Source organism: Aeromicrobium sp. 10G20-16 (assembly GCF_055809665.1).
The window spans coordinates 2,305,251-2,418,533 of record NZ_CM147919.1; the positions used below are offsets into that span (position 1 = coordinate 2,305,251).

At 70.5% G+C, this 113,283-nt stretch carries 110 protein-coding genes, 1 tRNA gene, 1 pseudogene and 1 riboswitch (2 of these 113 running past the window's edge); of the genes and pseudogenes, 73 read left to right on the plus strand and 39 right to left on the minus strand.

Annotation, left to right across the window (positions count from 1 at the left end; translation table 11 throughout):
• Window positions 1-264: the start of an ATPase BagA gene (gene bagA / locus AC0L5F_RS11620; RefSeq protein ID WP_473313526.1), read on the minus strand. 711 nt of this gene lie to the left of the window's left edge; the window shows 264 of its 975 coding nt (coding positions 1-264); its start codon is at window positions 262-264; its stop codon lies beyond the left edge, outside the window.
• Between the two features lie 74 nt (window positions 265-338).
• Here bagA and AC0L5F_RS11625 point away from each other — a divergent pair, with 74 nt between their 5' ends.
• From AC0L5F_RS11625 to AC0L5F_RS11640, 4 genes are read left to right on the plus strand one after another with little or no spacing between them, the layout of a single operon-like run.
• Entirely contained in the window at window positions 339-500 is a 162-nt protein-coding gene (locus AC0L5F_RS11625; protein WP_473313527.1) for a DUF4177 domain-containing protein, read from the plus strand.
• Window positions 497-952: a RidA family protein gene (locus tag AC0L5F_RS11630; RefSeq protein WP_473313529.1), complete on the plus strand. Its 456-nt coding sequence runs from the start codon at window positions 497-499 to the stop codon at window positions 950-952. Before AC0L5F_RS11625 ends, AC0L5F_RS11630 begins: the two co-directional genes overlap by 4 nt.
• Window positions 949-1,773, plus strand: coding sequence for an NUDIX hydrolase (locus AC0L5F_RS11635; protein ID WP_473313530.1), 825 nt, complete (start codon window positions 949-951; stop codon window positions 1,771-1,773). Before AC0L5F_RS11630 ends, AC0L5F_RS11635 begins: the two co-directional genes overlap by 4 nt.
• Window positions 1,773-2,540 (plus strand): MBL fold metallo-hydrolase, encoded by a 768-nt coding sequence (locus AC0L5F_RS11640; RefSeq protein WP_473313532.1) that lies wholly within the window; start codon window positions 1,773-1,775, stop codon window positions 2,538-2,540. Before AC0L5F_RS11635 ends, AC0L5F_RS11640 begins: the two co-directional genes overlap by 1 nt.
• 126 nt (window positions 2,541-2,666) lie before the next feature.
• On the opposite strand, the gene AC0L5F_RS11645 is transcribed toward AC0L5F_RS11640, so the two are convergent.
• Window positions 2,667-3,344: a Crp/Fnr family transcriptional regulator gene (locus tag AC0L5F_RS11645; protein WP_473313533.1), complete on the minus strand. Its 678-nt coding sequence runs from the start codon at window positions 3,342-3,344 to the stop codon at window positions 2,667-2,669.
• A gap of 118 nt (window positions 3,345-3,462) precedes the next feature.
• Here AC0L5F_RS11645 and nth point away from each other — a divergent pair, with 118 nt between their 5' ends.
• From nth to AC0L5F_RS11665, 4 genes are all read left to right on the plus strand, one after another.
• Complete coding sequence (gene nth / locus AC0L5F_RS11650) at window positions 3,463-4,185, plus strand: endonuclease III (protein ID WP_473313534.1); 723 nt, start codon at window positions 3,463-3,465, stop codon at window positions 4,183-4,185.
• A gap of 94 nt (window positions 4,186-4,279) precedes the next feature.
• Window positions 4,280-4,951 carry an NUDIX hydrolase gene (locus AC0L5F_RS11655; RefSeq protein ID WP_473313535.1) on the plus strand — a complete coding sequence of 224 codons (672 nt, stop codon included), beginning with the start codon at window positions 4,280-4,282 and terminating at the stop codon, window positions 4,949-4,951.
• On the plus strand, window positions 4,948-6,120 hold the full coding sequence (locus AC0L5F_RS11660) for a MarP family serine protease (RefSeq protein WP_473313536.1): 1,173 nt from the start codon (window positions 4,948-4,950) through the stop codon (window positions 6,118-6,120). Before AC0L5F_RS11655 ends, AC0L5F_RS11660 begins: the two co-directional genes overlap by 4 nt.
• Entirely contained in the window at window positions 6,120-6,962 is an 843-nt protein-coding gene (locus AC0L5F_RS11665; protein WP_473313537.1) for a hypothetical protein, read from the plus strand. Before AC0L5F_RS11660 ends, AC0L5F_RS11665 begins: the two co-directional genes overlap by 1 nt.
• Before the next feature lies 1 nt (window position 6,963).
• On the opposite strand, the gene AC0L5F_RS11670 is transcribed toward AC0L5F_RS11665, so the two are convergent.
• From AC0L5F_RS11670 to AC0L5F_RS11705, 8 genes are all read right to left on the minus strand, one after another.
• Window positions 6,964-7,404 (minus strand): phage holin family protein, encoded by a 441-nt coding sequence (locus tag AC0L5F_RS11670; protein WP_473313538.1) that lies wholly within the window; start codon window positions 7,402-7,404, stop codon window positions 6,964-6,966.
• A 70-nt stretch (window positions 7,405-7,474) separates the two neighbouring features.
• Window positions 7,475-9,481, minus strand: coding sequence for an acetate--CoA ligase (acs, locus tag AC0L5F_RS11675; RefSeq protein ID WP_473313539.1), 2,007 nt, complete (start codon window positions 9,479-9,481; stop codon window positions 7,475-7,477).
• A 239-nt stretch (window positions 9,482-9,720) separates the two neighbouring features.
• Window positions 9,721-11,352 (minus strand): solute symporter family protein, encoded by a 1,632-nt coding sequence (locus AC0L5F_RS11680; protein ID WP_473313540.1) that lies wholly within the window; start codon window positions 11,350-11,352, stop codon window positions 9,721-9,723.
• Window positions 11,349-11,687: a DUF485 domain-containing protein gene (locus tag AC0L5F_RS11685; RefSeq protein WP_473313543.1), complete on the minus strand. Its 339-nt coding sequence runs from the start codon at window positions 11,685-11,687 to the stop codon at window positions 11,349-11,351. The genes AC0L5F_RS11680 and AC0L5F_RS11685 overlap by 4 nt, the downstream gene beginning before the upstream one ends.
• Window positions 11,688-11,950: 263 nt before the next feature.
• Window positions 11,951-13,546 (minus strand): M4 family metallopeptidase, encoded by a 1,596-nt coding sequence (locus AC0L5F_RS11690; protein WP_473313544.1) that lies wholly within the window; start codon window positions 13,544-13,546, stop codon window positions 11,951-11,953.
• 145 nt (window positions 13,547-13,691) lie between these two features.
• On the minus strand, window positions 13,692-15,182 hold the full coding sequence (locus AC0L5F_RS11695; RefSeq protein ID WP_473313545.1) for a sodium/solute symporter: 1,491 nt from the start codon (window positions 15,180-15,182) through the stop codon (window positions 13,692-13,694).
• Window positions 15,183-15,192: 10 nt separating this feature from the next.
• Window positions 15,193-15,600: a DUF485 domain-containing protein gene (locus AC0L5F_RS11700; protein ID WP_473313546.1), complete on the minus strand. Its 408-nt coding sequence runs from the start codon at window positions 15,598-15,600 to the stop codon at window positions 15,193-15,195.
• On the minus strand, window positions 15,597-16,349 hold the full coding sequence (locus tag AC0L5F_RS11705) for a LytR/AlgR family response regulator transcription factor (RefSeq protein WP_473313547.1): 753 nt from the start codon (window positions 16,347-16,349) through the stop codon (window positions 15,597-15,599). The genes AC0L5F_RS11700 and AC0L5F_RS11705 overlap by 4 nt, the downstream gene beginning before the upstream one ends.
• A gap of 134 nt (window positions 16,350-16,483) precedes the next feature.
• Here AC0L5F_RS11705 and AC0L5F_RS11710 point away from each other — a divergent pair, with 134 nt between their 5' ends.
• Both AC0L5F_RS11710 and AC0L5F_RS11715 read left to right on the plus strand, forming a co-directional pair.
• Window positions 16,484-16,816, plus strand: a complete 333-nt coding sequence (locus AC0L5F_RS11710; protein ID WP_473313548.1) for a hypothetical protein — start codon at window positions 16,484-16,486, stop codon at window positions 16,814-16,816.
• 142 nt (window positions 16,817-16,958) lie between these two features.
• Complete coding sequence (locus AC0L5F_RS11715) at window positions 16,959-19,178, plus strand: NADP-dependent isocitrate dehydrogenase (protein ID WP_473313549.1); 2,220 nt, start codon at window positions 16,959-16,961, stop codon at window positions 19,176-19,178.
• 100 nt (window positions 19,179-19,278) lie between these two features.
• Here the strand turns inward: AC0L5F_RS11715 and AC0L5F_RS11720 are convergent, their stop codons facing one another.
• From AC0L5F_RS11720 to AC0L5F_RS11735, 4 genes are read right to left on the minus strand one after another with little or no spacing between them, the layout of a single operon-like run.
• Window positions 19,279-20,211 carry a class I SAM-dependent methyltransferase gene (locus AC0L5F_RS11720; protein WP_473313550.1) on the minus strand — a complete coding sequence of 311 codons (933 nt, stop codon included), beginning with the start codon at window positions 20,209-20,211 and terminating at the stop codon, window positions 19,279-19,281.
• A 41-nt stretch (window positions 20,212-20,252) separates the two neighbouring features.
• Window positions 20,253-20,864 carry an energy-coupling factor transporter transmembrane component T family protein gene (locus AC0L5F_RS11725; RefSeq protein WP_473313551.1) on the minus strand — a complete coding sequence of 204 codons (612 nt, stop codon included), beginning with the start codon at window positions 20,862-20,864 and terminating at the stop codon, window positions 20,253-20,255.
• Window positions 20,861-21,574, minus strand: coding sequence for an energy-coupling factor ABC transporter ATP-binding protein (locus tag AC0L5F_RS11730; protein ID WP_473313552.1), 714 nt, complete (start codon window positions 21,572-21,574; stop codon window positions 20,861-20,863). Before AC0L5F_RS11730 ends, AC0L5F_RS11725 begins: the two co-directional genes overlap by 4 nt.
• Window positions 21,575-21,583: 9 nt before the next feature.
• Complete coding sequence (locus AC0L5F_RS11735) at window positions 21,584-22,171, minus strand: biotin transporter BioY (protein ID WP_473313553.1); 588 nt, start codon at window positions 22,169-22,171, stop codon at window positions 21,584-21,586.
• A 71-nt stretch (window positions 22,172-22,242) separates the two neighbouring features.
• Here AC0L5F_RS11735 and AC0L5F_RS11740 point away from each other — a divergent pair, with 71 nt between their 5' ends.
• The 3 genes from AC0L5F_RS11740 to AC0L5F_RS11750 all read left to right on the plus strand — a co-directional run bounded on the left by AC0L5F_RS11740 (window position 22,243) and on the right by AC0L5F_RS11750 (window position 24,801).
• Complete coding sequence (locus AC0L5F_RS11740) at window positions 22,243-22,755, plus strand: TetR/AcrR family transcriptional regulator (RefSeq protein ID WP_473313555.1); 513 nt, start codon at window positions 22,243-22,245, stop codon at window positions 22,753-22,755.
• 67 nt (window positions 22,756-22,822) lie between these two features.
• Entirely contained in the window at window positions 22,823-23,806 is a 984-nt protein-coding gene (gene gmd / locus AC0L5F_RS11745; RefSeq protein ID WP_473313557.1) for a GDP-mannose 4,6-dehydratase, read from the plus strand.
• Window positions 23,803-24,801, plus strand: coding sequence for a GDP-mannose 4,6-dehydratase (locus AC0L5F_RS11750; protein ID WP_473313558.1), 999 nt, complete (start codon window positions 23,803-23,805; stop codon window positions 24,799-24,801). The genes gmd and AC0L5F_RS11750 overlap by 4 nt, the downstream gene beginning before the upstream one ends.
• On the opposite strand, the gene AC0L5F_RS11755 is transcribed toward AC0L5F_RS11750, so the two are convergent.
• The 3 genes and pseudogenes from AC0L5F_RS11755 to AC0L5F_RS11765 all read right to left on the minus strand — a co-directional run bounded on the left by AC0L5F_RS11755 (window position 24,784) and on the right by AC0L5F_RS11765 (window position 26,973).
• The gene (locus AC0L5F_RS11755) at window positions 24,784-25,053 is read right to left on the minus strand and encodes a hypothetical protein (RefSeq protein ID WP_473313559.1); all 270 of its coding nucleotides are present in this window, start codon (window positions 25,051-25,053) and stop codon (window positions 24,784-24,786) included. The two genes, AC0L5F_RS11750 and AC0L5F_RS11755, sit on opposite strands and share 18 nt — an antisense overlap.
• Window positions 25,023-25,892: pseudogene (locus tag AC0L5F_RS11760) on the minus strand (glycosyltransferase); the annotation flags it as partial. The pseudogene AC0L5F_RS11760 and the gene AC0L5F_RS11755, both read right to left, overlap by 31 nt.
• 115 nt (window positions 25,893-26,007) lie before the next feature.
• The gene (locus AC0L5F_RS11765) at window positions 26,008-26,973 is read right to left on the minus strand and encodes an NAD-dependent epimerase/dehydratase family protein (RefSeq protein ID WP_473313560.1); all 966 of its coding nucleotides are present in this window, start codon (window positions 26,971-26,973) and stop codon (window positions 26,008-26,010) included.
• A 169-nt stretch (window positions 26,974-27,142) separates the two neighbouring features.
• Here AC0L5F_RS11765 and AC0L5F_RS11770 point away from each other — a divergent pair, with 169 nt between their 5' ends.
• The gene (locus AC0L5F_RS11770) at window positions 27,143-27,904 is read left to right on the plus strand and encodes a class I SAM-dependent methyltransferase (protein ID WP_473313561.1); all 762 of its coding nucleotides are present in this window, start codon (window positions 27,143-27,145) and stop codon (window positions 27,902-27,904) included.
• A gap of 3 nt (window positions 27,905-27,907) precedes the next feature.
• Complete coding sequence (locus AC0L5F_RS11775) at window positions 27,908-28,978, plus strand: glycosyltransferase (RefSeq protein WP_473313562.1); 1,071 nt, start codon at window positions 27,908-27,910, stop codon at window positions 28,976-28,978.
• Window positions 28,979-28,990: 12 nt separating this feature from the next.
• Here the strand turns inward: AC0L5F_RS11775 and AC0L5F_RS11780 are convergent, their stop codons facing one another.
• Window positions 28,991-29,644: a class I SAM-dependent methyltransferase gene (locus AC0L5F_RS11780; RefSeq protein ID WP_473313564.1), complete on the minus strand. Its 654-nt coding sequence runs from the start codon at window positions 29,642-29,644 to the stop codon at window positions 28,991-28,993.
• A gap of 98 nt (window positions 29,645-29,742) precedes the next feature.
• Between AC0L5F_RS11780 and AC0L5F_RS11785 the strand changes: the two genes are divergently transcribed.
• From AC0L5F_RS11785 to AC0L5F_RS11795, 3 genes are read left to right on the plus strand one after another with little or no spacing between them, the layout of a single operon-like run.
• Window positions 29,743-31,293, plus strand: a complete 1,551-nt coding sequence (locus tag AC0L5F_RS11785) for a tyrosine-protein kinase domain-containing protein (protein ID WP_473313566.1) — start codon at window positions 29,743-29,745, stop codon at window positions 31,291-31,293.
• Window positions 31,294-31,313: 20 nt separating this feature from the next.
• The gene (locus AC0L5F_RS11790; RefSeq protein WP_473313567.1) at window positions 31,314-32,651 is read left to right on the plus strand and encodes an O-antigen ligase family protein; all 1,338 of its coding nucleotides are present in this window, start codon (window positions 31,314-31,316) and stop codon (window positions 32,649-32,651) included.
• Window positions 32,648-33,529 carry an FkbM family methyltransferase gene (locus AC0L5F_RS11795; protein WP_473313569.1) on the plus strand — a complete coding sequence of 294 codons (882 nt, stop codon included), beginning with the start codon at window positions 32,648-32,650 and terminating at the stop codon, window positions 33,527-33,529. Before AC0L5F_RS11790 ends, AC0L5F_RS11795 begins: the two co-directional genes overlap by 4 nt.
• 4 nt (window positions 33,530-33,533) lie before the next feature.
• On the opposite strand, the gene AC0L5F_RS11800 is transcribed toward AC0L5F_RS11795, so the two are convergent.
• From AC0L5F_RS11800 to AC0L5F_RS11810, 3 genes are read right to left on the minus strand one after another with little or no spacing between them, the layout of a single operon-like run.
• A complete protein-coding gene (locus AC0L5F_RS11800; RefSeq protein ID WP_473313570.1) occupies window positions 33,534-34,991 on the minus strand; it encodes a GuaB1 family IMP dehydrogenase-related protein in 1,458 nt (485 codons plus the stop codon).
• Between the two features lie 23 nt (window positions 34,992-35,014).
• The gene (locus tag AC0L5F_RS11805) at window positions 35,015-36,157 is read right to left on the minus strand and encodes a sensor histidine kinase (RefSeq protein WP_473313571.1); all 1,143 of its coding nucleotides are present in this window, start codon (window positions 36,155-36,157) and stop codon (window positions 35,015-35,017) included.
• 3 nt (window positions 36,158-36,160) lie between these two features.
• Window positions 36,161-36,841 carry a class I SAM-dependent methyltransferase gene (locus AC0L5F_RS11810; RefSeq protein ID WP_473313572.1) on the minus strand — a complete coding sequence of 227 codons (681 nt, stop codon included), beginning with the start codon at window positions 36,839-36,841 and terminating at the stop codon, window positions 36,161-36,163.
• 48 nt (window positions 36,842-36,889) lie between these two features.
• Here AC0L5F_RS11810 and AC0L5F_RS11815 point away from each other — a divergent pair, with 48 nt between their 5' ends.
• Complete coding sequence (locus tag AC0L5F_RS11815; RefSeq protein ID WP_473313573.1) at window positions 36,890-37,612, plus strand: Fic family protein; 723 nt, start codon at window positions 36,890-36,892, stop codon at window positions 37,610-37,612.
• 4 nt (window positions 37,613-37,616) lie between these two features.
• Here the strand turns inward: AC0L5F_RS11815 and AC0L5F_RS11820 are convergent, their stop codons facing one another.
• Window positions 37,617-38,600: a hypothetical protein gene (locus AC0L5F_RS11820; protein WP_473313574.1), complete on the minus strand. Its 984-nt coding sequence runs from the start codon at window positions 38,598-38,600 to the stop codon at window positions 37,617-37,619.
• A gap of 116 nt (window positions 38,601-38,716) precedes the next feature.
• Between AC0L5F_RS11820 and AC0L5F_RS11825 the strand changes: the two genes are divergently transcribed.
• The 3 genes from AC0L5F_RS11825 to AC0L5F_RS11835 are packed head-to-tail and all read left to right on the plus strand — an operon-like array spanning window position 38,717 to window position 41,839.
• Window positions 38,717-39,895 (plus strand): hypothetical protein, encoded by a 1,179-nt coding sequence (locus AC0L5F_RS11825; RefSeq protein ID WP_473313575.1) that lies wholly within the window; start codon window positions 38,717-38,719, stop codon window positions 39,893-39,895.
• Between the two features lies 1 nt (window position 39,896).
• Window positions 39,897-41,192 (plus strand): MATE family efflux transporter, encoded by a 1,296-nt coding sequence (locus AC0L5F_RS11830; RefSeq protein ID WP_473313576.1) that lies wholly within the window; start codon window positions 39,897-39,899, stop codon window positions 41,190-41,192.
• Window positions 41,189-41,839: a CatB-related O-acetyltransferase gene (locus AC0L5F_RS11835; protein WP_473313577.1), complete on the plus strand. Its 651-nt coding sequence runs from the start codon at window positions 41,189-41,191 to the stop codon at window positions 41,837-41,839. Before AC0L5F_RS11830 ends, AC0L5F_RS11835 begins: the two co-directional genes overlap by 4 nt.
• Here AC0L5F_RS11835 and AC0L5F_RS11840 read toward each other — a convergent pair.
• Window positions 41,818-42,678 carry a TylF/MycF/NovP-related O-methyltransferase gene (locus tag AC0L5F_RS11840; RefSeq protein ID WP_473313578.1) on the minus strand — a complete coding sequence of 287 codons (861 nt, stop codon included), beginning with the start codon at window positions 42,676-42,678 and terminating at the stop codon, window positions 41,818-41,820. The two genes, AC0L5F_RS11835 and AC0L5F_RS11840, sit on opposite strands and share 22 nt — an antisense overlap.
• Window positions 42,679-42,764: 86 nt before the next feature.
• Between AC0L5F_RS11840 and AC0L5F_RS11845 the strand changes: the two genes are divergently transcribed.
• A complete protein-coding gene (locus tag AC0L5F_RS11845) occupies window positions 42,765-43,655 on the plus strand; it encodes a hypothetical protein (protein ID WP_473313579.1) in 891 nt (296 codons plus the stop codon).
• Window positions 43,656-43,907: 252 nt separating this feature from the next.
• On the opposite strand, the gene AC0L5F_RS11850 is transcribed toward AC0L5F_RS11845, so the two are convergent.
• Complete coding sequence (locus AC0L5F_RS11850) at window positions 43,908-44,750, minus strand: HAD family hydrolase (RefSeq protein WP_473313581.1); 843 nt, start codon at window positions 44,748-44,750, stop codon at window positions 43,908-43,910.
• Window positions 44,751-44,859: 109 nt separating this feature from the next.
• Here AC0L5F_RS11850 and ssd point away from each other — a divergent pair, with 109 nt between their 5' ends.
• From ssd to AC0L5F_RS11890, 8 genes are all read left to right on the plus strand, one after another.
• A complete protein-coding gene (gene ssd / locus AC0L5F_RS11855) occupies window positions 44,860-45,912 on the plus strand; it encodes a septum site-determining protein Ssd (protein WP_473313582.1) in 1,053 nt (350 codons plus the stop codon).
• The gene (locus tag AC0L5F_RS11860) at window positions 45,909-47,045 is read left to right on the plus strand and encodes a TadA family conjugal transfer-associated ATPase (RefSeq protein WP_473313583.1); all 1,137 of its coding nucleotides are present in this window, start codon (window positions 45,909-45,911) and stop codon (window positions 47,043-47,045) included. Before ssd ends, AC0L5F_RS11860 begins: the two co-directional genes overlap by 4 nt.
• Complete coding sequence (locus tag AC0L5F_RS11865) at window positions 47,042-47,830, plus strand: type II secretion system F family protein (RefSeq protein ID WP_473313584.1); 789 nt, start codon at window positions 47,042-47,044, stop codon at window positions 47,828-47,830. The genes AC0L5F_RS11860 and AC0L5F_RS11865 overlap by 4 nt, the downstream gene beginning before the upstream one ends.
• A gap of 129 nt (window positions 47,831-47,959) precedes the next feature.
• Window positions 47,960-48,523, plus strand: coding sequence for a type II secretion system F family protein (locus AC0L5F_RS11870; RefSeq protein ID WP_473313585.1), 564 nt, complete (start codon window positions 47,960-47,962; stop codon window positions 48,521-48,523).
• 116 nt (window positions 48,524-48,639) lie between these two features.
• Window positions 48,640-48,813 (plus strand): DUF4244 domain-containing protein, encoded by a 174-nt coding sequence (locus AC0L5F_RS11875; protein WP_473313586.1) that lies wholly within the window; start codon window positions 48,640-48,642, stop codon window positions 48,811-48,813.
• A gap of 74 nt (window positions 48,814-48,887) precedes the next feature.
• Window positions 48,888-49,082, plus strand: a complete 195-nt coding sequence (locus AC0L5F_RS11880) for a DUF4244 domain-containing protein (protein ID WP_473313587.1) — start codon at window positions 48,888-48,890, stop codon at window positions 49,080-49,082.
• Window positions 49,079-49,438 carry a TadE family type IV pilus minor pilin gene (locus tag AC0L5F_RS11885; RefSeq protein ID WP_473313589.1) on the plus strand — a complete coding sequence of 120 codons (360 nt, stop codon included), beginning with the start codon at window positions 49,079-49,081 and terminating at the stop codon, window positions 49,436-49,438. Before AC0L5F_RS11880 ends, AC0L5F_RS11885 begins: the two co-directional genes overlap by 4 nt.
• Complete coding sequence (locus AC0L5F_RS11890) at window positions 49,435-49,800, plus strand: Rv3654c family TadE-like protein (protein ID WP_473313591.1); 366 nt, start codon at window positions 49,435-49,437, stop codon at window positions 49,798-49,800. Before AC0L5F_RS11885 ends, AC0L5F_RS11890 begins: the two co-directional genes overlap by 4 nt.
• On the opposite strand, the gene AC0L5F_RS11895 is transcribed toward AC0L5F_RS11890, so the two are convergent.
• On the minus strand, window positions 49,785-52,106 hold the full coding sequence (locus AC0L5F_RS11895; protein ID WP_473313592.1) for a DEAD/DEAH box helicase: 2,322 nt from the start codon (window positions 52,104-52,106) through the stop codon (window positions 49,785-49,787). The genes AC0L5F_RS11890 and AC0L5F_RS11895 overlap by 16 nt on opposite strands.
• 89 nt (window positions 52,107-52,195) lie before the next feature.
• On the opposite strand from AC0L5F_RS11895, the gene AC0L5F_RS11900 reads away from it, so the two are divergent.
• From AC0L5F_RS11900 to AC0L5F_RS11915, 4 genes are all read left to right on the plus strand, one after another.
• Complete coding sequence (locus AC0L5F_RS11900; protein ID WP_473313593.1) at window positions 52,196-52,537, plus strand: STAS domain-containing protein; 342 nt, start codon at window positions 52,196-52,198, stop codon at window positions 52,535-52,537.
• A 96-nt stretch (window positions 52,538-52,633) separates the two neighbouring features.
• Window positions 52,634-55,057 (plus strand): sodium-translocating pyrophosphatase, encoded by a 2,424-nt coding sequence (locus AC0L5F_RS11905; RefSeq protein WP_473313594.1) that lies wholly within the window; start codon window positions 52,634-52,636, stop codon window positions 55,055-55,057.
• A 67-nt stretch (window positions 55,058-55,124) separates the two neighbouring features.
• Entirely contained in the window at window positions 55,125-56,615 is a 1,491-nt protein-coding gene (locus AC0L5F_RS11910) for a DUF7059 domain-containing protein (RefSeq protein WP_473313596.1), read from the plus strand.
• Between the two features lie 57 nt (window positions 56,616-56,672).
• Window positions 56,673-57,056 (plus strand): limonene-1,2-epoxide hydrolase family protein, encoded by a 384-nt coding sequence (locus tag AC0L5F_RS11915; RefSeq protein ID WP_473313597.1) that lies wholly within the window; start codon window positions 56,673-56,675, stop codon window positions 57,054-57,056.
• A gap of 14 nt (window positions 57,057-57,070) precedes the next feature.
• Here the strand turns inward: AC0L5F_RS11915 and AC0L5F_RS11920 are convergent, their stop codons facing one another.
• The 4 genes from AC0L5F_RS11920 to AC0L5F_RS11935 are packed head-to-tail and all read right to left on the minus strand — an operon-like array spanning window position 57,071 to window position 60,790.
• Window positions 57,071-57,577, minus strand: coding sequence for a 2'-5' RNA ligase family protein (locus AC0L5F_RS11920; RefSeq protein WP_473313598.1), 507 nt, complete (start codon window positions 57,575-57,577; stop codon window positions 57,071-57,073).
• A 2-nt stretch (window positions 57,578-57,579) separates the two neighbouring features.
• Window positions 57,580-59,070: a cryptochrome/photolyase family protein gene (locus tag AC0L5F_RS11925; RefSeq protein ID WP_473313599.1), complete on the minus strand. Its 1,491-nt coding sequence runs from the start codon at window positions 59,068-59,070 to the stop codon at window positions 57,580-57,582.
• Window positions 59,067-59,576 carry a GNAT family N-acetyltransferase gene (locus tag AC0L5F_RS11930; RefSeq protein ID WP_473313600.1) on the minus strand — a complete coding sequence of 170 codons (510 nt, stop codon included), beginning with the start codon at window positions 59,574-59,576 and terminating at the stop codon, window positions 59,067-59,069. The genes AC0L5F_RS11925 and AC0L5F_RS11930 overlap by 4 nt, the downstream gene beginning before the upstream one ends.
• Window positions 59,573-60,790, minus strand: coding sequence for an MFS transporter (locus AC0L5F_RS11935; RefSeq protein WP_473313601.1), 1,218 nt, complete (start codon window positions 60,788-60,790; stop codon window positions 59,573-59,575). The genes AC0L5F_RS11930 and AC0L5F_RS11935 overlap by 4 nt, the downstream gene beginning before the upstream one ends.
• Before the next feature lie 138 nt (window positions 60,791-60,928).
• Between AC0L5F_RS11935 and topA the strand changes: the two genes are divergently transcribed.
• The 5 genes from topA to AC0L5F_RS11960 all read left to right on the plus strand — a co-directional run bounded on the left by topA (window position 60,929) and on the right by AC0L5F_RS11960 (window position 68,248).
• Entirely contained in the window at window positions 60,929-63,643 is a 2,715-nt protein-coding gene (gene topA / locus AC0L5F_RS11940; RefSeq protein WP_473313602.1) for a type I DNA topoisomerase, read from the plus strand.
• A 116-nt stretch (window positions 63,644-63,759) separates the two neighbouring features.
• Window positions 63,760-64,929 carry a low temperature requirement protein A gene (locus AC0L5F_RS11945; protein ID WP_473313603.1) on the plus strand — a complete coding sequence of 390 codons (1,170 nt, stop codon included), beginning with the start codon at window positions 63,760-63,762 and terminating at the stop codon, window positions 64,927-64,929.
• Between the two features lie 10 nt (window positions 64,930-64,939).
• Window positions 64,940-65,578, plus strand: coding sequence for a dTMP kinase (gene tmk / locus AC0L5F_RS11950; RefSeq protein ID WP_473313604.1), 639 nt, complete (start codon window positions 64,940-64,942; stop codon window positions 65,576-65,578).
• A complete protein-coding gene (locus AC0L5F_RS11955; protein WP_473313605.1) occupies window positions 65,575-66,717 on the plus strand; it encodes a DNA polymerase III subunit delta' in 1,143 nt (380 codons plus the stop codon). The genes tmk and AC0L5F_RS11955 overlap by 4 nt, the downstream gene beginning before the upstream one ends.
• A 94-nt stretch (window positions 66,718-66,811) precedes the next feature.
• Window positions 66,812-68,248: an alpha/beta hydrolase gene (locus AC0L5F_RS11960; RefSeq protein ID WP_473313607.1), complete on the plus strand. Its 1,437-nt coding sequence runs from the start codon at window positions 66,812-66,814 to the stop codon at window positions 68,246-68,248.
• A gap of 20 nt (window positions 68,249-68,268) precedes the next feature.
• Here the strand turns inward: AC0L5F_RS11960 and AC0L5F_RS11965 are convergent, their stop codons facing one another.
• A complete protein-coding gene (locus AC0L5F_RS11965; protein WP_473313608.1) occupies window positions 68,269-68,556 on the minus strand; it encodes a chorismate mutase in 288 nt (95 codons plus the stop codon).
• A 16-nt stretch (window positions 68,557-68,572) separates the two neighbouring features.
• Window positions 68,573-70,147, minus strand: coding sequence for a hypothetical protein (locus AC0L5F_RS11970; RefSeq protein ID WP_473313609.1), 1,575 nt, complete (start codon window positions 70,145-70,147; stop codon window positions 68,573-68,575).
• Between the two features lie 308 nt (window positions 70,148-70,455).
• Here AC0L5F_RS11970 and AC0L5F_RS11975 point away from each other — a divergent pair, with 308 nt between their 5' ends.
• From AC0L5F_RS11975 to AC0L5F_RS11990, 4 genes are all read left to right on the plus strand, one after another.
• Window positions 70,456-71,211 (plus strand): class I SAM-dependent methyltransferase, encoded by a 756-nt coding sequence (locus AC0L5F_RS11975; RefSeq protein ID WP_473313610.1) that lies wholly within the window; start codon window positions 70,456-70,458, stop codon window positions 71,209-71,211.
• Window positions 71,208-72,203 carry a glycosyltransferase gene (locus tag AC0L5F_RS11980; RefSeq protein WP_473313611.1) on the plus strand — a complete coding sequence of 332 codons (996 nt, stop codon included), beginning with the start codon at window positions 71,208-71,210 and terminating at the stop codon, window positions 72,201-72,203. Before AC0L5F_RS11975 ends, AC0L5F_RS11980 begins: the two co-directional genes overlap by 4 nt.
• Complete coding sequence (locus AC0L5F_RS11985) at window positions 72,200-73,129, plus strand: NAD-dependent epimerase/dehydratase family protein (RefSeq protein WP_473313612.1); 930 nt, start codon at window positions 72,200-72,202, stop codon at window positions 73,127-73,129. Before AC0L5F_RS11980 ends, AC0L5F_RS11985 begins: the two co-directional genes overlap by 4 nt.
• Before the next feature lie 92 nt (window positions 73,130-73,221).
• A tRNA-Thr gene (locus AC0L5F_RS11990) sits at window positions 73,222-73,297 on the plus strand.
• Window position 73,298: 1 nt separating this feature from the next.
• On the opposite strand, the gene AC0L5F_RS11995 is transcribed toward AC0L5F_RS11990, so the two are convergent.
• Window positions 73,299-74,453, minus strand: a complete 1,155-nt coding sequence (locus AC0L5F_RS11995; protein ID WP_473313614.1) for a pyridoxal phosphate-dependent aminotransferase — start codon at window positions 74,451-74,453, stop codon at window positions 73,299-73,301.
• 55 nt (window positions 74,454-74,508) lie between these two features.
• On the opposite strand from AC0L5F_RS11995, the gene AC0L5F_RS12000 reads away from it, so the two are divergent.
• The 9 genes from AC0L5F_RS12000 (at window position 74,509) to AC0L5F_RS12040 (ending at window position 83,187) form a co-directional block, all read left to right on the plus strand.
• Window positions 74,509-75,606 (plus strand): NADH:flavin oxidoreductase/NADH oxidase, encoded by a 1,098-nt coding sequence (locus AC0L5F_RS12000; protein ID WP_473313615.1) that lies wholly within the window; start codon window positions 74,509-74,511, stop codon window positions 75,604-75,606.
• 24 nt (window positions 75,607-75,630) lie between these two features.
• On the plus strand, window positions 75,631-76,806 hold the full coding sequence (locus AC0L5F_RS12005) for an MFS transporter (protein ID WP_473313616.1): 1,176 nt from the start codon (window positions 75,631-75,633) through the stop codon (window positions 76,804-76,806).
• Window positions 76,807-77,059: 253 nt separating this feature from the next.
• Entirely contained in the window at window positions 77,060-77,791 is a 732-nt protein-coding gene (locus AC0L5F_RS12010; protein WP_473313617.1) for a sortase domain-containing protein, read from the plus strand.
• 1 nt (window position 77,792) lies between these two features.
• On the plus strand, window positions 77,793-78,443 hold the full coding sequence (gene pyrE, locus AC0L5F_RS12015) for an orotate phosphoribosyltransferase (RefSeq protein WP_473313618.1): 651 nt from the start codon (window positions 77,793-77,795) through the stop codon (window positions 78,441-78,443).
• A complete protein-coding gene (locus tag AC0L5F_RS12020) occupies window positions 78,440-79,051 on the plus strand; it encodes a TrmH family RNA methyltransferase (protein WP_473313619.1) in 612 nt (203 codons plus the stop codon). The genes pyrE and AC0L5F_RS12020 overlap by 4 nt, the downstream gene beginning before the upstream one ends.
• Window positions 79,052-79,060: 9 nt before the next feature.
• The gene (locus AC0L5F_RS12025) at window positions 79,061-80,419 is read left to right on the plus strand and encodes an FAD-dependent oxidoreductase (RefSeq protein ID WP_473313620.1); all 1,359 of its coding nucleotides are present in this window, start codon (window positions 79,061-79,063) and stop codon (window positions 80,417-80,419) included.
• An 83-nt stretch (window positions 80,420-80,502) separates the two neighbouring features.
• Window positions 80,503-81,522 carry a class II fructose-bisphosphate aldolase gene (gene fbaA, locus AC0L5F_RS12030; RefSeq protein ID WP_473313622.1) on the plus strand — a complete coding sequence of 340 codons (1,020 nt, stop codon included), beginning with the start codon at window positions 80,503-80,505 and terminating at the stop codon, window positions 81,520-81,522.
• 169 nt (window positions 81,523-81,691) lie between these two features.
• Window positions 81,692-82,660 (plus strand): type IV toxin-antitoxin system AbiEi family antitoxin domain-containing protein, encoded by a 969-nt coding sequence (locus AC0L5F_RS12035; protein WP_473313623.1) that lies wholly within the window; start codon window positions 81,692-81,694, stop codon window positions 82,658-82,660.
• 122 nt (window positions 82,661-82,782) lie between these two features.
• Window positions 82,783-83,187 (plus strand): DUF3151 domain-containing protein, encoded by a 405-nt coding sequence (locus AC0L5F_RS12040; protein WP_473313624.1) that lies wholly within the window; start codon window positions 82,783-82,785, stop codon window positions 83,185-83,187.
• 97 nt (window positions 83,188-83,284) lie between these two features.
• On the opposite strand, the gene AC0L5F_RS12045 is transcribed toward AC0L5F_RS12040, so the two are convergent.
• Window positions 83,285-84,175, minus strand: coding sequence for a diacylglycerol/lipid kinase family protein (locus AC0L5F_RS12045; protein WP_473313625.1), 891 nt, complete (start codon window positions 84,173-84,175; stop codon window positions 83,285-83,287).
• Between the two features lie 201 nt (window positions 84,176-84,376).
• On the opposite strand from AC0L5F_RS12045, the gene AC0L5F_RS12050 reads away from it, so the two are divergent.
• From AC0L5F_RS12050 to AC0L5F_RS12070, 5 genes are all read left to right on the plus strand, one after another.
• Window positions 84,377-85,666 (plus strand): adenylosuccinate synthase, encoded by a 1,290-nt coding sequence (locus tag AC0L5F_RS12050; RefSeq protein ID WP_473313626.1) that lies wholly within the window; start codon window positions 84,377-84,379, stop codon window positions 85,664-85,666.
• Window positions 85,667-85,748: 82 nt separating this feature from the next.
• Window positions 85,749-87,011, plus strand: coding sequence for a phosphoribosylamine--glycine ligase (gene purD, locus AC0L5F_RS12055; protein ID WP_473313627.1), 1,263 nt, complete (start codon window positions 85,749-85,751; stop codon window positions 87,009-87,011).
• A gap of 25 nt (window positions 87,012-87,036) precedes the next feature.
• Window positions 87,037-88,467: an adenylosuccinate lyase gene (gene purB / locus AC0L5F_RS12060; protein ID WP_473313628.1), complete on the plus strand. Its 1,431-nt coding sequence runs from the start codon at window positions 87,037-87,039 to the stop codon at window positions 88,465-88,467.
• Between the two features lie 9 nt (window positions 88,468-88,476).
• Complete coding sequence (locus AC0L5F_RS12065; RefSeq protein WP_473313629.1) at window positions 88,477-88,851, plus strand: DUF3592 domain-containing protein; 375 nt, start codon at window positions 88,477-88,479, stop codon at window positions 88,849-88,851.
• A 17-nt stretch (window positions 88,852-88,868) separates the two neighbouring features.
• On the plus strand, window positions 88,869-89,735 hold the full coding sequence (locus tag AC0L5F_RS12070; protein ID WP_473313630.1) for a phosphoribosylaminoimidazolesuccinocarboxamide synthase: 867 nt from the start codon (window positions 88,869-88,871) through the stop codon (window positions 89,733-89,735).
• A 6-nt stretch (window positions 89,736-89,741) separates the two neighbouring features.
• Here the strand turns inward: AC0L5F_RS12070 and AC0L5F_RS12075 are convergent, their stop codons facing one another.
• Complete coding sequence (locus tag AC0L5F_RS12075) at window positions 89,742-90,653, minus strand: serine/threonine-protein kinase (protein ID WP_473313631.1); 912 nt, start codon at window positions 90,651-90,653, stop codon at window positions 89,742-89,744.
• A 44-nt stretch (window positions 90,654-90,697) separates the two neighbouring features.
• On the opposite strand from AC0L5F_RS12075, the gene AC0L5F_RS12080 reads away from it, so the two are divergent.
• The 3 genes from AC0L5F_RS12080 (at window position 90,698) to AC0L5F_RS12090 (ending at window position 94,625) form a co-directional block, all read left to right on the plus strand.
• Window positions 90,698-91,252 carry an RNA polymerase sigma factor gene (locus AC0L5F_RS12080; RefSeq protein WP_473313633.1) on the plus strand — a complete coding sequence of 185 codons (555 nt, stop codon included), beginning with the start codon at window positions 90,698-90,700 and terminating at the stop codon, window positions 91,250-91,252.
• 66 nt (window positions 91,253-91,318) lie between these two features.
• Window positions 91,319-92,017: a hypothetical protein gene (locus AC0L5F_RS12085; protein ID WP_473313634.1), complete on the plus strand. Its 699-nt coding sequence runs from the start codon at window positions 91,319-91,321 to the stop codon at window positions 92,015-92,017.
• A gap of 193 nt (window positions 92,018-92,210) precedes the next feature.
• Window positions 92,211-94,625, plus strand: coding sequence for an AMP-binding protein (locus AC0L5F_RS12090; RefSeq protein WP_473313635.1), 2,415 nt, complete (start codon window positions 92,211-92,213; stop codon window positions 94,623-94,625).
• Here AC0L5F_RS12090 and AC0L5F_RS12095 read toward each other — a convergent pair.
• Window positions 94,599-95,315: a lysostaphin resistance A-like protein gene (locus AC0L5F_RS12095; RefSeq protein WP_473313636.1), complete on the minus strand. Its 717-nt coding sequence runs from the start codon at window positions 95,313-95,315 to the stop codon at window positions 94,599-94,601. The genes AC0L5F_RS12090 and AC0L5F_RS12095 overlap by 27 nt on opposite strands.
• Window positions 95,316-95,450: 135 nt before the next feature.
• Between AC0L5F_RS12095 and purS the strand changes: the two genes are divergently transcribed.
• From purS to AC0L5F_RS12125, 6 genes are all read left to right on the plus strand, one after another.
• A complete protein-coding gene (gene purS, locus AC0L5F_RS12100) occupies window positions 95,451-95,696 on the plus strand; it encodes a phosphoribosylformylglycinamidine synthase subunit PurS (RefSeq protein WP_473313637.1) in 246 nt (81 codons plus the stop codon).
• A complete protein-coding gene (purQ, locus tag AC0L5F_RS12105) occupies window positions 95,693-96,382 on the plus strand; it encodes a phosphoribosylformylglycinamidine synthase subunit PurQ (protein WP_473313638.1) in 690 nt (229 codons plus the stop codon). The genes purS and purQ overlap by 4 nt, the downstream gene beginning before the upstream one ends.
• Window positions 96,383-96,560: 178 nt before the next feature.
• The gene (locus AC0L5F_RS12110; protein ID WP_473313639.1) at window positions 96,561-97,949 is read left to right on the plus strand and encodes a DEAD/DEAH box helicase; all 1,389 of its coding nucleotides are present in this window, start codon (window positions 96,561-96,563) and stop codon (window positions 97,947-97,949) included.
• Window positions 97,950-98,021: 72 nt separating this feature from the next.
• Window positions 98,022-98,189, plus strand: a complete 168-nt coding sequence (locus AC0L5F_RS12115) for an antitoxin (RefSeq protein WP_473313640.1) — start codon at window positions 98,022-98,024, stop codon at window positions 98,187-98,189.
• 110 nt (window positions 98,190-98,299) lie between these two features.
• Window positions 98,300-98,502: riboswitch (cobalamin riboswitch) on the plus strand.
• Window positions 98,503-98,611: 109 nt separating this feature from the next.
• Window positions 98,612-101,149: a ribonucleoside-diphosphate reductase subunit alpha gene (locus AC0L5F_RS12120; RefSeq protein WP_473313641.1), complete on the plus strand. Its 2,538-nt coding sequence runs from the start codon at window positions 98,612-98,614 to the stop codon at window positions 101,147-101,149.
• Between the two features lie 97 nt (window positions 101,150-101,246).
• The gene (locus AC0L5F_RS12125) at window positions 101,247-102,248 is read left to right on the plus strand and encodes a ribonucleotide-diphosphate reductase subunit beta (RefSeq protein ID WP_473313642.1); all 1,002 of its coding nucleotides are present in this window, start codon (window positions 101,247-101,249) and stop codon (window positions 102,246-102,248) included.
• 2 nt (window positions 102,249-102,250) lie between these two features.
• Here AC0L5F_RS12125 and AC0L5F_RS12130 read toward each other — a convergent pair whose 3' ends face one another.
• Window positions 102,251-102,673 (minus strand): GNAT family N-acetyltransferase, encoded by a 423-nt coding sequence (locus AC0L5F_RS12130; RefSeq protein WP_473313643.1) that lies wholly within the window; start codon window positions 102,671-102,673, stop codon window positions 102,251-102,253.
• A gap of 41 nt (window positions 102,674-102,714) precedes the next feature.
• Between AC0L5F_RS12130 and AC0L5F_RS12135 the strand changes: the two genes are divergently transcribed.
• From AC0L5F_RS12135 to AC0L5F_RS12145, 3 genes are all read left to right on the plus strand, one after another.
• Window positions 102,715-103,932, plus strand: coding sequence for an Nramp family divalent metal transporter (locus AC0L5F_RS12135; RefSeq protein WP_473313644.1), 1,218 nt, complete (start codon window positions 102,715-102,717; stop codon window positions 103,930-103,932).
• 23 nt (window positions 103,933-103,955) lie between these two features.
• A complete protein-coding gene (locus tag AC0L5F_RS12140) occupies window positions 103,956-105,023 on the plus strand; it encodes an alpha/beta hydrolase (protein WP_473313645.1) in 1,068 nt (355 codons plus the stop codon).
• A 136-nt stretch (window positions 105,024-105,159) separates the two neighbouring features.
• On the plus strand, window positions 105,160-106,020 hold the full coding sequence (locus AC0L5F_RS12145) for an Fpg/Nei family DNA glycosylase (RefSeq protein WP_473313647.1): 861 nt from the start codon (window positions 105,160-105,162) through the stop codon (window positions 106,018-106,020).
• 9 nt (window positions 106,021-106,029) lie between these two features.
• On the opposite strand, the gene AC0L5F_RS12150 is transcribed toward AC0L5F_RS12145, so the two are convergent.
• Window positions 106,030-106,866 (minus strand): EamA family transporter, encoded by an 837-nt coding sequence (locus AC0L5F_RS12150; protein WP_473313648.1) that lies wholly within the window; start codon window positions 106,864-106,866, stop codon window positions 106,030-106,032.
• Window positions 106,867-106,933: 67 nt separating this feature from the next.
• Between AC0L5F_RS12150 and AC0L5F_RS12155 the strand changes: the two genes are divergently transcribed.
• Window positions 106,934-107,572: a hypothetical protein gene (locus AC0L5F_RS12155; RefSeq protein WP_473313649.1), complete on the plus strand. Its 639-nt coding sequence runs from the start codon at window positions 106,934-106,936 to the stop codon at window positions 107,570-107,572.
• Between the two features lie 3 nt (window positions 107,573-107,575).
• Here the strand turns inward: AC0L5F_RS12155 and AC0L5F_RS12160 are convergent, their stop codons facing one another.
• Window positions 107,576-107,737, minus strand: coding sequence for a hypothetical protein (locus tag AC0L5F_RS12160; protein WP_473313650.1), 162 nt, complete (start codon window positions 107,735-107,737; stop codon window positions 107,576-107,578).
• Between the two features lie 46 nt (window positions 107,738-107,783).
• Complete coding sequence (locus AC0L5F_RS12165) at window positions 107,784-110,183, minus strand: hypothetical protein (protein ID WP_473313651.1); 2,400 nt, start codon at window positions 110,181-110,183, stop codon at window positions 107,784-107,786.
• A 140-nt stretch (window positions 110,184-110,323) separates the two neighbouring features.
• Here AC0L5F_RS12165 and AC0L5F_RS12170 point away from each other — a divergent pair, with 140 nt between their 5' ends.
• Both AC0L5F_RS12170 and purL read left to right on the plus strand, forming a co-directional pair.
• A complete protein-coding gene (locus AC0L5F_RS12170; RefSeq protein WP_473313652.1) occupies window positions 110,324-111,079 on the plus strand; it encodes a hypothetical protein in 756 nt (251 codons plus the stop codon).
• 16 nt (window positions 111,080-111,095) lie between these two features.
• A protein-coding gene (purL, locus tag AC0L5F_RS12175; RefSeq protein WP_473313653.1) for a phosphoribosylformylglycinamidine synthase subunit PurL crosses the window boundary here: on the plus strand, window positions 111,096-113,283 show its 5' portion. 71 nt of this gene lie beyond the right edge of the window; only the first 2,188 of its 2,259 coding nucleotides appear in the window; the start codon lies at window positions 111,096-111,098; the stop codon falls past the right edge of the window.

The window sequence follows — 113,283 nt, forward strand, 5'->3', positions numbered from 1 at the left end:
CTGCAGGTACTCCAGGAGCGCCGACTCCGGATCGATCGCCAGCGCGTGGACCTCGCCGCCGTGCGGGCCGACGGCGATCTTGCGCTCCTCGTACGGCAGCGGGGCGACGTCGAACAGCTGAGCGATGCCCTGGCGACCCTCGACCTCGCACAGCAGCACGCGGCGGCCGCCGTCCGACAGCGCCATCGCCAGTGCTGCCGCCACGGTGGTCTTGCCGGTTCCGCCCTTGCCGGTGACGACGTGCAGATCGGTTGCGATGGCCACGTGCCGAGCCTACCGACGACGGCGCCGTGCGGCAGGCCTACGCACGACCGGCCTCCCCGGATACAGTCGAGCCCATGACCAAGTGGGAGTACCTGACCGCGCCCGTGCTGGTGCACAACACCAAGCAGATCCTCGACAACTTCGGGGCCGACGGGTGGGAGCTCGTGCAGATCGTTCCCAACCCGCTGAACCAGGAGAACCTGGTCGCCTACTTCAAGCGACCGGTCGGCGCATGAGCGTCGCCGATCGCCTCGCGGCCGAGGGACTCCGGGTGCCGGATGCCCCGAAGCCGGTGGCGGTGTACGTGCCGGCCGTCCGTTCGGGCCAGCACGTGTTCACGTCGGGTCAGCTGCCTCTGGTCGACGGTCAGCTGATCGCCACCGGCAAGGTGGGCGGCGACGTCTCTGCCGAGACGGCCTACGACTGCGCGCGGCAGTGCGCCCTCAACGCCATCGCGGCCGTCGCGTCGCAGGTGGACCTCGACCAGGTCGTGCGGGTCGTCAAGGCCACGGTGTTCGTGGCCAGCACGGCCGACTTCACCGGTCAGCCGGGGGTGGCCAACGGTGCCAGCGAGCTGCTGGGACTGGCCTTCGGCGACGCCGGTCAGCACGCCCGCAGCGCCGTCGGCGTGCCGGTGCTGCCCCTCGACGCGCCGGTCGAGGTCGAGCTGGTCGTCGAGGTCGCATGAGCCTGACCCGCATCCCGATGCCGGAGCGGCTGCGCGCCGCGGCACAAGGGCACGCGGGTCCGCCCGCTCCGACCAAGGACGCGGCCACGATCGTCGTGGTGCGCGACGGCCCGCAGGGCATCGAGGCCTACCTGATGCGCCGTCAGACCAGCATGCAGTTCGCCGGAGGCTTCTACGTCTTCCCCGGCGGCGGTGTGCAGGACGACGACCACGACCCGGGCATCGCGTGGGTCGGTCCGGATGCCGAGGAGTGGGCGCGACGGTGGCGCTGCGACGTCGATCTCGCCCGTGCGCTGGTGGTCGCCGCGGTGCGTGAGACGTTCGAGGAGACCGGCGTCCTGCTGGCCGGCCCGGACGCCGACACCGTCCTGTCGGACACCAGCACCCCAGAGCTGCGGCAGGCACGCGAGGACCTCGAGGAGCGCCGCATCGGCTTCGCCGACTTCCTGCGCCAGCACGGCCTGGTGCTGCGGGCGGACCTGGTGGGCGCGTGGGCGCACTGGATCACCCCCGACTTCGAGCCGCGACGCTACGACACCCGGTTCTTCGTCGCCGCGCTTCCCGACGGCCAGCAGGTCGGCACGATCAGCCGCGAGGCCGACCGTGCGTCGTGGGTGCCGCTGGCCCAGGTGCTGGCGGCCATCGACGCGGGCGAGGCCACGATGATGCCGCCCACGATCGCCACCTGCCGATCGGTGGCCAGGCACTCGGCTGCCACCGTGGTCGCAGCGTCCGTCGACCACGAGTTCGAGACCATCGAGCCACGACTGATCGAGGCCGACGGTGCCCTGTTCCTCGAGACCGACCTGGGAGAGCCCTGATGACCACCGCCGCCCGCGTGTCCGAGCGCGCGTCGTTCGTGCTGGCCGAGAACCCGGGCATCATGACGCTCGACGGCACCAACACCTGGATCCTGCGGGAGCCGGGCGCGGCCCGCTCCGTCGTGGTGGACCCCGGCCCCGCCGACGAGGCGCACCTGCAGGCGGTGCTGGCCGCAGCCGGTGAGGTCGCGCTGGTCCTGTTCACCCACCGTCACTTCGACCACACCGAGGCCCTGGGGCGGTTCTGCGAGCTGACCGGGGCCCCGGCCCGCGCCATCGATCCGGAGTTCTGCCGAGACGCCGAGGTGCTGACCGACGGCGAGCAGATCGACGTCGACGGACTGCTCGTCGAGGTCCTGGCCACGCCGGGCCACACCACCGACTCGGCGTGCCTGCTGCTTCCGGGCGAGGGGAGCCTGCTCAGTGGCGACACGATTCTCGGACGCGGCACCACGATCATCGCCCATCCGGACGGTGTCCTCGGTTCGTACCTCGACTCGCTGGCGCACCTGCGTGAGCTGATCGAGGAGGGGCTGGTCCAGCGGATCCTGCCCGGCCACGGGCCCGTGATCGACGATCCGGCCGGCGTCGTCGACTTCTACCTGGATCACCGGGCCGACCGGCTCGAGCAGGTCCGTCGGGCCGTCGAGGACGGGGCCGTGACCGCCAAGGACGTCGTGCGCACCGTCTACGCCGACGTCGACGAGGCCCTCTGGCCGGCCGCCGAGCTCAGCGTCGCCGCCCAGCTCGACTACCTGCGGACGTAGTCGTCGGGCCGGGGCGAGGTGAGGTTTACCAGCAGGCCCCGGCAAACCTCACGTTCATGGGTAAATTCACCCGGAGGAGTGACAAGAGTCCGTGACCTGCTGGTAAACCGCGAGCCACGCGAGGCGCTAGCGGGAGCGGCGCTGGAGGCGTTCGAGGTCGAGGATCACGACGGAGCGGGGCTCCAGACGCAGCCAGCCACGCGAGGCGAAGTCGGCGAGCGCCTTGTTGACCGTCTCGCGGGACGCGCCGACCAGTTGGGCGAGCTCCTCCTGCGTGAGGTCGTGGTTGACGTGGATGCCGTCGTCGGCGCGGCGGCCGAAGCGCGACGCGAGGTCGAGCAGGGCCTTGGCGACGCGACCGGGGACGTCGGAGAACACCAGGTCACCGACGACCTCGTTGGTGCGGCGCAGGCGTCCGGCCAGCTGGTTCAGCAGCGCCTGCGCGACGTCGGGGTGCGCCACGAGCACCGGGTTGAGCGCCTCGTGGCCGAGGCTCTTGAGCGTCACGTCCGTGACCGCTGTGGCCGTGGCGGAGCGAGGGCCGGGATCGAAGAACGACAGCTCGCCGAACATCTGCCCGGGACCGAGGATCGCGAGCAGGTTCTCGCGCCCGTCCGGGGACGTTCGACCGAGCTTGATCTTGCCGTCGGTGACGATGTACAGCTGGTCGCCTTCGTCGCCCTCGTTGAACAGGACCTCGCCGCGTCGCAGGGATCCGTCGGCCATCGTGCCGGCGAGCGTGGTGGCCGCGTCGTCGTCGAGCCCGGCAAACAGGGGAGCCTGCCTGAGAATTTCGTCGCTCACAGCCATTCCTTCACGTCGATGTCGCCAATGTCACACAGCTCGACGCAGTTTCCCACACGATCGCCACCGCGCGCGAGCGGGCACGCCCACAGAACGACACGGACCGTAGTCTGGGTCGATGGCCGATCCCTCCTCGCCGCGGCCCGAGACCGCCGTGGTGCGTCGCGCCCGGCGCATTGACCGGGCCCTCGCGCAGGCCTACCCCGACGCGCGGTGCGAGCTCGACTTCGGCGATCCGTTCCAGCTGCTCGTCGCCACCGTGCTGTCGGCGCAGACCACCGACCGCCGGGTCAACGGCGTCACGCCGGCACTGTTCGCGGCCTATCCGACGGCTCGTGAGCTCGCCGCGGCCGACCGAGCCGCCGTCGAGCAGATCATCCGGCCCACCGGATTCTTCCGGGCCAAGACCGACAGCCTGCTGGGCTTGTCGGCCGCCCTGGTCGAGCGCTTCGACGGCGTGGTGCCTGGCCGGCTCGAGCAGCTGGTGACCCTTCCCGGCGTGGGCCGCAAGACGGCCAACGTGGTGCTCGGCAACGCCTTCGACGTCCCGGGCATCACGGTCGACACCCACGTGGCTCGCATGATCCGCCGGTTCGGCTGGGTCGACGAGGCCACGTCGCGCGACGCGGTCAAGGCCGAGCACGCCCTCGGCGCGCTGTTCCCGCGCCGCGACTGGACGATGGTCAGTCACCGGCTCATCTGGCACGGCCGACGCTGCTGCCACGCCAAGAAGCCGGCCTGCGGCGCCTGTCCGGTGGCTCGCTGGTGCCCGTCGTTCGGCGACGGCCCCACAGATCCGGTTGAGGCAGCAGCCCTGGTGACCACGCAGGGTCCGGCGTGAGATGCGAGGCGTCACCCGTCACAATGGATCCTGACGTGGCGCCACGGTCTCGTCCGCGCGCGTGCGTGCGCGTCTCACGAGCGGGGGTCCGGCCATGAGCGCAGCGGACCGGCCCGCCGTGCACCCCGCCGACCTGCCCGACTGGCTGCGTCCCGTGGCCGACGCGATCGGTCAGGTGACCGCCAAGCGCTTGGCGCCCCACTCGCCAGAACCTCCCGCCGACGCACGCCCCGCCGCGGTGCTCGTGCTGTTCGCCGACGGCGACGACGGGCCGGAGATCCTGCTCACGCGCCGCGGCACCACCATGCGCAACCACGCCGGACAGATCTCCTTCCCGGGCGGAGGCGCCGACCCCGGCGACACGGACGCCGCCATGACCGCGCTGCGCGAGGCGAACGAGGAGGTGGGCCTCGACCCCGCCAGCGTCGACGTCGTCGGCACGCTTCCCACGTTGTGGCTCCCGCCGAGCAACTTCGCGGTCACCCCGGTCGTCGGCTACTGGCGCGACCCGCAGCCGCTGGCATCGACCAGCGAGCACGAGGTGGTCGAGGTGCTGCACCAGTCGGTCCGCGAGCTGGTCGATCCGGCCAATCGCTTCAGCGTGACCCACCCGTCGGGCTGGGTCGGTCCGGCGTTCGAGGTCGGCGCGCGGGTGCCGCTGTGGGGGTTCACGGCCGGCATCGTGGCGCGACTGTTCGAGGTCGTCGGGTGGGACGAGCCGTGGGACGTCGCGGACCGCCGCCCGCTGCCGGAGGGCGCCTGGTGAACTCCCTCGACATCATCGTGGTCGTCGTGCTCCTGGCCTACGCCGTCAGCGGCTACGTCCAGGGCTTCGTGGTCAACCTGATCGCGACCACCGGGCTGCTGGTCGGCGGGCTGATCGCGATCGCCATCGTGCCGCGGTTCATGAGTGACGCCACGCAGGACCTCGGCTCCTCGCTGCTGGCGCTCGGGCTCGTGATCGCCGCGGCAGCCATCGGACAGGCCATCGGCACCGTCGTCGGGTCAGAGCTGCGTCGGGGGCTGAAGTGGCGTCCGCTGCGCTGGCTCGACGCCGTGGGCGGCAGCGTCCTGAGCATCGTCGCCGTGCTGGTCGCCGGCTGGGCACTGGGCTACTCGGTCAGCGGCACGAGCATCCCCTACCTGGCATCGGCGTCGCGCTCGTCGGTGATCCTGCAGGAGGTCGACCGCTTCATGCCGTCGCAGGCCACGTCGGTCCTGCGCTCGTTCAACGACGTCCTCGACACCAACCTGTTCCCGCGCTACATCGACCCGTTCGAGACCGAGCAGATCACCCAGGTCGGCCCGCCGGACGAGGCCACGTTGCAGCAGCCCGGGGTCGAGGCCGCCCGCGGCAGCGTCGTCAAGATCCTCGGCGAGGCCCGCTGCGACCGGGGCATCGAGGGCAGCGGCTTCTCCTACGCGCCCGGCCGCATCATGACCAACGCCCACGTCGTCGCCGGCGTCACCACCCCGATGCTCATCATCAACGACCGCCGGGTGCCCACACGGGTGGTGCTGTTCGACAAGAATCTCGACGTGGCCGTGCTGGCGGTCAACGGCGTTCAGCTGCCCACGCTGTCGTTCGACACCACGGCGACCAAGGGTGACTCCGCGGCCATCCTGGGCTATCCGCAGAACGGGCCGTTCGACGCTCGTGCCGCGCGCATCCGCGATCGCATCGACCTGCGCAGCCCTGACATCTACGACAAGGGGCAGGTCGTGCGAGACACGTTCTCGGTGCGCGGACTGGTGCGATCGGGCAACTCCGGAGGTCCGCTGGTGTCGCCGTCCGGCGACGTGATCGGCGTGATCTTCGCGGCGTCGGTGGCCGACAAGTCCACCGGGTACGCGCTGACCGCCGAGCAGGTCGCCGCGTCGGCTCGCAAGGGCGCCACCGCCACCAGCGCCGTGTCCACGGGCGGGTGTGCGTGATGCGGTCGGTCCTGGCCGGTCTGGCAGCGCTGGTCGCCGTCGTCGCCGTCGCCGTCGCGCTGCCGGTCGGCTGGGTCGCCCACAACGTCGCGGACGAGGACGGCTACGTCCGGTTCACCACAGGTCTCGTCGACGATCCCGACTTCCGCGCCGGCGTCGTGCAGGCGGTCACCGACGACGTCGTCCAGCGCACCGGCGTCACCGACGAGTTCGCGCCGCCGGTCCGCAAGGCCCTCACCCAGGCGGCGTCCGGCATCGTCGACACACCGCAGTTCCGCTCGGCGTTCGCCGAGGCGCAGCGTGAGTCGCACCGTGCCTTCCTGGGCGATCCGCGCGATCTCCCGCCCGAGCTCGATGCGTCCAACCGCGTCGTCATCGATCTGGGTCCGGTCGCGAAGACCATCGTCGACGCGGTGACCGCCGATCTGCCCGTCACGCTAGAGACTCCCGATCAGCTGCTGGTCACGATCGGTGGAGCCGACGAGCGTCGCGTGCTGGAGGCCGTCGACAGCACGCCCGAGCAGTCGACGCTGCTGGCAGCGATCGCGTTGATCGCCGCGGGCGTGGCGATGCTGGCGGCCCGCCGGGCGTCGACGATGCTGGTCTGGCTCGGCCTCGGCACGGCCGCGGCCGCTGGTGTGGTCCACGTGGTCGCCGCCGAGGCGGCTCCCCGACTGCTCGGCGCCAGCACCGCCCCGAGCACGCTGGCCGGTCGGGCCCAGACGCTGTTGGTCGACGCGGCCCTGTCCTCGCTCGACCACTGGTTGATCGTGGCCGCAGCCGTCGGCGGCGCGACGGCCGTGGTCGGACTGCTGCTGCGTGCCGCGCCCGGCGAGCGCTGAATCAGTCGTGCGTCGGCAGTGACACCGACGGCGTCGCCGAAGCGCCGCCACGGCCCTTGAACGCGCTCGGGATCGACTTGGCGGTGCTGATCGTCTGCTCAGGTGCGCCGACCTTCTTGATCAGGCGGATGCCGACGAGGGTCAGCACCACCATGAGCAGCAGGTAGAAGCCGCTGACGATCAGGAACGCCCACGCGGGGTGCAGGCCGGTCATGGTCAGGAAGTACGCCGCCGTGATGGACAGCAGGATGATCAGCAGCAGCGCGAAGAACCCCACGACCGCGAACAGGGCCGCGCCGATGCCGCCGGCCTTGACGCTGACCTTCAGCTCGGTCTTGGCCAACGCGATCTCGGACTGCACCAGCGCGGAGATGTCACGGCTGGCGTCAGCGACCAGTCGGCCGATGGTGGGCTCCTCGACGGGCTTGTGCGGCGTGCTCATGCCTGCGACCTTACAAGCCCCGGAACGCCGCCGCCGAGACGACGGTCGGACCGAGGCGTTGCGTCGAAGGTCAGTCCTCGTCCTTCGAGGTCTGCATGCCCGCGGTGATCTTGTCCATGATGCCGGTGTCGGCCAGCGTCGTGGCGTCACCCACCTCGCGGTTCTCGGCGACGTCGCGCAGCAGGCGGCGCATGATCTTTCCGGACCGGGTCTTGGGCAGCTCGGGCACGACCATGATCTTCTTCGGCTTGGCGATCGGGCCGATCTCCTTGCCGACGTGGGTGCGCAGCTCGTTGACCACGTCTTCTCCACCGTCGCCGGCAGACTCGCGCAGGATGACGAAGGCCACGACGGCCTGGCCGGTCATGTCGTCGTTGGCGCCCACGACGGCCGCCTCGGCGACCTTGGGGTGCGACACCAGGGCCGACTCGATCTCGGTGGTCGAGAGTCGGTGGCCCGACACGTTCATGACGTCGTCGACACGACCGAGCAACCAGATGTCGCCGTCGTCGTCCTTCTTGGCGCCGTCGCCGGCGAAGTACATCCCCTCCCAGCGCGACCAGTACGTCTCCTTGTACCGGTCGTCGTCGCCCCAGATCGTGCGGAGCATGGCGGGCCAGGGCTCGGTGACCACGAGGTAACCGCCCTCGCCGTTGCCGACCGGGTTGCCGGCGTCGTCGACGACCTCGGCGCTGATCCCGGGGACGGCGCGCATCGCGGAGCCGGGCTTGGCGGCCGTGACGCCGGGCAGCGGGCTCATCATGTGACCGCCGGTCTCGGTCTGCCACCAGGTGTCAACGATCGGCGTGGTGCCGCCGCCGATGTTGTCGCGGTACCAGACGTAGGCCTCGGGGTTGATCGACTCCCCGACCGAGCCGAGGATGCGCAGGCTCGACAGGTCGTGCTCGGCCGGGATCTGCTCGCCCCACTTCATGCAGGCGCGGATGGCGGTGGGTGCGGTGTAGAACAGCGAGACCTTGTACTGCTCGATGATCTCCCACCAGCGGCCCTTGTGCGGGGTGTCGGGAGTTCCCTCGTACATCACCTGGGTGGCGCCGTTGGCGAGCGGTCCGTAGACCATGTAGGAGTGGCCGGTGACCCAGCCGATGTCGGCGGTGCACCAGAACACGTCGTCGGGCTTGTGGTCGAAGACGCCCCAGAACGTGTACGCCGTCTGCACGAGGTAGCCGCCGGTGGTGTGCAGGATGCCCTTGGGCTTGCCGGTGGTGCCGGACGTGTACATGACGTACAACGGGTGCTCGGCGTCGAAGGCCTCGGGCGTGTGGTCGGTCGACGCCTCGCCGACGACCTCGTGCCACCAGACGTCGATGTCGGTGTTGAAGGCGACGTCCTGGTCGGTGCGCTTGACCACCAGGACGTTCTCGACGATGGAGGTGGTGTCGTTGTCGATCTTGACCAGGGCCTCGTCGACGGCGGGCTTGAGCGCGGAGGCGGCGCCACGGCGGTAGCCGCCGTCGGCGGTGATGACCAGCTTGGCCTGGCAGTCCTCGATGCGGCTGGCGAGCGCGTCGGAGCTGAAGCCACCGAACACGACCGTGTGCGGAGCGCCGAGCCGGGCGCACGCCAGCATCGCGATGACGGCCTCGGGGATCATCGGCATGTAGATGGCGACGCGATCACCGGTCTCGATGCCCAGCTCGGTCAGGGCGTTGGCGGCCTGGCTCACCTCGTCCTTGAGCTGGGCGTAGGTGATGTCGCGGGTGTCGTCGGCGGGCTCGCCGACGAAGTGCAGGGCGACGCGGTCGCCGTTGCCGGCCTCGACGTGGCGGTCGACGCAGTTGTAGGAGGCGTTGAGCCTGCCGCCGACGAACCACTTCGCGAAGGGGGCGTTCGACCAGTCGAGCACGTCGGTGAACGGGGTGTCCCACGAGATGCGCTCGGCCTGCGCGGCCCAGAAGCCGAGCCGGTCCTCGGCGGCGCGGTCGTACGCGTCGGCCTTCAGGTTGGCGTCGGCGGCCAGATCGGCGGGGGGCTCGAAGCGGCGCTGCTCGTTCGACAGGTTGCTGATGCCTTGCTCGGACACGGTGATGCTCCTTGATCGACGACTCTCTTGCATTGTTGCTCAGGACACATGGTGGTCCGACGGCGGTTGCCAGATGGTTGGCGCCGGCTGTGCGGCGACGCCGGCCCCGCTCCAGCTCGACCATGGGCCGAGCGGAGCGAGGCAGGCGGCGGGGGAAGCCTCGCCCCACCCCGACCATGGGGCCGAGCGGAGCGAGGCCAGGCGCCCGGGCGAAGCCCGGCAGCGACGAGGCACGAGTCGCTGGAGCGGGGAGCGCCAGCGACCCGCGCGCCCTACTTCTCCGAACCCGCCCCGGTCATCGACCGGACGTCCAGCTCGACGTACCGGGCCTCGGCATCGGCGTCGCGGGCTGTGACGGTGCCCAGCCAGCCGAAGAAGAAGCCCAGCGGGATCGAGATGATGCCCGGATTGGCCAGCGGGAACCAGCTGAAGTCGGCACCGGTGATCATGGCGGTCTCCGAGCCGGAGACGACCGGCGAGAAGATCACCAGGGTGACGCACGAGATCAGTCCGCCGTAGATGCTCCAGGTGGCGCCCCGGGTGTTGAAGCGCCGCCAGAACAGGTTGAACAGCAGAGCCGGCAGGTTCGCCGAGGCCGCCACCGCGAAGGCCAACGCCACCAGGAACGCGATGTTGAGCTTCTGCGCCGGGATCGACAGGGCGATCGCGATGCCGCCGATGACGAAGGCCGACAGCCTGGCGACCTTGACCTCCTGCTTCTCGGTGACGTCGCCGTTCTTCCACACGTTCGCGTACAGGTCGTGCGCCACGGACGATGCGGAGGTGAGGGTCAGTCCGGCCACCACCGCGAGGATCGTGGCGAACGCGACGGCCGAGATGAACGCCAGCAGCACGGCGCCACCGGTCGATCCGGCGCCACCTCCCACGGCCTCGGCCAGCAGGGGCGAGGCGAGGTTGCCTCCGGAGTCGACGATGTCCTGCTTCTTGTCGCCGGTGACCAGGGCGGCTGCGCCGAAGCCCAGCACGAGGGTCATCAGGTAGAAGGAGCCGATCAGACCGATCGCCCACAGCACCGACTTGCGCGCCTGGCGCGCGGTCGGGACGGTGTAGAAGCGGATCAGGATGTGCGGCAGGCCTGCGGTGCCGAGCACCAGGGCGAGACCCAGCGAGATGAAGTCGATGCGGCTCGTGGTCGAGACGCCGTACTTCAGGCCCGGCTCGAGGAACGCTTTGCCGGCGCCGCTCTCCTCCGCGGCCGAGCCCAGCATGTCGCTGATGTTGAAGTTGAACTTCGCGAGCACCAGCACCGTGATGAGCACCGTGCCGGTCATCAGCAGGACCGCCTTGACGATCTGCACCCACGTGGTGCCCTTCATGCCGCCGACGGTCACGTAGAAGATCATCAGCACGCCGACGCCGGCGATCGTGAGGTTCTTGGCCGTCTGGCTGTCGACACCCAGCAGGAGGGCCACGAGAGCGCCCGCGCCGACCATCTGGGCCAGCAGGTAGAAGATCGACACGACGACGGTCGAGGTCGCGGCGGCGGTGCGGACGGGACGCTGGCGCATCCGGAACGCCAGCTGGTCGGCCATCGTGAAGCGGCCGGAGTTGCGCAGCAGCTCGGCGACCAGCAGCAGCGCCACCAGCCATGCCACCAGGAAGCCGATCGAGTACAGGAATCCGTCGTAGCCCGACAGCGCGATGGCTCCCGAGATGCCGAGGAACGACGCGGCGGACATGTAGTCGCCCGCGACGGCGAAGCCGTTCTGCGCGCCGGAGAAGCTGCGGCCACCGGCGTAGTAGTCGGCCGCGGTCTTGTTGTTGCGGCTGGCCCAGAAGGTGATGCCCACGGTGATCAGGACGATCACGATGAACAGGGACCCGGTCAGGCCCTGGTTGCTGTCGTCGGAGGCCGCGACAAAGGTGAGGTTCAGGGGGCTCATCGCTCGATCTCCGCTTCGTACTCGTCGCGCAGCCGGTCAGCGGTCGGATCCATGTTGGCGGCGGCGAACTTCGCGTACCAGTAGGCGATGCCGAACGTGGTCACGAACTGCAGCAGGCCGAACACCAGTGCCACGTTGATGTTGCCGAACAGCACGTGGCCCATGAAGCCGCCGGCATAGATCGACATCAGCACGTACAGCAGGTACCAGACCATGAACGCGACCGTGACGGGCGCGACGAAGCCGAGGAAGGTCTTCTTCAGGTGCGCGAAGTCCTCGGACGCGTGGATGCGCTCGTAGGCCGCCTCGGCCTCGGCGCTGATTCTCTCCACCACGAGATTCACCTCTTTCGGATCGGCCGGCACGCGGTGTGCAGCCGATTCGACGCTAGGGCGACGGTGCGGGTGTGAGCCAGATCACCGCACCCACCCTGCGACGAGGCACCGACGACCGTGCGCCCTGCGGAGACCGCCGTGCGACGAACGGTCCTCCAGCAGCGACCAGTGGCGTCCCGAACGCGCTGAGCCTGACGTTTCGACGTGACACGCCAGGGTGTCGTGGTCGAAACGTCAGGCTCAGCGGGAACCTTCGGCGGGTGTCAGCCGACGTCGACTGCGCTCCAGGCATTGGCCACGCCGTCGTACTGGGCGCTGCCGGTGCCGTAGAGGTCCTTGGCGGCGTTCAACGTCGCCGAGCGGGCGCCGGCGTAGTTGGTGCCCGACGTCATGTAGACCGTCAGCGCCCGGTACCAGATCTTCTGGGCAGCGTCACGGCCGATGCCGCTCATGCTGGATCCGTCGCAGGTCGTGGAGCCGTGCGCGATGCCGTTGATGGTCTTCGCGCCGGACCCCTCGGCCAGCAGGTAGAAGAAGTGGTTGCCGATGCCCGACGAGTAGTGGACGTCGACGTTGCCGGCGTTGCTGGTGTAGCAGTTCAGCGAGACACCGTCCGAGGCCGGGTTGTCCATGCGACGCAGCCCCTGGCCGGTCGTGTCGAACTCCTCGCCGATCAGGTAGTCGCCCGGGTCGTTCGGGTTGTTCGCGTAGAACTCGACCATCGTGCCGAAGATGTCGCTGGTCGCCTCGTTGAGGCCGCCGGACTCGCCGGAGTAGGTGAGGCCCGCGGAGTTCTCGGTGACGCCGTGCGACATCTCGTGCCCGGCGACGTCGAGCGACGTGAGCGGTCCGTACTGCGTGCCGTTGCCGTCGCCGTACGTCATCTTCTCGCCGTCCCAGAACGCGTTGACGTAGTTCTTGCCGTAGTGCACCCGGTTGAAGGAGCCCTTCCCGGTGCCGAAGATGCCGTTGCGGCCGTGGACGCTCTGGTAGTAGTCCCAGGTCTCGTCGGTGCCGTACTGGGCGTCGACGGCCGCCGACTCGCGGCTGCTGGTCGAGCCGTTGCCGAAGCTGGTGTCCGGTCCGCTGACGACCGAGCCGGTGGCGCAACCCACGCCGAGCAGGTTGCACAGCACCGAGTCGGTCTTGTTGCCCACGTCGATCGTGTAGGTGTTGCCGCGCGACGCGTCCTTCATCTGGAACGAGCTGCCCGACTGGGTGAGGTTCAACGGCACGGTGCCGCCGTACAGGGACTGGCCCTCGCCCTCGACGGTCTGGATGCGCTGCACCTGGTGCAGGGTCTTGCCCGTGGCGGCATCGACGTAGGTGTCGATCCGGCTGGGTGTGCCGTCGGCCTGCGTGCCGGTGGTGGTGGTCAGCCAGGCGAGACGCGGGGTGGGGTCGGCGCCGATCGCGTCGACGACCAGCTCGGGCGCGCCGGCCTTGGCCACGGTCGTGCCCACCGTGCCCAGCGCCTTGGCCGGCGAGAGCTTCGGCGTGGTCGACAGCGACAGCACGTCGTCGAGCGTCTGCGAGACGCTGGTGACCGTGCCGGCCTTGGTGCGGTGCACGACGAAGTCGCCTCCGACGACGCGCAGACCCTTGTAGGTGCGACTCATGCGCACGTGGGTGGCTCCGTTGGAGTCACGCAGCGCATGGGTGGCCGCGAGCGCCTGGCCGGTGCCGACCAACGTCTTCGACGCTGCGTCCTTGGCGGCGGTGATCGCCTGGGAGGCGACCGATCCGTCGACCGGCAGCGGACGTGAGGATGCCACGTCACCACCGGACGGTGCTGCGGTGGCGGCCGGGATCCCGGTCGCGGCGAAGGCCAGGGCTGCGATGGCAGCGGTCGTGGCCATGGTTCTGGTCGTTCTCATACATCCCCCGATGTGTGTCGCGTCGGCCCAAGGAGGCCCCCCGGCCATCCGCGTGCGGATGACTGTATGACGAAACCGGCGTGGCTGTAAACGGGAGTTGCGCGATGCGGCCGGTCGCGGTGTCGCGTCACGCGCGGCGGTCGACGTCGATCCGCTCGGGGGTGTGCAGCCGGACCATGGTGCGCGCCACGTTCGTGGGCGCCCGATGGCGCGTGCCCCACGAGACCGCCACCATCAGGGCGAAGCCCACGGGCACCGACCACAGCGCGGGCTGGCTCATCGCCGTGCCGAGCCACCCGTCCAGGTCGGCCCCGATCGTGAGGATCGGGGCGACCCCGGCGCACAGGCCACCGCCGACCAGTCCGGCGATCGCTCCGACGTCCGTGAGGCCGCGCCACCACACGCCGAGCACCAGGAGCGGACAGAACGTCGAGGCCGCGAGAGCGAAGGCGAAGGTGACCGAGCTGGCCACGGGGATGCGCTCGGCGGACAGGGCGAGTGCCACCGGCACGACGATGCAGGCGATCGCGGCGATGCGGAACGCCGCCACGCCGCCGAGGCGTCCCCGGGCGATGCCCTGGCCGATCACGCCGGCCACCGACATGGTGAGTCCGGACGACGTCGACAAGAAGGCCGCGAAGGCCCCGGCCGTCAGCATGGCGGCGAGCACCTCGCCCGTCGATCCGCCGAGCATGCGCGAAGGCAGCTCGAGCACGACTGCGTCCGTGCGACCCTCCGCGATCAGGTCACCGGCGTAGATGCGGCCGAGCACGCCGTAGATGGTCGGCAGCAGGTAGAACGCCCCGAGCAGCCCGAGCACGATCAGGGTGGTGCGCCGGGCGGCATGGCCGTCGGGGTTGGTGTAGAACCGCACCACCACGTGGGGCAGCCCCATGGTGCCGAGGAACGTCGCGACGAGGACCGAGTAGGTCAGGTACAGGCTCGTCGGGTCGCTGGACCCGAACGGGCTGAACCAGTCCGAGGCGGCCACCGGTGACGGGCGCCCGTCGTCGGTCCAGGCGTGCAGCAGGAAGAACACCGGCACGAGCAGGGCACTGAGCTTCAGCCAGTACTGGAAGGCCTGGACGAAGGTGATGCTGCGCATGCCACCGGAGACGACGTTGACCACCACGATGGTCGCGACCAGCACGGTGCCGACCCAGCCGGGCGCGCCGGTGACGGTGCGCATCGTCAGTCCGGCGCCCTGGAACTGCGGCATCAGGTACAGCCAGCCGATGGCGACGACCAGGATGCTCGCGACGCGCCGCACCGCAGGCGACCCGAGTCGCAGCTGGGCGAAGTCGGGGATCGTGTAGGCGCCGGACCGGCGCAACGGGGCGGCCACGAACACCAGCAGCAGCAGGTACCCCGCGGTCCAGCCGATCGGGTACCAGAGCATGTCGGCGCCGTTGGCGAGGACGAGACCGGCGACGCCCAGGAACGACGCCGCCGACAGGTACTCGCCGCCGATCGCCGAGCTGTTCCACACCGGGCTGACCGATCGTGAGGCGACGTAGAAGTCGCTGGTGGTGCGGCTGACCCGGAGCCCGAAGGCGCCGATGCCCAGCGTGGCCAGCGCCACGAGGGTGATCGCCACGATCCCGTAGGTGGTGTTCACCGCAGCCCGCTCACGGGTGGCTCGCGTCGGGTGTCTCGGCGGCGTCGACCAGGTCGCCGAAGTCGGCCTCGGCTCGTTGCGCCTGGCGCACGTACAGCCACCCGATCAGCACCAGGAAGGGATACACCACGACGCCGAGAAGGATCCACGGCAGCGGAACCCCGAAGAGCCGGGTCGAGGTGGAGGCGTCGACAGCGAGGAACACCACCGGCAGCATGCCGATCGACAGCACCAGGGTGGTGACGACCGTCAGGGCCGCGCGGAGCTGCGAGCGGATGAGCGATCGCATGTAGACCTCGCCGACGCCGGTCGACTCGTCGATCTCCTGCCGCACCGTGCGCGGCACGTGTCGCGGCGCCGAGGCGAGCGGGCTCGTCACGCGGACGCGGCCGGTGTACTGCCGCGGCTCGTCGCTCACCGGACCGGGCCCGACCCGGGAACGCGCTCGTGGATCAGCTCGCGCAGGGTGCGGGTGTGGCGACGCGCGACCTGGACCTCGAGGGTCCGTTGGCCGAGGTCGACCAGCACGGTGCAGCGGCCGGGTTCCATGCGGACCTCGCGCACGTGCGCCAGGTTCACCACGTGGCTGCGGTGCACGCGGACGAAGCCGGCGTCCGCCCAGGTCTCGGCGAGGGTGGACAGGGGCGTGCGGACGAGATGGTCGGTTCCCTCGACGGTGTGGAGGCGCACGTAGTCGCCCTGCGCCTCGACCAGGGCGACGGACGACCGCTGCACGAAGCGCGTGACACCGCCGAGCTCGACCGCGATCGTCGCCTCCGCGTCCGGTGGCGTGGCCTCGGTGTCGCACACGCGTCGGACGCTCTCGCGGAGCCGCTCCTCGCGGATCGGCTTGAGCAGGTAGTCGACGGCGTTCAGCTCGAACGCCTCGACGGCGTGGGCGTCGTGCGCCGTGACGAACACGATGGCCGGGGGCTGCTTGAAACGACTCAGCAGCCCGGCGATCTCCAGTCCGTTCAGGCCGGGCATCGCGATGTCCAGGAAGACCAGGTCCACCTCGCCCGCCTCCAGCACGCGCAGCGCCTCGGTGCCCGAACCCGCCGACTCCACCGCGCCGATCCTCTCGTCGCGCTCGAGCATCCAGACCAGCTCCTCGAGCAGAGGGCGCTCGTCGTCGACGACGAGCGCGTGGAGGCCCGGGACGGTCATGAAGTGATGGTAGGGCGCCGCGTGGTGCAGGTCACATCGCCGGTCGTGGCGAAGGCCCGACCGTGCTCGACGTGATCCCCGGCGAGCGCTACTGTCTGTCTGCGATCTTGGCAGCTGACGAAACGGGGACCACGATGATGACGAAGAAGCGGCTCGCGACGTTCATGACGGCGGTTGCCGTCGCCGCGCCCCTGCTGATGGCGACGCCGGCACAGGCCGCGACGCGGCCGTCGGACTGCCACGTCACCACCACCTGGGTCAACGCCGACTACAAGAGCCGCAACTACACGGTCACCGCGTGGTGCAACAAGATCCCCGCGGGATCGCGAGTCCGCGCGAAGATCGAGTGGTACGGCATCGACTGGACCAGCGCCTGGACGTCGGTGCCGGGTCGCAAGCGGTCCATCAGCAAGAACATGTACTCGTGGGAGTTCGGTCGGGGCACCTACCAGGTCGGCTACTACTGATCCGAACGATGCGGCCCGACGGGTCGACAGGGTGCGTTGCAGGTGCCACGGTTGAACGGCCCTGTCGGCGCGATGGCGTCGATGAGATATCTTGACGTCAAGAAACTTTTTCATCCGCACCTGTGCGCGAAATGGAGTCCCCGTGGCTGAGTCGACGATCATCTACACCCACACCGACGAGGCGCCCGCGCTGGCGACGTACTCGTTCCTGCCGATCATCGAGGCGTACGCCGCCCAGGCGGGGGTCACGGTCGAGACGCGCGACATCTCGTTGGCCGGCCGCATCCTCGGCCAGTTCGCCGACCGGCTGCCCGCCGACCAGCAGGTCCCCGACGCGCTGTCCGAGCTCGGCGCCCTCGCCAAGACGCCCGAGGCGAACATCATCAAGCTGCCCAACATCTCGGCGTCGGTGCCCCAGCTGAAGGCGGCCATCGCCGAGCTGCAGGAGCAGGGGTACGACCTGCCCGCGTACCCCGAGGACCCGCAGAGCGACGAGGACCGTGACGTCCGCGCGCGCTACGACAAGGTCAAGGGCAGTGCCGTCAACCCGGTGCTGCGCGAGGGCAACTCCGATCGCCGCGCTCCGGCCTCGGTCAAGAACTACGCCAAGGCGCACCCGCACTCGATGGGCGCGTGGACGGCGGACTCGAAGACCAACGTGGCCACCATGGGCGAGAACGACTTCCGTTCCAACGAGAAGTCGGTCGTCATCGAGGCCGACGACACCCTCACGATCCAGCACGTGGCCGCCGACGGCACCGTCACCGCGCTCAAGGAGTCGCTGCCGGTGCTGGCCGGCGAGGTCGTCGACGGCACCGTCATGCGGGCCGCCGCGCTCGACGAGTTCCTCGCAGCCCAGATCAAGCGCGCCAAGGACGAGGGCGTCCTGTTCTCGGTGCACCTGAAGGCCACCATGATGAAGGTGTCCGATCCGATCATCTTCGGGCACGTCGTCCGCGCGTTCTTCCCGCAGACCTTCGCCACCTACGGCGACGCGCTGAAGGCGGCCGGCCTGAGCCCCAACGACGGGCTCGGCGGCATCCTCGCGGCCATCGGCTCGCTCGACCAGGCCGACGAGATCAAGGCGTCGTTCGAGGCCGAGCTGGCCGCCGGTCCTGAGCTGGCGATGGTCGACTCCGACAAGGGCATCACCAACCTGCACGTGCCGAGCGACGTCATCGTCGACGCCTCGATGCCCGCCATGATCCGCACGTCGGGTCACATGTGGGGTCCCGACGGCGAGGAGGCCGACACCCTCGCCGTCATCCCGGACAGCAGCTACGCCGGCGTCTACCAGGCGGTCATCGAGGACTGCCGGGCCAACGGTGCCTACGACCCCACCACCATGGGCTCGGTGCCGAACGTGGGCCTGATGGCCCAGGCGGCCGAGGAGTACGGCAGCCACGACAAGACCTTCGAGATCGCGCAGCCCGGCGTCGTGCAGGTCGTCGACTCCAGTGGTGCGGTGCACATCGAGCACACCGTGGAGCCCGGAGACATCTGGCGCGCCTGCCAGACCAAGGACGTGCCGATCCGCAACTGGGTCGAGCTGGCCGTCACCCGAGCCCGCGCCTCCGACACTCCGGCGATCTTCTGGCTCGACCCGTCACGCGCCCACGACGCGAACCTGATCGCCAAGGTCGAGGCGTACCTGCCCGAGCTGGACACCGACGGCCTGACGATCGAGATCATGACGCCGGCCGACGCCACCACCTACTCGGTCGAGCGCATCCGTCGCGGCGAGGACACCATCAGCGTCACCGGCAACGTGCTGCGCGACTACAACACCGACCTGTTCCCGATCCTCGAGCTCGGCACCAGCGCCAAGATGCTGTCGGTCGTGCCGCTGATCAACGGTGGCGGGCTGTTCGAGACCGGCGCCGGCGGATCGGCGCCCAAGCACGTGCAGCAGCTGGTCAAGGAGAACTACCTGCGCTGGGACAGCCTCGGCGAGTTCCTCGCGCTCGCGGTCAGCTTCGAGCACATGGCGACCACGACGGACAACCCGCGGGCGCAGGTGCTGGCCGACACGCTCGACCGCGCCACCGGCACGTTCCTGGCCGAGAACCGGTCGCCGGGCCGCAAGCTGGGCACGATCGACAACCGCGGCAGCCACTTCTATCTGGCCCTGTACTGGGCCCAGGAGCTGGCGAAGCAGACCGACGACGCCGCGCTGGCCGAGTCGTTCGGCGCCCTGGCCGAGAAGCTGGCCGGTGACGAGGACGCGATCGTCGCCGAGCTGCTCGCGGTGCAGGGTCAGCCGGCCGACATCGGCGGCTACTTCCAGCCCGACACCGAGAAGGCGACCGCCGTCATGCGCCCCTCGACCACCCTCGCCGAGGCGCTCGCGATCCTGCCCTGAGGTGTGAGGTTTACCAGCAGGCCCCGGCAAACCTCACTCCTCCGGGTGAATTCACCCGGAGGGGTGACACGAGTCCGGGGCCTGCTGGTAAACCATGGACTCAGCGGGTGCGGAACCAGGTGGCCGACGGGAAGTGGCCGCCCGAGGGGTCGGCGAACAGGCCGTCGGTCATGCGTGCGGGCCGATAGCCGGCCAGCATCTCGCGCAGGTCGTCGGTGCGACCGTGCGCCAGCATCGACTGTGACACCAGCACCGACGCGTGCTGGTTGTGGATCAGGAACGCGTGCAGCAGCGTGCTCTCGTTCCAGAAGAACAGCCGACCGAGCAGGTCGGGCGGGTAGTCGTACGGGAACATGATGTCGTGCACGTGGACCGCCACGCCGGGACTCAGCCGAGGAAAGATCTCCAGGACCAGGCGGTTGACCTCGCTCCCGGTCTTGACGGTGTGGGTGCTGTCGACGAACAGCACGTCGCCCTCCCCGAGCGACGTGAAGGTCTGCAGCTCGACGGCCTGGGCCGGCTGGCGCAGCAGCGTGATCGCACCCTCGTCGGCGAGGCGCTCCAGCAGGGGGGTGGGGAACGGGTCGACGGCCACGACGTCGACGGCGACGTCGTGCCGGGCGGCAGCCGCCAGGATCACCGCCGTCGAGACGCCGGCGCCCACCTGCACGATGCGCTGCGGGCGCTTCGTGGCCACGAAGGCGTGCAGGAACTGGGCCTCCATCGGTCCGTAGCCGTCGGCGCCGTTCTCGGCGACCGCCTGCGCGTGCACGTCGGCCTCCGCCAGCGCCGCGCGAACCTCGGGCGTGAACCAGCCGGCCGCCTCGGCCAGCTGCGTGTCGAGGTCGGTGCCGTCGACCCCGGTCATGGTCAGCGGTGCGCGCCACTCGCGGGTCTCGACGAGCTCTCGGACGTCGGGCACCGACGAGTAGAAGTGACGCGGCAGGACGTCGACGCCGACGCGCTGGGCCCAACGGAACGCGTGGTGGAGACCACGTTTTCCGCGGTCACGAAAGCGGCGGGAGAACGGCACGAATGAACCTCCGGGGAGTGGTGGAGCGATCCTATCGTCGCTCAGTCGTCGCCGAGGCCCCGCGCCTGCAGCGCCTCGCCGGTCGCCTGGGCGTGGGCCACGGTGCGGATGACCAGCGGCGTCAGGTAGGCCCGGGGTGTTCGTTCGAGCCCTCGGGCGCGGGCGGCGTCGCGCGTCTCGGCGGCGATGTCGGCGATGCGGGGGATCGCGGCGATCATCAGTGAGAACGACAGGGCGACCTTCTCCGGTCGGACACCGAACCGTCGAAACGGCCCGAGCCCTCGCGTGATCGCGTCGAGCAGCCGGTCCGTGGGCGTCGTCGCGGTGAAGGTCGACGCGGCGATCACCAGCGCCACGATGGTGGCGGCGATCTCGACGGCGACCGGCCACCCGCGCTGCCACGCCTGGAACCCGGCCAGCACCGCGACGATGAGCAGCATCGGTCGCAGGCCGCGCCACAGGTCGCGCAACGGGACCCGGGCCGACGCGGCCAGCAGCAGCGACACGACCAGCGCGCCGACCGGCGGCCACGGTCCGCGCAGCGCCACCACGCCGATCCCGTAGGCGACGAGCAGTGCCAGCTTGGGGCCGGCGGGGATCCGGTGCAGCGGGGTGGTGCCGGGGTGGTGGACGCCGAGGCTGACCGCTCTCATCGCGGGCCGGTGCCGTCGTCCAGCGCCGAGGCGCGGTAGTGGGACACGGCGTCGCCGGCCGGACCGTCGAACGCGATGCGGCCGTCGGCGATGACCAGGGCCCGGTCGCACCGCGCTGCGAGGTCGAGGTCGTGGGTGGCGAGCACGAGCTGCTGGTCGAGGCCGAGGAGCAGGTCGCCGATCAGCCGGGTGTTGGCCAGGTCGAGCAGTGTCGTGGGTTCGTCGGCCACCACCAGATCCGGTCCGGTGGCGAGCACCCCGGCCACGGCCAGCAGCTGCTGCTGCCCGCCGGACAGTGCGTGGACGCTGGTGTCGGCGCGGTGTCCGAGCCCGAACTCGTCGAGCACCTCGCGGGCACGGGCGTCACGCCGGTCGGCGTCGCCGATGTCGCGCCGCAACGACAGTGCGACGTCCTCGACCGCGGTGGGCATCACCAGCTGCGAGGCCGGGTTGGTGAACACGAACCCGACCCGCCGACGGATCGCCGCGCCCTCCTCGGCCACGTCGACCCCGTCGATGCGCACGTGTCCGGAGGTGGCCGTCACCAGGCCGTTCAGCAGGCGGGCCAGGGTGGACTTGCCGGAGCCGTTGGCGCCGATCAGGGCGATGCGCTGCTCGGTCATCGAGACCGTCAGGTCACGCAGGATCGAGACGTCCTCACGCTGGCCCGCCGCCACCACGTCGACCGCGTCGAGCTCGATGAGGGCCACGCGGGCAGCCTACGACCGGCGGGACAGCAGCTGCGGGAAGGCGCGGTGCACGCCGGCGGCGACGACGGCGGCGATCGCCAGCTTGACGAGGTCCGCGGGCACGTACGGGAGGGCGAAGCCGATGCCCTTGGCGTACGAGACGTCGGCCGTGACGGCGATGCTGACGGCGCCGGCCAGCGTCACGACCGTCTCGCCGATCAGGCCGCCGACGATCACCACGACGGCGGTCACGGTCACGCCTCGGGCGGCGAACCGCTCGACCACGAGACCGGTGACCAGAGCGGCCACGGGGAAAGCCAGCAGGTAGCCCGACGTCGGTCCGCTGAACGGAGCCAGCCCGGCCTGACCCCCGGCGAAGATCGGCAGGCCCGCCGCACCGACCACCACGTACAGCGCGACGGCCAGGAAGCCGCGGACCGCGCCGAGGACGGCGCCGGCCAGGAAGATGGCCAGCAGCTGCAGGGTGATGGGCACGCCGTTGACGCCGAACGGGAGGGCGGCGGACACGGCGCACACCGCGATCAGCGCCGCGAAGGTCGCGATCAGCGCGAGGTCGGTGGTGGTCAGGCCGCGGCGAGAGGTGGCGGTCGTGGTCATGGGGGACTCCTCGTCAGCACCTGAACGGTGATCAGGTGAACGATGTTCAGGTTAGCCGATAGGATCGTCGCGTGGCCAACTCGCTGGACGACGTCGTGACCGGGGCGCTCGGCGTGCTCGACTCCCACGGGCTGGAGTTCTGCTCGATGAGGCGGGTCGCCGCCGCCCTCGACGTCCAGCCCAGTGCGCTCTACCACCACGTGCCGAACAAGCAGACGTTGCTGGCGCTCATGGCCGATCGCATCGTGGCCGACGTCGTCGTGCCCGACAGCGGGCCGGTCGAGAAGCGCGCCGGCGACCTCGCGCACGACCTGCGCAGCGCCATGCTGGCGGTACGCGACGGTGCCGAGGTGGTGGCGACGGCCTCGGCGTTCCGCCTCGGAGTGTCGCGCATCGAGTCCGAGCTGGCCTCAGCCCTGGACGATCCCGACGCCGCCCGAACCCTGCTGCTGTACGTCTTCGGACACACCCAGGCCACCCAGATGCACCGCCTCGCCAGCGGCGTCGGCGCGATCGAGCCCGATCCCGACCTGGACGGCTCGTTCGACCGCGGTCTCGCGATCGTCCTCAACGGTCTGCGGTGAACGACGAGGAGCGCGAGCAGCTGACGATATGCTGCCGACGCATCGCCCCCGACTCCCAGAGGCAGGCATGAAGCGCGCATTCATCACCGGCATCACCGGCCAGGACGGCTCGTACCTCGCTGAGCTGCTGCTCTCGAAGGGCTACGAGGTGCACGGTCTGGTGCGCCGCTCGTCGTCGTTCAACCGCGGCCGCATCGATCCGATCTGGACGACTCACCCCGAGGCGTCGGACCACCTGCACCTGCACTACGGCGACATGACCGACGGCGTGAGCCTGGTGAACCTGATCCACGCGATCGAGCCTGACGAGGTGTACAACCTGGCGGCCCAGAGCCACGTCAAGGTCTCGTTCGAGATGCCGGAGTACACCGCCTCGGCCGACGGCATCGGAACGATCCGGCTGCTCGAGGCGATCCGTCAGGCCGGTCTGGACAGCAAGTTCTACCAGGCGTCGACCTCCGAGATGTTCGGGGCGACGCCGCCGCCGCAGGCCGAGGACACCGCCTTCTACCCACGCAGTCCGTACGGTGCGGCCAAGCTCTACGCCCACTGGGCCACCGTCAACTACCGCGAGGCCTACGGCATGTTCGCGGTGTCAGGCATCTTGTTCAACCACGAGTCGCCGCGGCGCGGCGAGACCTTCGTGACCCGCAAGATCACCCAGGCGGCGGCGCGGATCAAGCTCGGCCAGCAGGACCGTCTGCGCCTGGGCAACCTCGATGCGATCCGTGACTGGGGCTATGCCAAGGAGTACGTCGAGGGCATGTGGCGCATGCTGCAGCACGACACCCCTGAGACCTTCGTGCTCGGCACCGGGACCGGCACGACGGTGCGCGACTTCTGCGACGCGGCGTTCTCCCGAGCCGGTCTGACCTGGCAGGACCACGTCGACTACGACGAGAGCTACGAACGTCCCACCGAGGTCGACGCGCTGATCGCCGATCCGAGCAAGGCGCGCGACGTTCTGGGGTGGGCCGCGACGACCTCCGTCGGCGACCTGGCGAACCTGATGGTCGACGCCGACCTCGCCGCGCTCGCCGACCGGTCGTGACCCGAACCGCACTCGTCACCGGTGTCGCCGGACAGGACGGTGTCCTGCTGGCTCGGCGGCTGCTGGCCGACGGACTGCGCGTCGTGGGTGTCGTTCGTCCCGGAGCACCCTCCGGACGGTCGGTGTACCTCGACGGCGTGGACCTGGTGGAGGTGGACCTGGCCCGACCCGCGGGACTGGACGACCTCGTCGCCGACCTGCGTCCGAGCGAGGTCTACCACCTCGGCGGGCTGAGCTCGGTCGCCCGGTCCTGGGCCGATCCGGAGACGACCCGCACCGTGAACGTCGACGCCGTCGAGCACCTGCTCGCCGCAGTGCAGCGGCACCGTCCCGACGCTCGCACGTTCTTGGCGTCCAGTGCGGAGATCTTCGGCCCGCAGGCCCCCACGCCGCAGCACGAGGGAACGCCGATGGACCCGCGCAGCCCCTACGCGCGGTCCAAGGCCGCCGTGCGGAGCCTGGCCGCGAAGGCCCGACGCGACGGCGCCTTCGTCAGCGTCGGCATCCTCTACAGCCACGAGAGCGTGCTGCGCGGGGAGCAGTTCGTGACCCGCAAGATCACCTCTGCGGTCGCGCGGATCGCGGCCGGCCACGACCAGCGCATCACCCTCGGCAACATCGACGCCGTGCGCGACTGGGGCGCGGCGCAGGACACGGTCCGCGGGATCGTGGCCATGCTGCGCGCGGACACTCCGGACGACTTCGTCCTCGCCACCGGGCGGACCCACTCGGTGCGCGACGTCGTCGACCTGGCCTTCGCCGCGGCCGACGTCGACGACGCGTGGTCCTACGTCGATCTCGACAGCGACCTGCTGAGAACCGCCGACGCGGCGGTGCTGCGGGGCGATCCCGGCAAGGCGCAGGCAGAGCTGGGGTGGGTCGCCGACACGCCGTTCGAGTCCGTCATCGAGGCGATGGTGCGCGCCGACGAGCGTCGGTTGGAGACCGGTCAGGCGGACCCGGCCGATCTGCTCGGTTCAGCTGCGACCGGCTGAGGCCGCGGAGAGGATGTCCTCGAAGCGGGACCGGACGCGCACGATGTCGAACCGCTGCTCGGCGATGCGTCGGGTGAGCTCGCCGATCTGCTCGACGCGACGAGGATCGGAGTCCAGCGCGACCACCCAGTCGATGGCTGCGCGCACGCCGTCCTCGCTGGGGTCGACCACCAGCCCCTCGCAGTCACGGATGTCGGCGGCGGCGGGGTTGCCCGGAGGCATCAGCCCGAGGACCGGGCGCCCGGCAGCCATGTAGGAGAGCACCTTGCTGGGGATGGAGAACATGTTCGCCTCGGGCTCCAGCAGCGCGACCAGGACATCGGCCGAACCCAGCACGTCAGGCAACGTGTCGGCCGGCTCGAACGGCACGACCTCGAGGGCCAGCTGGGTCGCCTCCGCGCCTCTGCGGCGAGCTCGTCGGCCGCCTCGCCCTCGGAGACCACCACCATGGCGGCGTCGACTCCGGCCTCGCGGGTGTGGTCGAGCAGGCTCACCAGCAGCGACGGATTGTGCTTGCGCCCCAACGTGCCGGCGTACACCAGACGAAGCGACGGCTTGTCGGGGAACAGGACCGACGACTTGCGGTTGGAGCGACCCACCGGGTACACCTCGTCCAGGGGTGCCCAGTTGGGGATGACCGTCACCTTCTCGGCCGGCACCTTCCACCGGTCGTAGACGGCGCGGAAGCCCTCGCCGATGGCGACGGTGTGGCTGGCGTTGCGGGCACAGAACCGCTCCATCCGGGCGCAGGCCGAACCCGCCAACCGGCCCAGGAACCCCGGGAGGCGGCGCTTGGCCTCCTCGGCCATGGCCGCCGAGTACACGTCCTGGTGCCAGAACACCCACGGCAGGTGGTGGCGGCGGGCCCACCGGGCGAACCGGAAGGTCGAGAACAGTGGCAGGTTGCAGGCGATCACGGCGTCGACGTCGCGGCCCCTGAGATCGTTCACCCACGCCTTGGCGTACGCCCGCTCGAAGCGGATCCGCGCGAGTGGCGCGTACTTCTGGAAGGGCAGGGCGACCTCGATGCTGCGAAAGCTCAACGTGCGGGGGTCGTTGGGCTGGCGGGTCAGGTGGCCCTTGCCGCCGACGTACTGACGGGCGTAGACGTGCTCGACCTCATGTCCGCTCTCGGCGAGCCCCCGGGAGAAGCTCTGCCTGGAAGGGGTGTCCGGAGAAGTCGTGGACGATGAGGCGCATGGCGGCTCAGGCTCGGGCCGCGAGCTGGTCGTGGATCCATCCGTAGGTCTTCTCCAGACCGTCCTGCAACGAGATGGACGGCTCCCAGCCGTAGATCTCCCGGAACATCGTGTTGTCGCTGTTGCGGCCTCGGACGCCCTGCGGAGCCGTGAGGTCGTGGCGGCGCTCGACCGTGATGCCTGCGATTCCCTCGAGGATGTCGACCATCTGGTTGATCGACACCAGCTCGGCCGACCCGAGGTTCACCGGCTCGACGTTGTCGCCGGCGAGGATCTCCTGGGAACCGCGGACGCAGTCGTCGATGTACATGAAGCTGCGGGTCTGCTCGCCGTCGCCCCAGATCTCGATCGTGTGCTCTCCGCTGAGCTCCGCCTGCGCGATCTTGCGGGCGAGGGCTGCGGGGGCCTTCTCCCGGCCGCCCTCGAACGTGCCGACGGGGCCGTACACGTTGTGGAAGCGGGCCACTCGGGTCTCGAGCCCGAAGTCTTCACGGAAGTGGCGGGCCATGCGCTCGCTGAAGAGCTTCTCCCAGCCGTACCCGTCCTCGGGATCGGCGGGGTAGGCGTCGGACTCGGCCAACGCGGTGACGTCGGGGTCGGTCTGCTTGTCGCCGGCGTAGACGCAGGCCGAGCTGCTGTAGAAGAAGCGCCGGGTCCCGGCGTCGCGGGCGGCGACCAGCATGTTCGTGCTGGTGAGCACCGACAGCATGCACTCGGCCTTGTTGTTCTCGATGAAGCCCATGCCGCCCATGTCGGCGGCGAGGTTGTAGATGTCGTCCGTGCCGGCGGCGATCTTGTGGGCGTCGGTCGCGTCCGAGCAGTCGGCCACGGTGTTCTCGGCGGCGTCGTGCACCTGGTACCACTCGGTGACGGGCTTCACGTCGACCGCTCGAACGGCCTGGCCCTTGTCGAGAAGGTCTGCGACGAGATGTCCGCCGATGAATCCGCCAGCGCCGGTCACGAGTGTGGTCATGGGTGTGCCTGACTCCGCCCCTTGGTGATGGTCCACCCGGTCTCCCGGGTCGATACGTCAGAGTAATAACGGTGGAGGCGCCGGTCGGTTACGCCGCCCCGGACCGATTCAGCGTTCGTGTACTGTCGGCGCGATTGGAGCGGGCTGTCGATGCACGAAAGCGATGATCATGGCTGACTTCACGCCGGACCCCACGCTGGCCGGGATGTACCCCGAGGCCCGGGTGGGCGGATTCTCCCGCATGGACGGGCAGATCGAGTTCTACACGCGGATCAACGCGCTCGTCACCGAGAGCAGCCGGGTGCTCGACTTCGGCGCCGGTCGCGGGCTGTGGATGGTCGAGCCCATGCCGGAGATGTCGCGGCGACTTCGCCTGCTGCGGGGCCGTGTCGCCCACGTCGCCGGGGTCGACGTCGACGACGCCATCGCCACGAACCCCACGCTCGACAGCGCCCACGTCATGCAGATCGGTCAGCGTCTGCCGTTCGAGGACCAGAGCTTCGACCTGGTGATCGCCGACTACGTCTTCGAGCACGTCGGCGAGGAGCGCGAGCAGGTCGCCGCCGAGCTCATGCGTGTGCTGCGTCCGGGCGGTTGGTTGGCGGCGCGCACGCCGCACAAGTGGGGCATGACCGGTCTGGGTGCCCGGGTGATCCCGAACCGGCTCCACGTCGCGCTGCTGCGCCGGCTGCAGCCGAACCGCCAGGCCGAGGACGTGTTCCCCACGCGCTACCGCATGAACACCAGGCGTCAGCTCGATGCGCTGTTCGCCGGCCACGAGGTCACCACCTACGGCCACACCAGCGAGCCCGCCTACTTCGGGCGGTCGCGGATCGCGTGGCGGGTCGCAGCACTGCTGGGGCGGCTCACGCCCCCCGGGGTGGCGCCGACCCTCATGGTCTTCGTGCGCAAGCGTGACGTCGGCGCCTGACCCATGAGACTCCTGGTCGATGCCATGGCCGCCGAGTTCGGTGGCATCCGCACCTATGTCGAGCACCTGCTGGGTGCATGGCAGACGTGCCACCCCGACGACGAGCTGCACGTGGTGGTGCCCGCAGGATCGAGCCTGCCCACCGCCGGTCACGTCCGGCACGAGGTACGCGTGCGCCGCCCCTCGACCGTCGGTCGCCCTCTGGCGCAGACCGTCGACCTGCCGGCACTCGCGCGACGCCTGGGTGCGGAGTCACTGCTCGCCACGCACCCCACCACGACCTTGCGGCATCCTCGAGTACCGACCGCCGTGGTCATCTACGACTTCCGCCACGAGCTGCGTCCCGAGCAGTTCAGTCGAGGCCGTCGCGTCCTGCGCAACGTGTCCTACGCCCAGGGCTATCGGCTCGCGGACGGATTCGTCTCCATCTCGCAGCGCTCCCTCGACGACATGCACCGACTGCACCCCGGCACGGCCGACCGGCCGGCGGTGGTGGCGCACCTGGGGGCGGACCACGTGCGGACGTGGCCGTCGAGCACGCGGCCCGGTCCGGCCATCGCCTTCGCCCATCACAGCAACAAGAACCTCGATCTGGTCCTCGACGGCTGGCAGGCGCTTGTGCGCCACGACGGCGATGCGCCACGCCTCACCGTGCTGGGCGTTGGCGCGGCTCGACGCCCGCAGGTCGACGCCGCGATTGCCGATCGGGGCCTCGGGGCACTGGTCGACGTGGCGCCGTTCCTGCCGGACGCACAGTTCCAGGCCCGCATGGTCGACGCGTCGATGGTGGTGTTCCCCACCGACTTCGAGGGGTTCGGACTCCCCGTGGTCGAAGGCATGCTGTTGCGCAAGCCGGTGGTGATCGGTCCGGAACCGGCCACGATGGAGGTGGCGGGAGGGCACGCGGTCGTCATCGATCACTTCGGAGCGGACGCGCTCGCCGACGGTGTGCGCGCGGCCGCGTCGCTGGATCCGGCGGCCGTGGACGCGGCGGCGGAGCATGCCGCAGCCTTCACGTGGGCGCGCAACGTCGAGGTGACGCGCGACTTCCTGGCCGGGCTCGACGTCTCCTAGCCGGGTGCCCGGCTAGGAGACGCGCACCGCCTCGAAGAACATGCTCTCGGGGCGGACCTCGATGTCCTCGAGGTCGGGCAGGGTTCCTTCGCGGTAGCCCAGCTCGCGCACCTCCGAGAAGCCCGCGGTCCGGAGCATGTCGGTCACGAGGCCGCGCGTCGGCTGCCACTTGTGTGCGCTTCCGCCGCCCACGAAGGTGATGAGCCGGCGGCCCTTCGGACGAACGGTCGGATAGGCGCCGAGACGCTCGTTGTAGTGCCGGCCGGCGTCGGCGGATCCGTCGCTCTCGACGAGCTGGCGCGCCCACAGCTCGCCGTCGGGAAGGGCGAGCCGGATGATCGCGCCCGGCGCGGCGACCCGGTGGGCCTCCTCGAGAAGGGCCTGCGCCTCCGTCGGGTAGATGTGCTCGAGCATGTGCGAGGAGTAGATGGCCTCGACGGTGCGGTCGGCGAACGGCAGCGGCTTGGTGAGGTCGCGCCGCTGGACGTTGTCGGGCCACTGCTGGATGTGGCCGGGTGCGAGGATCCGGGCCTTGACCAGCAGCTTCGTCAGCCACGGGAAGCGGCGCAGCACCATCACGGGTGACTTGTCGTAGTTCTCCCAGCCGGGCAGGGCGACGACACCGCACCCCAGATTGACCCGAACGGGTGCGTGTTGCTCGGTCATGGTCCTCCGTCGTCGGGCGGATGCGATCGAAAGCAGTGTAGGGGTCCGCCTCCGCGCACTGCGGAATCGGCTCTGCGGTGACGCTGCCGAGTCGTCGCATGTGCGTAGAATCGATCGGGTCGGCGCGTCGGTTCCAGACCCGACTCATCATCAACGACGAAGGGCGTGCACGCGTGGAGACTCGGCAGTTCCTGGTCGTCCTCGGCCGAGGATGGAAGGCGATCACCGTCTTTCTCGTGATCGGTGTGCTGGTCAGCGGATGGTTGTCGCTGAACACCGCGCCGACGTACTCCTCCCAGTCACGCGTGTTCATCGCCACGCAGGCGGACACGTCGCTGGACGCCCTGCAGAGCGGAACCTTCACCGTGCAGCGCGTCGCCTCGTACGCCAACCTCGCGACCGACGACTCGATCATGAAGCGGGCGATCTCGCGGCTGGGCCTCGACACCACGCCCGAGGCGCTGGTCAAGGACATCACCGCGACCACGCAAGTCGGTTCGGTCGTCGTGCAGATCAGCGCGGTGGCGAAGTCGCCCGAGGACGCCCAGAAGCTCGCCGAGGTCGTCGCCGACGAGCTCGGCAAGCTCGTGGCGCGACTCGAGCGGCCCAGCGATCCGTCGGCCACGCCACCCATCGTGGCGCGGGTCGTCGGCGACGCCACCTTCAACGCCTCGCCCGTCTCGCCCAACACTCCGCTGAACGTGATCGTCGGCGGCGTCCTCGGCGTGCTGCTCGGTGTGGCGTTCGTGGCCCTGCGCGACCTGCTCGACACCACGGTCAAGTCGTCCGACGACGCCGAGGCGGCCACCGGCTCCACCGTGCTGGTGACGATTCCCAAGGAACGCAGCATCGCCCAGAACCCGATCGTCACCCAGGTTGGCGGAAACCGGGAGATGGGCGAGGCCTTCCGCGTCCTGCGCACCAACATGCAGTTCGTCAACGTCGACCGGTCGATGCGCTCGATCGTGGTCACCAGTGCCATGGCCAACGAGGGCAAGACGCTCACCTCGACCAACCTGGCGATCATGCTGGCGCAGAACGGCGTCAGGACGCTGCTCATCGACTGCGACTTCCGCAATCCGCAGGTGCCGAAGATCCTGGGCCTCGAAGGTGCGGTCGGGCTGTCCCAGGTGCTGATCGGCACGCTGACCCTGGGCGAGGCCGTCCAGGCCTATGACAGCGGCATCGACCTGCTGGCCACCGGACGCATCCCGCCCAATCCCGCCGAGGTGCTGCAGACCGACGCGATGCACAACCTGATCGAGGAGGCCACCGAGGCCTACGACGTCGTCATCCTGGACGCCCCGCCCGTCCTGCCGGTCGCCGACGCAGGCGTGCTCGTGGCCCAGGTCGACTGCACGATCCTGGTCACGGCCCACGGCCGGACCCGACGCGACCAGCTCAAGCTCGCCGCCGAGCGGGTGACGCTCGTCGGAGGTCGGATCGCCGGTGTCGTGCTCAACTTCGTGCCGCGTGGCCGGCTGTCCGGCTACGGCTACGGCTACGGCTACGGGTACGGCGACCTGCCCGTCAGCGTTCCTCGACCGTCGGCTGCTCCGGTCGAGAAGGCGGACACGGTGGCGCACGCGCCGGTCAAGGAACCGGGTGCACGGCGCAGCGACCGCTCGGTGCTGGGTAGACGGCGCTAGCTCTCGTGTCATCGCCTGCCATGTCCAAGGTGACCACCTACCTGCCGTCCGCCCCGCGCCACTCGGTCGTGATGTCCGGTGGGCTGGGGAGCGTGCTCGTGGTGGCGCTGGCCGGTCTGTGCCTCGTGGCGACGCAGATCTGGCTCGTGCCGGTGGTCTTCGCGCTGGGTCTGGCCACGGTGGCGGTGCTCGGACTCGAACGGTCGGCGGTCGTCCTGGTCGGTCTCGCGGCGTTCCTGGCACCACTGAACCGCCTGCGATTCGTGGTGGGGGGCAGCGCCTCCATCACGATGGCCGACCTCGCGCTGGTCGCTGCGCTCGGCGTGCTCACGCCGGTCGTGCTGCAGCGACGCCTGTCGATCTCGCCGTGGTTCGTGTCGGGTGCAGTGGGTCTGCTGTCGGTCGGCCTCGTCTCGTCGTTGCTCAGCGAGTCCCCGGTCTTCAGCCTCATCTACATGGCGCGCCTGGTGCTGTGCCTCGCCATCCCGATCGCCTTCGCGTGGTGGAGCCCGGGTCTGCGGCGTATCACCTGGCTGGCGCTCGCCTTCGTGCTGGGCAACAACATCAGCGTCATGTACTCGTTGGTCGACTCCAGCCCGTATGCGCAGATCCGCTCCTACGGGCTCTCGACGCACACGAACAACTTCGGCCTGACCTGTCTGCTCGCGCTGGCCCTCGTGCCGTTCCTGTGGCGGACGGTCGAGGGGCTCGCGCTGCGTGCCGTCGTCGCCGGGTCCGGACTCGCAGCGGCGTACGGCGTCTACACCAGCGGCAGCCGTGCCGGCCTGGTCGTGATCGTGGCGCTGTCGCTGGTGTACCCGGTCATGGAGCGTTCGCTGCGCGTCGCGTGGGCGCTGCTGTTCGCGGTGGCCGTCGGCGCGCTGCTGGCATCGCGGGTCACCGTGGGCGACAGCTCGGCGCTCGGACGACTGCTCGGAGGCAACAACTCCGTGGCATCTGACAACGAGCGCATCGCCGCCCTCGACGCCGGGCTGAAGTCGGTGAACGAGCACCCGATCCTGGGTCGGGGCTTCGTGGGTGTCCTGGAGGTCCACAACATCTACCTCGGCATCACCGTCGCGGTGGGCGTGGTCGGCCTGGTGTTCATGCTGATGATCCTGTGGTCGACCGTGCAGCCGATCGTGGGAGCCGCCCGTCCACAGGCCACGATCGCCTACGCGGCGCTGGCGTACTGCATGTTCGCGGCCCTCTCGACGAATCTGTGGGATCGCTTCGTGTGGATCGTGCTGGCGCTCGTCCTGGCGGCCAATCGACCGGTGGCCGACGAGCCACCCGAGAACGAGGAACCGGAGGGCGTCTCGATGCTGGATCCGTCACCCGCGGGACGGGCTTCGTGAAGGGCCGCGAGTCCGTCGCGGCGTCGGTCTGGCGCCGCGTCCGCTGGGCCGTGCGGGACCGGTTCCCGGCTCGCCCCGTCACCCGCTCGGTCCAGGGCGTCACGCTGGTCCTGCCGTGGTCGCACCGCCTCCCCGACTACACGCGGGTCGTTCCGGCGTACGGGCAGAACCTCGTGCAGCTGGCCTCGGCGTTGTCGGTGCCCGATCGCCCGCTGACCGTGATCGACGTGGGTGCCAACGTGGGCGACTCGGCCGTGCAGATCCTCCATCAGGTGGATGCGCGCGTGCTGTGCGTCGAGGCCGACGACTTCTACCTCGGGTTCCTGCACCGCAACGTCGACGCCGACCCACGGGTCACCGTCGAGGAGTCGTTGCTCTCGCCGGTCGACGGCGACGTCGCCATGGCGCCGGTGCGGGCAGGTGGCACCACGCGCTTCGAGCCCGGGGTGGACGCGGCCACGGCACCGGCGGTCACGCCGCGCCAGCTGCGCGAACGGCACCCGGACTTCACCGACCTTCGACTGGTCAAGTCCGACACCGACGGCCACGACGTGGTGCTGGTGCCCGCCGTGGCGCGCGCGTTCGCGGATGCTCGCCCCGTGCTGTTCAGCGAGTACGACCCCACGCTCACGCGCGGGCACGGCCACGACCCCGAGGCCCTGTGGGCGGACCTGCAGGAACTGGGCTATGTCGAGATGGTCGTGTGGGACAACCTCGGCGACCTGGTGGGCACGTGGACGGTCGACGAAGCCGTCGAGCGGTTCGCCCGCCTCGAGCAGGACGACACCGGGGTCGGCAGCTACTGGGACGTCGCGGTGGCCCACGGTGAGGACGCTGCGGGTCTGGCCGCGCTGCGATCACTCGCGGCCTCGCGCTAGTCCTTCACCAGCTGGACGAGACCGGTCGCCCTTCGTCGTACCCGGCTGAGCTCTGCAGCCCGACCACCGCGCGCTCCTGGAGCTCCTGGATCGACCGCGCGCCGGCGTAGGTGGCGCTGGACCTGACGCCAGCGACGATCTGGTCGACGAGATCCTCCACACCGGGGCGGTCCGGGTCGAGGAACATCCGCGACGACGAGATGCCCTCCTCGAACAGGGCCATGCGGGCGCGTTCGAAGCCCGCCGCGTCACGCGTGCGGTTGGAGACCGCGCGGGCCGACGCCATGCCGAACGACTCCTTGTAGCGCCGCCCGTCGGAGCTGATCTTGAGGTCGCCCGGGCTCTCCAGGGTTCCGGCGAACCAGGAGCCGATCATGACGCTCGCGGCGCCGGCGGCCAGGGCCAGCGCGACGTCGCGCGGGAACCGCACGCCGCCGTCGGCCCACACGTGGGCGCCGACCTCGCGGGCGGCCGCCGCGCACTCGAGCACCGCGGAGAACTGCGGTCGTCCGACCCCGGTCATCATCCGAGTGGTGCACATGGCTCCGGGGCCGACCCCCACCTTGAGGATGTCGGCTCCCGCTGCGACGAGGTCGCGCACTCCGTCGGCCGACACCACGTTGCCGGCGGCGATCGGCACCCGCCGTCCCGTGGTCGCTGCGTGGGCGTCGCGCGCCGCGGTCACCAGCGGCAGCGCGTCGAGCATCTTGTCCTGGTGGCCGTGCGCTGTGTCGACGACCAGGACGTCGATCCCCATGGCGAGCAGCGCCTCGGCCTTGCCGGAGACGTCGCCGTTGATGCCGACGGCCGCGCCGATCACCAGGCGACCGTCCGGGTCGGTGGCCGGGGTGTAGATGGTGGAGCGCAGGGCGCCGATGCGGGTCAGGACCCCCACGAGACCGTCACCGTCGAGCACCGGTGCCAGGTGGACGTGGCGGGCGGTCATCTGGTCGAAGCCGAGGCGGGCGTCGACTCCGGCCTCGAAGGTCAGGAGGTCGGTCGTCATCACCTCGCGCACCTGGGCGAACCGGTCGATCTCCGCGCCGTCGCGCTCGCTGACGATGCCCACCGGCACGTCACCGTCCATGACGACGACCGCGCCGTGCGACCGCTTCGGCAGCAGGCTCATCGCCTCGCCGATCGTCGTGGTCGGCGTGACGGTGACCGGGGTGTCGTAGACCGTGTGCGCTGCCTTGACCCGGTCGACCGTGCCCCGGACGATGTCGAGCGGGATGTCCTGCGGGATGATCGCGATCCCGCCTCGGCGGGCGACGGTCTCGGCCATCCGCTTGCCGGAGATCGCGGTCATGTTGGCGACCACCAGGGGCAGGGTCGTCCCCACCCCGTCCGCCGTCGTGAGGTCGACGTCGAAGCGGCTGGTCACGGCCGACCTGGACGGCACCATGAACACGTCGTTGTAGGTCAGGTCCACCAAGGGTTCGAGGTCGTTGAGGAACTTCACGCGCCGAGTCTAGGCGCTGGTCCTCACGCCACCCCCGGCGCGAACTTGGGGATCCGGACCGTCACCTTGGTGCCGTGGCCGGGCGCCGTGTCGACCACGATGCCGTGCGTGTCGCCGTAGACGGTCCGGAGCCGCTCGTCGACGTTGGCGAGGCCGACCGACGGGCTGCTGGTGCGTCCGGCGAGGGCACCCCTCACCACCTCCGGGTCGGCGCCCACCCCGTCGTCCTCGATCGTGATGAGACACCAGGCGCCCTCGTCGAGCGCGACGATGGTGACGGTGCCGGCCCCGGCCTTCGGCTCGAGTCCGTGGCGCACCGCGTTCTCGACCAGCGGCTGGACCGACAGGAAGGGAAGGCGGACGCTGAGCACCTCGGGCGCGACCCGGGTGACGACCTGGAGCCGGTCGCCGAACCGCGCCTTCTCGAGAACGAGGTACCGCTCGATGGACCGCAGCTCCTCGGCCAGCGTGGTGAACTCGCCGTGCTGGCGGAACGAGTACCGGGTGAAGTCGGCGAACTCCAGCAGCAGCTCGCGCGCTCGCTCCGGGTCCGTGCGCACGAACGAGGCGATCGCGGCCAGCGAGTTGTAGATGAAGTGCGGCGAGATCTGTGCCCGCAGAGCCCGCAGCTCGGCCTCCATCAGCGCGGTCCGAGACCCGGCCAGCTCGGCCAGGGCGAGCTGGCTGGACATCCACCGGGCGACCTCGGTGGTGGCTCGCACCAGCCCGCCGGACGCCTCGTCGCTGTGGACCACGACGCTGCCCACAACCCTCCCGTCGACCGACAGCGGGGCGACCACGATGCGGTCGGAGGCCTGGGTGCTGCCCGTGCGCAGCGCCGCGGCGATCAGCCGTTCGGCGTCCGCCTGCTCGACCCCGGTCTGGGTCGGGCCGTCCCAGGCCAGCGGGCCGGCGGTGTCGGTGATGCCGACCGTGGGCCCGCCGAGCAGGGCCCGCACGTGCGGGAGGGCGACGGCGGCGCTCTCGGCATCGAGGCCGTCCTGCAGCGCTGGTGCGGCGAGCGACGCGGTGTGCAGCGTCGCGTACGTGGCGCGGTCCGACGCGGTGCCGAGGGATCGCCGATGCGTCAGGAACCACCAGCGCGCGAATCCGACCGCACCCACCAGGAGCAGCGCGGCGACGGTGGCGACCGCGGCGTCGCCCACGATCTACCGGAAGTCGAGCAGCATGATCTCCGAAGTCTCGTCGACCTCGGCCATGCTGGACTTGTCGACCCGCGCCCGCAGGCACGTGGTCTCGGTGCGCAGCTGCAGCGAGCCGGTCTGTGCGGCGTAGCTCTGGAACAGCTCGCGCACCTGTGACAGCGCCGACTCCGGGACGCTGGGATGGCGCCGCTCGGCGGCGAACGCCATGAGCGCGGTGAGGTCGAGGCGCTCCCACGTGCCGGCGTCGATGGTCTCGGGGCGGTGGAACAGGCCCGAGGCCGAGAAGGTGTCCGTCGGTGGCGGCGCGTCGTCGCGGGCGCCGATGATCTCGCGCAGCTTGCGCAACCACGGGATGGAGTGGTCGTGGCGCCGCGACACCGTCGAGAGCAGACCGTCGGAGCGCAGCACGCGCGCGAACTCCGCGATGGCCAGGGGTGCGTCGCGCACCTCGGGAACGATGACGACGTCGAAGGCCCGCGAGAGGAACGGCAGGCGCTCACCCTGGGTGCGGACGTACTGGATGTCGGGGTGACGTCGGCGCACGACGTCGTCACCGGCGACGACGACCTCGTGTCCCTGCTCGGCCAGACGGTAGGCGAGGGCACCGTCGCCGAGGTGCAGGACGCACGACAGCTGATCGCCGACCAGCCACTTGGCTGTCCTGTCGTCGGCTGAATCGGTCATTTCCACAGGCTACCCGCCGGGTCGGCGGTCCATGGGTACGCTTCGGGCGTGTCCGATCCGTTCGCCCAGGCCGCCGCACTCGAGGGGGTGCCGTCGACCTTCGCCGCCACCCGTGACGGGCTCGACGCCGTGCTCCGCGACCGGGGACTGCGCCGCTCGACCCCCGAGGACACCGCCCGATCCCTGCTGCTGGGCGCCTGGGCCACCGCCACGCTCGAGGGGTGCGAGGTCAGCGTCGACGAGCTGGCCGGCGGTGGGGGAGACCCGACGGCACGCGCCGCCGTCCGGCTCTCGACCGAGCTGCTCGGTCTGCTCAGCACCTGGTCCACCTCGCCGGTCCAGGCCATCGCGCGGATCCACTCCCTGGCCGCAGCGGGCTCGGTGGAGTCGGTCGACCTCGGCCGCCCGGTGAACGACGCCGGCACCACCCGCCTCGCCGACCTGGGCCGGATGCTCGGCCGACCCACGAGCGCACCGGCGCTGGTCGTGGCGGCGCTGGTCCACGCCGAGATCGCGTCGGCCGCGGCGTTCGCCTCCCACAACGGCGTCGTCGCCCGCGCCGCCGAGCGGCTGGTGCTGGTGTCGCGAGGAGTCGATCCGGCCTCGGTCACCGTGCCGGAGGCGGGCCACGCGGCGGCCGCCCCCGACTACCGTGATGCCCTCGCTGCCTACGACAGCGGGGAGCCGTCGGGGGTGCATCGCTGGCTGCTCTACGCCGCCGACGCGTTCTCGCGAGGCGCGGAGGCCAGCCCGCTCGCCACGCGCCGCTGAACCGTCACCGCGACTGGTGCGGCGCCGCCCGGCGGTAGTGCAGCGCCCGGACGACGTTGCGCAGCGGACCCGTGGGCAGCAGACGGCGAGCCGTGCGTGCCAGCAGCCCGAACTCCCGTGCGACGGTGGTCTCCAGCAGCCGCTCGACCTCGTCGTTGATCGAGATCTCGGCCGGGTGTCGGATCGGGAAGCCCATGGGAGCCGTCTCCGGCATGGCGCGTTCTGACGACGTGCGACTCGCCGACTCGCCGAACCCGATGTTCTTCACCAGCACACCGGACGCCGTGATCGCGATCGACCGGGTCGCGAGGATCGACAGCACCCAGTGGATGGCCCAGGTGCTCTGGTGCTCGGCGGCGGTGTCGAAGGTGCGGCGGAAGTATCGCCGTGCCGCCGCGGTGACCAACCGGTCTTCTGGCGGCCAGGTGGCCGAGGCGCCGGCGCGCACCGGCAGGGTGTCACCGGGGCGGTGCGTGCGCGGCAGCATCTCGCGGTGGGACTGCCAGGCCCGACGCCACGTGGCCCAGCCCCAGATCGAGCCGAACGCCGTGAAGACGTAGTCCTGGCCCGCGTAGGCGGCAGTGTCCGCCTCCGGTGCCGCGCCGCCGATGTGCCAGACGTCCTCGTGGTCTGCGTAGCGCTCGAGCAGCTCGGTGCAGTAGCGGAAGAACGTCAGGTCGGGAAGGCAGTCGTCCTCCAGCACGATGGCTCCCGGTGCGTGCTCGAAGACCCAGTCGAGGCCGAGCTCGATGTTCGCGGCACATCCCAGGTTGACGTCCGAGAACCGTTCGTGCACCGTGCACGGCCAGTCGACCTCGGACACGATCGCGCGCACGGCGGCGATCAGGTCCGGATCGCCCGGATGGGTGGCGCGGGGGCCGTCGACGAGCAGGAACAGCTCCTCGGGCGCCGCCTCGCGGATCCGGGCGAAGACCTGCGCGGTCTCGGCGGGACGGTTGAAGGCGATCAGCACGACGGGCGCGACCATGGATGACAAATTACCGTCTGGCTCGTTGTCTCGGGAGCGGCGCCTCCCTGTATAGGCTGAGCGCTGCGACAGACTCGGTCCGAGATCGGCACAGTCGGAGGTTCGAAGTGGCGGGCGTGGCGTACTGCACGATCCTGACGTCCAACTACCTGCCCAAGGCGATGGCGCTCGCCGACAGCCTCCGCAGGCACGAGGACGGGGCCGTGCTCAAGGTCCTCATGGTCGACGTCGTCACCGACGCGGACCTCCCGGCCGTCGAGGGTGTCGAGCTGCTCAGCGCGGAGGCGTTGGGCCTGCCGCAGCGGGAGTTCTTGCAGCTGGCCACGATCTACGAGCTCGTCGAGCTGGCCACCGCGGTGAAGCCACAGCTGCTGATGCGCCTGCTGGAGACCGCGGAGTCCGCGTACTACCTCGACCCCGACACCTACCTGCTCTCGCCCATGGAGGAGCTGCCGGCCGCACTGGCCGCGGCACCGGGCGGGATCCTGCTGACGCCACACTTCCTGCACCCCCCGGCCGACGACGCCGACATGGGTGTGGCCCACCTGCTCGCGGTCGGTGTGTTCAACCTCGGCTTCTGCGGAGTCGACCGGCGCGCGATGGCCTTCCTGCAGTGGTGGTGGGCGCGGCTGCGCACCGAGTGCCTGTACGAGCCGTTGGCGGGCCTGTTCGTGGACCAGAAGTGGGTCGACATCGGAAGCACGCTGTTCGACGCCACGGCGCTGCGGCACTCGGGCTACAACGTGGGGGTCGGGAACCTGCCGGAGCGACCCTTCGGGCATGACGGCCAGGGCTACCTGAACACGGCCACCGGCGAGCGGATGCGACTGTTCCACTTCCACGCCTTCGACTCCGCGCAGCCCGAGAAGCTCTCGATCCGCCTGCGACACTCGCGCGGCGAGCTGGAGGTCGGCTCACCGGTGAGGAGGTTGTGCGCCGAGTACGCCGAGGCGCTGATCCCCCACGAACGCGCGCTGCCCAGCCCCCCGCCCTACCCGTTCGCCCACGACACCACCGGCAGACGACTCACCCGTCGAACGCGGGCTGCCTACCGCCGCGAGCTGCAGGCACACGGGCAGGACCTACCGGTCCCGTTCCTGGTCGAGGACGCAGCCTCGTGGAAGCAGTGGCGTCACTCGGCGCGGAAGGGTCAGGCCTCGACCGCGGTCGCAGATGTCGCCAAGGTGACCCGGTGGACCTTCGCCGACCAGTTCAACGGCGTCAAGCGACGCTACCCCGCGCTCGCCGACCGCCTCGGTGAGCGCTTCGGCGGCGGCGACGGGCAGTGGGGCTGAGATGAGGTCCTTCAGCGCCGGCGGTCGTCGCCTCGGAGTGGTGACGCTCGACCAGGCGCTGTCCGGTGGGTCCAACCTGCTGATCGTCCTGCTCGCCGCGCAGCTGCTCGACGTCGCGTCGTTCGGTCTGTTCTGGATCGTCCTGCTCACCTACGGACTGATCATCGGTGTGGGCCGTGCCCTGCTCGGCGAGGTGCTGCTGGTGCACTCGGCGGAGTCCGAGGAGAAGTCCGGGGACGTCTTGGCGCTGGCCATCGCGATCGGCGTCACGACCGGTGGTCTGGCGGCGCTCGGCGGTCTCGTCGTGCGGCTGGCCGACGTCCGTCTCGGCGACGCCTTCCTCGTGCTCGCGGCATGCACCCCGTTCCTGCTGCTGCAGGACGTCGGACGGTACGTCGGGTTCGCCACGCTCAAGCCGGTGCGGGCGCTGGTCGTGGACACCGTCTGGCTCGTCCTGCTCCTCGTGGGCATGGGCATGCTCTGGTGGCGAGACGACAGCCAGCTGTGGCAGTTCGTGCTCGCCTGGGGCGCCTCGGGCTCGGTGGCCGGGTTGATCGTGCTGTGGCAGAACCGGTCCCGCCGGTTGGTCTTCTCCCTGAGGTGGCTGCGCCAGACGTGGTCGATGTCGTGGCGCTACCTCGCGTCCTACTCCGCGGCCCAGGGCAGCGCCCTCGGCACCGCCGCGGGGGTCACGGCGATCGCCGGCCCCAAGGTGATGGGCGGTGTCCAGGGTGCGTTGCTGCTGCAGCGCCCGTTCGTGGTCTTCCAGGTCGCCTCGATGGCCAGCGGGGTGGTCGAGGTCGCCCAGGTCCGCCACGACGCCGTTGCGGCCCAGCGACAGGCGCTCCGGATCACGGCGCTCACGGTCGTGGTGGCGGCGGTCAACGGCGTGGTCATCGTGTTCCTGCCCGACTCGGTGGGACGGGCCCTGCTCGGAGACACCTGGAGCGTCGCGAGCCAGCTGCTGGTCCCCGCGGCACTCCAGATGGTCGCCATGAGCGGCATGAGCGGCGCACGCGCGGGGCTGCTGGGGCGGCGTGCCGTGGCGGTGGCCACGCGCGTCGACATCGCCAAGACGGTGCTCGTCGTCGTGCTCACCATGGTCGGCGTCGCGATCGGCGGTGCCGAGGGCGGCATGTGGGCGGTGGTGGCAGGTCAGACGGCGGCCTCGGTGGCGTGGTGGGTGGCGTTCCGACGCAACATCGCCGACCCGGACGGCGCGGGCGCCCCGGCCGACGCCACGCCGGAGGCGCTCGCTGCAGAGGACATGTTGACGACTGAAGGGACCCTTCCGTGATCGTGATGCTGCGCAAGATCGTCCACGCCTACCGGCGGATCGTCGCGACCGTGGTCGGCGAGAACTTCTACACGTGGAAGCGACTCGTCCGGTCGGGTCGCGTGGTCCAGGGCGACCAGACCTACGGCGTGCCGACGGTCCTCACCTACGAGCGCGGAACCGAACGGCTGCTGGTGGGCAACTACTCGTCCCTGGGCGGCACCTACCTGCTCGGCGGCAAGCACTCCACCACCAACGTCACCACGTATCCGCACCGCATCCTGTTCGGCATGCCGGGTGCGGGTGAGGACGGCTACCCGACGTTCTGCGGCGACACGCACGTCGGATCGGACGTGTGGACGTGCGCCGGCTCGTGGATCCTCAGCGGCGTCACCATCGGTGACGGCGCCATCGTGGCCGGTGGGGCCGTCGTGGTGAAGGACGTGCCGCCGTACGCGATCGTCGGCGGGAACCCGGCCCAGGTCATCGGCTACCGATTCACGCCCGAGCAGCGTGAGGCGCTGCTGGAGATCAAGTGGTGGGACTGGCCGGTCGACCGGGTCCGCGAGGCGGTACCCATGCTGGCCCAGGACGACATCGACGCCTTCATCGCCTACGCCCGCGGCGAGACGTCGGTCGGCGAGCGTCAGCCGGACTTGCGCCAGTAGGCGCCGAAGTCGTCGATCGCGACGATCTCGTCGGTGATGCCGTGCTGCTCGCGGTAGTCCAGGACGGCCTGGCCCGCCTGGGAGGCATGGCTGCCGAAGTCGTCGATGATGCAGAAGCCACCGGGTGAGATCTTCGGGTAGAGCGCCTCGAGCGCCTGGATGGTCGACTCGTACATGTCGCCGTCGAGACGTGCGAGCGCCAGCTGCTCCAGGGGCGCGGTCGGCAGGGTGTCCTTGAACCAGCCGACCAGGAACTTCACCTGGTCGTCCAGCAGGCCGTACCGCTCGAAGTTGCGCTTGACCTGGTTGACCCCGACGGCCAGACCGGTCTGCTTGTGCAGCTCGTCGCCGTCGTCGGCCGGGAACCGCGAGCGGTCCGGCTTGGGCAGGCCCTCGAAGGAGTCGGCGACCCACACGGTGCGCTGCTCGTCGCCCCACGCCTTGAGGTTGGCACGCATGAAGATGGTGGCGCCGCCGCGCCAGACGCCGGTCTCGATCAGGTCGCCGGGGATCTCCTCGGTCATGATCGTGGCGATGCAGTCCTGGATGTTGCCCATGCGGCGCAGGCCGATCATGGACTCCGAGCGCGAGGGCCAGTCGAGGCCGGACTCACGAGCCGCCGCGTCGTAGGGCTTCTTGTAGACGATCTCGAGGTCGAAGCGCTCGGCCGCGCGAGCGACGACGGTCGCCATCCGCTTCTTGGCCGACTGCGACCCCTGCCATCGGACACCGCCGACGACCGAGTCGCTGTCCTCGGCGAGGGCGCCGGTGAGGGTGCGCTTCATGAGGTCCAGGTAGAGCTCGCGCAGGTGGGCTGGGTCGGGAGTGGTGTGCGGCACGAAGCGAGATTAGCAATCGCGACGCCTGCGTGTCTCGTTGCACGACTCGGGCCGTCCGGGTCGTGACGAGCCACTAGGGTGCTGCCGTGGGCGACGATGGCGGGGTGCGGGAGCAGCGTGGGACGACACTGGTGGCACGCCTGCTCAGGGCGATCGCGTGGGCGGTCTGGTTGGTGCGTCCCCGCCTGCCGTGGGCGCTGGCGTCCCGGCACGTACAGCGGTCCGTGGCTCGACGGGTCCGAGATCCCGAGGCGCTCGCCGCCGCGCGCCGCGACATGGAGCACCTGGTCGGTGCGTCGCGCCCGGAGCTGGACCTGGACACGTTGGCTGCCCAGCACATCGCCTTCTCGGCCCGCAGTGCCGAGCGTCGCTGGCACCCGCGGCAGCTGACCCGTCAGGTCGTCGAGGGCGGGGAGCACCTGGTCGCCGCCGCCGCGCAGGGCCAGGGCGTGCTTCTCAGCTTCGCCCACCACGGTGAGTTCGCTGGGCTGTTCGCGTCGGTGGCACGCGCGACCGGTGTCCCGATCGAGGTCATGGCTGGCGCTCGCGACATGGCGTCCGGCGGTCCGAGCATGATCCAGCACCTGCGGGTGGTCGGGCGCGGCGGCTCGCTGTTCTCGGCCGCCGTCGGTGTCAGCGGCGTGGTCGACAGGCTGCGGGCCGGCCGGGTGGTCGCGGTTGCGCCGGACGTGCCCGGTGGGAGCGTGGTCACCTTCTCGGGGCGGCGGGTCCAGTGCTCGTCGGGTGCGGTCCGGGCGGCGATGCTCGCCGGTTCCCCTGTCGTCGTGGTCACGAGCCAGCGACATGGTGACGAGTCGGTGCTGCGGCTGGACGCGCCCCTGCTCCCGACCGAGTTCCCCGACGTGGGCGCCCTGCTCGAACAGATCGTGCGACGCCACGAGCAGGCCGTCGTCGCGTGGCCGGAAGCCGCGTACCTGCCCTTGGTCTGCTGGCGCCCGGCGGCCGAGGACGACTGACAAAGCGGCGGCGCCGATCCGTGAGGATGGCGCCGCCTGGCCAGCATCGTGCTCGGTTACCAGGCGTGCTGGATCTGAGTCGTCAGGTCTTCGCTGGAGTGAACCGGTGCGAAGTCCGCCGAGCGACTGTCCCAGTGAGGCGGGTGATCGCCGCGTGGGTACCGATGTGCTGGGCCGCTGTGGAGTTCTGCCCCTTGTCTACGCCTGCTGTGCGCCGGCGTACAGCCCTACTGGCTCGTAATGTTGTGCGCCTCAGTTCACAAGCGCACGCAGGGCGCCCGGGCGACGGTCACGGCGTCGCCGGTTGATGATCGTCGCGGCGGCGAATCCGACGGCGCCTGCCAGCATCGCGCCCGCCGCAGCCTTGCCCACCGTGGTGTCCAGGCCGAGCCGGCGACGCAGGGCGACGGGGCGGTCGAACACCAGGATCGGCCAGTCGTTCTTGGCGGCCAGGGCGCGCAGCGTCTTGTCGGGGTTCACCGCGTAGGGGTGGCCGACCGCCTCGAGCATCGGGGCGTCGGTCTCGGAGTCGGAGTAGGCGTAGCTGGCGGCGAGGTCGTACCCGCGTCGTTCGGCCAGCTCCCGCATCGCGGTGGCCTTGTGGGGTCCGTACGCGTAGAACGACACCTCGCCGGTGTAGCGTCCGTCGGCCTCGACCAGGGTGGTCGCGATGACGTGGTCGACGCCGAGCATGGCCCCGATCGGCTCGACCACCTCCGAGCCCGACGCCGACACGATCACGACGTCACGGCCGGCGGCCTGGTGCTCGGCGATCAGGTGGACCGCCTCGTCGTACACGAGCGGATCGATGATGGTGTGCAGCGTCTCCGACACCACCTGCCGCACGGTCTCGACCGGCCAGCCTGCGATCATCTCGGTCAGGTACGCGCGCATCTTCTCGAGCTGGTCGTGGTCGGCACCGGAGACGGCGAACATGAAGTTCGCGTAGGCACTGCGCAGCACCGCGCGACGGGTGAGGAGTCCGCCGTTGAAGAAGGACTTGCTGAACGCGAGAGTGCTCGAGCGCGCGATGATCGTCTTGTCGAGATCGAAGAACGCAGCCGATCTGCTGGTGCCCGCGGCCGGAGGAGTCACCTGTTCAGGATAGGCCGAGGTGTTCCACAGGGCGCGCGGCCGTGCCGCTGGGTCCACAGCCTCGTCGCCATGGGTCGTCCGCCACGCCGTGCGCGCCGACGATCGGACCATGGAGGACGACGCAGTCATCGCCACCACCGATCACGCGGTGCTCGACGCCGGCATGCGCTGGTGCGCGGCCACCGGCGCCAGGCCGGTCGCGGTCGAGTCGCTCGACGGGGTGCGACGCGAGTGGCGTGCCGCCACCGTCGTGATCGTGGGCCACGACCTCGCCGCCGCAGTCGCCGAGATGGGCCTGTCGCGCCGTGACCACGTGCTCGTCGTGTCCGGCGAGCCCGAGCGCGTCTGGCGTCACGCGGTCGCGCTCGGCGCCTGCGCGGTGGTCGACCCGCTCGACGACGACGCAGCCCTCGCAGCGGTGGGCGCCGCGCTCGACGGTGGTGTCGAGGGGTGCACCGTGGCGGTCGTCGGCGGCAGCGGTGGGGTCGGCGCGACGACGTTCGCGGCGGCCCTCGGGCTGGTCGGTGCGCGCCGCGGACTCGCCTCGGTGCTGCTCGACGCCGACCCGGGGGGTGCCGGCGTCGAGCTCGTCCTGGGCAGCGAGCGGGTCGACGGACTGAGATGGTCGGACCTCGCTGCCGTCGGCGGCCGGGTGTCCGGGGAGTCGCTGGCCGACGTGCTGCCGCGCCATCGCGGTCTCGCCACCGTGTCCTGGCCGGCTGCAGCGGTCGACGTCGAGATCCCCATGGCGTCCGCCGCGGTCTGGTCCGCGGCCGGTCGCGCGTTCGACCTCGTGGTCGCCGACGCACCCCGGGCCATCGACCCGGCCGGCTGGACCCGCTCCCTGCTGGCCGGGTCGGTGCTGACCGTCGTGGTGGTGGGAGAAGACATCACCGGAGTCGGTGCCGCGCGGCGGACCGTCGCGCGGGTGCGCGACGCGTGCGCCTCGGTGGTGGCGGTGTCGGTGGCACGCCGGGGCGGGCTCGGCGCGGCGGCCGTCGAGGAGGCGGTGGGGCTTCCGGTGGTCGCGAGGGTCCGTCCGCATCGTGCTCTGCGCCAGGCGGTCGACCACGGTCGCGGTCCGCTGCGCTCGCGATCGTTGCGCGCGGCCGCTGGCGACGTCCTCGACCTCGTGGGTCTCGAGCGCAGGAGCTCGACATGACGCCTGCGCTCGTCGATCGCGTCCGCCATCGCCTCGTGATGGAGGCCGCCGCACCCACCGCCGCCACGGTCGCCGACGCCCTGCGTGCCGAGCACCAGGTGGTCGGCAGCAGTGACGTGCTGGCGCTGGTCGACCGTCTCCGCAGCGAGATGCTGGGTGCCGGCCCCCTCGACGCGGTGCTCGCGCTGCCGGGCGTCACCGACGTCCTGGTCAACGGCACGGGCCAGGTGTTCGTCGACTGCGGTGCTGGTCTGCGTCCGGTGGAGGTCGGGTTCGAGAGCGAGCAGGTGGTCCGGCGTCTGGCCCAGCGCATGGCCGCCATCGCGGGCCGGCGCCTCGACGACGCATCGCCATGGGTCGACGCGCGCCTGCCCGATGGCACGCGTCTGCACGCGGTGCTCTCGCCCCTGGCCCGCCCGGGCACGGTCATCTCGCTGAGGGTGCCGTCGCGGGTGGTCTACTCCCTCGACGACCTCGCGGAGCTGGGCATGTTTCCCGGCGGCGCCGGCGATCACCTGCGTCGCATCGTCGCGGCTCGCGCCTCGTTCGTCGTCACCGGCGGCACCGGCAGCGGCAAGACCACGCTGCTCGCGGCGATGCTGGGGCTGGCCGATCCGGCCGACCGACTCGTGATCGTCGAGGACTCGACCGAGCTGCGACCGGCCCACCCGCACGTGGTGGGCCTGGAGGCCCGCCCGCCCAACGTCGAGGGGGCCGGCGCGGTCACCGTGCGCGACCTCGTGCGCCAGGCGCTGCGCATGCGCCCTGACCGGCTGGTGGTCGGTGAGGTGCGGGGGGCCGAGGTCGTCGACCTGCTGGCTGCGCTCAACACCGGTCACGAGGGCGGCTGCGGCACGCTGCACGCCAACTCCGCTGCCGACGTGCCGGCCAGGTTCGAGGCGCTGGGTGTGGCGGCAGGTCTGGCCCGCGACGCCGTGCACAGCCAGCTGGCCGCGGGAGTCGACCTGGTCGTGCACCTCGACCGCTCGACCGACCGATCACGGCGGGTGCGCGAGATCGCGCTGCTCGAGGCCGAGCAGGGGTGGGTTCGCGCGGTCTCTGCCGTGACCTTCGGCTCCGGCGGTACCCGTCGGGGGCCGGCACACGATCGTTACCGGGCGCTGGTGTCGTGACGGCCGCGGCGGTCCTCGCCGTCGCGATGGCGGTCGGGCTGGGCCGGCCGTCGGGGCGGTGGCGGCTCCGTCACCGCCTCGCGATGGCGCCACGGCCCTGGTCGATCCCGCCACCCGCGGCTGCCGCGCCGGTGGCGGTCGTGGTTGTCGGGACAGCGCTCGCCCTGGGTGGTTCGCACCTGCTGGTCGTCCTGGCCGCGTCGGTCGGCGGCCTCACCGCCGCCCGGGTCCTCTCCATCGGCAGGCGGCGCTCGCAGGCGCGAGAACGGCGACGCCAGGGCGTCGAGGGTCTGTCGTTGGTGGCCGCCGAGCTGCGCGCCGGCGCACTGCCCGAGGTCGCGCTGCGATCAGCGGCGGCGGAGGTCGAGCTCCTTGGCAGCGCCGCACGAGCCGCCGAGCACGGTGCCGACGTCGTCGCGGCCCTGCGTGAGGCGGGAGCCCGTCCGGGCGCCGAGGTCCTCGTCGATCTCGCCGCTGCCTGGTGGCTGGCCGACCGGGCCGGCGCTCCCTTGGCCGGCGTGATCGGTCGTCTCGCCGATCGCGCTCGAGACGATCTCGACCTCGCGGCCGAGGTCGAGGCCGAGCTGGCTCCGGCTCGCGCGACGGCGCGGCTCATGTCGGTGCTGCCGGTGTTCGGCCTGGCGCTCGGATCCGGGATGGGCGGCGATCCGGTCCACGTGCTGCTGGCCACCGCGGCCGGTGGCGTCTGTCTGCTCGCCGGGGTGCTGATGGCCTGTGTCGGGGTGCTCTGGGTCGAGCGGGTGGCCTCGGGAGCGCCCCGATGACGGCGGCTGTCCTCGCGGCCGCCGCCGTGTGGTGTCTCGTGCCCGTCGGCGCGCGCCGTCGAGGCTCGCAGTCTCTGGGCCGAGTCGAGGTCGCCGACGACTCGCATCGATCCGGCGTCGGCGGCCGCCGTGCTCACGCCGGTGGCCATGCTGCTCGTGCTCGGTTGGCCGATCGGGTTGATCCTGGGCCTGCTCGCGGCGCCGGTCGTGCGCGCCGGAGCCGGCCGGCTCGAGAGCGGGGCGTCGCGACGACGCGATCAGGTAGCCCGGCGCCAGCTCCCCGGTGCCCTCGATCTCGTCACCGCAGCGCTCGAGGCCGGAAGACCTCCGGGTACGGCGTTGGCCCTGGCGGCCGAGGTCGCCCCCGAGCCGCTGCGCACCGACCTGTCCGCCGTGGCGCACCGGGTCGCGGTCTCGGGTGACCTGCGCGCAGCCGTGGCGGACGTGCGTGGTCCGCTCCTCCCGCTGGCTCGGGCGCTCCGTCGGGCCGACCAGTCGGGGGTGCCCGTGGCCCACGTCATCTCGGCCCTGGCCACGGACGTGCGTCGTGAGCATCACGCCGCACGTCGCGAACACGCTCGTCAGGTGGGTGTGCGCACGGCGGCGCCGCTCGGCCTGTGCTTCATGCCGGCGTTCCTGCTGATCGGCATCGTCCCCACGATCATCGCCGTCGCCTCGAACCTGAAGCTGTGAGGTCGTCCACAGCAGCCGAGCTCCGGACGGCTGTCCCCAGCCGGTCGATCAGTGCGCAGATCGGCGTGATGCAAGCCCATCTTCTCCATGTCAGTTCCCAACAAGGAGGTTCTCCCATGCGCACCATCATCCGTCGCTCCGAGCGCGCCATGTCCACCGTCGAGTACTCGGTCGGCACCCTCGGTGCCTGCACCGTCGGCGGCGTCCTGGTCAAGATCGGCCAGTCCGAGTGGTTCGGCGACCTGGTCAAGGGCGTCATCGACCAGATCCCCAACCTGCTGCCGTTCTGAGCCGCTGTCCGATCTGCGTGGCCGGGGCGGGTGGAGGCACCGCTCGCCCCGGCCGCCGAGCCCAGGAGGTTCTGATGTCTGTCACACCCCTCGACCGGGGCATGACCACGGCCGAGTACGCCGTCGGCACGGCGGCAGCCGCCTGCATCGGCTGCATCGTGATGAAGATGGGTGCCGACGGCGACTGGATCACCGGCATCTTCGACCGGCTCCGTGACATCGGCGCCTGGTTCGACGTGTGGACGACCCCGTTCCGGGGTCCGCGATGAGCCGGCGGCGAGACCCGCGCGGCATGGTCACGGCCGAGCTCGCCACCATCGCCCCGTTCGGTCTGGCCTTCACGTTGCTGCTGCTGTGGGTCGTGTCCCTGGGGCTCACCCAGGTGCGCCTCACCGACGCGGCTCGTGACGGCGCACGGCTGGTCGCCCGCGGCGAGTCGGTCGACACCGCCACCGCGGCAGCCCGACGCAGCGCTCCCGCCGACGCGCGTGTCTCGGTCGACGTGTCGGACGGCGTCGCCACCGTGACCGTCCGTTCCGAGTCCCGCCTGCCGCTGCCGTTCTTCTCGCACGTCGGCGCCCGATCGCTGGAGGCCGACGCCTCGGCCGTCGTGGAGTCCCCGTGAGCCGCCCACGGGCAGCCGATCGTGGTGCGGCCACGGCGCATGCCGTCACAGCAGCGTCGGCCCTGGTGCTGATCACCCTCGTGATCACCGAGATCGCCGGTCTCGTCGCCGTGCGCCATCGAGCCGTGGCCGCGGCGGACCTCGCGGCGCTTGCGGCCAGTCAGGCCAGCGTGGCGGGGCGCGACGCGTGCGCGACCGCTCGTGACATCGCGCGACGCAACGGCGCAGAGCTCGTGGGCTGCCGCATGGACTTCGCGGTCGCCACCGTCACGGCTCGCGCCACCAGCCAGAGATGGTGGGGCCGGCGGTGGCAGCCCGAGGCCGAGGCGAGAGCCGCTCCGGACTCCTACGTCGAGCCGTGAGCCGGGGCGTGCGCGAGGACCACGTCGAGCAGGGTCACGGCACCTGCCTTGTCGAGCGGGTCGTTGCCGTTGCCGCACTTGGGCGACACCACGCAGGCCGGGCAGCCGTCCGGGCAGGGGCAGTCCGCGATGGCGTCGCGGGTCATGCGCAGCCACCTCGCAGCGAGCGCGTGGCCACGCTCGGCGAACCCGGCGCCGCCGGGGTGGCCGTCGTAGACGAAGACCGTCAGCAGCCCGGTGTCGGCGTGCAGGGCGGTCGACAGCCCGCCGATGTCCCACCGGTCGCAGGTCGCCAGCAGGGGGAGCAGGCCGATCGACGCGTGCTCGGCGGCGTGGGCGGCGCCGGGCACGTCCGTGCTGTCCAGCGCGCCGGCCACGGCATCGGGATCGACCGTCCACCACACCGCCTGGGTGGGCAGGGTGCGTTCGGGCAGGGTCAGGGGCTCCTCGGCGATCACGCTCTGCGTCTGCGTGCTGTGCTTGAGGTACGACACCACCTGGCTGTGCACCTCCACGGTGCCGAACGCGATCGTCGCGGGTCCCCAGCGCTCCGAGCGGATGGTCTCGCTGATCTGCACCTCGGTCACCGAGCGGGCCTGGGTCGAGTACGGCGGATCGTCGCGGTGCACCACGGCCACGCCGTGCTCGACGTCGTACTCGTCGACCAGGAACACCTCGCCCTGGTGCACGTACACGGCTCCTTCGTGCACGTGGCCGTCGGCCGATCCGGCGTCGACGGTGCCCACGAGTCGCCCGGTGGTGTCGTCCACGATCTGCACGGGCGCGCCGCCGCTGGACCGCAGGTCGGCCAGGTCGCCGGCCCGTTCGCGCTTGGTCCAGAACCAGCCGGCCGTGCGCCTGCGCAACCATCCGGCCGCCTCCAACGCGGCAACTCCCTCAGCGGCGCGCGGACCGAAGGTGGCGAAGTCTCCCTCGGTCAGCGGCAGCTCCTGGGCGGCTGCGGCCAGGTGCGGACCGAGCACGTACGGGTTGTCCGGATCGAACACCGAGGCTTCCACCGGAGCACCGAACAGTGCCTCGGGATGGTGCACCAGGTAGGTGTCGATCGGTTCGTCGCGGGCCACCAGCACGCCGAGCGAGTCCTGCCCGGCGCGTCCGGCCCGACCGAACTGCTGCTGCAGGCCGGCCCGTGTGCCAGGGAATCCCACGCTGATCACGGCGTCGAGCCCCGCCACGTCGATCCCGAGCTCGAGGGCGTTGGTGCTCGCCAGGCCGAGCAGGTCGCCTGATCGAAGCCGCTGCTCCAGCTCACGCCTCTCCTCGGGCAGGTATCCGCCGCGATAGGTGGCCACCCGTCGCGGCAGCTCGGGGTCGACCTCGCCGAGTCGGCGCTGGGCCGCGGCAGCCACCGTCTCGGCGCCCCGTCGTGACCGCACGAAGGCCAGGGTGCGGACGCGGCCGATCACCAGGTCGGTCATCAGCTCGGCCGCCTCGGACGTCGCCGACCGACGGATGCCCGAGAGCTCGGGCTCACCGGTGGCCGAGGTGGTGCCGCCGACCACCGGCGGTTCCCAGAGGGCGATGGTGCGGGCGGCGTGCGGCGACGCGTCCTCGGTCACGGCGGCCACGTCGAGCCCGGTCAGGCGCTGGGCGAACGCGGCGGGGTCGGCGACCGTGGCCGACGACAGCACGAACAACGGATGGGCGCCGTGGTGCTCGCACAAGCGCCGCAGGCGTCGCAGGATGTGGGCCACGTGAGCCCCGAAGACACCTCGATAGTGGTGGCACTCGTCGACCACCACGTGCGTCAGGCCGCCGAGCACCCGCGACCACCGGTCGTGGGCCGGAAGGATCGAGTGGTGGAGGGTGTCGGGGTTGGTCAGCAGGTAGTTGGCGTGGTCCCGGGCCCACGCCCGTTCCTCGCGGGAGTTGTCACCGTCGACGGTGGCCGGCCGCAGCAGATGGGCGGCCGGGGCGAGCCGGCGCAGCTGGTCTGCGGCCAGAGCCTTGGTGGGAGCGATGTACAGCACCGTGGGTCGGCGGTGCCCCTCCAGCCGACTGCCGGCTCGTCCCGCCACCACCGCGGTCATGGCCGGTGCTTGGAAGGCCAGCGACTTGCCCGACGCGGTCCCCGTGGAGATCACGACGTGTCGACCGGCGGCCAGGTGGGCCATGGCGTCGGCCTGGTGACCCCACACGGCGGTGATGCCGTCGTCCTCGAACACGGCCCGCACCTGCGGATCGATCGAGTCCGGCCAGGGCTCGACCACCGCCTCGCGAGCAGGTACGTGCTCGACGTGTGTGACGCGGTCCGGGTGACGCGTCAACAGGTCGGCCGGATCCACCTGCCGAGTGTCCCAGACGCGGGCGACTCGTCGCGGCGTGTGATTGACTGAATCGCCGAACCGTCGCCTCGCGACACGAAGGGAACACGATGGATCTGACGATCACCACGCGCACCGTCGAACCCTTCGACGTCATCGAGATCGGCGGGGAGATTGACGTCTACACCGCCCCGCGCCTGCGCGAGTCGATCGTGGCCGCGGTCGAGGCCGGTCACCACCGCCTCATCATCGACGTGCAGAAGGTCGAGTTCCTGGACTCCACCGGCCTCGGTGTGCTGGTCGGCGCCCTCAAGCGCGTGCGCGCCGATGGCGGGTCCCTCGACATCGTCTGCACCCAGGAACGCATCCTGAAGATCTTCGAGATCACCGGGCTGGACAAGGTCTTCGGCCTGCACGCCACGGTCGACGAGGCGTGCGCCGCCCACGCCTGACCCCGATCGGTCTCCCGGCGTCCCGGCATGTAATCTGCGTCACGCGCCCCTGCCACCTCAGGGTGCGTTCTGTCTTGCCTGACCTTGGAGGATTCAATGGCGAACGCGACATTCGTTGCGGCAGTGGGCGGTGACCTCGACTTCTCGGACAAGAACACGTACTACCTGTACGCGGTCGTGGCCATCGGCGCTCTGGCGCTCATCATGGCGGGCGTGTTCCGCGCCCAGGTGCTGAAGGCACCCGAGGGCACCGAGAAGATGCAGGAGATCGGCCAGGCCGTGCAGGAGGGCGCCGCGGCGTACCTCAGCCGGCAGTTCCGCACCCTCGCGGTGTTCGCGGTCATCGCTCTGCTGATGCTGGTCGCGCTCGACGCGGCGGTGCTCGGCTGGGACAACGACTGGAAGGTCAAGATCGGCCGCTACGTCGCGCTGCTGCTCGGCGCCGGGTTCTCGGCCCTGATCGGCTACCTCGGCATGTGGCTGGCCACGCGCGCCAACATCCGCGTCGCAGCAGCCGCCCAGGACGAGGGACGCGAGGTCGCGATGCGCATCGCGTTCCGCACCGGCGGCACGGTCGGCATGCTCACCGTGGGCCTCGGTCTGCTGGGTGCCGGCGGCATCGTCCTGATCTACACCGGCGACGCCCCCGAGGTGCTCGAGGGCTTCGGCTTCGGAGCTGCCCTGCTCGCCATGTTCATGCGCGTCGGCGGCGGCATCTTCACCAAGGCCGCGGACGTCGGCGCCGACCTCGTCGGCAAGGTCGAGCAGAACATCCCCGAGGACGACCCGCGCAACGCCGCGACGATCGCGGACAACGTGGGCGACAACGTCGGTGACTGTGCCGGCATGGCAGCCGACCTGTTCGAGTCCTACGCCGTGACCCTGGTCGCCGCGCTGATCCTCGGATCGGTCGCGTTCGGCGAGGTCGGTCTGGTCTTCCCGCTGGTCATCCCCGCCATCGGAGCGCTCACCGCGATCCTCGGCGTCTTCATCACCCGCCCCCGCTCCGGCGAGGGTGGACTCACGACGATCAACCGCTCGTTCTACATCACCGCGGTCGTGTCCGGCGCAGCGTCGATCGGCGCCGCGTTCCTGCTGCTGCCCACCACGTTCAGCGACGCTGACCTGCCGGGCATCGACGTCAACACGCTGATCGTCTCGCTCAACCAGCAGGCCGGCCAGGCGGCCCCGGGCCTCGACGCCAACCCGCGCCTGATCGCGATCCTCGCGGTCATCATCGGCATCGTGCTGGCGGCGGTCATCCTCGCCCTGACCGGGTACTTCACCGGCACCGAGACCCGTCCGGTGAAGGACGTCGGCAAGACGTCGCTCACGGGCGCGGCCACCGTCATCCTGTCGGGCCTGTCGGTCGGCTTCGAGTCGGCGGTCTACACCGCGATCGTGATCGGCGCGGCCGTGTTCGGCGCGTTCCTGCTCGGCAGCGGCTCGCTGGTCGTCGCCCTGTTCGCCGTCGCGCTGGCCGGTTGTGGTCTGTTGACCACCGTCGGCGTCATCGTGGCGATGGACACCTTCGGTCCGGTCAGCGACAACGCCCAGGGCATCGCGGAGATGTCCGGCGACGTCGAGGAGGAGGGGGCCCAGATCCTCACCGAGCTCGACGCGGTGGGCAACACCACCAAGGCCATCACCAAGGGCATCGCGATCGCCACGGCCGTGCTGGCCGCGACGGCGTTGTTCGGCTCGCTGACCAGCTCGATCACCGAGGCCGTCCAGGACTCGGGTCTGACCGAGTCCGGTGACGTCGGCAACCTGAAGGTCATCGAGGTCTACGCGCTGCAGGGCATCTTCAACGTGGCCGACCCGAGCATCCTGGTCGGACTCATCCTCGGTGCAGCCGTGGTGTTCCTGTTCTCCGGACTGGCCATCAACGCCGTCGGTCGCGCGGCCGGCGCCGTGGTCTACGAAGTCCGTCGCCAGTTCCGCGAGATCCCCGGCATCATGGAGGGCACCGGCCGTCCCGAGTACGGCAAGGTCGTCGACATCTGCACCCGCGACTCGCTGCGCGAGCTCGCGACGCCCGGCATCCTGGCCATCTTCGCCCCGATCGCGGTGGGCTTCGGCCTCGGCATCGGTTCGCTCGGCGCCTTCCTGGCCGGTGCGATCGGCACCGGTCTGCTGATGGCGGTGTTCCTCGCCAACGCCGGCGGCGCGTGGGACAACGCCAAGAAGCTGGTCGAGGACGGCAACCACGGCGGCAAGGGATCGCTGGCCCACGAGGCCACGATCATCGGTGACACGGTCGGTGACCCGTTCAAGGACACCGCCGGTCCGGCGATCAACCCGCTGCTCAAGGTGATGAACCTGGTGGCCTTGCTCGCCACGCCGCTGATCATCAAGTACGCATACGGCGCCGACGAGAGCGCGGCCACGCGCTACGCCATCGCCGCCGTGTCGACGCTGATCATCATCACCGCGGTATACATCTCCAAGCGTCGTCCGATCGCGCTGGAGACCGACATCGTCGAGGACGAGCCCGCTGTGGATCCCGCGAAGGACTGAACCCGACGCGAGGGCCCGGTCACCGTTCGACGGTGGGCGGGCCCTCGTCATCTGCGAGGGTGGGCCGATGCTCGACGACACCACCACCGCCGCGCTGCGTGAGGCGCTCAGCTCGGCCGAGTTCACCGCCGACGCGACCTACGCCCTCCTCGGCGACGAGGCCCACCACGCGCTGGGGCGCAACCAGGTGGTGCCGGCGGTGCGTGCCACCGCGGACGGCTCGACGCTGGCGACCTTGATCCGCCTGTTCACCCTGCAGGTCGACGTCGACCGCGCTGCCGCCGATCGGGCGCTGCCCGGCCTGGTCGACCCGCTGGTGGCGGCCCGGATGCTCGCGAGCGACGGGTCGCTGGTGCGGGCCCGGGTCGACCTGCGGCCCTACGGCGACGAGTCCCACGACTGGTGGGTGGTGTGCGACGGAACCCCCGGACTCGGGCGACCTGTCGACGGCATGGATCCCGAGCACGTGCTCGGCATCAGTGAGGCGTCGTCGAGCCTGGCCGGCCTGGTGGTGCGCGACGAGGTGGGGTCGGCGCTCGACCTGGGCACCGGTTGCGGGGTCCAGGCGCTGCACCTGTCGGGGCACGCACGCCGGGTGGTGGCCACCGACGTCAACCCTCGGGCCCTCGCGATGGCTCGCCTGACGGCGGCACTGAACGAGATCGACGTCGACGTGCGCGACGGCAGCCTCTTCGAACCGGTCGCCGACGAGCGATTCGACCTGATCGCCACGAACCCGCCGTTCGTCGTGTCGCCGCCCGACGGCGACCGCCTGGTGTACCGGGAGACCGCCCTGCCCGGCGACGACGTCGTTCGGCACGTCGTCACGGGGGCCGCGGACCACCTGTCGCCCGGCGGACGGTGTCACGTGCTCGGAGCCTGGATCCATCACGTCGACCAGCCGTGGGCCGAACGTCTGGGCGGCTGGGTCGAGGGCACGGGGCTGGATGCGTGGGTGGTGCAGCGTGAGGTGCTCGACCTCTCGTCCTACACCGAGATGTGGCTGGCCGACATGGGTCTGACGGCCGGCCCCGAGCACACCCGCCGCTACGACCGGTGGCTGACGTGGTTCGAGGAGCAGGGGATCGAGGCGATGGGATTCGGCTGGATCAACCTGCGCCGCGCCGACCGGCAGGTTCCGGACGTCCGCATCGAGGACTGGGTCGGACCTGTCGCCGGACCGGTGTCGGGGTCGGTGGCCGCCCACGAGCGGGCCGTCGATGCCCTTGCTGCCGGCGACCCGCTCGCCGAGCGGTGGCGGCAGGTGGACGGTCTCGTGCAGGACACCCACGGCGCCGCCGGGGCGGACGACCCCGAGGCGATCGTGCTGCGCCGCACGTCCGGGCTGTGCCGCACGCGGCAGGTCGACACCGTCGAGGCCGCGCTGGTCGGCGCCAGCGACGGCGACCTCACCGCGGGTCAGATCCTCGACGCCGTGGGCTCGTTGCTCGGACGCCCCGACCTGCGCTCGACCCACGCGGCATCGCTGATCGACCTGGTCGTCGAGGGATTTCTCGAGCATGTGCCAGCGGATCGGCCTCCGATCACGCTACAGTAAAGAAAGTGACTCCTACGCGCTGCGGACACGCGGCCGGGGCCACGGTGGAGGAGTGCAATGGACGACGCAGCGAAGCTGTCGACCGCCCTGGAGATGATCCAGGCGTGGAACGACATCGACATCGAGAAGATCATCGAGATGTTCGCCGAGGACGGCCAGATGCACCTGATGATGGAGGCCGAGCCGACCGTCGGTCGTCCGGCGCTGCGCCGTCGCATCGGCAAGTTGATGGCAGCGGCCACCGAGGTCGACATCCAGATCCGCAACGCGGGAGTCATCAGTGGAGCGGTGTTCCTCGAGCGGGTCGACACGTTCGTCATCGGTGGGCACTCCGGGGCGATGCCGGTGGTCGGCGTGCTGGAGATCGAGGAGGGCCGCGTGCAGATGTGGCGTGAGTACTACGACCACGCGACGCTGCGCTCCGGCCTCGGCCTCCCCTGACCCTCCGTCCCGGCTCAGCGAGGACCGAGCGTCCGCACCTCGCCGGCGTCGGGGTCCCACCGGCGCAGGGACGTGAAGGTGAGGTCGAGGGGATCGGTCGTGAGGACGTCGAGCGCGCGCGGCACATCGGCACGATCCACCCGGCGCGCCAGCGTGAGGTGGGCGAGCCAGCCGGGGTGCTCGTGGCCGCCGGTGGCCGACCGCAGGTCGAGCACGGCCCGCACGACCTCGTCCGGCAGATCGACGGTGCGCGCAACCGTCACTCGGCGACCTCCGAGCACCACCAGCCCCGAGGTGCGGCCGTGGACCGGCAGGAGGGGTCCGAGCAGCTCCACCGCGCGTCGTTCGAGATCGGCGTCGATCTCCGGGACCGCGATGACGGTGAGGTGCGGGCTGTTGGTCGAGCCCCGATGGTCCAGCTGCGACGGCAGTCCTGCCTCACGCAGGACGGTCCAGTCCGCCACGACGGCGTCGTGGCCCTCGTCGTCCGGCAGCAGCTCGAGCGCGTGGAGGCGGGGCACGCCTACGACCCCAGCCAGCCTGCGGCGCGCCGGGTGTGCGCCGCCTTGGTGCCCGGGTCGAGCCGGTCGTACAGGGAGGCGATCATCTGCGACCGGGGGTTGCCGGCGAACACGTCGTGGTGGTCGCGCACGAAGGTCCAGTACAACGCGTCCCAGTCCTGCTGCCACTCACCCCACTCCTGGCGCGTGTAGTCGCTCATCTTCTTCAGGTAGTTGGAGCCGGAGACGTACGGCTTGGTCGTGATGGCCGATCCGGCCGCGAACTGGCTCATCGCGTAGACGTTGGGAACCATCACCCAGTCGTACGCGTCGACGAACATCTCCATGAACCACTCGTACGCGGAGTCGGGGTGGACGCGCAGCAGGCACATCGCGTTGCCGAGGACCATCAGCCGTTCGATGTGGTGCGCCCACCCGTGGCGCAGCACCCGTCCGACCACGTGGTCGACCGGCGGCAGGCCGGTGGTCGCGTCCCACCACCCCGGATCCAGCGGTCGGGCGTGCTGCAACGTGTTGCTGGTGCGCATCGCGCGACCCCGGGTCACGTACGTGGCTCGCATGTACTCGCGCCAGCCGATGACCTGTCGCACGAACCCCTCGAGGGACGCCAGCGGAACGGCCTGGCCGTCAGCCACCTCCAGCGCGCGCCGCAGGATCCGACGCGGAGAGATCAGCCCGATGTTGAGCGGCGGCGTCAGCAGCGAGTGGAACACGAAGGGGTGGTCGGCGGTGAGGGCGTCCTCGTACGGGCCGAACTCGGCGAACCGCTGCTCGAGGAACTGCTCGAACGCCGCGTCGGCCTCCGCGTGCGAGGTGGGCCAGGCGAAGGCATCGGCATCGCCCGGGTTGTCGGGAAAGGCGCGCTTGACCCAGTCGATCGCGGCGGCGACCTCGGCATGTCGATCAGGGGGCGTCGGCTCGGGCACCGGGTGGTCACGGGGCAGCTTCTTGCGGTTCTGGTCGTCGAACGACCACCGGCCGCCGACCGGCTCCCCGGACTCGGTCACCAGCACGTCGAGCCGGCGACGCTGCCAGGTGTAGAAGTGCTGCATGCGCGCCCGGCCCTGGTCGAACACCTCGGAGATCTGAGCGCGCGTGGTCAGGAAGTTCGGCGTCTCGAGGACGTCGTCGGCGGCTGGCTGGTGCCCGGCGTCGGCCAGCGCTGCCGTGAGGTCGCGCTCCAACCAGTCGTCGACGACGTCGTGCAGCGTGACTCGCGACGGACCGAGATCCTCGATCAACCGGGTCAGTGCGGCGCGGCTGATGGTGCGACCGTCGGTGTCGATCTGGTGCACCTCGAAGCCGGCGTCGCGCAGCCGGGTCGCGAAGCGTCGCATGCTCGCGCGGTGCAGCACGAGCTTCTGGACGTGGAACCGGTACTGCCGGAACATCAGGTCGTGCTCGACCAGCACGAACACGGTGCCCGCGTCGGCGTCGAGGTGTGACGCGAACAGCTGGTGCGGCAGCACCAGGCGCACGTGCGGGGCAGTCACCCCTCGATTGTCGGGGAGTCCAGTCGAAGCTGCATGACCGCGAGGTCCAGCCAGCGGTCGAACTTGCGCCCCACCTGGTCCATGCGGCCGACGATCTCGAAGCCTCGGCGTGCGTGCAGGTCGATCGACACCTGGTTGCCCGACTCGATCATGGCCATCATGCGGTGGAAGCCCTCGGCCCGGGCGCGCGCGACGGCCGCGTCGACGAGCGCCGACGCGAGCCCCTGACCCTGGTGCTCGGCCAGCACGTACACCGACTCCTCGACGGTGAGGCGATAGCCGGTCTTGGGACGCCACGGGCCGTACGTGGCGTAGCCGCCGACCACCCCGTCGGCTTCTGCCACCATCACCGGGAACCCCGCCGACTGGCGGTCGGCGAGCCACGACGCGCGCTCGGCCTCCTCGGCCGGGGACTCGTCCCAGATGGCGGTGGTGTTCAGGACCGCGTCGTTGTGGATGGTCAGGAGCGCCCGGACGTCGGCCGCGGTCGCGTCGCGGACGATCACCCGGCGACCGTTCGATCGTCCGCGGTGGTGGTCGGACCGACCGGGGTGGGGCCCATGCCCGGGAGGAGCTGGCCGCCCCAGCACAGCACCGCGATGCCGGTGGCGATGGCGCCGCCGACGACGAAACCACCCCACGGGGCGACGTGGTCGATCGACAGCCCGATGATGGGGGCGCCCACGGCTGCGCCGACGGTGAAGGACGTGCCGTGCCACCCCATGGCCTCGCCGCGACGTTCCTCCGGCGTCAGCTGGGTGATCCACTCGGCGGTCGCGGTCAGGGTGGGTGCGCACAGGAACCCGGTGGGGATGACCAGCAGGGCGAGCGCCCACACGTTGGTGGCCAGCCCGACCGGGATGGTGGTGAGGCCGAGGGCGAGCAGCAGCCACGTGGGCCGGTACGACCGGTGCCATGCGCCGTAGAGCACGCCGCCGACCAGCGAGGCCCCTCCCCACAGGGCGTAGACGAGTGCGATCGCCGCGGTGTTGTCGAGATCCTCCAGGACCGCGACGATGCCGAGGTCGGTGGCGACCAGCGTCAGGACGGCGCCGCCGGAGATGAAGAAGAGGAAGACGACCTGGGGTGACAGCCACGTGGGTCGTGGGCCGGCGGGTGCCGGGGCGTCGGCGTCGACCGGCGTGCGGGTGGGGGGATTGAGACGCAGCAGCGAGATGCCGGCGACGACCTCGGCGGCCCCGATCGCGGCCAGGGCGACGGCGGCGTTGAACTGGGTGACCAGCAGCACGCCGACGGCCGGACCGATGATGAAGCTGGCCTCGGCCACCACGCTGTCGGCGGAGAACGCGAGGCGCCGGCGGTCGGTGGTGACCATCACGCTGAGCGCCTGTCGCATGATCGAGAAGATGGGGATCAGGAACAGCCCCATGAGGAACGCCACCGGGATGAGCGCCCAGTACGGCGCGAGTGCGGCGATCGGGTACAGGATGCCCACCGCGATCACGGACGGAACCACGGCGCGCCGCAGGCCGAGCCGGTCGATCAGGCGACCGCGCCACGGCGAACCGACCCCGGCCCCGATGGTGGACGCCGCGGCCACGATGCCGGCCTGTCCGTAGCTGCCGTCGAGGTCCTGCACCACGTGCAGCGTGAAGGCCAGCGGGGCAGCCATGGCGGGCATGCGGGCGAAGAACGCAGCGACGAACAGGCGACGCACCTTCTCGTCGCTCCACAGCACCCGATACCCCGACAGATCCACCTGCTGATTCTGGCACCAGACCGCCACATTTCCGCACTCGGTCGGGTCGTCGGCCCAGAGCTCGCGCCGAGGAGATCACACCCCGCTGCGCTTGATCCCTTGACAGGAGGCGTTAGCGTATGCCGCGTCCGTCACTTCATGCACGTGTCCCCAGGGGAGCCCCCGTTGACCAGCCTCGTCATCGTCGAGTCACCGAACAAGGTCCGCAGCATCGCGGGCTACCTCGGTGACGGCTACGTCGTCGACGCGTCCGTGGGGCACATCCGTGACCTGCCGCGCGGCGCGGACGAGGTCCCGGCAGCGTTCAAGGGCGAGCCCTGGGCCCGCCTCGGCGTCAACATCGACGACGGCTTCGAGCCGGTCTACGTCGTGTCGGCCGAGAAGAAGAGCCAGATGGCCAAGCTCAAGAAGCTGCTGAAGGACGCCGACGAGCTCGTGCTCGCAACAGATGAGGACCGCGAGGGTGAGGCCATCGCGTGGCACCTGCTGGACGAGCTGAAGCCCAAGGTCCCGGTCAAGCGCATCGTGTTCAACGAGATCACCAAGGACGCGATCCTGCACGCCATGGCCAACCCGCGCGACGTCGACATGGACCTCGTCGACGCCCAGGAGACCCGTCGCATCCTGGACCGCCTCTACGGCTACGAGGTCAGCCCCGTGCTGTGGAAGAAGGTCATGAGCGGGCTGTCCGCCGGCCGCGTGCAGTCGGTGGCCACCCGCCTGGTCGTCGAGCGCGAGCGCGACCGCATGGCGTTCCGCATGGCGTCGTACTGGGACCTCGAGGCCACCTTCGACGCCGGCGACGGCCACGACCCGCGCCAGTTCCCGGCCAAGCTGGCCACCGTCGACGGCAAGCGCGTCGCCAACGGCAGCAGCTTCGACAACGCCGGCAACCTCACCAACGACAAGGTCGTGCACCTCGACGAGATCGCCGCCGGTGCCCTGGCCGACGGCCTGCGCGACCGCCCGTTCACGGTGTCGTCGGTCGACTCCAAGCCCTACAGTCGCAAGCCGTACGCGCCGTTCCGCACCACGACCATGCAGCAGGAGGCGTCGCGCAAGTTCGGCTTCGGCGCCGCCCGCACCATGCAGGTCGCCCAGCGTCTGTACGAGAGCGGCCTGATCACCTACATGCGTACCGACTCCATCACGCTGTCGCAGACCGCGATCAGCGCGGCGCGGTCGCAGGTCACCGAGCTGTACGGCAAGGAGTACCTGCCGGACAAGCCGCGCGTCTACACCGGCAAGGTCAAGAACGCCCAGGAGGCGCACGAGGCGATCCGCCCGGCCGGCGAGACGTTCAAGACCCCGCAGGCGGCCGGTCTGTCCGGCGACGAGGCGCGGTTGTACGACCTGATCTGGAAGCGCACCATCGCCTCGCAGATGAGTGACGCCCGCGGCAACAGCGTGTCGATCCGCATCGGCGCCGAGGCCGAGTCCGGCGAAAAGGTCGAGTTCAGCTCGTCGGGCCGCACCATCACCTTCCACGGGTTCCTCAAGGCGTACGTCGAGAGCACCGATGACGAGTCCGAGGGCGACGACCAGCAGACCAAGCTGCCCAACCTCTCCGAGGGCGCCACCGTCACGGCCGCCGAGCTCGGCCAGGCCGGCCACCAGACCAAGCCGCGGGCCCGCTTCACCGAGGCGACGCTGATCAAGGAGCTGGAGGAGCGCGAGATCGGTCGCCCCTCCACCTATGCGTCGATCATCGGGACGATCCAGAACCGCGGTTACGTGTACAAGAAGGGCACCGCGCTCGTCCCGGCGTGGATCGCGTTCAGCGTCATCCGCCTGCTCGAGCAGCACTTCGGTCGCCTGATCGAGTACTCGTTCACCGCCGAGCTCGAGGACGTGCTCGACGAGGTGGCCGGCGGTCGTGAGGACCGCGTCAACGTGCTGCAGCAGTTCTGGGCCGGCGAGGGCGAGGGCAACACGGGGCTGAAGTACCTCGTGGAGAACCTGCCCGACATCGATGCGCGCGGGCTGGCCACGTTCCCGCTCGGCGAGGACATCAACGTCCGCGTCGGCCGCTACGGCCCGTACGTCGAGGGTCCTCCGTTCACCGAGGACGACGAGGGCAAGCGAGTCCCCACGCGCGGCAACATCCCCGAGGACCTGCCGCCCGACGAGCTCACGCTCGACAAGGCCAAGGAGATCCTCTCCACGCCGGCCGGCATGGAGAAGGAGCTTGGCCTGCACCCCGAGACGGGGCTGATGATCACGGCCCGCAACGGCCGCTACGGCCCGTACGTCACCGAGGCGCTGCCCGAGGGCGCCAAGAAGGCCGACAAGCCGCGCACCGCGAGCCTGTTCCAGACCATGTCGCTGGACCTGATCACCCTCGACGAGGCCGTGCAGCTGCTCACCCTGCCGCGCGTGGTCGGCACCGGTGCCGAGGGCGTGGAGATCACCGCCCAGAACGGCCGCTACGGGCCGTACCTGAAGATGGGCACCGACTCGCGCTCGCTGGAGAAGGAGGAGGAGCTCCTCACGATCACCGAGGAGCGCGCCCGCGAGATCTACAGCCAGCCCAAGACCTACGGTCGCCGTGCTGCCAAGCCGCCGCTGAAGGAGCTGGGCGAGGACCCGGTCAGCGGCAAGCCGGTCGTCGCCAAGGACGGTCGCTTCGGCATGTACGTCACCGACGGCGAGTACAACGCCACGCTGCGCAAGGACGACAGCCTCGAGGAGCTCACCAACGAGCGCGCCTACGAGCTGCTCGCCGAGCGTCGCGCCAAGGGCCCGGCCAAGAAGGCCAAGAAGACCGCCAAGAAGTCGACGGCCAAGAAGACCACCGCCAAGAAGTCGACCGCGAAGAAGACGGCCAAGAAGGCTGCGGCGAAGAAGGCCTGACCCATTCCCCGCGAGTGGCGCAGTTTGGCGAGGTCTCAGCGCTGAGAGCGACCATCTTGCGCCACTCGATGAACAGATTGCGCCACTCGACGACCGCACTTTGACAGACTGAGCCGGTGAGCGTTCTCTCCCTGCGACCTCTGGGACCCCGCGATCCGCAGGAGCAGCACCGCGCGGCGACGCCGCTGGAGCTGTTCACCGATCTTTGCTACGTCGTCGGCATCGCCCAGGCCGTGCTGACTCTCGAGCACGAGATCGCCGAGGGCCACGGCGCCCACGGCCTGCTGTACTTCGCGATCGCGTTCTTCGCGGTGTGGTGGGCCTGGCTGAACTTCGCCTGGTTCACGTCGGCCTACGATCCCGACGACGTCCTGCACCGGGTGCTGACGCTGCTGCAGGTGCTGGGCGCGCTCGTGCTGGCAGCCGGCGTCCCCCGGTTCTTCGACTCCGACTTCACGCTGGGCGTGGTCGGGTACGTGATCATGCGCGTCGGTCTGGTGCTGATGTGGCTGCGCGTGGTGTCGGGCGATCCGCAGCGGCGGTCCACGGCGTTGCGCTACGCCGTCGGGCTCACCGCCGTGCAGGTGCTGTGGGTGCTGGCGCTCGTCGCCACCGGTGGTCAGCTGCACCTGTGGCAGTTCCTGGTGCTCGCCGCCCTGGACTTCGCCGTGCCGGCGTTCGCCGAGGCGGCGGGCGCCACGCCGTGGCACCCCCACCACATCGCCGAGCGGTACGGGTTGTTCTTCATCATCGTGCTCGGCGAGACGATCCTGGCCGCCGTCATCGCCATCCAGGAGAGCCTCGACGCGGAGGGAACGTCGTCGGTGCACCTCGGGCTGGTCGTGGCGGGCGGCGTGCTCATCGTCTTCGCCGCATGGTGGTTGTACTTCGCCCGCGAGAACGCCGAGGTGCTCAGCGGCAACGACGTCGGCTTCGTCTGGGGGCTCGGGCACCTGCTGGTGTTCGGCAGCGCCGCCGCGATCGGTGCCGGACTGGCGGCGCGGGTGGCGTACTACGACCACCACGCCGAGATCTCCGACACCGCGAGCGCGGCGTTCATCACGGTGCCGGTGGCGGTGTTCCTCCTTGCCCTCTGGGCGGTGTGCATCCGCCTGCACGACGCGTCGGTGCGGACGTTGGGTCCGTTCGTGGTCGCGGCCGTCGCCGTGCTGGCTCTGACGTTCGCGCCGTGGTCCGAGCTGTGGGTCGGTCTGGTGATGGCGGCTCTGCTGGTCGTCGAGCTCGTGCTCACCGCCGACAGCGAGTCCGTGGGAGCCCCCGACTAGGCTCGCCTCCATGCAGCCGCTCTTCACCGACTCCGGGGTGTTCATCGCCCTCGAGGGCGGCGAGGGTGGCGGCAAGTCCACCCAGGCAGCGCTGCTGGTCCGGTGGCTCGAGGGCCTGGGCCACACGGTGCTGCTCACGCGTGAGCCGGGGGGCACCGAGGTCGGCGCAGTGCTGCGCTCGATCGTGCTGGGTCACGAGACCGGCGACCTCTCCCCCCGCACGGAGGCCCTGCTCTACGCCGCCGACAAGGCCGAGCACGTCGACTCCGTGGTCCTGCCGGCGCTCGAGGCCGGTCAGGTCGTCATCACCGACCGCTACGTCGACTCCACGCTCGCCTACCAAGGTGCTGGCCGTGCGCTGGAGGTCTCCGAGGTCGAGCACGTGGCTCGCTGGGCCACGCGCTCGCTGCGCCCCCACCTCACGGTCGTGCTCGACATCGATCCCGCCGTCGGGCTGGCCCGCTTCGACGGCGCCGACCGCATCGAGGCCGAGCCGCTGGAGTTCCACCAGCGCGTTCGTCAGGGTTTCCTCGACCTGGCCGCGATCGACCCAGCGCACTACCTGGTGGTCGAGGCCGGCGGCACTCCCGACGACGTGCACGCGGCCGTGCGTCGTGCGGTCGAGCCGTGGCTGGAGCAGGCCCGATGAACGTCTGGTCCGACCTCGTGGGGCAGGCGCCGGTCATCGAGACGCTGCAGGCAGCGGTCGCCTCGTCCACCGGTGACGGGCGCTCCATGACGCACGCCTGGCTGTTCACCGGTCCTCCCGGCTCGGGCCGCTCCAACGCCGCCCGCGCGTTCGCCGCGGCCCTGCAGTGCGACACCGGCGGATGCGGCCACTGCCAGTCGTGCACCACGGCGCAGGCCGGGAGCCATCCCGACATCACGCTCATCAGCACCGCCGGACTGTCCATCGGTGTCGACACGGCACGCGACCAGGTGCGCCGCGCCGCGCTCCGCCCGGCCGTCGGGCGCTGGCAGATCATGATCGTCGAGGACGCCGACCGTCTCACCGAGCAGGCCGCCAACGCGCTGCTCAAGGCGGTCGAGGAGCCGTCGCGGCACGCAGTCTGGATGCTGTGCGCCCCCGCTCTGGAGGACGTCGTCATCACCATCCGGTCGCGGTGTCGTCCGGTGCTGCTGCGCACCCCGCCCACCGCCGACATCACGCGCCTGCTCATCGAGCGCGACGGCATCGAGCCCGAGCTCGCACAGGCCACGGCTGCAGCGTCGCAGGGTCACATCGGTCGGGCCCGCGGTCTGGCACGCGACCCCGCGGCCCGGCAGCGCCGCCTCGACATCCTCACCCTGCCGCTGTCGCTGCGGTCGGTCGGCGACTGCGTCGCGGCCGCCCAGACGGTCGTCGACGCAGCCACCGCTCACGCGTCCGGTCGAGCCGACGAGTCCGAGGCCGACGAGCTCGACGACCTGCGCCAGACGTGGGGCGTGGAGGACCGCGGACGGCGCCCGGCCGGCTACGCCGGGGCGCTCTCGGCGCTGGAGAAGGACCAAGCCCGGCGACGCAAGCGGCTGGCGCTCGACTCGATCGACGGCGTGCTGCTCGACCTGCTGTCGCTGTGCCGTGACGTCGCCGCCTCGCAGTGTGGGTCGCGCACCGACGCGGTCAATGCCGACGCCATCGACACCATCGCCGAGCTCGCCCGCCTGTGGACGCCCGAGTCCACCATGCGCACCATCGATGCCATCGTGGACTGCCGCGAGGCGCTCGCCGCCAACGCGGCACCCAACCTGGCCCTCGAACGCATGATGTTGGAGCTTCGCCCATGATCACTCGCACCCGTGCTGTCGCCATCGTCGCCGCTGTCGCGGTGGTCGCCGTCGTGGCTGGCCTGCTCACCTGGCAGTTCTCGGATCGGCAGCAGTGGCAGCCTCCGACGCCCACGGGCGAGGCCGTCGCGGCTCCCCTTGCTCCCTTCTACGACCAGAAGCTAGCTGGACCGACTGCGGCACCGCCAAGTGCACGCGGGTCACCGTCCCGGTCGACTACGAGCAGCCCGACGGCGAGACGTTCACCCTGGCGGTGCGGCTGTTCCCGGCCCACGACGGTCCGGCCAAGCGGTCGATCTTCGTCAATCCGGGAGGACCCGGCGGGTCGGCCATCGACTACGCGGCCAGCATGGCGAGCCAGTTCGGCAGCAGTGTCACCGACATGTACGACGTGGTCGGCGTCGACCCGCGCGGTGTCGGCGAGAGCACCCCGCTGGAGTGCCTGTCGGACCGCGCGTTCGACCAGTTCACCGAGACCGATCCCGATCCCGACGACCCCGCCGAGATCACCGCGTTGGAGCAGAGCGTCACCGACCTCGGCACGGCGTGCGAGCGACGGTCCGGGGCCCTGGCCGCGCACGTCTCCACCGAGGAGGCGGCCCGCGACATGGACGTCGTGCGCGCGCTGCTCGGGCGCACCACGTTCGACTGGTTCGGGGCGTCGTACGGCACCCAGCTCGGTGCCACCTACGCCAACCTGTTCCCCCAGCGGGTCGGTCGCATGGTGCTCGACGGAGCGGTCGACCCGGTCGAGACCAGCATCGAGGCAGCGCTGGGGCAGACCACCGGGTTCCAACGGGCCTTCGACGCCTACGCGGCCGACTGCATCGACAGTGACGGCTGCCCGCTCGGGTCGTCGGTCTCCGAGGCCAACCAGCGTGTCAGCGACCTGCTGACCCGTCTGGACGCCCAGCCCCTCAAGACGCGTGGTGACCGCGTTCTCACCGAGGGGCAGGCCTTCTACGGACTCGCTCTGCCCTTGTACGACCAGCAGAGCTGGCCGGTGCTCACCCAGGCCCTCACACAGGCGCTGAACTCCTCCGACGGCACCACGCTCCTGGCACTGTCCGACGCGTACTTCAGCCGGCAGGCCAACGGCACCTACAGCGACAACATCGGCCAGGTCATCTACGCCGTCACCTGCCTGGACGCCGGCGAACGCCCCGATCTGGCGACGGTCCAGGCGGCGCTCCCGCGATTCGAGCAGGTGTCGCCGGTGTTCGGCCGGGCTCTCGGCTGGGGCGCTCTGGGCTGCACCGACTGGCCGATCAAGGCCACGCATCCGCAGCAGCCGGTGCCGGCAGAGGGTGCGGCGCCGATCGTCGTCATCGGCACCACGCGCGACCCCGCCACCCCGTACGAGTCGGCGGTCAAGCTGGCCAACGAGCTCTCGTCGGGCGTGCTGCTGACCCGCGAGGGCGACGGACACACCGCCTACAACTCCGGCAACCAGTGCATCGTCAAGGCCGTCGACACCTACCTGGTCGAGGGAACCGTGCCCAAGGACGGCACCACCTGCGCCGAGGAGTAGCGGCGCGGCCAGGGGGACGGTCAGCCGCGGATGGCCTCGTGGTGCCGGATGACCTCGTCGATGATGAAGGTCAAGAACTTCTCGGCGAACGCCGGATCGAGGTCGGCGGCGTGCGCCAGGTCGCGCAGGCGCGTGATCTGTCGGGCCTCACGGTCGGGGTCGGCCGGCGGCAGGTCGTGCTCGGCCTTGAGCCGACCGACGCGCTTGGTGTACTTGAACCGTTCGGCCAGCACGTGGATGAGCGCGGCATCGATGTTGTCGATGCTCGCCCGGATCTCTTCCAGCTCGGCCTGCACGTCTTCGCTCACGGCGTGAAGTCTACGGTCAGCCCGCGCTGCGGCGGGGCACGTAGACCGTCACGCCCTTGGGCCCGTCGACCACCGGCAGCAGCCGGTAGTCGTCGGCCAGGGTCCATCCGCACGTCGCCAGAGCGGCGATGTCGCGCTCGGCGGGCGCACGGTTGTACAGCAGGATGGGTGGTTCGGTGAGCGTGCCGTCCGCGCACGCGGTCGTGAGGCTGGCCGCCGATCGCAGGGTCGCGGTGGGCCCGGTCCATGGCTCACCGACCGGGCGTGCCCCGAGCATCAGGATCAGTCCGGGCATCTTGTCGAAGGCCATGATCTTGGCCGGTGCCGGTTGCAGGTAGGGGCCCAGCGCTGATCGGAGGGCCTCGTCGGCACGTGCGTCGGTGGGCGTCAGGCGTAGTGAACCCAACGGGGTGGCGCCGTCGGCGACCTCCGTCGTCAGGGCGCTTCTCGGCTCGGAGCGGTAGGGGTCGTCGACCATGCTGCTGTGCGCGACGAGCGCAGCGGCCACCACGGCCACGACGGTGCAGGTGCGCGTGACGAACCGAGCGGTCGCGGGAAGGCCGGGTTGGACGATCAGCATGAAGGCGAAGAACAGCGCGAAGCTGCTCGCGGCGGCAGCCCACAGTCGATTGTTGGTGCCGAAGGCGATCATGAGGGGCAGCGTCAGCAGCAGCAGGCCGACCACGACCTGGTCGCGCGACGGAGGCGTGAACGTGTGGGCTCGCAGCCGAGCCAGCTGGGCTGCGGTTGCGGCGACGAGTGCAGCCAGCACGAAGGCGAACAGGCCGACCGAGAACTGCTCGAGCGACGCAGGGCCACCGCGGAACCCGCCGTCCTGCGCGACCCGCACCACGGACAGGGCCGTGGCGAGCACCGCGACGGCCGCCGTGGCCATGCCCACGCGACCGCGGTGGAAGAACCCGGCCACGAACGCGGCCACGAGCATCACGACGTGCGCACCGAGCGTGGTCGCGACGAAGTCGATGCTGGAGGTGGCGTAGGTCGTGAGCAGCGTGGCCGGCGAGTGGTCGCCGTCCGAGGACAGCCGCGTCACGTCGATGATCGGCGGAATCGCCTGGTCGAGGCGGACCACGAACAGGTGGACGCAGGCGAGCGCGACGGCGACCGCCCCCACGACCCAGGCCGCCCACCGTGCTGCGGCCCGCCGGCCCGAGGCGTCGGCGACCAGGAGCACCCCGACCGCCACCACGACGATCATGGCCGGTGCCGCTGTCCACTTGCCGATGACGGCGGCCAGACTCACCAGGCCGAGGGCGACGGGGACCCCGGCGCCGGGCGCGCGACCTTCACGGCCGCGCGCGGCGGCCTGCAGGACCAGCCCGGCGCCGACCACCGCTGCGAGCATGGCGACGTCGTTGTAGCCCGGGCTCGACGGCAGCCAGCTGTAGGCCATGCCGCCGGTGGCGACGATCGCCACCGTCGTGGCAGCCAGGGCCGTGCTCGACGTCGTCGGACGGTGGGCCCGCAGCCACCTGGCGAGCGAGACACCGAGAACTCCGTGAGCGGCGAGGACGGTGAACAGGCGGAACCACCGCAGGGACTCGATGTTGTTGCCCAACAGCTCGAACACCGGGCCGTACAGGTACTGCAGCTCCGGTGAACACGCGGGGAGTGGAGTCCCACCACCTGAACGACAGGACGTAGAAACCTTCGTCCGAGATGTCGAAGCCTCGGTCGACCGTCATCGCGACGCCGACGACCCACCATCCGGTGGCTGCCACCGCGAGCACGAGAACGACGATCGCACCGGCGTCACGCCGGAGCGAGGAAGAGGGTGTCGACATGGAGGCCTTGGTGGGTCGAGGGCGCCCGCGCGGGACGGGCGTGGCCGCACGGGCCGTGTTCGGTTTGGGGGAGACGGGGTGGCACCATCATGGTATGAGTACCGCCTCGTCGCCGTCGATCGCGCAGCCGGACTACTGGTGGTACCGAGCGCGGGGAGAGCTGCTCGAGGCCGCCCTCGGGGGAGCGGTCCACAGCGATCACCGCGTGCTCGACGTCGGCAGCGCGGACGGGCCGAGCGTCGGGTGGTTGCGCAGCACCGGCGCGCACCTCGCCGTCGACCTGGACCCGCGTGGTCTGCAGGCCGGCGACGTGTGCACCTCGGTCATGGCGCTGCCGTTCAGCGATGAGTCCTTCGACGTCGTGGCGGCCTTCGACGTCATCGAGCACTGCGAGCCGGAGTCGGTGGCCCTCACCGAGGTGGCGCGCGTGCTCGCGCCCGGCGGTCGGTTCCTGATGTCGGTGCCCGCCTACCAGTGGGCGTGGACCCAGTTCGACGACTGGAACCACCACCACCGCCGGTACACCCGCAAGCGCGCCGTCCGCGCTGTCGAGGCGAGTGGTCTGGTCGTCGAGCGAGCCACCTACGCGTTCGCCGGAACGTTTCCGTTCTTCGCGGCCGACCGGCTCCGCGGACGGATGGTGGAGGCTGTCCGGGGCGCCGAGGAGATCGACACCGACGGCGTGCCGCCCCTCCCGGAGGTCTCGCCGAGGCTCGATCGATTCCTGTATCGATGCGCCATGCTGGACGCTCCACGGTTGGCGTCCGGGCGCAGCCTGCCGTTCGGTTCCAGCGTCCTGGTCGCGGCAGTCAAACCAGCGGGTCCGAGCACGAGGAGTACGGATCGTTGAGTCAGGTTCACCAGATCTCCGTCGTCATCCCGGTCTACCGGGGTGCCGCGACGCTGGGCGACGTGGTGGCCGACGTGCAGCGCTTCCACGAGGAGTTCGCCACCCCCGACGGTCACCGGGCCGTGGTGGCGGAGGTGCTCCTCGTGCACGACCACGGACCGGACGCGTCCGCACAGGTCATGCGTGACCTCGCGGCTGAACACGAGTGGGTGCGGCCGGTGTGGCTCAGCCGCAACTTCGGTCAGCACCCGGCCACGCTCGCCGGCATGGCGTCGAGCGGTGGCGACTGGGTCGTCACCATGGACGAGGACGGCCAGCACGACCCTGGCTTCATCCCGGCGATGCTCGACGTCGCCATGGCCGAACAGGTGGCCGTCGTCTACGGGGCGCCCACCAACCGGCCGCCCCACGGCGCCCTGCGCAACGCATCGTCGCGGTACGCCAAGAAGCTGGTCGACCGCATCGGTGGGACGCAGCGCGCGGCGATGTTCAACAGCTACCGCCTGGTGCTCGGCGAGGTCGCACGCAGCGTTGCCGCCTACTCGGGCGCTGGCGTCTACCTCGACATCGCGCTCGGGTGGATCGCCTCCGACGCCTCGACGTGTCCGGTCCAGCTGCGCGAGGACGAGGCGCGCCCATCGGGCTACAGCCGCCGTACGTTGATGTCGCACTTCTGGCGCATGGTCATCAGCAGCGGCACCGGGCTGTTGCGGTTCGTGAGTCTGGCCGGTGTGGTCTCCGCGATCCTCGGCTTCGTCGGCGCGCTGTTCCTCGCGGGCCTCAGGTTGTTCGGTCGTGTCGACATCCAGGGCTGGACCTCGGTCATGATGATCGAGCTGATCGGTACCGGTGTCATCCTGTTCGCCCTGGGGATCGTGGCCGAGTACATCGGAGTCGCCGTCAACATGGCGATGGGCAAGCCGTTGTACGTCATCACCGCCGACCGGGCGACCGGTCCCCTGAGCTATCGAACCGACCAGGCCTCCGGGTGACGGTCAGCTGGGTCATCGGCTCCGGGGGTCTGCTGGGTCGTCAGGTGGTGGCCGAGCTGCGCCGGCAGGCGCGCCCGACGCTGGTCAGCGACGTTCCGTGGGGCGACCCTGACGGCACGGCGGCCGCGCTGCGCGAAGGCATCACTGCGTTGCGGACGGCCGCTGGCGACGATCGATGGGTCGTCGTGTGGTGCGCGGGCGCGGGAGTGGTGGCGACGCCACAGGCCGATCTGGAGGCTGAGGTCGTCGCGTTCCGTCGTTTCCTGGACGACCTCGCCGAGCTCGATGGCTCGCGGGGCGTGCTCTTCCTGGCCTCGTCGGCCGGTGGCGTCTACGCGGGCTCGCCCGACGTTCCCCCGTACACCGAGCAGTCGGCGGTGAGCGCGAAGGCGCCTTACGGGCACGCCAAGCTGGCGATGGAGTCCGCGGCCGCCGCGTTCGCGGAGTCCTCGGGCTGCCAGGTGCTGGTGGGCCGGTTGGCGAACCTGTACGGCCCCGGCCAGAACCCGGACAAGCCGCAAGGGCTGGTGTCGATGCTGTGCCGTGCAGTCATCACGGGCCAGCCGCTCGGCGTGTATGTCTCGCTCGACACCCTGCGCGACTACCTCTACGTCACCGATGCTGCTCAGATGATCGTGGCCGGGCTCGACGAGCTGCAGCGACGGCCGACGCGATGGCTCATCAAGATCTTCGCCTCCGGCCAGGCGGTCTCCGTGGCGGCGCTGCTCGGCGAGTCCGGGCGGGTGCTGCGGCGCCGCCCACCGGTGGTGTTTCGTGCCTCGTCGCACGCTGCCGGCCAGGTCAAGGACCTGCGGATGACCTCGACGGTCCTGGTCGACGTCGACCGCCTGGCGCGGACGTCGTTGCCCGCCGGTCTCTCGGCCACCTTCGCCAGCATCGTGGCCGACCCACCGCTGCGCGCCTGAGGACACCTAACCCGACCGACCGCCACCACGACTCCACCACGTGGTCGGCTAGACTCGTTCCGGTTCGGCGGGCGATCCTCGTTGAACCGTTGGCCGCCTTAGCTCAGTCGGTAGAGCGTTTCACTCGTAATGAAAAGGTCGTCGGTTCGATTCCGACAGGCGGCTCCACTCAGGCCTTCAGGCGCTCCAGCCGCCCCAGCGCCTCGTCGATGACGGGCTCTTGCTTGCAGAAGGCCCAGCGGACGAGCGGGCGACCGGCCTCCGTGTCGTCGTAGAACACCTGGTGCGGGATGGCGACCACGCCGGCGAGCTCGGGCAGGCGGCGGCAGAAGTCGAGGCCGTCGTCGAAGCCGAGCGGGCGGATGTCGGTGGTGGCGAAGTAGGTGCCGTCAGGCACGAAGACGTCGAAGCCGAGGTCGGCCAGGCCGCCGCACAGCTGATCGCGCCGGGCGTGCAGGTGTCGTCGCAGGTCGCCGGTGATGTCCTCGGCATGGTCGAGCGCAGCCGCGATCGCCGGCTGCAGGGGTGCACCGGACGTGTAGGTGAGGAACTGCTTGGCGCCGGTCAGCGCGTTGATCAACGGCGTCGGACCCGTGGCCCAGCCGATCTTCCAGCCGGTGAACGAGAAGCTCTTGCCACCCGAGCTGATGGTCAGGGTCCGCTCGGCCATGCCGGGCAGCGTCGCGATGGGGATGTGGTCGACGCCGAAGGTCAGGTGCTCGTAGACCTCGTCGCTGATGACCACCAGGTCGTGCTCGATCGCCAGGTCGGCGACCGCCTCCAGCTCCTCGCGCGTCAGCACCGCGCCGGTCGGGTTGTGCGGCGAGTTGAGCAAGATGGCGGTGGTGGCTGGGGTGACCGCGGCTCGCAGCTCGTCGATCGGCAGGCGGAAGTCGGGCGCTCGCAGCGTCACGGGGCGCCGCACGCCGCCGGCCATCTGGATCATCGCCACGTACGAGTCGTAGTACGGCTCCAGCACCACGACCTCGTCGCCCGGGTCGACCAGGCCGAGCAGCGCTGCGGCGATCGCCTCGGTGGCGCCGGTGCTGACCGCGACCTCCGAGTCCGGATCGACAGCGAGGTCGTAGAAGCGCCGTTGGTGGTCGGCCACGGCAGCTCGCATCTCGGGCACCCCGGCGCCGGGTGCGTACTGGTTGCAGCCCGACCGCAGCGCCTCCACGGCCTTCTCGATCACGACCGACGGCCCGTCCGTGTCGGGAAAACCCTGACCCAGGTTGACCGACTCGGTCCGCAGCGCGAGCGCCGTCATCTCGGCGAACACGGTGGTGCCGAGGCCGTCGAGACGTGCAGCAGAGGTACGCATGGTGATCTCGACCCTACGCGGGAAGCGAACGTCGGCGCCGGTGGTTGGACCTGACATGAGCCTGCTGTTCGAACCCCTGACCCTGCGCGGCATGACGACCCGCAACCGCATCTGGTTGGCGCCGATGTGTCAGTACAGCGTCACCGCGCGTGACGGGGTGCCCACCGACTGGCACCTGGTCCACCTCGGATCGCACGCCATCGGCGGGTTCGGCCTGATCCTCACCGAGGCCACCGCAGTCGTGCCCGAGGGACGGATCAGCCCCGAGGACACCGGGCTGTGGAACGGCGAGCAGGTCGACGCATGGCGCCGGGTCGTCGACTTCGTCCACTCGCAGGGAACCCCGATCGGCGTGCAGCTGGCCCACGCCGGCCGCAAGGCCTCCACGTACGGGCTGTTCCCGACCGGAGAGGGCACCGTCCCGGAGTCCGCCGACGGGTGGGAGCCGGTGTCCTCCACGGGCAACGCCTATCCCTCGTACGACGCGCCGCGCGCCCTGACCACCGACGAGGTGCGCGCCCTGCCGACCGCCTTTGCCGAGGCGGCCGTGCGCGCCGACGCCGCCGGATTCGACACCGTCGAGATCCACGGCGCCCACGGGTACCTGGTCCACCAGTTCCTCTCACCGCTGGTCAACGACCGCACCGACGAGTACGGCGGGTCGTTCGAGAACCGCATCCGTCTGCTGATCGAGATCGTCGACGCCGTGCGCGCCGCGTGGCCCGAGGACAAGCCGCTGCTCGTGCGGCTGTCCGCCACCGACTGGGCACCTGCCGGACAGCAGGGGTGGGACGTCGACCAGACGACAGCACTGAGCAAGGAGCTGTCCGGGCACGGGGTCGACTTCGTCGACGTGTCGTCGGCAGGCGCCATCGCCGAGCAGGAGATCACCGTGGGCCCCGGGTACCAGGTGCCGTTCGCCGCCGCGGTGCGACGCGTCAGCGGGCTGCCCACCGGAGCCGTCGGCCTGATCACCGAGTCGGCCCAGGCCGAGCAGGTGCTGACCGACGAGTCGGCCGACGTCGTGCTGCTCGCCCGTGCCGCGCTGCGCGACCCTGCGTGGCCGCTCCGTGCCGCGGCACAGCTCGGCGTCGCCCGCGACGACGCCGGGTACGCGCCGCAGTACTTGCGTGGCGCCTGGCCGCGCAGCTGACCCGGCCGGATCTACGATGACGCGATGGAGCCCGCACGCGTCGACCTGAGCCGCACGCGGGTCGCGGTCTCGGCCGGATTCTTCCTCCAGGGTCTGGTGTTCGCCGCGATCGTCACGCAGGTGCCCCGGTTCCAGGACGCGTTCGGCTTCGGCGAGGGTGCGGTCACCGCGATCCTCGTCCTCGTCGCTGTCCTGTCCGGAGTCGGAAGCGTCATCGCCGGCACGGTCGCGGCCCGACGCAGCAGCGCGGTGGCCTTCACCGGCGCCCTCGTCGTCATCGCCGCCGCAGCGGTGCTGATCGGGCTCGCCCCGGCATTCGCGCTGCTCGTGGCGGCGTTCGTCCTCTACGGCCTCGGGCTCGGAGCCGTCGACGCGGGCATGAACATGCAGGGTGTGCGGGTGCAGGCCGCGCTCGGCCGCAGCGTGATGGGCGGCTTCCACGGCTGGTGGAGCGTGGGCGGAATCGTCGGCGCCCTGTACGCCTCGGCATGCACCTCGCTCGACGTCCCGCTCGCGGTCGACCTCGCCGTCGTCGCGGCGGTCGCGCTGGTCGTCGTCTGGCGCAGCGCCCCGCACTTCGTCCGTGCCCGGGAGGTCGACCCGGGCCTGTCGGCCGCCGGCCTGCAGCTGCCGTGGCGGCCCGTCCTGGTGTTCGGTGCCGTCATCTTGATCTTCTACGCCGCCGACACCGGCACGCTCACGTGGAGCAGCGTGTACCTGGATGACGCGCTCGACGCGAGCAAGGGCGTCGTCCCCCTCGGGTACGCCGCCTACCAGGTGGGTGCGCTCGCCTCGCGGTTCGGCGGCGACCTGCTCGTTCGCCGGCGCGGCGCTGCCTGGGTGGCGGCCGTCGGAACCGGGGTCGGCGTGCTCGGGCTCGTCGTCGTGGTCGCCGCACCCGTGGCCGCCGTCGCGATCGTGGGCTTCGGCGTCACCGGTCTCGGGCTCGCGATCCTGGCACCGTTGTCCTTCGCGGCGTTGTCGTCCGCCGTGCCACCGGCAGCGCTCGACGTGGCGATCGCCCGCATGAACATCGCCAACTACCTCGGCGCGATCCTCGGTGGCGGCATCATCGGTGCAGCCGCCTCAGCGGGGCACCTGCGGTGGGCGTTCGTCATTCCCCTGGCGATCGTCCCGCTGATCTGGACCGCGGTGCGCTCGTTCCCGCGCGCACCGGTCGATGCCGGAGCCGCCGGCTGACGGGGCTGTGCCGGCGCGACCGGCGATGGACATAGATGTGCCCCACCGTTCTCTGTTCCTGATGGCGCTGCGCGCGCGAGAACGGTGCAGCTGGCCGTGACATAGATGTGCCCCACCGTTCTCGGGGGGTGAAACGGTGGGGCAACGCATCCATCGTAGGGGTCCTTCCCTTGCGGGGAAGCAGAATCGGGAAATTTCTCCAACTGGTGGATCGGGGGAGCCAGGTTGGGATGGAGGTGGGACAATCGTCCCCATGACCATCACGGCCACTCCGCCGCAACCGCCGGCGCCTCCCCGCCGTGCCGGCGGGAAGATCGCCACCTGGCTGGGGTTTCTGCTGATCCTCGGCGGCCTCGGCATGCTCGGGTGGTTCGGCTGGCAGTACTTCGGCACCAACGTCGTCGCCAAGCAGAAGCAGGCCGAGATCAAGCAGGCCACGGTGGCGCAGTGGAAGGACGGCATCGAGGGCGACGCCGTCGCGCTCCTGCGGGTCAAGCGGTTCGGCAAGGACTTCGAGGTCCCGATCGTCAAGGGCTTCGACAAGAAGTCCCTGGCCGAGGGCGTCGGCATGTACCCGAAGGGCGCCAAGCCCGGCCAGATCGGCAACTTCGCGATCGCCGGCCACCGCGTCACCCACGGAGAGCCGTTCCGCGACTTCCTCAAGCTGCGCAAGGGCGACATGGTCGAGGTCGAGACCCGCACCAAGGTCTACACCTACAAGCTGGAGAACGACGGCGACAAGATCACGGTCGACTTCACCACCAGCTGGCCGCTGTTCAAGGTGCCGAGCCCGGATGCCAACGGCGAGCCGCCGGAGGTCGCCAAGCTGACGATGCTCACGTGCTCGGAGCTGTTCCACACCCGCAACCGCAACGTCGTCATCGGCGACCTGGTGCAGACCATCGACAAGGCCACCACCGCGCCGCCCCCGGACCGGGCGGTCGAGCCGACGGATGACCCCAGCCCCGTCGCCAAGACCTCCTGACGTGCTCGACCACCAACGCGAGTTCATCGAGCTCGCCCTGCGCCACGACGTGCTGCGTTTCGGCGAGTTCACGCTCAAGTCCGGTCGGACCTCCCCGTACTTCTTCAACGCAGGACTGTTCAACACCGGCGACCGACTGGCAGCCCTCGGCCGCCACTACGCGTCCACGATCGTCGAGAGCGGGGTGGAGTTCGACGTCCTGCTGGGCCCCGCCTACAAGGGCATCCCGATCGCAGCCGCCACCGCCGTCGCTCTGGCCGAGCGCCACGGGCTCGACGTGCCGTGGTGCTTCAACCGCAAGGAGGCCAAGGACCACGGCGAGGGCGGGTTGATCGTCGGCTCGCCCCTGGTCGGCCGCGCTCTGATCGTCGACGACGTCATCACCGCCGGCACGGCGATCCGCGAGGTCCAGCAGGTGGTCGTGGCCGAGGGTGCGAGCATCGCCGGCATCGTGGTCGCGGTCGACCGCCAGGAACGCGGAACCGGCGACGTCTCGGCGATCCAGCAGGTCGAGCGAGACCTGCACACCTCGGTCACCGCCATCATCTCGCTGGACCTGATCGTCGAGTTCATCGAGCAGACCGGCCAGCACGCCGAGCACCTGGACGCCATTCGCGCCTACCGGGCCGAGTTCGGCGTCGCGCCTTCGTGACCGATCCGATCGGTGTCGGCCCGTGGCAGGGTCCGTGGCCCGACGGCGACCAGTGGGACCCTGAGCTGTTGCGCGACGGCGACGCCCGCAACGTCGTCGACCGCTACCGCTACTGGACCGTCGACGCCATCGTCGCGGACCTCGACACCCGCCGGCACGGCTTCCACGTGGCCATCGAGAACTGGCAGCACGACTTCAACATCGGCTCGATCGTGCGCACCGCCAACGCGTTCCTGGCCGCCGAGGTGCACATCGTGGGCAAGCGGCGCTGGAACCGACGTGGCGCCATGGTGACCGACCGCTACCAGCACGTGCGGCACCACGAGTCGGTCGCCGACCTCGCCGGGTGGGCAGCCGAGCACGACCTGCCGCTCATCGGCATCGACAACACGGCCGGCTCGGTCCCGATCGAGTCCGCCGACCTTCCCGAGAGCTGCGTGCTGCTGTTCGGCCAGGAGGGCCCGGGGCTCAGCGCCGAGGCGCGCGGCGCGTGTTCCGGCCTGCTGTCGATCGCGCAGTTCGGCTCCACCCGGTCGATCAACGCCGGCGCCGCGGCCGCCATCGCGATGCACGCGTGGGTTCGGGTGCATGGTGGTGTCGAGCCGTAGGGTCGTGACATGTCCCGAGTGGTGGTGATCGGAGGCGACGCAGCGGGTGCGACGGTCGCCTCGAACCTGCGGCGCACGCTGCCCGACGAGCACGAGGTGATCGTGCTCGAGCGCACGGACCGCACCTCGTACTCCGCATGCGGCATCCCCTACTGGATCGCGGGCGACGTCGACTCCGCCGACGACCTCGTGGCGCGCACGCCCGACGAGCACCGCGCGAACGGCATCGACCTGCGCACCGACACCGAGGTGACGGGCCTCGACGTCGAGGCCAAGACGCTCGCCCTGGCCGACGGCGACCCCGTGTCGTACGACCGTCTGGTCATCGCCACCGGTGCCGAGCCCGTGCGCCCCGACCTGCCGGGCATCGACGGCGAGGGCATCCTCGGCGTGCAGTCGTTGGCCGACGGCCAGGCCGTGCTCGACGCGATGGTGCACCAGCCGAGGCACGTGGTGGTCGTCGGCAGCGGCTACATCGGCCTGGAGATGGCCGAGGCCTGCGTCACCCGCGGATTCGACACCACCGTGGTGGAGATGGCCGACAGCCCGCTGCCGATCGTGGAGGCCGAGCTCGGCGAGCAGATCGCCGACGCCATGCGCGCCCGCGGCATCCACCTGATGGCCAGCACCCCGGTTACCGGGTTCACCCTCGAGGACGGCCGGGTCAGGGCCGTCGAGGTCGAGGGCGACTCCATTCCCGCCGATCTGGTCATCCTCGGCCTCGGCGTCACGGCCCGATCGGCGCTGGCCGCCGAGGTCGGGCTCCCCCTGGGGCCCAAGGGGGCGATCATGGTCGACCAGCACCAGCGGGTGGTGGGCCATGACGACATCTGGGCCGCGGGCGACTGCGTGGCGTCCACCGATCGCGTCACCGGCGACGCGGTGCACCTCGCGCTCGGCACGCACGCCAACAAGCAGGGCATGGTCGCGGCCGACTCGATCGCCGCCAGCGTGCTCGACGTCCCGGAGAAGCTGACCTTCCCGGGTGTGGTGCAGACCGCCATCACCAAGTTCTGCGCGCTGGAGATCTCGCGAACTGGTCTCGGTGTGCAGCAGGCCGAGAACGCCGGCTTCGACCCGGTCGTCGCGTCCGTGGTCACCACCAACATCGCCGGTTACATGCCCGGCTCCGCCGAGATGACCGTGCTGATGGTCGCCGACCGCAGCACCCGCCGGCTGCTCGGGGCACAGATCGTCGGGGCCGAGGACGCGGCGCTGCGCATCGACGTCGTGGGCACCGCGTTGGCCGCCGGCATGAGCGTCGACGACGTCGTCATGCTTGACCTCGCCTATGCGCCACCGTTCGGGTCGGTCTGGAGCCCGGTGCAGGTGGCCGCCCGCGCGGTGGTCAAGAAGCTGGACTCGTGACTCGCGGGTAGACCGGACCAACTGGAATACTGGCGGCTCCGACCGCCGAACCACACCTCCACACCACACTGCAGGAGCGCTTCATGCCCGTCGCCACACCCGAGGTCTACGCCGCCATGCTCGACAAGGCCAAGAGCGAGTCCTTCGCCTACCCGGCCATCAACGTCTCGAGCTCGCAGACCCTCAACGCGGCACTGGCCGGCTTCGCGGAGGCCGAGAGCGACGGCATCATCCAGGTCTCCACCGGTGGCGCCGAGTACTGGTCGGGCCCCACGGTCAAGGACATGGTCGCCGGCTCGCTGGGCTTCGTGGCGTTCGCCAACGAGGTCGCCAAGAAGTACCCGGTCAACGTGGCCCTGCACACCGACCACTGCCCCAAGGACAAGCTCGACGGCTTCGTGCGCCCGCTGCTCGCGGCCTCGGAGGAGCGGGTCAAGGCCGGCGGCCTGCCGTACTTCCAGTCGCACATGTGGGACGGATCCGCGGTGCCGCTGGAGGAGAACCTGGAGATCGCCCAGGAGTTGCTGGCCCGCTGCGCCGCTGCCAACATCATCCTCGAGGTCGAGATCGGTGTCGTCGGTGGCGAGGAGGACGGTGTCGAGGGTGGTGCCGGCGAGCAGCTGTACTCCACGCCCGAGGATGCGCTCGCCACGGCGGCGGCCATCGGCGTCGGCGAGAAGGGGCGTTACCTGACGGCGCTGACGTTCGGCAACGTGCACGGCGTCTACAAGCCCGGCAACGTCAAGCTGCGACCCGAGGTGCTCAAGACGGCCCAGCAGGTCGTGGGCGAGAAGTACGGCAAGGACGCGCCGTTTGACCTCGTCTTCCACGGCGGCTCCGGATCGCTTCCGGAGGAGATCTCGGCGGCCGTCGACTACGGCGTCGTCAAGATGAACGTCGACACCGACACGCAGTACGCCTTCACCCGCCCCGTCGTCGGCCACATGTTCGACAACTACGACGGCGTCCTGAAGGTCGACGGCGACGTCGGCAACAAGAAGGCCTACGACCCCCGCGCCTGGGGCAAGGCCGCCGAGGCCGGCATGGCCTCCCGCGTCGCCGAAGCCTGCGCCAACCTCCGCTCGGCTGGCACCCGCCTCTGACGGTTTACCAGCAGGCCACGGCAAGTCTTCACTCCTCCGGGGAAATTCGCCCGGAGGAGTGACGGTTTGCCGGTAGATGTGATCTCCACAAGTCGGCAGCTCGCGACGCGTCATCCACATCGGCACCTCGGGATGCCCCCGGGGCGAAAGAGTCGGCGACGGTCGACCAGTGGACGAACTCGTCAAGATCTTGTGTGACCGACGCCGCGGATACCTGTTCAGGGCCGACCTGATCGAGCACGGCGCCAGCGACGCCGACCTTCGCGCGGCGCTCCGGGCGGGTCTCGTCACGAGACTGCGACACGGCACCTACGGCCTCGCTTCCGACGTGCGGGCGATGACCCCTGAGCAGCTCCACGTGCTCACCGCTCGCTCCGTCATCGACAAGCTCGGCCCGGGAGTCGTGCTGAGCCACCACTCCGCGGCCCTGGCCCACGCGCCCGAGTCGTACGGGCTCGATCTCTCGCAGGTCCACGTGACGCGCATGGATGGCACCCACGGGCGTACCGAGGCCGGAGTTCAGTACCACGTCGGCGGGATCGATGAGTCCGACGTCACCGAGATCGACGGCCTGCGCGTCACCAGAGCTCCCCGAGCGGCCTTCGAGTCGGCATCGATCAGCGGCACGGAGTCCGGGCTGGTGGTCATGAATGCGGTGGCACGGCGAACCGGGTGCCTCGAGGAGCTGGTGGAGACGGCGCATCGGCTCGAACGATGGCCGGGCGGCCGGCATGCGCGACTCGCGCTGCGCCTTGTCGATCCGGGATGCGAGTCGGTGGGCGAGTCGCGGTCGATGTTCATGTTCTGGCGCGAGGGCGTGCCCAAGCCCGCGACACAGGTGCGTGTCCTCGACGAGCGAGGTCGGGAGCTGGCGCGCACGGACTTCACGTGGCGTGACGAGCGGCATGTCGGTGAGTTCGACGGCCTGTTCAAGTACGGCCGCCTCAATCCCTACGACGCCGACGAGCGGGGAACAGTGCTGGTCGACGAGAAGCTCCGCGAGGACCGCATCCGTGGCGCCGGTTTCGGTGTCTCTCGGTGGACCTGGAGCGACCTGGCGCCTGATCGTCGAGCCACGACGGCGGCCCGCATCCTGCGCGACATCAAGCGCTCGCGCCACATCTTCGCAGCGGCCTGACGCCGGCGGCAGCCACTCCTCCCGGGACCTGGTCACTCCTCCGGGGAAATTTGCCCGGAGGAGTGAAGACTTTCCGTGGCCTGCTGGTAAACCGACAACGGGGTGGTTCGTAGGGTGGGGGCATGACGAACCTGCTGGGCGAGCCGCCCGAGACCTTGCTGCCGGCCGACCCCGGGGCAGCCGAGATGGCCGAGGGCAGTGATCCGAAGAACGTCGCGTCGCTGCACCCTGACTCCGCGCTCGCGTGGATCGCGCTGTCCGAGGCCGCGTTGGACGACGGCCGCGATCTCGAGGGCTACGCGTACGCGCGCACCGGCTACCATCGCTCGCTGGATCTGCTGCGTCGCAACGGCTGGAAGGGCTACGGCCCGGTGCCGTGGTCGCACGAGCCGAACCAGCCGTTCCTGCGGTCGCTCGCCGCGCTCGCCGAGGCGTCCGTGCGCCTGGGTGACGATGCCGAGGCGCACCGCTGCCGTGAGTTCCTCCACGAGTCCAGTCCCGAGGCCTACGCCGAGCTGGTGAAGTAGGACACGACACCCCTCGGCAAGCCGTCACTCCTGCTGGGAAATTCACCCGGAGGAGTGACGACAATCCGTGGCCTGCTGGTAAACCGCAGGGGGTGCGTCAGGGGACGTACATCTGGAGCGCGCCGGGCTGGATGGTCCAGCTGTGCCGCGTGGCGGCCTCGACCAGCTCACCGTCGCTGGTGCAGCGCAGGGCGTCGCCGGTCACCGTGACCCGGGAACCTCGCACGTAGACGACGTCGTCGCGACGGTGGTGGTCGCCGCGGCGCACGCTGAAGGCGTAGGCGATCCGTCGTCGCGGCGACTCGGTGTACGAGACCGACACGTCCAGCTGGCCGTCCGACACGTCGGCCTGCGGCAGAAGGGGCGCGCCGCCGCCGACGTAGCGTCCGTTGCCGACAGCCACCTGGATCACCGGACGCTTGCGGGGCAGCGCCGTGCCGTCGACCTCGATGTGCAGACGCGCACCCGGTTGCATCAGGCCGCGCAACCCGGTGAGGGCAGCGCCGATCGGGTAGCCCAACGGCCCGAGCGCCTTCTTCCACGGTCGTGCCGCCGCGGCCGCCTCCGCGCCGATGCCGATGTGGGCGGCGTTCACCACCACGTCGTCGTCACCGTCGATGATCAGGTCGATCGCCCGCGTGCGACCACCGGTGACCACCGCCGCCGCGCGGTCGGGCTCCAGCGGCAGCCCGAGGCTGTGGGCGAAGTCGTTGCCCGACCCGAGCGGGATCAGTCCGACCACGACGTCGTCGAGCCGATCGGCGGATCGCAGGGCCGCGACCACGGCGTGCAGACTGCCGTCGCCGCCGAGCACCACGACCCCGTCGACGTCGGGATGGTTCGACAAGGCCTCCGCGAGGTCCTCAGGCGACGCCGTGCGCACGAGGTCGACCTCGACGTCGTTCTTCAGCACCTCGAGCGCCGCATCGACCGCGTCGTCGTCGGCCGTGCCGGCGTCTGCATTGGCGATCGCGAGAAGTGACGTCATGAGGCCGTCAGACTACGGGTCCGCGGCGAGATGGTGTGGTCGGCGATCCCGGGCCGCTGTCACGACAGTCGTGTGCGGTGGCCGGCGAATCGGCCTCGTCCCCGGACGAACGCGCGCACGAGACAGCCCGTTTCGGGTAGAGTGAGGTCGTAAGAGCCCCGAGAATCCGGGGCTTGTCGCGTGTCTAGGTGGTGCAAGCACATGCCTGCAGTGGTCATCGTCGGAGCCCAGTGGGGTGACGAGGGCAAGGGCAAGGCGACCGATCTGCTCGGCAGTCGGGTCGACTACGTCGTCAAGTTCAACGGCGGCAACAACGCCGGTCACACCGTCGTCATCGGCGACCAGAAGTACGCCCTGCACCTGCTGCCCAGCGGCATCCTGAGCCCCGGCTGCGTCCCGGTCATCGGCAACGGGGTGGTCGTCGACCTGTCCGTGCTGTTCGAGGAGATCGACGCCCTGGAGGAGCGCGGCATCGACACCTCGCGGCTGGTGGTCAGCGCCAACGCCCACGTCATCGCCGACTACAACCGCACCATGGACAAGGTCGCCGAACGCTTCCTCGGCAGCCGCAAGATCGGCACCACCGGCCGCGGCATCGGCCCCACCTACGCCGACAAGATGAACCGCATCGGCGTCCGCATCCAGGACCTGTTCGACGAGAAGATCCTGCGGCAGAAGGTCGAGGGTGCACTCGACCTGAAGAACCAGATCCTCACCAAGATCTACAACCGCCGCGCCGTCGAGGTCGACGAGATCGTCGACGAGCTGCTGTCGTACGTCGATCGGCTGCGCCCGATGGTCGCCGACACCCCGCTGCTGCTGCACGAGGCGCTCGCCGCCGACAAGACCGTGCTGCTCGAGGCCGGTCAGGCCACCCTGCTCGACGTCGACCACGGCACCTACCCGTTCGTCACGTCGTCCTCGGCCACTACCGGCGGCGCGTGCACGGGCTCGGGCATCGCGCCCAAGGAGATCACCCGCGTCATCGGGATCGTCAAGGCCTACGCCACCCGGGTGGGCGAGGGACCGTTCCCCACCGAGCTGTTCGACGAGGACGGCGACGGCGCGCGGCTGCGCGCGAACGGTGCCGAGTTCGGCACCACCACCGGCCGCCCGCGACGCTGCGGCTGGTACGACGCCCCCATTGCGCGGTACGCCGCCCGCATCAACGGTGTCACCGACTTCGTGCTCACCAAGCTCGACGTGCTCACCGGCTGGGACCAGATCCCCGTCTGCGTGGCCTACGACGTCGACGGTGAGCGTGTCGACGAGATGCCGATGACGCAGACCGGCTTCCACCACGCCAAGCCGATCTACGAGCACTTCGACGGCTGGCACGAGGACATCTCCGGCTGCCGCACGTTCGAGGACCTGCCGCAGACCGCGCAGGACTACGTGCGCGCGCTGGAGAAGATGAGCGGCGCGCGCATCTCGACGATCGGCGTCGGTCCGGACCGCGAGCAGACGATCGTGCTGCACGACCTGCTCTGATCCTCGCCCCGACTGACCGCACCCCCGCGGGGGACCCGCCGGGTCGTTGACCGATGGGCAGGCTGCCCTAGGCTCGATCATCGTGAAGACCCTCGTGATCGGAACCGGCGGGCGCGAGCACGCGCTGGCACTCTCGTTGTCGCGCGACTCGCAGGTCAGCGAGGTGCACGCAGCCCCGGGCAACCCGGGCATCGCGGCCTTCGCCCCGGTGCACGACGTGGACCCCATGGACGGCGAGGCCGTGGCGCAGCTGGCCCTGCGCCTGGGCGTCGACCTCGTGGTCGTCGGCCCCGAGGCGCCACTGGTCGCCGGGGTGGCCGACGCCGTGCGTGAGGCAGGCATCGCCTGCTTCGGACCCACCGCCGCAGCGGCCCAGCTCGAGGGGTCCAAGGCGTTCGCCAAGCAGGTCATGGCGGCTGCCGAGGTGCCCACCGCGATGGCCCACGTGTGCGAGACCACCGAGCAGGTCGAGGACGCGCTCGACTCCTTCGGAGCCCCCTACGTGGTCAAGGACGACGCACTGGCTGCAGGCAAGGGCGTCGTCGTCACCGACGACCGCGCCGAGGCGCTCGAGCACGCCGCGCAGTGCGGGCGGGTCGTCATCGAGGAGTTCCTCGACGGACCCGAGGTGTCGCTGTTCGCCATCACCGACGGCGAGACGGTGCTGCCCCTGCAGCCGGCGCAGGACTTCAAGCGCGCGCTCGACGGCGACGAGGGACCCAACACCGGCGGCATGGGGGCCTACACCCCGCTGCCCTGGGCGCCGGACGACCTGGTCGCCGAGGTGTCACGCCGGGTGCTGGTGCCCACCGTGCAGGAGATGGCCCGTCGCGGCACGCCGTTCCAGGGTCTGCTCTACGCGGGTCTGGCCCTGACCGGTCGAGGCGTCAAGGTCGTGGAGTTCAACGCCCGCTTCGGCGACCCCGAGACGCAGGCGCTGCTGGCTCTGCTGCGCACCCCCTTGTCGGCGCTGCTGCACGGTGCCGCCACGGGCACGCTCGGCGACGTTGGCCTGCCGCAGTGGGCCGCCGAGTCCGCGATCACCGTGGTCATGGCGTCGGCCGGCTACCCGGACACGCCCCGCAAGGGCGACGAGATCACCGGGGTCGACGACGCCAATGCGATCGACGGCGTCGACGTGATCCACGCCGGGACGGCTGAGGTCGACGGACGGCTCGTGACCGCCGGCGGCCGCGTGCTGTCGGTCACGGCCACCGGAGCCGACCTCGCCGAGGCTCGCGAGCGCGCCTACGCCGGCGTCGCCGCCATCAGCTTCGACGGCGCCCAGCACCGCACCGACATCGCCCGAGCGGCGGCCGACAGCTCACACCCCGCGGGGACCTGACCCCTCGACGAGGACGGGTGGGACAATGGCGGGCGTGACCACACCCAACGTCCTCGCCGCCCGATACGCGTCCCCTGAGCTGGTGCGCATCTGGTCGCCGGAGCACAAGATCGTCCTCGAGCGCCAGCTGTGGATCGCGGTCATGAAGGCGCAGAAGGACCTCGGCGTCGACACCCCGGACGGCGTCATCGAGGCGCACGAAGCCGTCGTCGATCAGGTCGACCTCGCGTCGATCGCCGAGCGTGAGAAGGTCACGCGCCACGACGTCAAGGCGCGCATCGAGGAGTTCGCCGCACTCGCCGGCTCCGAGCACATCCACAAGGGCATGACGTCGCGCGACCTCACCGAGAACGTGGAGCAGCTGCAGATCCGCGCCTCCCTCGACGTCATGCGCGACCGCGCGGTGGCGGCGCTCGCGCGCCTGGGGCGGCTGTCGTCGGAGCACGCCGAGCTGGTGATGGCCGGACGCAGCCACAACGTCGCGGCCCAGGCCACCACCCTCGGCAAGCGCTTCGCGACGGTCGCCGACGAGCTGATGGTCAGCGTCCGTCGCATCGAGGACCTCGTGGCCCGCTACCCGTTGCGCGGCATCAAGGGCCCGGTCGGCACGGCGCAGGACCAGCTGGACCTGCTCGACGGCGACCAGGGCAAGCTGGCCGAGCTCGAGCAGCGCGTCGCCGCCCACCTGGGCTTCGACACCGTGCTGACCAGCGTCGGCCAGGTGTACCCGCGCTCGCTCGACTACGACGTCGTCACCGCCCTGGCCCAGCTGTCGGCGGCGCCGTCGAACCTGGCCACCACCATCCGCCTGATGGCCGGCAACGAGATCGTCACCGAGGGCTTCAAGCCCGGCCAGGTCGGCTCCAGCGCGATGCCGCACAAGATGAACACCCGCTCGTGCGAGCGCGTCAACGGACTGGCCGTCATCGTGCGCGGCTACGTCTCGATGGTCGGCGAACTGGCCGGCGACCAGTGGAACGAGGGCGACGTCTCGTGCTCGGTCGTGCGCCGCGTGGCGCTGCCCGACGCGTTCTACGCCGCGGACGGACTGTTCGAGACCTTCCTGACGGTGCTCGACGAGTTCGGCGCGTTCCCGGCCGTCATCCAGCGCGAGCTCGATCGATACCTGCCGTTCCTCGCCACCACCAAGGTCCTCATCGCGGCGGTCCGTCGGGGAGTGGGTCGAGAGGCGGCGCACGAGGCGGTCAAGGAGCATGCGGTGGCGGTGGCGCTGGAGATGCGCGAGCAGGGCGCTGCCGACAACGACCTGTTCGCGCGGCTGGCCGCCGACGACCGCCTGGGCCTCACCGAGGCCGACCTCGAGAGCCTGGTCGCCGAGCCGATCGAGTTCACCGGCGCCGCCCGCAGCCAGGTCGCTGCGGTGGTGGCCGCCGTCGAGAAGCTGGTGGCCGATCATCCCGAGGCCGCGGCCTACACGCCCGGTTCGATCCTGTGACGGCCTGACATGGGCCTCGAGCTGATTCCGCTGCTTCTCGCCGCGCTGGCCGCCGTCTTCGTGGCGTGGGGCGCGCGCGCACGACAGAACGTCGGCACCCTGCCCGAGCACTGGAACCGGGTCACCGGCACGGTCGTCGACGCCGAGCGCCCCCAGCGCGTCATGTACGTGACCCCCGATGGCCGCCGGGTCACCCTTCGCGGCACCCTGGACCCGTCGTACGAGGTCGGCCAGCACGTCGAGGTGCTGGTGGATCCGGTCGACGCCACCCGCGCACGTCTGGTCGAGGCCGACCGTGCTGCGGCGTCGGTGGTCCGCTCGATGTGGTTGCTCGGCGGAGTCTTCGCGGCAGCCGCCGCGGTGGCCTTCGTGGTGTTCGGCTGACGCCCTAGGCTGACGTCGTGGCCCTCGAGATCCCCGGCGCGACCCACCTGCACTCCGGCAAGGTCCGCGACCTGTACACCCTGACCGGCACCGACGACCTGCTGATGGTCGCGTCGGACCGCATCTCGGCCTACGACTTCGCACTGTCGCCGGCCATCCCCGACAAGGGCGAGATCCTCACCCGCATGTCGCTGTGGTGGTTCGACCAGCTCGCCGACCTCGTGCCCAACCACGTGGTGTCCACCGACGTCCCGGACGTGGTGCGGGGGCGAGCGCTCGTGGTGCGACGCCTCGACATGTTCCCGGTGGAGTGCGTGGCACGGGGCTACCTCACCGGATCGGGCCTGATCGACTACCAGGCGACGGGACAGGTGTGCGGCGTCGCGCTGCCGTCCGGGCTGGTCGAGGCGAGTCGCCTCGAGTCCGCGATCTTCACCCCGGCCACCAAGGCCGAGATGGGCGAGCACGACGAGAACGTCGACTTCGACCACGTGGTGCGCACGATCGGCGCCGACGACGCAGCGGCCCTGCGCGACCTCACGCTGGCCGTCTATGCACGCGCCGAGCAGATCGCCCGCGAGCGCGGCATCGTCCTGGCCGACACGAAGTTGGAGTTCGGTCGTGACGAGAACGGCGCCATCGTCCTCGGCGACGAGGTCCTGACGCCGGACTCGTCGCGCTTCTGGCCGGCCGACTCCTACGCCGAGGGCCGGGTGCAGCCGTCCTTCGACAAGCAGATCGTGCGCAACTGGCTCACCTCGCCCGAGAGCGGCTGGGACCGCCACGGCGACGCCCCGCCGCCCGAGCTCCCGCCCGAGGTCGTCGACCGGACCCGGGCCCGCTACGTCGAGGCCTACGAGCTGCTCACCGGCGAGACCTTCTGACGCTCGTCAGGGCCAGAAGACGATGACGGCGGCCGCGCTGGCGAAGGCGGCCAGGCTGGCCACCAGCACGACCCCGACCGGGATGCCGTGCTGCAGACGGCCGAAGCCGCGCACCCGGGTGCCCGCGCGCACGTCGTCGAGGGCATCGGCGAGTGCCGCGGCCGACTCGGGCCGGTCCGACGCGTCGAAGGCGAGGGCGCGGCCGATCACGCGGTCGATGCTGCCCGGCAGCCCGGACGGGCGCGCCACCGCCGCGGGGCGGTCGGACGGGGTGCGCGACAGCAGGCTGCCGACGTCACCGGTCGCGAACGGTGCGGTCCCGGTGAGCAGCTCGTAGGTGAGCACGCCGAGGGAGTAGACGTCGGTCCGTGCGTCGAGCGTGTGGCCGCGGGCCTGCTCCGGCGACATGTAGGCGGGAGTGCCGGTGGTGACGGTGATGCCGCTGGCCTCCGCGATCTGCTTGGCGCTGCCGAGGTCGGAGATGAGCACGCGTTCGTCTCCTGCGCCCAGCAGCACGTTGCTGGGCTTGATGTCGCGGTGCAGCACGCCGGTGTCGTGCAGCACCTGCACGGCACGGGCCGCCTCGCCGGCGAGCCACAGCCCTTCGTCGGCAGGCAGGGGGCCTTCCGCGATCCGGTCGGCGAGGGTCCCGCCGTCGACGAAGTCCATCACGTAGTACGGCCGGCCCTCGTGCGTGCCGACGTCGTGCACGCGGACCACCCGAGGGTCATCGATGTGGCGCAGCATGCGCGCCTCGGCGAGGAATCGCTCGCGCACGTCGGCGTGGTTGGCCCAGTTCTCGGCCAGCACCTTGACCGCCACGACGATGTGCAGATCGGGGTCCCACCCGCGCCACACGGTGGCGAAGGCGCCGAACCCGTGGACCTCGTCGAGCCGGTACCGTGCGATCTGGGACACCACGTCAGTATCGTCGCACTGCATCCGAGCGGGGGGTGGGGGACATGGACCCGGAAGAGGATCTCGACGCTCTCGTGCGCCGCGCGCAGGCCGGTGACGACCGAGCGATGCACGAGCTGCTGGTCCGGGTCAGGCCGCGGGTGCTGCGGCGCTGCTCGCGATTCCTGCCGTACAACTCCGACGCGGAGGAGGCGACCCAGGAGGCGATGCTGACCATCGCCACCCGCCTCGACGACTTCGCCGGACGGGGCTCGTTCCTCGGCTGGGTCACGGTCATCGCCTCGAACGCGGCACGGCAGACGTACCGCTCCATGAAGCGGCGGTTCGCCGAGGAGTCCACCGGCGACCTGCCCGAGAACCCGGACGCGCGCACCACCAGCGTGATCGCCGGCAGCCGCATCGACCTGCTCGACGCCATCGACGCGCTGGGCGAGAAGCACCCGGAGACCGTCGAGGCCTTCGTGCTGCGCGATCTCGGGTCGTTGTCGTACGACGAGATCGCGGTGCTGACCGACGCCCCGCTGGGCACCGTCAAGGCGCGGATCCACACGGCACGCGGGTTCGTCAGAAGTGTCTGGGGAGTGCATGACAACTTCTGAACCGTCGACGGCATCTCTGTCTGCAGAGGTCGCCCCGCCGGGGTCGACCGCGTTCGGGAGGTCATCATGAAGCAGCAGCTCGCCATCGGCATCGTCGCCGCCGCCCTCGTGGGCGGGTCCGCCACCGGTCTGGCGGTGCGGGCCGTCAGGTCCGACGCCGCCGAGGCATCGCCGACTCGTGCTGCGCCGTCGGTGACGACCGCGTCTCCCACGCCCACGGCGTCGTCGACGCCATCTGAGTCATCTCCTGAACCGTCGGGCAGGACCGCCACCCCGACCGCCGCCACCCCCTCGCCGCTGCCGCTCGGCAGCCTGCAGATCAACACCGGTGCGGTCGGCCCGGTCCGGGTGGGCATGAGCAAGCAGGAGGCGCTGGCGACGGGGTACTTCAGGGCCGACGTGCCCTCGGAGGTCTGCGAAGGAGTCGACCCGTTGGTGTGGACCTCGAACTACATCAACGCCCTGGACCTGTTCGTCGCCCGTGACGGCTCCATCGCCTCCATCGGCGTCTTCGGGCGCGGGCCGAAGACCCGGTCCGGCCTGGGCATCAACTCCTCGTACGCCGACGTCCGCAAGGTGCTGGGCCCGGACCGTCGGCCCGAGTCGGCCGGCTATCAGCAGACAGGTCTGTTCGTGAACGACGGCGATGCCTGGATCGGATTCCTGTTCGATCCCAAGCCCGACGCCGTCTCCGACAACGACGTGGTCACGTTCATCGAGGTCACCAGGGGCCGCAAGCCCAGCCTGATGCGCGACGGCTGCTGAGGCCGTCGCCCGGACCGCGTCCTTCCGGTCCCCGCGTTAGGCTGAGACTCCCGTCACAGAACCTGAGGAGTCACCGTGGGAAACCTGGCCGCACTGCTGGAGGACACGACCGCGAAGCACGGTGATCGCACCGCGATCGTGTTCGGCGACACCGAGCTGCAGCTACGCGCAGGTCAACGGCGCGGCCAACCAGGTGGCGAACCTGCTCGCGTCACGCGGCATCACCAAGGGCGACAAGGTCGCCCTCAGCTGCCCCAACCTGCCGTACTTCTCGATCATCTACTTCGGCATCCTCAAGGCCGGTGCCACCGTGGTGCCGCTCAACGTGCTGTTCAAGCCGCGCGAGGTGGCGTACCACCTGGCCGACTCCGAGGCCAAGGCCTACTTCGCGTTCGAGGGATCGGCCGACCTGCCCATCGGCGACGCGGCGTGGGAGGGGTTCCAGGCCACCGACACCTGCGAGGAGTTCTTCCTCATCAAGCTCGACTCCGCCGCCCCGGCTCCCCTGGAGCCGCCGGAGTACTACGCGCCGCTGGTCGCCGAGCAGCCGCCGACGTTCGACACCGTCGAGACCGACGACGACGACACGGCCGTCATCCTCTACACGTCGGGCACCACCGGCCAGCCCAAGGGCGCCGAGCTGCGGCACCGCAACATGCGCGACAACGCCCTCGCCGGCAAGGACCTGTTCGGCGCCGACGCCGACAACCCCGACACCTACCTGTGCGTGCTGCCGCTGTTCCACTCGTTCGGGCAGACCGTCATCCAGAACGGCGGGTTCGCCTTCGGCGGCACCGTCGTGATGCTGCCGCGCTTCGAGGCCAAGCCGGCCCTCGACCTGATGCTCGCCCACGAGGTGTCGTTCTTCGCCGGCGTTCCCACGATGTACTGGGGTCTGCTCGGCACGTTGGATGATCCCGACGTCGACGTCAGTGCCATCGCCGACAACCTGCGGGTCGCCGCCGCCGGTGGATCGGCCCTTCCCGGTGAGGTCCACAAGGACTTCAAGGCCAAGTTCGGCGTCACCATCCTCGAGGGCTATGGACTGTCCGAGACGTCGCCGGTCGCCTCGTTCTCGGTCTATGGCGAGGAGCCGCGGGTCGGCTCGATCGGCAAGCCGATCCCCGGCGTGGAGATGAAGCTGATCAACGACGACTGGACCGACGTCGAGCCCGGGCCCGATGCCGTGGGCGAGATCGCCATCAAGGGTCACAACGTCATGAAGGGGTACTACAACCGCCCCGACGCCACCGCGGAGTCCATCCGCGACGACTGGTTCCGCTCCGGCGACCTGGCCAAGATCGACGACGACGGCTTCTACTACATCGTCGATCGGTCCAAGGACATGATCATCCGCGGCGGCTACAACGTGTACCCGCGCGAGCTCGAGGAGGTGCTGATGAGCCACCCGGCGGTCTCGCTGGTCGCGGTCATCGGCGTCCCGCACGAGTCGCACGGCGAGGAGATCAAGGCCGTCGTCGTCAAGAACAAGGACCACGACGACGTCTCCGAGGACGACCTGGTCGCCTGGGGCAAGGAGCAGTTCGCGGCGTACAAGTACCCGCGCACCGTCCAGTTCGTCGACGAGCTGCCCATGACCAGCACCGGCAAGATCCTCAAGCGCGAGCTGGCTAGAGCCCCCGGCTGCGCAGTCGAGCGGGGTGGGTCGTGCGCCCGTAGTCTGAACCGCATGGCGACTGTGCTGGTGACCGGAGCGACGGGATTCATCGGCGGGCGTCTCGTGCCGGAGCTGATCGACGCCGGGCACGACGTCCGGGCCATGACGCGGCGGCCCGAGGCGTACGACGGTCCCGGCGAGGCCGTGGGCGGCGACGTCCACGACGCCGGGACCCTCGAGCCGGCGCTCGAGGGCGTCGACGTCGCGGTCTACCTCATCCACTCGCTCGACGACGAGGACTTCGAGCGCAAGGACGCCGAGGCCGCGCGCGCCTTCGGGCTCGCCGCCGCGGCGTGTGGCGTCAAGCAGATCGTGTACCTCGGCGGGCTCGGCGCCGACGGCGACGACCTCTCGCCGCACCTGCGCTCACGCCGTGAGGTCGAGCATCTCCTCGCCGAGTCGGGCGTGCCGGTGACGGCCCTGCGGGCGGCCGTGGTGGTGGGCCACGGAGGCATCTCGTGGGAGCTGACCCGCCAGCTGGTCAAGAACCTGCCGGCCATGGTGGTGCCGAAGTGGGCCGCCACTCCCACGCAGCCGATCGGCATCGGCGACATCGTCGCGTACCTCGCCGGCGTGGTCGACAACCCCGACGCCATCGGCCGCACCTTCGAGGTCGGCGGCGCCGACCGGGTGACCTACCTGGAGATGATGCAGCAGGCGGCCGAGGAGATGCACGGCCGCCGACTCATCATCAGGACCGTGCCGGTCCTCAGTCCGGGTCTGTCCTCGCGCTGGATCGCCCTGGTGACCAACGTCGACACCACGACGGCCAAGAACCTGATCGACTCGATGTCGACCGAGGTCGTCGTCAGCGACCACTCCATCGACGAGGTGGTGCCGCGCGACGTGCTCACCTACCGCCAGTCCGTCGCGCGTGCCCTCGAGGAAGCGGCGGCCGAGAGGTCAGCGCAGGCCGAAGATCGGCGGTAGCGCCAGCAGCATGGCGGTGGACCACGTGCAGTGGGTCAGGATCGGGGCGAGGATCCCGCCGGACGCTCGACGTTGCAGACCCACCACCACGCCGAGCAGCGCTGCGGCGAACGAGAGCATGATGTTGCCGGTGGCCGCCGTGGCGACGGTGTAGGCCACGGTCGTCCAGACCACGGGGTGCCGGGTGATCGCGGCATAGGCGGCGCCACGGAAGAACAGCTCCTCGGCGATCCCGTTGATCACCGTGATGATCGCGAGGATCGGCAGCGAGCCCTCGGTGGCGAACTGCAGCACGTTGCCGACCTGCTCGGCCAACGGGTCGATCGGGCGCACGATCAGGGCGCCGACGGCGAAGACGGCGGCCATGACCAGGCCGATGGCGATCGGCTGCAGGATCGGGCGCTTCAGGTCGACGCCGTCCTCGTCGATGATCCGACCGAGATGCAGGGGGCCGGACGCGAACGCGCCGGCGGTCCACACCAGCGCCAGCGCGATCGAGGAGGGATAGAACCAAGCGCTGCCGGGCTCGATGCGCAGCGAGAATCCCAGCACGACGGCGCCGACGATCACCACGACGACGGTGATCACCTGGCGTCGCCGCAGGGAGGTGCTGCTCTGCCGATGGTCGCGCGGGACCACCTGCCACAGCGAGCGCCCGAGGAACGACTGGTCGAGCCAGCGTCGAGCCACGAGCGGTCCTCCCCTTGAGTTTCGGCCGGTCCTGCTCACGAGGCTAGCGGTCCGGCCCCGACGCCGCCGAGGTGCGATGACGTCGAGCCCGCGGGCGTCGATAGGATGGCCGCACACCCCGACCCAGGAGCGCCCGTGGCCCGCGTCATCGTCGATGTCATGCCCAAGCCGGAGATTCTCGACCCGCAGGGCAAGGCCGTGCACGGGGCGCTCCCGCGCCTCGGATTCGAGTCCGTCGTCGACGTCCGGCAGGGCAAGCGCTTCGAGCTGGAGGTCGCCGACACCGCCGAGAGCACCCTCGCCGAGATCCACCGGATCGCCGAGACCCTGCTCTCGAACCCGGTCATCGAGGACTTCACGGTGCGGGTCGAGGGCGCATGAGCCGCATCGGCGTCGTCACGTTCCCCGGTTCCCTCGACGACACCGACGCCCAGCGCGCGGTGCGGCTGGCCGGTGGAGAGCCCGTGGCCCTGTGGCACGGCGACGCCGACCTCAAGGGTGTGGACGCCGTGGTCCTCCCGGGAGGCTTCTCCTACGGCGACTACCTGCGTTGCGGTGCCATCGCACGGTTCGCCCCGGTGATGAGCGAGGTCGTCGCGGCGGCCAACGGCGGCATGCCGGTGCTCGGCATCTGCAACGGCTTCCAGATCCTGTGCGAGTCGCACCTGCTGCCCGGCGCCCTGATCCGCAACGACCACCGCACCTTCGTGTGTCGCGACCAGGAGCTCACCGTCGAGAACACCTCCACGCCGTGGACCTCGCTGTTCGAGCTCGACCAGCAGATCACCATCCCGCTCAAGAACGGTGAGGGCGGATTCGTCGCCGACGAGGCGACGCTCGACCGGCTCGAGGGGGAGGGGCAGGTCGTGTTCCGCTACGTCGACGTCAATCCCAACGGCTCGATGCGCGACATCGCCGGCATCACCAACGAGCGCGGCAACGTGGTCGGCCTGATGCCGCACCCCGAGCACGCGGTCGAGGACCTGTGCGGTCCGTCGGGTCCCAACGGGGGCACCGACGGCCTGGCGTTCTTCACGTCGGCGGTGCGGGCCCTCACCAGCGTCTGACCGGCGGTGACGCACCGCACAGCCCGTGCGGGCCCGAGGATTCGTTGCGGCGGACAACGTACTGGTAGGTTCAGGAACGTGAACGCGCACTTTCGCGCTGTTCCGGCCCGACTCGTCGCGTGAATCCCGCGCAGACTCGATCTTCGGGCATCCTCCCCCGAATCGTCTGAGAGTTCTCGTGAACCAGCCTGCTGGCAGCTCTGCTGTCGTGCCCACCTTCTCGTCCTTCAACCTGCCTGACGGCCTCGTGCGCAAGCTCGCGCAGCAGCAGATCGTCACCCCCAGCCCCATCCAGATGGCGGTCATCCCCGACGCGCTCGACGGCCGCAACGTGCTCGGCCGCGCGCGCACCGGCTCGGGCAAGACCCTCGCCTTCGGGCTGCCGGTGCTCGCTCGCCTCGCAGGGCGCACCAGCCGCCCCAAGGCGCCGCGCGCGCTGATCCTGCTGCCCACCCGCGAGCTGGCCATCCAGGTGCACACCGCCCTGCTGCCGCTCGCGCAGAAGATGAACCTCAAGCACACCACCGTGTACGGCGGCGTGCCGATCAACAAGCAGATCAACGCGCTCAAGAACGGCGTCGACATCGTCATCGCCACACCGGGCCGCCTCACCGACCTGCTCGATCGTCGGTGCATCACGCTTGCCGACATCGAGATCACCGTGCTGGACGAAGCCGACCACCTGTGCGACCTCGGCTTCTACAAGCCGATCGACGCGCTGCTGTCCAAGACGCCGGAGTCCAGCCAGCGGCTGCTGTTGTCGGCCACGCTGGACGGCGACGTCAACAAGCTGGTCAAGCGCCACCTGCCGGTGCACAGCCTGTTCGAGGTCGACCAGCTCGACGACCAGGTCGAGACCATGGAGCACCACGTGCTGGTCAGCGAGCCGACCGAGAAGACCAAGGCGGCGTACGCCCTGCTCAGCGCCAACCCGCGCAGCATCGTGTTCACGCGCACCCGCCGCGGTGCCACCCGGCTGGCTCGCCAGCTGACGCAGAACGGCATCGACGCCGTCGACATGCACGGTGACCTCTCGCAGCGCAACCGTGAGCGCAACCTGGCTCGCTTCAGCAAGGGCGAGGCGAGCGTCATCGTCGCGACGGACGTCGCGGCGCGCGGCATCCACGTCGACGGCATCGGCCTGGTCGTGCACTACGACGCACCCGCCGAGCACAAGGCCTACATGCACCGCTCCGGTCGCACCGCCCGCGCCGGCGAGTCGGGATCGGTCGTCACGATGACCACGCCCGAGGCGCTGCGCGACGTCATGATGCTGCAGCACAAGGCCGGCGTCACCGCCCGTCATCACCGCGCCTCGACGGCTCCCTCGCCCATGACCGCGGCGTCGCTGACCACGTCCGGGACCGAGGCTCCGGCCGTCTCCACCGCACGTGGCGCGAGCAACGGTGGTGGAGGGGGCAACCGCGGCGGTCGCCCGCAGGGCAACCGTGGCGGTGGCGGAAACCGCGGCGGCGGTCGTCCGCAGGGCGGCGGCGGTGGTGGCAACCGCCGCGGCGGCAGTCGCTCCGGCGGCGGCAACCGCGGGCGCAGCCGCGCCGCCTCCTGACCTGGGGTTGACCGCGACTCCCTGTCCGGCAAGATGGTCGAAGACAACCCCGTCTGCACAGCAGGAGGAACCATGGGCATCTTCGACAAGGCCAAGGACGCCATCAACGACAACGCCGACAAGATCGACGAGGTCGTCGAGAAGGCCGGCGACCTGATCGACGACAAGACCGACGGCAAGTTCGCCGACAAGATCGACAAGGTCCAGGACGCGGTCAAGGACAAGACCGGCAACCTCTGATCCATCTCTTCACCGATGCCCCACCGAGTTTTCGGTGGGGCATCGGCGCTTTTCGCCCGCCCACAGCGAACCACAAGATGTAGGGGTTACATCGATGTGATTCGTCATATACAGTGATGCTCGCAGCTGGTTCGGCTCCTCAGCCAGGGGAGTCGTGGCAACAGGGAACCCGGTGTGAATCCGGGACTGCCCCGCAGCGGTGAGTGGGAACGACCTCCGTCACATGCACTGGATCGACGATCTGGGAAGCGACGGACAGTAGGAAGTTCGAGCGCCCACGAGTCCGAAGACCTGCCAGTGCCCACCGTCATCGGTGGGGTCCGCGACCGCGTGGGACGGTCAGGGGATCGGGTTCGCCTCGGCGACCGCACCTCGTGCTCGTGGATCTGCTTCCAGACCGAGCTGCACGAGGGGTGAGTTGCATGTCCATCACCGTCATCAAGCGCGACGGCAGCCGGGTTCCGTACGACGGCTACGAGATCGCGCGTTCCATCACCGAGGCCAGCGTCGGCCTCGACGACGCCGTCGCCCGCGTCACCCAGCTGCAGTCCGAGCTGGAGATCACCCTGTTCGACGGGATCACCAGCGAGCAGCTGGACGAGGCCGTCGTCGGGGTCGCCCTGCAGAACGTCAAGGACGACCCGGCCTTCGACACCATCGCCTCGCGGTTGCTGATCAAGACCCTCTACAAGAAGGTCTTCGGCGAGGGCGTCACCCGCGACGAGGTGTACGCGTTCCACGGTCCGGCGTTCGTGCAGTCGATCCTGCGTGGCATCGAGCTGGGTCTGCTCGACGCACGACTCGTCGACCTGTTCGACCTCGAGGTCCTCGGCTCCGCGCTGGACCCCGATCGCGACGACCTGCTGCACTACATCGGGGCCCAGACCATGCGCACGCGCTACATGATCTGCGAGCCCGACGGCACGCCGCTGGAGGTGCCGCAGTTCTTCTGGATGCGCGTCGCCATGGGCCTGTCGCTGAACGAAGAGGATCCGACCGCGGCCGCCCGCGGGTTCTACGACAAGATGTCCCGGCTGGAGTACCTCGCAGCGGGCTCCACGCTGGTCAACGCCGGCACCTCGTACAGCCAGCTCTCCAACTGCTTCGTGATGCAGATGGAGGACGACATCGAGCACATCGCCAAGAGCGTCCGCGACGTCATGTGGCTGACCAAGGGCACCGGTGGCATCGGCCTGTCGGTCTCCAAGCTGCGTTCGGAGGGATCGCCGATCCGGTCCAACAACACCACCTCGACGGGTCCCATCCCGTTCATGCACACCATCGACTCGACGCTGCGTGCCATCAGCCGCGGCGGCAAGAAGTTCGGCGCCCTGTGCTTCTACATGGAGAACTGGCACCTCGACTTCGCGCAGTTCCTGGACCTGCGGCAGAACTCCGGCGATCCGTACCGCCGCACCCGCACCGCCAACACGGCGGTGTGGATCTCCGACGAGTTCATGAAGCGGGTGCAGGACGACCAGGCCTGGTACCTCTTCGACCCGTTGGACACCCCCGACCTGGTCGAGCTGTACGGCCAGGACTTCAGCCGCCGCTACGCCGAGTACGCAGCACTGGCCGACGCCGGACAGCTGCGGCACAAGAAGATGCGCGCCCGCGAGCAGTTCCGCGCCATCTTGGTGTCGTTGCAGTCCACCTCGCACCCGTGGCTGACCTGGAAGGACACCATCAACACCCGTGCCCTGAACCACAACACCGGCACGATCCACCTGTCCAACCTGTGCACCGAGATCACCCTGCCGCAGGACCGCGACAACGTCTCGGTCTGCAACCTGGCCTCGATCAACCTCTCGCGCCACGTGACGGGTCGACGCCAGCAGGCGCGCGTGGACTGGGACCGGCTGGCTGAGTCCGTGCGGCTGGCCGTCCGCCAGCTCGACAACCTGATCGACGTCACGATCAGCTCGGTGCCGGAGTCCGAGCGGTCCAACGACCTCAACCGGGCCCTGGGCCTGGGCGTCATGGGGTTCACCGACATCGTCGAGCGGTTCGGTTTCTCCTACGAGTCCGAGCAGTCCTACGACCTGATGGACCAGATCATGGAGTTCGTCAGCTGGCACGCCATCGACGCCAGCTGTGACCTCGCCCGCGAGCGCGGTGCCTATCCGAACTTCGCCGGATCTCGCTGGAGCGAGGGTCTGGTGCCGATCGACTCGCTCGACCTGCTCGAGGCCGATCGCGGGGTGGCGGTCGACGTCGACCGCACCACGCGCCTGGACTGGGACGCCCTGCGCGGCAAGGTGCAGGTCGGGATCCGCAACTCGACGTTGATGGCGATCGCGCCCACGGCGTCGATCGGGCTGGTGGCCGGCACCACGCCGGGCCTGGACCCGCAGTTCAGCCAGATCTTCAGCCGCGCCACCAGCGCCGGCAAGTTCCTCGAGGTCAACCGCAACCTGGTCGAGGACCTGCGTGCCCTGGGCCTGTGGGAGCAGGTGCGCGAGGACCTGCTGCGCCACCAGGGCGACCTGTCGAAGGTCGAGGGCGTGCCGGCCGAGCTGACCGAGATCTACCGCACCAGCTTCCAGCTGTCGCCGTACGCGTTCCTGCACGTGGCTGCGCGGGCGCAGAAGTGGATCGACCAGGCGATCAGCCGCAACATCTACCTGCAGAGCCGCGACGTCGGCGAGATGGTCGAGCTGTACGCGGCCGCGTGGCGCATGGGCGTCAAGACCACGTACTACCTGCACATGATGCCGCGACACACCGCCGAGCAGAGCACGGTCAAGGTCAACAAGGCCGAGACGAGCGGTCCGGTCGGTGGCGGGGGAGCCCGTCGCGGCTTCGGCGCCGCGAGGACCGCCGTGGTCGAGGCGCCTCCGGTGGTTCCCGCCGAGGTGAGCGAGCTCGACCTCGTCGATGGTGCTGAAGTCGACGTCGTCGACGGTGCAGCCTGCCCCATCGACCCCCAAGAGCGCCTCCAGTGCGACTCCTGCCAGTAGCCCCACCCTTCAGATCCCGCTGAGCCTGACGTTTCGACCACGACACCCCTGCGTGTCGCGTCAGAACGTCAGGCTCACGGAGAAAGCGAGCACCACCATGACGGAGACAGCAACCAGACGAGGCATTCTCGGCACCGGCATCGAGGAGGGCCTCCTCCTCAAGCCGGTCACCTACCAGTGGGCCATGGACCTGTACGACCAGGCCGTGGCGAACACGTGGTTCCCCAACGAGATCCAGCTCGGCGAGGACCTGGGCGACTTCGAGCGCATGAGCGACGACGAGCGGCACGCCCTCACGTTCCTCATGAGCTACTTCAACCCCAACGAGCTGCTGGTCAACAAGGCGCTCGCGTTCGGCGTCTACCCGTACGTGAACGCCGCCGAGTGCCACCTGTACCTCGCCAAGCAGATGTGGGAGGAGGCCAACCACTGCATGAGCTTCGAGTACGTGCTCGAGACCTTCCCGATCGATCGCGAGGCGGCCTACGAGTCGCACGTGACGGTGCCGTCGATGGCTGCCAAGGAGGAGTTCGAGGTGCGCTTCATCAAGCGCATGACCGAGCAGACCCTCGACATCACCACCACCGAGGGCAAGCAGGACTTCGTGCGCAACCTGGTGGCCTACAACGTGATCCTCGAGGGCATCTGGTTCTACAGCGGCTTCATGGTGGCGTTGAGCTTTCGTCAGCGGAACCTGCTGCGCAACTTCGGCTCGCTGATCGACTGGATCGTGCGCGACGAGAGCCTGCACCTGAAGTTCGGCATCAACCTGATCCTCACGGTCCTCGACGAGAACCCCGACGTCGCGACGCCCGCGTTCGCCGACGAGATCCAGCAGATGGTCATCGACGCCGTGGCGATGGAGGAGGCCTACAACCGCGACCTGCTGCCGGGCGGCATCCTCGGACTGAACGCCGACTACATCAACCAGTACGTGCGCTACCTGGCCGACCGCCGGCTCGAGGAGCTCGGCTTCGGGCCGCACTACAACGTCGCGAACCCCGCCAAGTGGATGGCGACGGCCAACGACACCCTGCAGCTGGTCAACTTCTTCGAGTCGACCAACACCTCCTACGAGGTGAACGCCAAGTCGTCGTGAGCTCAGATCAGCGGCTTGACCCAGCGCTGCCAGTGGGACTGCGGGGCGTATCCCGCCGAGGTCCACGCGTCGTGCGCCGTGGTGTTCGCGTCGAGCACCATGGCGTCCGCGCGGATGCCACCGAGATCGGCGAATCGTCGCTCCGCCCAGGCGATCAGCGCCGCGCCGATGCCACGGCGCCGGTGGTCCGGGTGCACCGCCAGGCGGTACAGGTGACAGCGCCAGCCGTCCCAGCCCGCGATGAGCGACCCGACGACCTGCCCGTCGTCGAGGACCAGGTGCAGGGCCTCGGGGTCGCGGGCGAGCAGCTGCTCCACGAGCACCTGGTCGTCGGCCGGACGACCGGAGTCCTCGGCAGCCAGCGCCCAGAAGGCCAGCACCGCCTCGACGTCGTCGGCCGTCGCCGCACGCTGCTGCAGAGCCATGGGTGTCATGGTGCCAGCACCGCGCTGCCATGCTGGTCACCATGCTGACCCGCCCTCGCCTGCCGCGCATCGGCCTGCTCGGGCCGGCGTTCATCGCGGCGGTCGCCTACGTCGATCCCGGCAACGTCGCCACCAACGTGACCGCCGGGTCCCAGTTCGGCTACACGCTGGTCTGGGTCGTCGTGCTGGCCAACGTCATGGCGGTGCTGGTGCAGTACCTGTCGGCGAAGCTCGGCATGGTCACGGGCCGGTCGCTGTCCGAGCACCTCGGCGAGAGCTTCCCGCGGCGCTCGCGCCTCGCCTTCTGGGCCCAGGCCGAGGCGATCGCGATCGCGACGGACCTGGCCGAGGTGGTCGGCGGCGCCATCGCGCTCAACCTGCTGTTCGACCTGCCCCTGCCCGTCGGCGCGGTCATCACGGCGGCGGTCGCGATGGTCATCCTGCAGGTGGGCGACCGACGCGGCCAGCACGTGCTGGAGCGGGTCATCATCGGGTTCCTCGCCCTGATCGCCGTCGGCTTCCTGGCCGGCCTGGTCGTCGACCCGCCCGCTGCAGCGCCCCTCGTCGGCGGACTGGTTCCCGGCTTCGAGGGCACCGACAGCCTGCTGCTGGCCTCGGGCATCATCGGTGCGACCGTCATGCCGCACGTCATCTACCTGCACTCGAGCCTCACGACGACGCGCCTCGGCGCGCGCGGCGAGGGACTGGACGTGCGCGACCTGCTCTCGGCGACCCGCACCGACGTCGCCCTGGCGCTGGTGCTGGCCGGGCTGCTCAACCTCTCGCTGCTGGTCGTGGCAGCGACCAGCCTCGACGGGCTCCCGGGCACCGACACCCTCGAAGGGGTGCACGCCGTCGTCACCTCCGAGCTGGGCGCCGGGGTGGCGCTGCTGTTCGCCGTCGCGCTGCTGGGCTCGGGTCTCGCGTCGACATCGGTGGGCAGCGCGGCGGGAGCCGAGGTGATGAACGGCCTGCTCGGTCTGCGCATCCCGGTGCTGCTGCGCCGGACCATCACCCTGATCCCGGCCCTGGTGGTCCTGCTGGCGGGCGCGGACCCCACGCGCGCGCTGGTCATCTCGCAGGTCGTGCTGTCCGTCGGCATCCCGTTCGCGCTGGTGCCGCTGGTCGTCCTGACCGCCCGAGCGGACGTCATGGGCGAGCACGTCAACCGTCGCGGCACCACCATCGCCGCGTGGTCGGTGGCCGGGACGGTCATCGGGCTGAACGCGGTGCTCCTGTGGCTCACGCTCGGTCCGTGAGCCCGATCTGAGAAGATCGCCGAATGGCTCTGCTCGGTCTGCGCGTTCCCCGTGACCTCGAGGCCGTGGTCGAGAACGTCGGCGACAAGGTGCGCCGGCGACCGATCGCCGACCTGTCCAGCACGCCGCGCGACGTGGTCGAGAAGCGGCGCGGCTTCACGCTCTATCGGTACGTGCCGGCGCCGGGTGTCGAGCAGCACGGCAACCCGGTGCTGTTCATCCCGCCGCTGGCCGCGCCTGCGTTGGCCTTCGACCTGCGTCGCACCTGCAGCGTGGTGGAGTACTTCGTGCAGCAGGGCCGACCCGTGTACCTGGCCGACTACGGTGCCGTGGAGTTCAAGCATCGCAACCAGGGCTTCGAGCACTGGGTCGACTCGGTGGTGCCGGCCGCGGTCGAGGCGGCCTCGGTCGATGCCGGTGGGCGGGACGTCCACGTGGCCGGGTGGAGCCTGGGCGGCATCTTCACGATGTTCACCGCGGCTGCCCACCGAGAGCTTCCGCTGGCGTCGGCCACGGCGGTGGCCAGCCCGTTCGACCTGCGTGAGGTGCCGTTGCTGGCGCTTGCCCGCCCGATCGATCGCGTGGTCGGACGGCTGGTCGGCCCCACCTACCGGGCGATGGGTGGTGTGCCGGCGTGGCTGACGCGGGCCGGGTTCCAGGCGTCGTCGCTCGACAAGTACCTCACCAAGCCGTTCGCGATGCTCATGCACGCCGACGACCGCGACTTCCTCGCCCAGCTGGAGGCGGTCGACCGCTTCATGGACTCGATGTACGCCTACCCGGGCCGCACGTTCGGGCAGCTGTACCACGTGGTCATGCGCACCAACGAGTTCGCGACCGGCGCCATGGAGATCGCCGGCCGCCGCGTGCACCTCGGCGCCATCAACGTACCGGTGCTGGTCGTGGCCGGCACCGGTGACACCCTCGCGCCGGAGGCTGCCGTCTCGCACCTGCTCGATCTCGTGGTCGGCTCGCCGCAGAGCCGCATCGTGCGGGCACCCGGGGGCCATCTCGGCGTGCTCACGGGTCGAGGTGCGCGCACGGCGACCTGGCCCAGCATGGAGACGTTCTTCCTCGAGCACGACGACTGACACCGCGCCACCTACCCCCTCGAGTGGCGCATCCTGTACCGCGAGTGGCGCGAATTGGTCGATCATCCCGCCGAAATCCAGCCAAACTGCGCCACTCGCGGGGGTGGGTGACGGGCGGTCCGGGCACAATGGGCCCATGCCCGAGCTGCCCGAGGTCAACGCCTTGGTCGAGTTCCTCGACCGTGAGATGGCCGGCGCCGTGGTGGCCGGGCTCGAGCTCGGCTCGTTCTCGGTGCTCAAGACCTTCGACCCGCCCGCGGAGTCGTTGGCCGGACTGACGGTCACCGGCGTGACCCGGCACGGCAAGTTCATCGACATCGACGTCGACGGCCTGCACGTGGTGGTGCACCTGGCGAAGGCCGGCTGGCTGCGGTGGGCGACCCACTTCTCCGACGCCCGGATCAAGATGGGCAACGGGCCGCTGGCCGCGCGGCTGCGCATCGACCGCGGTGACGGCCCCCACGAGGGCTTCGACGTGACGGAGGCCGGGACACGCAAGGGGCTGGCGATGTACGTCGTGCGGTCACCTGCCGACGTGCCCGGGATCGCCGCCCTGGGTCCGGACCCCTTGACCGAGGGATTCGACCTGCGCCCCTTGCTCGGCCGCCACATGCAGGTCAAGCGGTTGCTGCGCGACCAGAAGATCATCGCGGGCGTCGGCAACGCCTACAGCGACGAGATCCTCCACGTCGCGAAGATCTCGCCGTTCGCGCTCGCCGACACCCTGCCCGACGAGCAGGTCCTCCGGCTGGAGCAGGCCCTGCAGCAGGTCCTGCGCGACGCGGTCGAGGCCGCCCGCGGCAAGCCTGCGGCCGAGCTCAAGGACAGCAAGCGCACCCGCATGCGGGTGCACGGTCGCACCGGCGAGGCGTGCCCGGAGTGCGGCGACACCGTGCGCGAGGTGGTCTACTCAGGTTCGTCGCTGCAGTACTGCGCCACCTGCCAGACCGGCGGCAAGCCGCTCAAGGACCGCACCACCTCCAAGTTCCTCAAGTGAGGTCTCGCGCTACCCCAGGGCGACGAGGGTGACGGCGACGGCTGCGAAGGACAAGCCGACCGCCTGCCAGCGCAGGATCCGCTCACGCAGGATCACCGCTGCGAGCAGCACGGTCGATGCCGGGTACAACGCGGAGATGACCGAGACCACCGACAGCAGACCCTGCTGAGTGGCCAGCAGGAACGAGCCCTGGGCGATGGCGCCCAGCGGCCCCATGGCTGCCGCCCGCCACGCGTGCCGGTCGCGCGGCACCCATCGGACGCGCAGCGCCGTGGCCACCGCGACGATGGTCACCACCGACATGACCTGCGAGGCGGCCAGTCCGGCGAAGGCCCCGTCGTCACCGACCCGGTCGAGGAACACGAACAGGACGCCGAAGCCGAGTCCGGCCAGCGCGCCGTCGACCATGCCGCCGCGGTGCGCCAGGTCGGGCTCGGCCGTGGGGGGCACACGGGAGATCAGCACGATCGCCGGGAAGGCGGCGACGATGCCGAGAACCGCCAGCCATGAGGGGCGGTCGCCGGTGATCAGTCCGACCGACACCGGGAGCAGGGCGGTCCCGAGGGCCGAGATCGGGGCGACGACCCCCATCCGCGCGGTCGACAGTCCTCGGTACAGGAACGCCGCCCCGAAGCCGCCGCCCACGCCGGCGAGCGCTCCCCAGCCGACGTCGGCCGGGCTCGGCGTGCCCCGCACGATGGCGAAGGCGATCAGGGCGAACACCGTCGAGGACGACTGGGCGACGACCGCCACCTGCCAGGGCGTGGCCCGCTTGGCGAAGATCCCACCGAGGAAGTCCGACACGCCGTAGGCAAGTGCGGAGATCAACGACAGGACGACGGCCACAGCCAGAGCCTAGAGCGGTCGGCGCACGAGCATCGGCCGCCCATGCCCCGCTGCCTACGATGGACACATGGCCGATGAGAAGCGAGGACCCGGGCGCTGGGCGGACCAGGCCAATCGCGCGGCGCACCAGGCGGCGCAACGGGTCGACGACACCACCGGAGCGACCACCACCCGGGCGGCGACCACGATCGTCGCAGCGGTGCGGCTGCTGCGCTGGCCGACGGCGGCGCTGCTGTGGCTCCCCACGCCGTTCATCGCCGCCACCATCGTGATCGGGCTGGCCGCCGACGGAGCCGTGGGCATCGTCATCACGGTGCTCGGGGCGCTGATGGCAGCCGTCTCGATCCTGTTCGCGATTCGACGCCGACGCATCCTGGCTGCCGTCGAGGAACCGCAGCTGCTCGCAGGGGAGCTGCGCACGATGGTCAACCTGGCCGGTCGTGTCGACGAGACCGGCGGGGTCATGCGCGAGATCGCCGGCGGCGACGGCTGGCGGGTCTTCGGTCGTCTTCGTGGATTGTGGCGAGGCGCCCAGCTGCCCGCCCAGTGGATCGACCAGGTGGGCGACCTGCCGAGGGCTCGGTACTTCGCGCCGCCCAAGATCGGCACCACGGTGATGGTCGCGACGGCCGCGGCATGGCTCGTGCCGATCTCGATCGTGGTCGCCGTCTTCGCGGCGGTCGGCGCGATCGCGGGTTCGCTGTGAGCGTCAGGCGGAGCGGGAGCTGACCGGCTCGGCGTCGATCAGGAACGCCACACCGCAGTGTCGGCAGACCCCGTGGTCGGCTGCGTCGTCGGGCACGTCGATCTCGGACTCGCAGGTCTGGCACAGCACGGCCAGGCCGAGGCAGACGAGATCATCGGATCGCATGTGGCCACGGTAGGACGCGGGTCGGACAGTCATCGCCCGACACGCCTCAGCCGTTGCGCGTGACGTGGCGGTGCTGCATGGGGTCGGCGATCACGGAGAGGCTCTCGCGTTGGCTGGGTGACATGTCCGCGGCACGTCGAGCGACGTCGAGCGTGAACTGGGCGACCTCTGCGGCGAACAGCGCCTTGCCTGCGGCGTCGAGCTCCTCGGCGAGGGCGACCAGCCCGCGCATGTCGTTGTCGCGGATCAGGTGGGCGAACCGCAGCCAGGTCCACGACGTGCCGCTGGACTCGTCGAGACCGTCGACGGCCGCCAGCAGCTGGCGCAGGTGCGTGGGTCCGCCGATCTGCACGCACAGGACGGCGGCGTCGACCTCGAGCAGCGTCAGGTCGTGCGCCTTCGCCTCGTCGACGATGCCCTGCAGCAGCTCCAGGGCCTCCTCCGGCTCGCCGATGGCGTCGTGCACGCATGCCTGCGCCAACCGCCGTTCGAGGTCGTGCTGGCGCCGAGGGTTGGTGCCGTGGCTGTAGGAGGCGGCGAGCAGCGTCTGGACCTGGTCGAGGTCGCCGGTCTGGGTCAGCACCTGGGCTGCCATCGCCTCCATCCACCCCCGCATGCCGTGCGGGTCGCTGGCGGGTGTGCGAGCCAGGCAGAGCTGGGCGTGCGCCAGGGCTGAGCGGACATCGCCGCTGAAGAACGCGTGCAGGCCCCACATCGCGGTGCCGAGCCGCCCGAGGTTGCCGAAGCGCACGCCGGCCGAGGAGTAGGTGGTGAGCGCCTCGCGCGCTCCGTCGAGGTCGCCTGCGGACAGGAAGCACAGCACCCAGGTCTCGAGGGCGAGCTCGACGTCGCAGGTGGCGGCGTCGAGGGTCTGGATGGCTGCGGCGGCGGAGCCGGCGAGCTCGAGGGCCTGGTCGAGGCGGCTGGCCTGCCGCAGCGAGGAGGCGAGTGCCGACTGGGCCATGGCCTGGCCGGACGCGGACAGCCGTCCCGCCAGCGACAGCGACTGCAGGGCGCGCCGGTGCTGCTCGCTCCCGCTCTGGAACGTCTCACCGGCCAGTCGGCTCAGCGTGAGGACGGCCAGGCGCGACTCGTCGGCGGGGTCGATGGAGGCCCGCAGACGCTCCATCACCTCGGACACCTCGTGCGGCGGCAGGTGCCGCGCGGACCACCGCATGAACGGGAAGAGGTCGTCGTCGTCGAGGGTCGCCGGGTCGATCGACCGCACCAGGGTCGCGACCTCGTCGACCGCGCCACTCTCGCTGAGGGCGTGGCACTGCTCGACGAACAGGCGTGAAGGGTGCGGAGCCGTGACGGCGTCGACGAACTGCAGGGCCAGAGAGTATCGGCCCTCACGGTTGGCGCGGGCCGCGGCGCGGACAGCCAGCTCCGGGGGCAGTGGCCTGCCCACCGACATGACCCACTCGCCGAACCGGGGCGCGCTGACAGCACGCGTCATGGACTCCTGGAGTGCCGGGAGGTAGCGGTCGAGCAGAGCGGTGCGACGGTCGGTGTCCAGCTGGCGCTCGATCAGCGCCGCCTCGACCCGGGAGGCGAACTCCAACCGTTCGTCCGCGACCCGCAGCAGTCCGAGGGAGCGTGCGGAAGCGACCGTGTCCTCGCCGAAGGCGGCGACCGCCTCGCCCAGGCCGATCGAGACCACGAGGGCGGCGACGTCGAGCAGGTCGTGGGCGGGGTGGTCGGCCGCGAACCGCGGTGCCCGGGTGGGGGCGGCGGACTGGGCGACGTCGTCGACGTCCTCGACCTCGACGGAGGCGTCTGTGACGAGCAGTCCGGAGATCGTGGCGATCTGCCCCATCTGGAACGCGGCGTCGGCCAGCTCCTTGAGGACCGCATAGGCGCCCTGCGACCGTGCCGACAACATGGCGACCGTGGTGGGGTGCGGTGCTGCGCCGAAACGGATGGTCAGCAGCTGGGCGATCGTGTCGTCGTCCAACGGAGGCAGGTCGATCCGTGCCGCCGACGATGCGAACCGGTGGGCGGCCGCCGTCTCGGGCCCGACGGTCAACACCAGGGTGATGCGACCGCGGTCGACCAGGCGGGACAGGACGTCGACCGACCCCGTGTCGCACAGGTCGGCCTCGCGCAACGACATCGCCGGTCGCCCGAAGGCGTCGGCGAGCAGCCGCTCGGCCCGGCCGACGACCTCCTCGACCTCGAGGTCGGGGCTGGCTCGAAGGCTCGGCAGCAGCTGGTTGAGTGCGCCGAACCGCTTGGCCGACGCGCCGAGCAGCTGGGCCTCCCGGCCCCAGGCGGTCGGTGCCGTCGGCCCGGTGAGGGCCGAGGCGAGGGTTCCGCGGTGGCTCCCGAGAGCCCCCACGATCATCACGTGGTGGTGTTCGTGCAGCAGCGCACGCGCGTCGTCGACGAACGAGTCCGAGAACGCAGGCGGCCAGGGGGTGAGGTCGAGCAGAGACATCTCCATCCAGCTCTCCTCGGTCGTGAGCACTGCCCGGAGGCTCCGATTGCACTGCGCGGTACCGGCCAGCCTAGTGGCGCGCCCACCTGTCCGTCAGCCCGGAAAGGGGGGTGTCGGACGCCGTGATCGGGTCTACCGTGTGGGCCATGGATCTTCGTTCCGCCGCCTTGCTCCCCCTGCGCGTGTCGGTCGCTGCCACCCGAGCGACGCTCGGCCTCGGCCAGCTCGCGTCGCCCGACGGCCCCCTGCTGCGTCGCGGCGGGTACGGCGAACGTCTCGGCGCCCTGCTCGCCGAGGGAGGTCTCCTGGACCAGCTGGGACGCATCCTCGCCGAGGAACGCGGCCTGATGGGACTGGCCACCACCCTGGACGACCTCACGTCGCCTGATCGGCCGCTGGGCCGGGCGCTGGCCCGCGACGGACTGCTCGATCAGCTGGCCGCGGAGGACGGACCGTTCATCCGCCTGCTCGAGGCCGGGGGGCCGCTGGACAGCCAGCTCGGCGAGGGGGGATCGCTGTACCGCTTCCTGGAGCGGGGCGGCCCGCTCGACCGGTTGCTGCAATCGGGAGGACCGCTGGACCGGCTGCTGTCCGACGACGGCGCGATCGAACGGCTGCTGGCGCCCGGTGGCCTCCTGGACCAGCTGATCGCCGAGCAGGGCATCGTCGAGACGATGCTCGCGCCCGGGGGCACGCTCGATCGACTGGTCGGGCTGGGGACGACCTTCGACGCACTCGTGCCCCGCCTGGAGGAGCTCAGCTCGGCCATCCCTCATCTCAACGCCGCCGTCGCCGTGCTCAGCGAGGCCGTCGAGCCGCTCGGTGTGCTCGCCGGCCGCCTGCCGGGCAGCAGGCGGCGCGGTGTCGCCGCCGGGTCGCCCGTCGAGAGCGGCCGCACCTGACCGATAGGATCGCCGGGTGACCGCAGGCCGCCAGCTCGACACCGTCCCCCTCGCCGCCACCACTCCCGACCGCGAGCAACCGTGGGCCGAGCTGGGACTGAAGGAGGACGAGTACGCGCGCATCCGCGAGATCCTCGGTCGCCGCCCGACCGGCGCCGAGCTGGCGATGTACTCGGTCATGTGGAGCGAGCACTGCTCGTACAAGTCCAGCAAGGTCCACCTGAAGAAGTTCGGTGACCTGCCCCAGGAGACACCGCTGGGCAAGACGCTCGCCGGCATCGGGGAGAACGCCGGCGTCATCGACATCGGTCAGGGCTACGCGGTCACCTTCAAGGTGGAATCGCACAACCACCCGTCGTACGTCGAGCCCTACCAGGGCGCGGCCACCGGTGTGGGCGGCATCGTGCGCGACATCCTCGCCATGGGCGCCCGCCCGATCGCGGTCATGGATCCGTTGCGGTTCGGTCCGCTCGACGCGCCCGACACCCGCCGGGTCATGCCGGGCATCGTGGCCGGCGTCGGGGGATACGGCAACTGCCTGGGCCTGCCCAACATCGGTGGTGAGGTCGTCTTCGACGACACCTACCTCGGCAACCCGCTGGTCAACGCCCTGTGCGTCGGCGTGCTGCGGCACGAGGACCTGCACCTCGCCTTCGCGTCCGGCGTCGGCAACAAGGTGGTGCTCTACGGGGCCCGCACCGGCGGCGACGGCATCGGTGGCGTGTCGGTGCTCGCCTCGGAGACCTTCGAGTCGACCGGCCCGTCCAAGCGCCCAGCCGTCCAGGTCGGCGACCCGTTCATGGAGAAGCTGCTGATCGAGTGCACCCTGGAGCTGTTCCGGGCGGGCGTGGTCAACGGCATCCAGGATCTCGGTGGCGCCGGCCTCTCGTGCGCGACCAGCGAGTTCGCCTCGGCCGGTGACGGTGGCATGCACGTCGAGCTCGACACCGTGCCGCTGCGCGACCCCACGCTCTCGCCCGAGGAGATCCTCATGAGCGAGAGCCAGGAGCGCATGATGGCGGTCGTCGAGCCGGGCGACCTCGACGCGTTCATGGACATCTGCGCCAAGTGGGACGTCGAGGCGGTCGTGGTCGGCGAGGTCACCGACGGCGATCACCTGGTCATCGACTGGCACGGCGAGACCGTCGTGGACGTGCCGCCGAGGTCGGTGGCGCACGACGGGCCCACGTACGACCGTCCCTATGCGCGCCCGGCCGCCCAGGACGCGCTCCAGGCCGACGGTGCCGAGGCGCTGCCGCGGCCCGCCACCGGCGAGCAGCTGCGCGATCAGCTCGTCGCGGTCGTGACGTCGCCGAACATGGCGGACAAGAGCTGGGTCACCGACCAGTACGACCGCTACGTGCAGGGCAACACCGTCCTCGCGCAGCCCGAGGACGCCGGCGTCGTCCGCATCGACGCCGAGACCCACCTGGGCGTCGCCGTGTCGACCGACTGCAACGGGCGCTTCGCCCAGCTCGACCCCTACACCGGGGCCCAGCTGGCGCTGGCGGAGTCGTACCGCAACGTCGCCGTCACGGGCGCCCGGCCGTTGGCGGTCACCGACTGCCTGAACTTCGGGTCGCCGGAGAATCCCGACGTCATGTGGCAGTTCGAGCAGGCCACCCACGGTCTCAAGGACGCCTGCGCCGTGCTGGGCATCCCGGTCACCGGCGGCAACGTCTCGTTCTACAACCAGACCGGAGACACCCCGATCCTGCCGACGCCGGTCGTCGGCGTGCTGGGCGTCGTGGCGGACGTCCGCCAGCGGATCGCCAGCGGTTTCGCCTCCGGTGGGGCACACATCGTCGTGCTCGGCGAGACCCACCCCGAGCTCTCGGGCTCGACGTGGGCCGACGTCGTGCACGGGCACCTGGGCGGGCTCCCGCCACGCGTCGACCTCGAGGCCGAGCGGTCGCTGGCCGAGCTGATGCTGGAGGCGGCCGGTTCCGGCGTCCTGGAGTCGGCCCACGACCTGTCCGACGGCGGACTGGCGATGGCCCTGGCCGAGGCCTCGTTCCGGCACGGCATCGGTGCTGCCGTGGTGCTCGACGACCCGTTCGTCGAGCTGTTCAGCGAGTCGTCCGCCCGCGCCATGGTGGTGGTCAGCCCGGCCCGGCACGAAGAGCTGGTCGACCTCGCCGAGCGGCACGGCGTCCCGCTGGCGTCGATCGGTCGCACGGGCGGCAGCACCCTGGAGGTCGAGG

Coding starts and splice junctions, on each gene's coding strand:
- AC0L5F_RS12010 (WP_473313617.1), top strand. CDS start 77,060: ATGACCATCACGGCCACTCCGCCGCAACCGCCGGCGCCTCCCCGCCGT.
- AC0L5F_RS11680 (WP_473313540.1), bottom strand. CDS start 11,352: ATGAGCCCCCTGAACCTCACCTTTGTCGCGGCCTCCGACGACAGCAAC.
- AC0L5F_RS11785 (WP_473313566.1), top strand. CDS start 29,743: ATGTGCGTAGAATCGATCGGGTCGGCGCGTCGGTTCCAGACCCGACTC.
- purQ (WP_473313638.1), top strand. CDS start 95,693: ATGAGCCGCATCGGCGTCGTCACGTTCCCCGGTTCCCTCGACGACACC.
- AC0L5F_RS11975 (WP_473313610.1), top strand. CDS start 70,456: ATGAGTACCGCCTCGTCGCCGTCGATCGCGCAGCCGGACTACTGGTGG.
- AC0L5F_RS11755 (WP_473313559.1), bottom strand. CDS start 25,053: ATGGCTGCCGGGCGCCCGGTCCTCGGGCTGATGCCTCCGGGCAACCCC.
- AC0L5F_RS11910 (WP_473313596.1), top strand. CDS start 55,125: ATGCTCGACGACACCACCACCGCCGCGCTGCGTGAGGCGCTCAGCTCG.
- ssd (WP_473313582.1), top strand. CDS start 44,860: ATGGAGGACGACGCAGTCATCGCCACCACCGATCACGCGGTGCTCGAC.
- AC0L5F_RS11820 (WP_473313574.1), bottom strand. CDS start 38,600: ATGGTCGCGCCCGTCGTGCTGATCGCCTTCAACCGTCCCGCCGAGACC.
- AC0L5F_RS12115 (WP_473313640.1), top strand. CDS start 98,022: ATGGGCATCTTCGACAAGGCCAAGGACGCCATCAACGACAACGCCGAC.
- acs (WP_473313539.1), bottom strand. CDS start 9,481: ATGCAAGAGAGTCGTCGATCAAGGAGCATCACCGTGTCCGAGCAAGGC.
- AC0L5F_RS11875 (WP_473313586.1), top strand. CDS start 48,640: ATGCGCACCATCATCCGTCGCTCCGAGCGCGCCATGTCCACCGTCGAG.
- AC0L5F_RS11860 (WP_473313583.1), top strand. CDS start 45,909: ATGACGCCTGCGCTCGTCGATCGCGTCCGCCATCGCCTCGTGATGGAG.
- AC0L5F_RS11765 (WP_473313560.1), bottom strand. CDS start 26,973: ATGACCACACTCGTGACCGGCGCTGGCGGATTCATCGGCGGACATCTC.
- AC0L5F_RS11915 (WP_473313597.1), top strand. CDS start 56,673: ATGGACGACGCAGCGAAGCTGTCGACCGCCCTGGAGATGATCCAGGCG.
- AC0L5F_RS11790 (WP_473313567.1), top strand. CDS start 31,314: ATGTCCAAGGTGACCACCTACCTGCCGTCCGCCCCGCGCCACTCGGTC.
- AC0L5F_RS12025 (WP_473313620.1), top strand. CDS start 79,061: ATGTCCCGAGTGGTGGTGATCGGAGGCGACGCAGCGGGTGCGACGGTC.
- AC0L5F_RS11625 (WP_473313527.1), top strand. CDS start 339: ATGACCAAGTGGGAGTACCTGACCGCGCCCGTGCTGGTGCACAACACC.
- AC0L5F_RS11640 (WP_473313532.1), top strand. CDS start 1,773: ATGACCACCGCCGCCCGCGTGTCCGAGCGCGCGTCGTTCGTGCTGGCC.
- AC0L5F_RS12120 (WP_473313641.1), top strand. CDS start 98,612: ATGTCCATCACCGTCATCAAGCGCGACGGCAGCCGGGTTCCGTACGAC.
- gmd (WP_473313557.1), top strand. CDS start 22,823: ATGAAGCGCGCATTCATCACCGGCATCACCGGCCAGGACGGCTCGTAC.
- topA (WP_473313602.1), top strand. CDS start 60,929: ATGCACGTGTCCCCAGGGGAGCCCCCGTTGACCAGCCTCGTCATCGTC.
- AC0L5F_RS12065 (WP_473313629.1), top strand. CDS start 88,477: ATGGGCCTCGAGCTGATTCCGCTGCTTCTCGCCGCGCTGGCCGCCGTC.
- nth (WP_473313534.1), top strand. CDS start 3,463: ATGGCCGATCCCTCCTCGCCGCGGCCCGAGACCGCCGTGGTGCGTCGC.
- AC0L5F_RS12005 (WP_473313616.1), top strand. CDS start 75,631: ATGGAGCCCGCACGCGTCGACCTGAGCCGCACGCGGGTCGCGGTCTCG.
- AC0L5F_RS12145 (WP_473313647.1), top strand. CDS start 105,160: ATGCCCGAGCTGCCCGAGGTCAACGCCTTGGTCGAGTTCCTCGACCGT.
- AC0L5F_RS12040 (WP_473313624.1), top strand. CDS start 82,783: ATGACGAACCTGCTGGGCGAGCCGCCCGAGACCTTGCTGCCGGCCGAC.
- purB (WP_473313628.1), top strand. CDS start 87,037: ATGGCGGGCGTGACCACACCCAACGTCCTCGCCGCCCGATACGCGTCC.
- AC0L5F_RS11635 (WP_473313530.1), top strand. CDS start 949: ATGAGCCTGACCCGCATCCCGATGCCGGAGCGGCTGCGCGCCGCGGCA.
- AC0L5F_RS12170 (WP_473313652.1), top strand. CDS start 110,324: ATGGATCTTCGTTCCGCCGCCTTGCTCCCCCTGCGCGTGTCGGTCGCT.
- AC0L5F_RS11905 (WP_473313594.1), top strand. CDS start 52,634: ATGGCGAACGCGACATTCGTTGCGGCAGTGGGCGGTGACCTCGACTTC.
- AC0L5F_RS11705 (WP_473313547.1), bottom strand. CDS start 16,349: ATGACCGTCCCGGGCCTCCACGCGCTCGTCGTCGACGACGAGCGCCCT.
- AC0L5F_RS11630 (WP_473313529.1), top strand. CDS start 497: ATGAGCGTCGCCGATCGCCTCGCGGCCGAGGGACTCCGGGTGCCGGAT.
- AC0L5F_RS11775 (WP_473313562.1), top strand. CDS start 27,908: ATGAGACTCCTGGTCGATGCCATGGCCGCCGAGTTCGGTGGCATCCGC.
- AC0L5F_RS11810 (WP_473313572.1), bottom strand. CDS start 36,841: ATGACCGATTCAGCCGACGACAGGACAGCCAAGTGGCTGGTCGGCGAT.
- AC0L5F_RS12085 (WP_473313634.1), top strand. CDS start 91,319: ATGAAGCAGCAGCTCGCCATCGGCATCGTCGCCGCCGCCCTCGTGGGC.
- AC0L5F_RS12000 (WP_473313615.1), top strand. CDS start 74,509: ATGAGCCTGCTGTTCGAACCCCTGACCCTGCGCGGCATGACGACCCGC.
- fbaA (WP_473313622.1), top strand. CDS start 80,503: ATGCCCGTCGCCACACCCGAGGTCTACGCCGCCATGCTCGACAAGGCC.
- AC0L5F_RS12130 (WP_473313643.1), bottom strand. CDS start 102,673: ATGGCTCTGCAGCAGCGTGCGGCGACGGCCGACGACGTCGAGGCGGTG.
- AC0L5F_RS11725 (WP_473313551.1), bottom strand. CDS start 20,864: ATGAGAGCGGTCAGCCTCGGCGTCCACCACCCCGGCACCACCCCGCTG.
- AC0L5F_RS12160 (WP_473313650.1), bottom strand. CDS start 107,737: ATGCGATCCGATGATCTCGTCTGCCTCGGCCTGGCCGTGCTGTGCCAG.
- AC0L5F_RS11885 (WP_473313589.1), top strand. CDS start 49,079: ATGAGCCGGCGGCGAGACCCGCGCGGCATGGTCACGGCCGAGCTCGCC.
- AC0L5F_RS11735 (WP_473313553.1), bottom strand. CDS start 22,171: ATGACCACGACCGCCACCTCTCGCCGCGGCCTGACCACCACCGACCTC.
- AC0L5F_RS11710 (WP_473313548.1), top strand. CDS start 16,484: ATGATGACGAAGAAGCGGCTCGCGACGTTCATGACGGCGGTTGCCGTC.
- AC0L5F_RS12045 (WP_473313625.1), bottom strand. CDS start 84,175: ATGACGTCACTTCTCGCGATCGCCAATGCAGACGCCGGCACGGCCGAC.
- AC0L5F_RS12080 (WP_473313633.1), top strand. CDS start 90,698: ATGGACCCGGAAGAGGATCTCGACGCTCTCGTGCGCCGCGCGCAGGCC.
- AC0L5F_RS11690 (WP_473313544.1), bottom strand. CDS start 13,546: ATGGCCACGACCGCTGCCATCGCAGCCCTGGCCTTCGCCGCGACCGGG.
- AC0L5F_RS11830 (WP_473313576.1), top strand. CDS start 39,897: ATGAGGTCCTTCAGCGCCGGCGGTCGTCGCCTCGGAGTGGTGACGCTC.
- AC0L5F_RS12050 (WP_473313626.1), top strand. CDS start 84,377: ATGCCTGCAGTGGTCATCGTCGGAGCCCAGTGGGGTGACGAGGGCAAG.
- AC0L5F_RS11880 (WP_473313587.1), top strand. CDS start 48,888: ATGTCTGTCACACCCCTCGACCGGGGCATGACCACGGCCGAGTACGCC.
- AC0L5F_RS12135 (WP_473313644.1), top strand. CDS start 102,715: ATGCTGACCCGCCCTCGCCTGCCGCGCATCGGCCTGCTCGGGCCGGCG.
- AC0L5F_RS11670 (WP_473313538.1), bottom strand. CDS start 7,404: ATGAGCACGCCGCACAAGCCCGTCGAGGAGCCCACCATCGGCCGACTG.
- AC0L5F_RS11655 (WP_473313535.1), top strand. CDS start 4,280: ATGAGCGCAGCGGACCGGCCCGCCGTGCACCCCGCCGACCTGCCCGAC.
- AC0L5F_RS12165 (WP_473313651.1), bottom strand. CDS start 110,183: ATGGAGATGTCTCTGCTCGACCTCACCCCCTGGCCGCCTGCGTTCTCG.
- AC0L5F_RS11780 (WP_473313564.1), bottom strand. CDS start 29,644: ATGACCGAGCAACACGCACCCGTTCGGGTCAATCTGGGGTGCGGTGTC.
- AC0L5F_RS11900 (WP_473313593.1), top strand. CDS start 52,196: ATGGATCTGACGATCACCACGCGCACCGTCGAACCCTTCGACGTCATC.
- AC0L5F_RS11665 (WP_473313537.1), top strand. CDS start 6,120: ATGCGGTCGGTCCTGGCCGGTCTGGCAGCGCTGGTCGCCGTCGTCGCC.
- AC0L5F_RS12140 (WP_473313645.1), top strand. CDS start 103,956: ATGGCTCTGCTCGGTCTGCGCGTTCCCCGTGACCTCGAGGCCGTGGTC.
- AC0L5F_RS11995 (WP_473313614.1), bottom strand. CDS start 74,453: ATGCGTACCTCTGCTGCACGTCTCGACGGCCTCGGCACCACCGTGTTC.
- AC0L5F_RS12155 (WP_473313649.1), top strand. CDS start 106,934: ATGGCCGATGAGAAGCGAGGACCCGGGCGCTGGGCGGACCAGGCCAAT.
- AC0L5F_RS11770 (WP_473313561.1), top strand. CDS start 27,143: ATGGCTGACTTCACGCCGGACCCCACGCTGGCCGGGATGTACCCCGAG.
- AC0L5F_RS12125 (WP_473313642.1), top strand. CDS start 101,247: ATGACGGAGACAGCAACCAGACGAGGCATTCTCGGCACCGGCATCGAG.
- AC0L5F_RS11955 (WP_473313605.1), top strand. CDS start 65,575: ATGAACGTCTGGTCCGACCTCGTGGGGCAGGCGCCGGTCATCGAGACG.
- tmk (WP_473313604.1), top strand. CDS start 64,940: ATGCAGCCGCTCTTCACCGACTCCGGGGTGTTCATCGCCCTCGAGGGC.